General features: G+C 50.7%; 76 protein-coding genes and 3 pseudogenes. 28 read left to right on the top strand and 51 right to left on the bottom strand.

Going from position 1 to position 91,742, the window contains the following annotated elements; translation table 11 throughout:
• Both tnpA (BUF15_RS18910) and BUF15_RS18915 read right to left on the bottom strand, forming a co-directional pair.
• Nucleotides 1-225 (bottom strand): IS66 family insertion sequence element accessory protein TnpA (gene tnpA / locus BUF15_RS18910; protein ID WP_327021878.1); only part of this gene is annotated, 225 nt, incomplete at its 3' end.
• 369 nt (nt 226-594) lie between these two features.
• A complete protein-coding gene (locus tag BUF15_RS18915) occupies nt 595-1,371 on the bottom strand; it encodes a LuxR C-terminal-related transcriptional regulator (RefSeq protein WP_073615283.1) in 777 nt (258 codons plus the stop codon).
• Nucleotides 1,372-1,702: 331 nt separating this feature from the next.
• Between BUF15_RS18915 and BUF15_RS18920 the strand changes: the two genes are divergently transcribed.
• Together BUF15_RS18920 and BUF15_RS18925 are read left to right on the top strand one after the other, a co-directional pair.
• Entirely contained in the window at nt 1,703-1,954 is a 252-nt protein-coding gene (locus tag BUF15_RS18920; RefSeq protein ID WP_143170781.1) for a hypothetical protein, read from the top strand.
• Between the two features lie 706 nt (nt 1,955-2,660).
• Entirely contained in the window at nt 2,661-2,939 is a 279-nt protein-coding gene (locus BUF15_RS18925) for a hypothetical protein (RefSeq protein WP_073615285.1), read from the top strand.
• Between the two features lie 199 nt (nt 2,940-3,138).
• On the opposite strand, the gene BUF15_RS18930 is transcribed toward BUF15_RS18925, so the two are convergent.
• Nucleotides 3,139-6,261 (bottom strand): efflux RND transporter permease subunit, encoded by a 3,123-nt coding sequence (locus BUF15_RS18930; protein WP_073615286.1) that lies wholly within the window; start codon nt 6,259-6,261, stop codon nt 3,139-3,141.
• Complete coding sequence (locus BUF15_RS18935; protein ID WP_143170782.1) at nt 6,258-7,364, bottom strand: efflux RND transporter periplasmic adaptor subunit; 1,107 nt, start codon at nt 7,362-7,364, stop codon at nt 6,258-6,260. Before BUF15_RS18935 ends, BUF15_RS18930 begins: the two co-directional genes overlap by 4 nt.
• 162 nt (nt 7,365-7,526) lie before the next feature.
• Between BUF15_RS18935 and tnpA (BUF15_RS18940) the strand changes: the two are divergent.
• From tnpA (BUF15_RS18940) to BUF15_RS18980, 9 genes and pseudogenes are all read left to right on the top strand, one after another.
• Nucleotides 7,527-7,958, top strand: a pseudogene (gene tnpA, locus BUF15_RS18940) (IS200/IS605 family transposase).
• A gap of 316 nt (nt 7,959-8,274) precedes the next feature.
• Nucleotides 8,275-8,883 carry a TetR/AcrR family transcriptional regulator gene (locus tag BUF15_RS18945; protein WP_073615287.1) on the top strand — a complete coding sequence of 203 codons (609 nt, stop codon included), beginning with the start codon at nt 8,275-8,277 and terminating at the stop codon, nt 8,881-8,883.
• Between the two features lie 265 nt (nt 8,884-9,148).
• On the top strand, nt 9,149-10,543 hold the full coding sequence (locus BUF15_RS18950; RefSeq protein WP_200802420.1) for a putrescine aminotransferase: 1,395 nt from the start codon (nt 9,149-9,151) through the stop codon (nt 10,541-10,543).
• A 133-nt stretch (nt 10,544-10,676) separates the two neighbouring features.
• Complete coding sequence (locus BUF15_RS18955) at nt 10,677-12,407, top strand: aldehyde ferredoxin oxidoreductase family protein (RefSeq protein ID WP_073615288.1); 1,731 nt, start codon at nt 10,677-10,679, stop codon at nt 12,405-12,407.
• A 7-nt stretch (nt 12,408-12,414) separates the two neighbouring features.
• Complete coding sequence (locus tag BUF15_RS18960; protein WP_073615289.1) at nt 12,415-12,654, top strand: ubiquitin family protein; 240 nt, start codon at nt 12,415-12,417, stop codon at nt 12,652-12,654.
• 784 nt (nt 12,655-13,438) lie between these two features.
• A complete protein-coding gene (locus tag BUF15_RS18965) occupies nt 13,439-14,479 on the top strand; it encodes an ABC transporter ATP-binding protein (RefSeq protein ID WP_073615290.1) in 1,041 nt (346 codons plus the stop codon).
• On the top strand, nt 14,472-15,377 hold the full coding sequence (locus BUF15_RS18970; protein ID WP_073615291.1) for an ABC transporter permease: 906 nt from the start codon (nt 14,472-14,474) through the stop codon (nt 15,375-15,377). The genes BUF15_RS18965 and BUF15_RS18970 overlap by 8 nt, the downstream gene beginning before the upstream one ends.
• Nucleotides 15,374-16,174 carry an ABC transporter permease gene (locus BUF15_RS18975; protein WP_073615292.1) on the top strand — a complete coding sequence of 267 codons (801 nt, stop codon included), beginning with the start codon at nt 15,374-15,376 and terminating at the stop codon, nt 16,172-16,174. Before BUF15_RS18970 ends, BUF15_RS18975 begins: the two co-directional genes overlap by 4 nt.
• Nucleotides 16,175-16,257: 83 nt before the next feature.
• Nucleotides 16,258-17,310, top strand: coding sequence for a polyamine ABC transporter substrate-binding protein (locus BUF15_RS18980; RefSeq protein ID WP_073615293.1), 1,053 nt, complete (start codon nt 16,258-16,260; stop codon nt 17,308-17,310).
• Nucleotides 17,311-17,859: 549 nt separating this feature from the next.
• On the opposite strand, the gene BUF15_RS18985 is transcribed toward BUF15_RS18980, so the two are convergent.
• The 10 genes from BUF15_RS18985 to BUF15_RS26865 all read right to left on the bottom strand — a co-directional run bounded on the left by BUF15_RS18985 (nt 17,860) and on the right by BUF15_RS26865 (nt 30,611).
• Nucleotides 17,860-18,618, bottom strand: a complete 759-nt coding sequence (locus BUF15_RS18985) for an SDR family NAD(P)-dependent oxidoreductase (RefSeq protein ID WP_073615294.1) — start codon at nt 18,616-18,618, stop codon at nt 17,860-17,862.
• Nucleotides 18,619-19,020: 402 nt separating this feature from the next.
• Nucleotides 19,021-20,994: a Clp1/GlmU family protein gene (locus BUF15_RS18990; RefSeq protein WP_073615295.1), complete on the bottom strand. Its 1,974-nt coding sequence runs from the start codon at nt 20,992-20,994 to the stop codon at nt 19,021-19,023.
• A 201-nt stretch (nt 20,995-21,195) separates the two neighbouring features.
• The gene (locus BUF15_RS18995; RefSeq protein ID WP_073615296.1) at nt 21,196-23,598 is read right to left on the bottom strand and encodes a spermidine synthase family protein; all 2,403 of its coding nucleotides are present in this window, start codon (nt 23,596-23,598) and stop codon (nt 21,196-21,198) included.
• Entirely contained in the window at nt 23,595-24,356 is a 762-nt protein-coding gene (locus BUF15_RS19000; protein WP_073615297.1) for a protein-L-isoaspartate(D-aspartate) O-methyltransferase, read from the bottom strand. Before BUF15_RS19000 ends, BUF15_RS18995 begins: the two co-directional genes overlap by 4 nt.
• Nucleotides 24,357-24,729: 373 nt before the next feature.
• Complete coding sequence (locus BUF15_RS19005) at nt 24,730-25,503, bottom strand: amino acid ABC transporter ATP-binding protein (protein ID WP_073615298.1); 774 nt, start codon at nt 25,501-25,503, stop codon at nt 24,730-24,732.
• 93 nt (nt 25,504-25,596) lie between these two features.
• Complete coding sequence (locus BUF15_RS19010; protein WP_073615299.1) at nt 25,597-26,685, bottom strand: amino acid ABC transporter permease; 1,089 nt, start codon at nt 26,683-26,685, stop codon at nt 25,597-25,599.
• Nucleotides 26,686-26,687: 2 nt separating this feature from the next.
• A complete protein-coding gene (locus tag BUF15_RS19015) occupies nt 26,688-27,884 on the bottom strand; it encodes an amino acid ABC transporter permease (protein WP_073615300.1) in 1,197 nt (398 codons plus the stop codon).
• A gap of 146 nt (nt 27,885-28,030) precedes the next feature.
• Nucleotides 28,031-29,044, bottom strand: coding sequence for an amino acid ABC transporter substrate-binding protein (locus BUF15_RS19020; RefSeq protein WP_073615350.1), 1,014 nt, complete (start codon nt 29,042-29,044; stop codon nt 28,031-28,033).
• A 622-nt stretch (nt 29,045-29,666) separates the two neighbouring features.
• Nucleotides 29,667-30,320: a DUF3313 domain-containing protein gene (locus BUF15_RS19025; protein ID WP_073615301.1), complete on the bottom strand. Its 654-nt coding sequence runs from the start codon at nt 30,318-30,320 to the stop codon at nt 29,667-29,669.
• An 87-nt stretch (nt 30,321-30,407) separates the two neighbouring features.
• Complete coding sequence (locus BUF15_RS26865) at nt 30,408-30,611, bottom strand: hypothetical protein (protein ID WP_143170783.1); 204 nt, start codon at nt 30,609-30,611, stop codon at nt 30,408-30,410.
• 307 nt (nt 30,612-30,918) lie between these two features.
• Between BUF15_RS26865 and BUF15_RS19035 the strand changes: the two genes are divergently transcribed.
• On the top strand, nt 30,919-31,860 hold the full coding sequence (locus BUF15_RS19035) for a DMT family transporter (protein ID WP_073615303.1): 942 nt from the start codon (nt 30,919-30,921) through the stop codon (nt 31,858-31,860).
• Here BUF15_RS19035 and BUF15_RS19040 read toward each other — a convergent pair.
• The 17 genes and pseudogenes from BUF15_RS19040 to BUF15_RS19120 all read right to left on the bottom strand — a co-directional run bounded on the left by BUF15_RS19040 (nt 31,855) and on the right by BUF15_RS19120 (nt 51,407).
• Nucleotides 31,855-32,889: an Ldh family oxidoreductase gene (locus BUF15_RS19040; protein ID WP_073615304.1), complete on the bottom strand. Its 1,035-nt coding sequence runs from the start codon at nt 32,887-32,889 to the stop codon at nt 31,855-31,857. The two genes, BUF15_RS19035 and BUF15_RS19040, sit on opposite strands and share 6 nt — an antisense overlap.
• A 79-nt stretch (nt 32,890-32,968) precedes the next feature.
• Nucleotides 32,969-33,732 (bottom strand): annotated as a pseudogene (locus tag BUF15_RS19045) (SDR family NAD(P)-dependent oxidoreductase).
• Between the two features lie 137 nt (nt 33,733-33,869).
• Nucleotides 33,870-34,655 carry a gluconate 5-dehydrogenase gene (locus BUF15_RS19050; RefSeq protein ID WP_073615305.1) on the bottom strand — a complete coding sequence of 262 codons (786 nt, stop codon included), beginning with the start codon at nt 34,653-34,655 and terminating at the stop codon, nt 33,870-33,872.
• 167 nt (nt 34,656-34,822) lie between these two features.
• Complete coding sequence (locus BUF15_RS19055; RefSeq protein ID WP_073615306.1) at nt 34,823-36,346, bottom strand: UxaA family hydrolase; 1,524 nt, start codon at nt 36,344-36,346, stop codon at nt 34,823-34,825.
• 11 nt (nt 36,347-36,357) lie between these two features.
• Nucleotides 36,358-37,836 (bottom strand): tagaturonate reductase, encoded by a 1,479-nt coding sequence (locus BUF15_RS19060; protein WP_073615307.1) that lies wholly within the window; start codon nt 37,834-37,836, stop codon nt 36,358-36,360.
• A gap of 201 nt (nt 37,837-38,037) precedes the next feature.
• Nucleotides 38,038-39,069, bottom strand: coding sequence for a sugar kinase (locus BUF15_RS19065; RefSeq protein WP_073615308.1), 1,032 nt, complete (start codon nt 39,067-39,069; stop codon nt 38,038-38,040).
• 65 nt (nt 39,070-39,134) lie between these two features.
• On the bottom strand, nt 39,135-39,752 hold the full coding sequence (gene eda / locus BUF15_RS19070; protein WP_084554201.1) for a bifunctional 4-hydroxy-2-oxoglutarate aldolase/2-dehydro-3-deoxy-phosphogluconate aldolase: 618 nt from the start codon (nt 39,750-39,752) through the stop codon (nt 39,135-39,137).
• A 125-nt stretch (nt 39,753-39,877) separates the two neighbouring features.
• Entirely contained in the window at nt 39,878-40,720 is an 843-nt protein-coding gene (locus BUF15_RS19075) for a MurR/RpiR family transcriptional regulator (protein WP_073615310.1), read from the bottom strand.
• A gap of 317 nt (nt 40,721-41,037) precedes the next feature.
• The gene (locus tag BUF15_RS19080; RefSeq protein WP_073615311.1) at nt 41,038-42,324 is read right to left on the bottom strand and encodes a TRAP transporter large permease; all 1,287 of its coding nucleotides are present in this window, start codon (nt 42,322-42,324) and stop codon (nt 41,038-41,040) included.
• Nucleotides 42,325-42,327: 3 nt separating this feature from the next.
• Nucleotides 42,328-42,870, bottom strand: coding sequence for a TRAP transporter small permease (locus tag BUF15_RS19085; protein ID WP_073615312.1), 543 nt, complete (start codon nt 42,868-42,870; stop codon nt 42,328-42,330).
• Between the two features lie 65 nt (nt 42,871-42,935).
• Entirely contained in the window at nt 42,936-43,916 is a 981-nt protein-coding gene (locus BUF15_RS19090; protein WP_073615313.1) for a TRAP transporter substrate-binding protein, read from the bottom strand.
• A gap of 651 nt (nt 43,917-44,567) precedes the next feature.
• A pseudogene (locus tag BUF15_RS19095) lies at nt 44,568-45,821 on the bottom strand (tagaturonate epimerase family protein); the annotation flags it as partial.
• A gap of 26 nt (nt 45,822-45,847) precedes the next feature.
• Nucleotides 45,848-47,302 carry a decarboxylating NADP(+)-dependent phosphogluconate dehydrogenase gene (gene gnd, locus BUF15_RS19100; protein ID WP_073615315.1) on the bottom strand — a complete coding sequence of 485 codons (1,455 nt, stop codon included), beginning with the start codon at nt 47,300-47,302 and terminating at the stop codon, nt 45,848-45,850.
• Nucleotides 47,299-47,802, bottom strand: a complete 504-nt coding sequence (locus tag BUF15_RS19105) for a gluconokinase (protein WP_084554203.1) — start codon at nt 47,800-47,802, stop codon at nt 47,299-47,301. Before BUF15_RS19105 ends, gnd begins: the two co-directional genes overlap by 4 nt.
• 4 nt (nt 47,803-47,806) lie before the next feature.
• Complete coding sequence (gene uxaC / locus BUF15_RS19110) at nt 47,807-49,228, bottom strand: glucuronate isomerase (RefSeq protein ID WP_073615316.1); 1,422 nt, start codon at nt 49,226-49,228, stop codon at nt 47,807-47,809.
• Between the two features lie 93 nt (nt 49,229-49,321).
• Complete coding sequence (locus BUF15_RS19115) at nt 49,322-50,575, bottom strand: lactate racemase domain-containing protein (protein ID WP_073615352.1); 1,254 nt, start codon at nt 50,573-50,575, stop codon at nt 49,322-49,324.
• Between the two features lie 16 nt (nt 50,576-50,591).
• Nucleotides 50,592-51,407, bottom strand: coding sequence for an SDR family NAD(P)-dependent oxidoreductase (locus BUF15_RS19120; protein ID WP_073615317.1), 816 nt, complete (start codon nt 51,405-51,407; stop codon nt 50,592-50,594).
• A gap of 310 nt (nt 51,408-51,717) precedes the next feature.
• Here BUF15_RS19120 and BUF15_RS19125 point away from each other — a divergent pair, with 310 nt between their 5' ends.
• From BUF15_RS19125 to BUF15_RS19140, 4 genes are all read left to right on the top strand, one after another.
• The gene (locus BUF15_RS19125; RefSeq protein WP_159441330.1) at nt 51,718-52,926 is read left to right on the top strand and encodes an ROK family protein; all 1,209 of its coding nucleotides are present in this window, start codon (nt 51,718-51,720) and stop codon (nt 52,924-52,926) included.
• Nucleotides 52,927-52,961: 35 nt separating this feature from the next.
• Complete coding sequence (locus BUF15_RS19130) at nt 52,962-53,297, top strand: cupin domain-containing protein (RefSeq protein WP_073615319.1); 336 nt, start codon at nt 52,962-52,964, stop codon at nt 53,295-53,297.
• A gap of 49 nt (nt 53,298-53,346) precedes the next feature.
• Nucleotides 53,347-54,177 (top strand): 5-dehydro-4-deoxy-D-glucuronate isomerase, encoded by an 831-nt coding sequence (gene kduI, locus BUF15_RS19135; RefSeq protein WP_073615320.1) that lies wholly within the window; start codon nt 53,347-53,349, stop codon nt 54,175-54,177.
• 186 nt (nt 54,178-54,363) lie between these two features.
• Complete coding sequence (locus BUF15_RS19140) at nt 54,364-55,545, top strand: Gfo/Idh/MocA family protein (RefSeq protein WP_084554207.1); 1,182 nt, start codon at nt 54,364-54,366, stop codon at nt 55,543-55,545.
• A gap of 23 nt (nt 55,546-55,568) precedes the next feature.
• Here BUF15_RS19140 and meaB read toward each other — a convergent pair whose 3' ends face one another.
• From meaB to BUF15_RS19180, 8 genes are all read right to left on the bottom strand, one after another.
• On the bottom strand, nt 55,569-56,555 hold the full coding sequence (meaB, locus tag BUF15_RS19145; RefSeq protein WP_073615322.1) for a methylmalonyl Co-A mutase-associated GTPase MeaB: 987 nt from the start codon (nt 56,553-56,555) through the stop codon (nt 55,569-55,571).
• Between the two features lie 114 nt (nt 56,556-56,669).
• Nucleotides 56,670-58,814, bottom strand: a complete 2,145-nt coding sequence (gene scpA, locus BUF15_RS19150; protein ID WP_073615323.1) for a methylmalonyl-CoA mutase — start codon at nt 58,812-58,814, stop codon at nt 56,670-56,672.
• A 151-nt stretch (nt 58,815-58,965) separates the two neighbouring features.
• Entirely contained in the window at nt 58,966-59,370 is a 405-nt protein-coding gene (mce, locus tag BUF15_RS19155) for a methylmalonyl-CoA epimerase (RefSeq protein WP_073615324.1), read from the bottom strand.
• 85 nt (nt 59,371-59,455) lie between these two features.
• On the bottom strand, nt 59,456-60,124 hold the full coding sequence (locus tag BUF15_RS19160; RefSeq protein ID WP_234981223.1) for a TetR/AcrR family transcriptional regulator: 669 nt from the start codon (nt 60,122-60,124) through the stop codon (nt 59,456-59,458).
• 196 nt (nt 60,125-60,320) lie between these two features.
• A complete protein-coding gene (locus tag BUF15_RS19165) occupies nt 60,321-61,484 on the bottom strand; it encodes a sodium ion-translocating decarboxylase subunit beta (RefSeq protein ID WP_073615325.1) in 1,164 nt (387 codons plus the stop codon).
• Nucleotides 61,485-61,501: 17 nt separating this feature from the next.
• On the bottom strand, nt 61,502-61,906 hold the full coding sequence (locus tag BUF15_RS28240) for a biotin/lipoyl-containing protein (RefSeq protein WP_073615326.1): 405 nt from the start codon (nt 61,904-61,906) through the stop codon (nt 61,502-61,504).
• Nucleotides 61,907-61,924: 18 nt separating this feature from the next.
• Entirely contained in the window at nt 61,925-62,335 is a 411-nt protein-coding gene (locus BUF15_RS19175; protein WP_073615327.1) for an OadG family protein, read from the bottom strand.
• Nucleotides 62,336-62,346: 11 nt separating this feature from the next.
• Nucleotides 62,347-63,894 (bottom strand): carboxyl transferase domain-containing protein, encoded by a 1,548-nt coding sequence (locus tag BUF15_RS19180; RefSeq protein WP_073615328.1) that lies wholly within the window; start codon nt 63,892-63,894, stop codon nt 62,347-62,349.
• Nucleotides 63,895-64,727: 833 nt separating this feature from the next.
• Here BUF15_RS19180 and BUF15_RS19185 point away from each other — a divergent pair.
• The 3 genes from BUF15_RS19185 to BUF15_RS19195 all read left to right on the top strand — a co-directional run bounded on the left by BUF15_RS19185 (nt 64,728) and on the right by BUF15_RS19195 (nt 67,031).
• Nucleotides 64,728-65,822 carry a histone deacetylase family protein gene (locus tag BUF15_RS19185; protein ID WP_234981224.1) on the top strand — a complete coding sequence of 365 codons (1,095 nt, stop codon included), beginning with the start codon at nt 64,728-64,730 and terminating at the stop codon, nt 65,820-65,822.
• Between the two features lie 56 nt (nt 65,823-65,878).
• Complete coding sequence (locus BUF15_RS19190) at nt 65,879-66,556, top strand: CBS and ACT domain-containing protein (RefSeq protein WP_073615329.1); 678 nt, start codon at nt 65,879-65,881, stop codon at nt 66,554-66,556.
• 193 nt (nt 66,557-66,749) lie between these two features.
• Nucleotides 66,750-67,031: a hypothetical protein gene (locus BUF15_RS19195; protein ID WP_073615330.1), complete on the top strand. Its 282-nt coding sequence runs from the start codon at nt 66,750-66,752 to the stop codon at nt 67,029-67,031.
• A 96-nt stretch (nt 67,032-67,127) separates the two neighbouring features.
• On the opposite strand, the gene BUF15_RS19200 is transcribed toward BUF15_RS19195, so the two are convergent.
• From BUF15_RS19200 to BUF15_RS19255, 12 genes are all read right to left on the bottom strand, one after another.
• Nucleotides 67,128-69,473 carry a tetratricopeptide repeat protein gene (locus BUF15_RS19200; RefSeq protein ID WP_073615331.1) on the bottom strand — a complete coding sequence of 782 codons (2,346 nt, stop codon included), beginning with the start codon at nt 69,471-69,473 and terminating at the stop codon, nt 67,128-67,130.
• Nucleotide 69,474: 1 nt separating this feature from the next.
• Nucleotides 69,475-69,993, bottom strand: coding sequence for a Rieske (2Fe-2S) protein (locus tag BUF15_RS19205; protein ID WP_073615332.1), 519 nt, complete (start codon nt 69,991-69,993; stop codon nt 69,475-69,477).
• Nucleotides 69,994-70,015: 22 nt separating this feature from the next.
• Nucleotides 70,016-71,305, bottom strand: a complete 1,290-nt coding sequence (locus tag BUF15_RS19210) for a cytochrome b N-terminal domain-containing protein (protein WP_084554213.1) — start codon at nt 71,303-71,305, stop codon at nt 70,016-70,018.
• Between the two features lie 206 nt (nt 71,306-71,511).
• Complete coding sequence (locus BUF15_RS19215) at nt 71,512-72,762, bottom strand: BatD family protein (protein WP_073615333.1); 1,251 nt, start codon at nt 72,760-72,762, stop codon at nt 71,512-71,514.
• Complete coding sequence (locus tag BUF15_RS19220) at nt 72,759-73,346, bottom strand: tetratricopeptide repeat protein (RefSeq protein WP_073615334.1); 588 nt, start codon at nt 73,344-73,346, stop codon at nt 72,759-72,761. Before BUF15_RS19220 ends, BUF15_RS19215 begins: the two co-directional genes overlap by 4 nt.
• Nucleotides 73,347-74,267, bottom strand: coding sequence for a vWA domain-containing protein (locus BUF15_RS19225; protein ID WP_073615335.1), 921 nt, complete (start codon nt 74,265-74,267; stop codon nt 73,347-73,349).
• Complete coding sequence (locus tag BUF15_RS19230) at nt 74,264-75,301, bottom strand: VWA domain-containing protein (protein WP_073615336.1); 1,038 nt, start codon at nt 75,299-75,301, stop codon at nt 74,264-74,266. Before BUF15_RS19230 ends, BUF15_RS19225 begins: the two co-directional genes overlap by 4 nt.
• A gap of 38 nt (nt 75,302-75,339) precedes the next feature.
• Complete coding sequence (locus tag BUF15_RS19235) at nt 75,340-77,046, bottom strand: alkaline phosphatase family protein (RefSeq protein ID WP_073615337.1); 1,707 nt, start codon at nt 77,044-77,046, stop codon at nt 75,340-75,342.
• Nucleotides 77,047-77,061: 15 nt separating this feature from the next.
• Complete coding sequence (locus BUF15_RS19240) at nt 77,062-77,523, bottom strand: DUF4381 domain-containing protein (RefSeq protein WP_073615338.1); 462 nt, start codon at nt 77,521-77,523, stop codon at nt 77,062-77,064.
• Entirely contained in the window at nt 77,520-78,464 is a 945-nt protein-coding gene (locus BUF15_RS19245; protein ID WP_073615356.1) for a DUF58 domain-containing protein, read from the bottom strand. Before BUF15_RS19245 ends, BUF15_RS19240 begins: the two co-directional genes overlap by 4 nt.
• Nucleotides 78,465-78,495: 31 nt before the next feature.
• On the bottom strand, nt 78,496-79,455 hold the full coding sequence (locus BUF15_RS19250) for an AAA family ATPase (RefSeq protein ID WP_073615339.1): 960 nt from the start codon (nt 79,453-79,455) through the stop codon (nt 78,496-78,498).
• A 110-nt stretch (nt 79,456-79,565) separates the two neighbouring features.
• Entirely contained in the window at nt 79,566-81,080 is a 1,515-nt protein-coding gene (locus tag BUF15_RS19255; protein ID WP_073615357.1) for an arylsulfatase, read from the bottom strand.
• 656 nt (nt 81,081-81,736) lie between these two features.
• Between BUF15_RS19255 and BUF15_RS19260 the strand changes: the two genes are divergently transcribed.
• The 9 genes from BUF15_RS19260 to BUF15_RS27825 all read left to right on the top strand — a co-directional run.
• Nucleotides 81,737-83,428: a hydantoinase/oxoprolinase family protein gene (locus tag BUF15_RS19260; RefSeq protein ID WP_073615340.1), complete on the top strand. Its 1,692-nt coding sequence runs from the start codon at nt 81,737-81,739 to the stop codon at nt 83,426-83,428.
• A gap of 67 nt (nt 83,429-83,495) precedes the next feature.
• Entirely contained in the window at nt 83,496-84,806 is a 1,311-nt protein-coding gene (locus BUF15_RS19265; RefSeq protein ID WP_073615341.1) for a histone deacetylase family protein, read from the top strand.
• A gap of 212 nt (nt 84,807-85,018) precedes the next feature.
• Nucleotides 85,019-86,860, top strand: coding sequence for a SulP family inorganic anion transporter (locus BUF15_RS19270; RefSeq protein WP_073615342.1), 1,842 nt, complete (start codon nt 85,019-85,021; stop codon nt 86,858-86,860).
• Between the two features lie 25 nt (nt 86,861-86,885).
• Nucleotides 86,886-87,491, top strand: a complete 606-nt coding sequence (locus tag BUF15_RS19275) for a flavodoxin family protein (protein ID WP_073615343.1) — start codon at nt 86,886-86,888, stop codon at nt 87,489-87,491.
• Between the two features lie 46 nt (nt 87,492-87,537).
• A complete protein-coding gene (locus BUF15_RS19280; protein ID WP_073615344.1) occupies nt 87,538-88,506 on the top strand; it encodes a Bug family tripartite tricarboxylate transporter substrate binding protein in 969 nt (322 codons plus the stop codon).
• Nucleotides 88,503-88,931 (top strand): tripartite tricarboxylate transporter TctB family protein, encoded by a 429-nt coding sequence (locus tag BUF15_RS19285; RefSeq protein WP_073615345.1) that lies wholly within the window; start codon nt 88,503-88,505, stop codon nt 88,929-88,931. The genes BUF15_RS19280 and BUF15_RS19285 overlap by 4 nt, the downstream gene beginning before the upstream one ends.
• Nucleotides 88,932-90,410, top strand: coding sequence for a tripartite tricarboxylate transporter permease (locus BUF15_RS19290; RefSeq protein WP_073615346.1), 1,479 nt, complete (start codon nt 88,932-88,934; stop codon nt 90,408-90,410).
• 45 nt (nt 90,411-90,455) lie between these two features.
• Nucleotides 90,456-91,070 (top strand): LysE family translocator, encoded by a 615-nt coding sequence (locus BUF15_RS19295; RefSeq protein WP_073615347.1) that lies wholly within the window; start codon nt 90,456-90,458, stop codon nt 91,068-91,070.
• A gap of 442 nt (nt 91,071-91,512) precedes the next feature.
• A partial coding sequence (locus BUF15_RS27825; protein WP_327021882.1) for a transposase occupies nt 91,513-91,742 on the top strand: 230 nt, incomplete at its 3' end.

Consider the following 91,742-nt stretch of genomic DNA (forward strand, 5'->3'; position numbering starts at 1 on the left):
CTTTTCCTGGACCTGGGATTGTACCGCAAGAGGAAAAAAACGCGGTTGCGGTTCGTGAGAAACCTTCAATGAGCTCTTTCGACGCCAGTAACCAAATGTCGCCAAAGAGAGCATGTTCTCCCGGCAATATGATGATTGCGTCAGGCCGCTACTCTCCCATGAGCGGATGTGTTCCTGCCAATATTCCTGCTTGGCCGACCGATTCTTGCTATGCTCTGTTTTCATTGTGCCCTCCCGTGGTCTGGTTTGCCACAATGAAACAGATTGTTAACGATATGAAAAGATGGCGTTTGTTGAGCGCTTACTTTCTCCTGGTACTCATAAGCCCTTTCTTTGGGTTAGCTATAATCGACGGTTGCTCCATTTCTGAGCAATTCTATGGAAGCGTCAGCCCCAACATCTCAGGAAGGTAACAACGCGGTGCTGGCAGGGTGTTAAGACCTTCGATGTAGCAAGATTAACCATGATGATCACTGGTTTACCCAGTAAATTATGTTGTTATTGAAAATCAATCTTGCCTCTTTCGTTTGTTTGCAACAGATGGGATCTGTCCCGAATGGCGCTATTTATTAGGTCGATTTATTTATTCGTCAATCACAGTAACCCGTTTTGAAAGGCTATGCGAGTGAGCTCAACTGACGTATTGCAATTCAGTTTCTTTAGCAAGTTTCGCCTATGAGTATCAACCGTATGGCGACTGATAAAAAGTTCATTGCTAATCTGTTGGCTAGACTTTCCCAATGCAATATTTCTTAGAATTTCAAACTCTCTGCTTGTGATATCTAATCGTGTCGATTCCTTGGAATCGTAAATTCTTGAAAAGAAAATCTCCAGTAAATTATCATTCATTATTTTCATTAAAAGTCTTACTGGTAGCACTTTGTTGTTGTCTAATGTGACAATATTGCCAAGAAACAATGAAGGCTTCCCTTCCTGATCTGTTTCAAGAACATAAAGATGCTCAAGTAAATTTACATATTTCCCGTTTTTAACTTTAAATCTGTAATTAAATTGCGTAAAAGTTTTTTTTATATCTGTGGTTCGGGAGAGATTTTCTAGAGAAGTAGATATCTTAGGGTATAGTTTTTCAATCAGAATATTTGCTTCATCTGGGTGAAGGTTTTCAAAAAAAAGGTCGAGACCTTTGCTGAGCACCTCGCTATTCGTATAGCCAGTAACTTTTTCCTGTTGCTTCCCCATAAAATGGTACAACCCCCTAGCGGGCTCTACTACAAAGAAAAATGAGGCTGAGTCGGGCAGAAATTTATCAATCGCAATTTGCTGCTTAATGTGATCCTTGACTATATCATCTGGCACGTAGCCACTTTCAAAGACTTCCTGGCAAGCTTTTACATACTCTCTTACTTTCATCTTCGCTCCTCCACCAGGTTAGAAAATACTCAGTAATGAGTATTTACAGACATGAGGTGCATGGGTCAACATTCTTCTGTGCTTACTGACAATGGAAAGATCAGTCATCTGCAGGAGTGAACAGAAATCAATTGAAATGGAGATGGTAAAATGACTAGTTATTCTGATATTATAGTTGGGGTATGGATGCTACCAGTTGTGACACAACTGATTTTCCCACTTTTGTTATTTGTAGGATTCAGCATCGTGCGTATAGGTAGGGTGATATCAAGCGGCATTTCACGTTAAAATTAATTAGGAAATTGTCCTGCCCAGGATGCAAGTGCACAATATGAAAGATAATATACCGGACAGGGAAATGTTGTCTCAAGAAATCCTTGCGTCTTTTACCGTGGAAAGTGATAATCATGAACTCAAAACCATTCTTGTCGTTCAAGATATTCATCAGTTTTATCAAAAGGATAAAACATATCGCAAAACCTATCGTTTAGGCTCACTTGAAGGAGAATGCGTATATTTAACAGGTGATCCGAATGTTTTTAAATTAGAAACAGGAGCAATTTTAAAGAGAAAGTCGAGATAAGCCCGTCGGATGGTTTTTGAATGAAACCTCCTGCATTTTAAAAAAGATTGGGTCTGTCCCCGATCATTCTTTGTCCAATACTGGCAACAATGCTCTTTTAAACAAATGTACATAACCCACCACAGGATTTCGTGGCATTCTACCATGCAATGAAGCCCCAGCTTTGTTTTTCATGCAGGGGCTTTGATTTTTTAGGCTCTGCTTTGTCTGCTGGGTTTGTTTAGATATGGGGGGAAATCAAACTATCTTTCCAATCACAATTGAGCGAAGCGGAGTCAGAACATTATTGATGAACGTCCCTGCGTCACGTAGCCGGAAAAATTTTGATTATATTAGCAAGACTAAGGTTTCCTCAATGACTCTTCTTGGAAACTTGAGATGTCTATTGAATCAAGGAAGTTCTGTTTTTCAAATTCCTAACAGGAAAAATGCAGTCTTCGACTGTAGATAGTCCATGAACTTATTTGCCTTAGTCGTGGGAAAACATAGTTGACCTTATTCCTGAAGTTCTCTCAACAGAGAAGGGAGCGAGACAATAGCGCTGACCTTGGCAATCGAGATCGGCGTTGGGGTAGATTAAATTTTCTGATGGTGCCAAAAAGATATAACAACCTGTTTTAAAATATTCCATTTCGGCATATGTCCCCGGTATCAAATCAAAAAGGAACAACCTCAAATCAACAGGGGACATGGAGTCAACCATCAGATGGCTTGCAGGGGCCGTAACCGGCTAGTGATGCGGGCCGACATTTCAGGTGCGTTCCTGGGCATCCAAACACGCTCTGCGTCTCCGACGATCACCAGCAATTCGCTGACTATCCCGGAGTCAATGGGGGTATTCGATATCGACTCGATCATGCTGATCGCACTCATCAAGCAGATACCCACCGAAGGCTTGTTCTTCTCAGGCAACGATATCCGCCAGTCGACGAAGATTTACATCGGACCCGGTCTTATACAAAAGGCTAGGGGCCTATTTTTATGATCACCTGAAAAAGCCAATTTTTATCACCTATCACCCTTCACAATTACTCTGCGCCAGTCGTCACTCGCCCGCGCTCTCTCCCAGCATCTTGCGATCCAGGCTGCCAACAACCGTAGTGAGAGTGGCATAGCTCCTGAGAATCTTGTTGTGATGTTCACTCTGGGAGATAGGGCCAAATACATACCTGCATGTCAGGAGATTACCCTTTGCTCTCCACGTTCTTCCGCTCCGTTCGTTCCATGGCCAGTCTTTGAGCCGTCTCGCCCGGCAGACCCGTGCGACGGGCTAGCAAGCTGTAGGCCACCGGAACGATGAGCATGGTGAAAAACGTTGCTGCCAGCACCCCAACCAACACCACAATGCCGATGACCATACGCGTCTCGGCTCCCGCTCCGGAGGAGAGAATCAGCGGTACCGCCCCGGCGGCGGTGGTGATGCCGGTCATCACTATAGGCCGCAAACGGATCTCGGCACCGTAGAGCACCGCCCGGCTAAACGACATACGCTGTCTGCGGAGTTGATTGATAAACTCGACAATGAGAATGCCATTCTTGGCGGCTAGACCCACCAGCATCACGAGGCCGATCTGGCTGTAGAGATTAAGGGTGTTGCTAGTGAGATAAAGACCAAACAGCCCGCCAGCCATGGCCAGGGGAACAGTCAGCATGATAATCAATGGATTCAGCCAGCTTTCGAACTGGGCCGCCAGCACTAGAAACACCACGACGATTCCTAGCACAAAAATAAAGACGATCGACTGCGAGGAACTCTGGTAATCCTGGGATATGCCCTTGTAGTCGATGATCACCTGTTCAGGCAGATGTTTTTTTGACAGGTCCTGTAGATACCCGAGGGCTTGGCCAAGAGCTAAACCGTCGGCGAGGTTTGCCTCGAGGGTGATGGCCCGTACCCGGTTGTAACGGTTAAGCGAACTCGAATCGGCGAATTCTGAAAGGCTGACAATGTTGGCCAGGGGCACCAGTTCTCCTGAGCTAACGGAACGGACATAGATCGCTGCAAGATCCACAGGGGAGCGTTGTTTGTCGCGCTCCCCTTCCACAATGACATCATACTCCTCACCTTCCTCAAGAAAGGTGGTGATCCGGCGCGAGCCGAGCATGGTCTCAAGGGTTCTGCCGATGGCGCCGACAGTGACGCCGAGATCTGCCGCACGGTCGTAATCGATGGTTACCCGCAACTGTGGCTTGGTTTCCTTATAGTCCCAATCCAGACCCGTCAGGCCCGGATTGTCGGCCTCTATCTTCTCCACCAGAATGTCACGCCAGCGGACGAGTTCCTCATAGGTGCCGCCGCCGATCACGAACTGCACAGGTTTTTGAATCGATGAGCCAAACCCCTGGCGCATCACGGGAAAGGCAGCCACCCCCGGAAGTCCGGCCAAGCGGCCACGGACCTCGTCCATGATTGTCCAGGCGGAGCGGCGTCGGTCATAGTCGTTGAGGACGATGATGACGATGCCGGAGTTGAAACTGGAAATGGTGCCAAAGCCCCGGGGCGTCCGGACCAGTAGCCGGGTCACCTCACCGGCGTCTACGAAGTCCAGCAATCTGCGCTCGATCTCGTCCATGTACTCGGCCATGTACTGATAGGTCGCGCCCTCTGGGCCGTTGACAATGACGAAGAACGCCCCCCGGTCCTCTTTCGGGGCATACTCACTGGGAATTTTGCTTGTCAGCCAGCCACTTCCTGCCAGCAGAAGGATGAAGGTGATGATGAGCGGGGCCGGTCGCCGGATGCACCAGGCGAGTATTCTCCGGTAGAGCCGGCGAACGCCTCGATAGAACCGGTCGATCCGGGGTTTGCCCTGCGGACCTGGCGCAGTTCTTTTAAGGATCAGCGAAGAGAGCATCGGTGAAAGACTCAAGGCCACCAGCGAGGAAAAACAGACCGCCGCGGCCATGGTCAGGGCAAACTCGGAGAACAACCGGCCGACATCTCCCTGGAGAAAGGCAATCGGCACAAACACCGCCACCAGCACCAGGGTGGTGGCAATTACCGCAAAACCGACCTGTCGGGTGCCCTCGAAGGCGGCAACCAGGGGTGTCTCCCTTCGCTCATCGATCCGCCGGTGGATGTTTTCGAGGACCACGATGGAGTCGTCAACCAGCAAGCCGATGGCCAGGACCAGGGCCAGCAGGGTCAGCAGATTGACGGAAAAGCCAAAGCCGTTCAAGGCGATGAAGGTGGCGACGATCGAGACCGGCACGGTGACCGCCGGTACCAGGGTCGCCCGTACGCTGCCAAGGAAAAGGAAAATGACCAGCACCACCAGGCCGATGGCGATGGCCAGGGTTTTATAGACTTCCAGGATGGCCTCCTCGATGAAGACCGAGGTGTCGTAGCTCTGCTTTATTTCCATACCCTGGGGCAGGGTCGGGTTGAGTCTTGCCATCTCCGCCTTGGCGCTGCGAGCCACATCGATGGTGTTGGCAGTGGACTGTTTAATGATCCCCAGCCCGACCATGGCCTCACCGTTACCGCGAAAAAAAGTGCGGTTCTCCTCGGTTCCCCGCTCGACCCGGGCAATCTCGCCAAGACGAATCAGGTCGCCATTGTCGCCTCTGGCAACTACCAGTCTGGAGAAATCGGCTGCAGTGTGGAAATTGCGTTCCAGGCGGACGGTAAATCCACGGGTTGCCGATTCGATGGTGCCTGCAGGGACCTCGATATTTTCTGCCCGCAGCGCCAGCTCGACATCCACCACGGTGATGTCCCTGGCGGCCATTGCCGATCGGTCGAGCCATACCCGCATGGCAAAGTTCTGGCCGCCGCCGATCCGTACTCTTGACACCCCCGAAAGCACTGAAAACCTATCGACCAGATAGCGGTCGGCATAATCGGTGAGTTCAGGGACGCTCAGTCGGTCGCTGACCAGGTTGAACCACATGATCACGTCGTCGTTGCTGTCCACTTTCTGGATCTCAGGCGGGTCGGCCTCATCCGGCAGATCGTCGAAAATGGCCGAGACCCGGTCACGGATATCGTTGGTGGCACCGTCAATGTCCCGCTCTGTGCTGAATTCGACGGTGACCGTCGATCTGCCATCGGTGCTCGCCGACTCGATGGAGCGGATACCCTCAACGCCGGCGATTCGCTCCTCGATAAGCTGAGTGATCTGGGTCTCCACCACGTTGGCTGAGGCACCGGGATAATCGGTTTCTACAGTCACCACCGGAGGGTCGATATCCGGATACTCCCTCAAGGGCAGACGGGAGAAACTCACCAGGCCGAATACCACCAGCAGAATTGACAGCACCGAGGCAAAGACTGGACGCTTGACGGAAAGATCGGAGAGAATCATGGCGTTGCCTGCAACTGCTGCTTGTTCAGCAGTTCCTCCAGCGGGAGGGTTCCGTCGTCAATGGCCTGGATGATGACCTGCTGACCTGGACGCACCTTGAGGGTGCCGTGGGTAATGACCAGGGCACCGGGATCCAGACCAGCTCTAATTTCCACTCGCCCGTCGCGGCGCTGACCGATTGCCACCTCCTTGGTCACCACTGTTGATTGCTCTCCTTGCTGCTCGACCAGCAATACCGAGTTGACGCTGCCGCGGGGAATGAGCGCCTCTTCCGGCACGGTCAGCGACGTACGGGGATTTTTCAACAACGTGACGTTCATCAGCATCCCCGGACGTAGTGTGCCATCTCCATTGTCCAGCAGGGCCCGGACCACCACCGATCGGGTGACCGGGTCGATGCGGCTGCCGACACTACTCACCGTGCCGGCAAAAATCCGCTCAACAAATGCCGGACTGCGGGCCTCCACTGCGATACCTGGCCTCAGGGCTGCCAGATGAATGGCTGGCACGCTGAAATCAAGCTTCATCTGACTCAAGTCATCAAGCGTAGTTATCACATCGCCTGGCTCAATAAGTGCGCCCACGCTAATCGTGCGCAGGCCGACTACCCCGGCAAAGGGCGCGAGGATCAGCCGGTCCTTGAGACGCGATTCGATGGCCCGCAGGCGTGCCTTGGCCGCGGCCAATTCCCGTTCACGCAGATCAAGCTGAGCCGGTGCCGCCACCCCTAGGCGAACCAATGGCAGCTCTCTATCGTACTGTTTCTGGGCCTCGGCGACATTGGAGAGTTCCTCTTCCAATTGGGCATGTTCCTCGAGACTGGTCATTTCCGCCAGAATATCGCCCTTGGCCACCCGTTGGCCATCTTCGAAGTGAATGGCAGTGAGGGTGTCGGTCACCGTCGAAGTGATATCCACCGTCTCATTCGCCCGCAGGCTGCCCAATAATTCCAGCCGATCAATCAGTGGTTCACTACGGGCTTTAGCAACGATCACTCCCAGGGGTTGTCTGGCTTCGGTGCTTGCCACAACCAGAAAAAGAACACCAAGGATCAAGATACGACAGGGAAATGAGAGGGTCATATGCTTTATCGCTCCTTCCATGGTTATTACTCCGAAGTGGCTAAACCATGTCAAACACAGGGAGTTAATTTCCTTTAGGTAACCCCCCGGCTTTGCCGGGGGACACCAAAAGTTTGACGGTTCCTGAAAAATGAAGAAGCCTCCGCTCCCGTGGACCGCTCAAAGTCACAAGAAGGAGGCTTCATGAGCAACACACAATGTTTAAGCCACTCGAGGTGGGAACGCAAGTACCACGTCGTGTGGATACCGAAGTGTCGAAAGAAAACGCTTTATGGCCGGCTACGAAAGAACCTTGGTGAGGTACTGCATGAGCTGGCTCGGCAGAAGGAGAGCAAGGTATTGGAAGGGCATCTGAAGCCAGACCATGTTCACATGCTGATCTCAATACCGCCCAAATATGCGATGTCGCAAGTAGTTGGGTATATGAAGGGAAAGAGCGCAATACACATTGCGCGCAACTACCTTGGGCAGAAATAGAACTACAGTGGGATGCACTTCTGGGCACGAGGCTATTTTGTCTCAACTGTGGGCACCGACGAGGAGGTTGTTCGAGCATACATCCGAGAGCAGGAAAAGGAGGATCAGCGCGTCGATCAACTATCGCTCTTTAAATAGGCCACCACCCACTGGTGGTCAGTAGATCTGTTTAACATACCGCTTTGAGCGGTCCATAATATAAAGCTACCGGCTTTGCCGGTGGATACTTACTCGTCACTATGAGGGGGCATGAGATGTGCAAATATTACAAAAATGTTATAAAAAATTATATTGACATGGGTAAATTAAGCGAATAATCAGTGGATTGATCAGTATGTATTTTGAGCCGTTGGTATGACAAAATGGCTCATTGTCCAAGTACTTTCGATTTCTTTTGTGTGGCGCTGCATGTGGGCGCATATGCATGTTGGGAATGATTTAACCCAGGACGCTCATGAAAAGCAGGAAGAACCTCAATGCCGCCATGCGTAAACCCGAGATACTCGAAGGGTATTACAATGTGCTTATCCGTGAGGGATTGGAAAATGCTTCAATAAGCAAGATTGCCAAAGAACTGGGAATACACACCAGTCTTATCTTCCATTATTTTCAAAGCAAGGAAAACCTGACATTTGAACTCGTCCGACTGATGATCGAAAAGTTCAAGTCGGTGCATCTCCTGAGTTTTGAGCATATCGAAGATCCCCAGCAGCGTTATCGGGCGCTGCTTGACCTGATTTTCTCTCTGCAATGGTCACGCACTGTCGATCCTGGGGTCCATTTCGGTTTTTATTACCAAAGCTTTCGTGACCAGCGGACGCTCGAGCATCTGCGTGAGATGTTTGCATGGCTTCGAGATTATCTGGAAGGCCAACTCAAGGTGTTCAACGAGCATGGGATTATCAAGGTGGGCAATCCGAGAATGGCTGCGGACTATATAGTGACGCTGATGGAGGGGATGGAATTTCATGCGCAGTTTTTGGCGGAAGACCAGCCGTTTGAGAATTTTGCTGGAGGAGTGAAGGCGTCGGTACATCAGTTGCTGACCTCAGGCGCGTTTTGAGAAAGAGTATTTTTGCTAATAAATATATTGATCAATCAGTTAATAAGTAGACCTGCCACAGTAACCTGTGGAGGATCTGCAGGGAGAGGCGGCAAACAGGAAGAGAGCTTGAGCCGCTGCAAGCGAACTGATTCGGAGATAATTGACATAGATCAGCTTGTATCTTTCTGCATTTTGAAAGACCTGAAACATCGTTCTATATGAGCGGCAATGCGTGCGAATACATCGCTCGAAGGTTATAACTCAATGAGAGAGGCGTAACATCATGACATTGGAATCGGCAACTTCCACGATGACCACAAAACCATGTGACCGCGACGTTCAGCTTGCCTGGCGGGAAGCACAGCGGATGATTGACCTGATCTCCACCCCGGAGGCTGAGGTCAGCGAACAGGATCGGAAATGGATCGCCCAGACCACATACCAGAATTTCGCCAATCATATCAATAAGGGCTTTCTGGAGTACCGCAAGTCGGTGACTGAAACCTCCGATTTCTCCCTTACGGACTGGTACGGCGAAGGTTCCATTATGCGTGACGTTTTGGGACGTGAATTCATCGATATGCTTGGAGGGTTCGGCCTGTACTCACACGGCATAAGGCATCCGAAGATCGTCGCTGCCGCCAAGGCCCAATTGGACCGCAGCCCGCAATATAGCCAGGAGATGCTTGACCCGATGCGTGCACATCTTGCTAAGGTCATTGCTAACCTGACTCCCGGGGACATTCAGTATGGCTTCTTTGCTAACAGCGGTACTGAGGCTGTTGAGGGAGCCATGAAGCTGGCCAAGCTCTACACGGGAAGAAAAGGGTTCATATCCACCCTCAGTGGGTTTCACGGCAAGACGCTAGGCTCACTTTCGCTGATAGGCAAATCGGTCTACCGTGAACCGCTGCTGCCTTTGCTGGAAGGGGTACGGCAGGTGCCTTTCGGTGATGCAGATGCTGTAGAAATGGTGCTGCATGCAGCAAAAACGGTTGGCGATGGCATCGCCGGAGTGGTGGTCGAACCTATACAGGGCGAGGCCGGTGCTGTGGTCCCACCGGATGATTATTGGCCGCGCTTGCGTGAGTTGTGTGACAAGTACGATACGCTGTTGATTGCCGATGAGGTGCAGACTGGTTTTGGTCGTACCGGCAAGATATTCGGCGTCGATCACTGGGATGTCACTCCCGACATCATGTGCTTTGGTAAGGCGCTGGGCGGTGGTGTAGTGGCGATGTCCGGGTTCTTTTCCACCGCAAAGATCTGGAAGTGCCTCGAGCCAAACCCATTCATGCATACCACCACCACCGGCGGTAATCCTCTTGCCTGTGCTGCAGCGATGGCCGGTATTACCGTCATGCTTGAGGAGGACCTGCCGCGGCAGGCTGCTGAAAAGGGGGAGTACCTCATTGGACGGTTTATAGAGCTCAAGGAAAAATACCCGCATATACTCCAGGATTTTCGTGGCAAAGGATTACTGCTTGCCATGATCTTCCCGACCGATGAGATCGGCTACAAGGTGGCTGCCGGGCTGTTCAGCCGCCGGGTATTGACCGCAGGAACACTGACTAACGCACGCTCCATCAGAATTGAACCTGCGTTGACTGTATCGTATGAAATTCTCGATGAGATGCTGCGCCGGGTTGACGACACAATGGCAAATATCGTTTTCTAAAAAATGTTTCGAGTATTGGCCCTGTGTCAGTCTGCTCAGACCCGGCGAAAGCCAATGTGCTTGAACCTGGATCGCAACGGACACGGCAAAAATCGGTTCCAGTGTAAATCGTGAAAAACACGGAGGAGAAAATATGAGAATTTTGCGGGTAAATATGACGGATTTACGTGTCTGGACAGAGCCTGTTCCTGAGAAGTATCGGGAATTGGGGGGACGCGGCTTGACGTCAACGTTCGTCAATGATGAAGTGCCGGCAACCTGTGATCCATTGGGGCCGGAAAATAAACTTATCTTCGCTCCAGGGTATTTTACCGGGACACCGTTGGTTAATACCAGTCGGCTGTCGGTTGGCGGTAAGAGTCCACTTACCGGTGGCATCAAGGAGAGCAATGTTGGTGGCACCGTAGCCTTTGCGCTGGCGAAACTTGGTATTACTGCAGTGGTTGTCGAGGGGAAGGTGGCTGATGCGGCAATGAGCTACCTGCTCAACATCAATCTGGAGGGCCAAGCCGAGCTGCAGGATTGTTCATGCTATCGCGGGATGCGTACCTACGCTTTGGTTAACGAGCTTAAAAAGGCGTTTGGCGACAAAAAGAGTATTACCTGCATCGGACCAGCGGGAGAAATGCAACTGCTTGCTGCTTCGATACAGTCTACTGATCTGGATGGCAGGCCTTGCCGGGCAGCGGGACGGGGAGGACTGGGGGCGGTGATGGGTGCCAAAGGCCTGAAGGCGGTGGTGGTCGACCGAGGTGGCAAAGATTCGGGTGAACTCGCTGACCCGGATACTTTCAGGAACGCTGCCAAGGCGTATGCCAAGGCTGTGAAGGATGACGAGTTCAGTGGCCAGATCCTTCCTGAACTCGGAACTGCTGTGCTGGTGGAGCCGATCAATGCTGCCGGCGCATTTCCGACCTGCAATGCCAGAAACGGACAGTTCGCCGGTGCAGAGAAGATCAGCGGCGAAAGCCTGGCGGCGATGATTAAGGAGCGTGGCGGCCAGACCACTCATAAAGGCTGTGCGCAGTGTATTATCGATTGTTCAAATGTCGTGGTTGATAAAAAGGGTGATTATGTAACCTCCTCTCTGGAGTATGAGACCATCTGGTCGATGGGGGGAATGATTGGTAATGATGATCTTGATGCCATTGCCAGGCTCGATTTCCTCTGTGATGATATCGGCCTGGATACGATGAGTACCGGGGTTGCTATCGGTATCGCCATGGATGCAGGGTACCGGCAGTTTGGTGACGGAGCGGCCGCCATCGCTTTGGTAGAGGAGGTTGCCACTGGATCAGAGATTGGCCGGGTGATCGGCAACGGACCTGATGCAGTTGGCAAGTATTTCAAGCATGACCGGGTGCCGACAGTAAAAGGGCAATCGATCGCAGCGTACGATCCGCGTGCGCTCCAGGGTATGGCTGTAACCTATGCTACCACTCCGATGGGAGGTGATCATACCGCCGGTTGGGTTGTTGCCCAGAATCTCGAAGCGTTTGGTGGCACGATCAATCCTCACGAGGCAAAAGGACAGGTCGAGCTGTCACGCGGATCGCAGATTCATATGGCGGCTGTGGACAGTGTAGGTATCTGCGACTTTGCGCAATCCGGTCTGGCCACCCCGGAGGGCATGGAGAACGTGCGGAAGATGTATGCTGCGAAAACAGGTAAGCCATTTTCGGAAGAACGCTGGCCGGAGCTGGGTGAGTCTGTGCTGAAAGCCGAGCGGGAATTTAATCGCAGGGCCGGATTCACGGCTAAGGACGACCGGTTGCCATCCATGTTCTATTCCGAACCCCTTCCCCCATACAACGTGGTGGTGAAAGTGACAAACGAAGAGATGGAAAACACGTTCTCGTTTTAGGTTGCCAATGGAGGTGCTGGTCAAATTGCTGGGTATCCTGCCTTCGTATTATCCTCAGGAGTATCCGGAGGCAGGAATTCGGCTCGAGTTGCCGGGTACGGCGACCGTTGCCGACGCAGTGAAAGCGCTTGGCATACCAGTTGAGCGAGTGGCCATCGTGACCATCAATGACACTCTGGCAAGTACGAGTGACCAGATTCCTGAGAACGGGACCATCAAACTCATGCACAGACTTGTTGGTGGGTAATCGGGTTTTGCTAGGCAGTGGTTGCGGGGCCAATGTTTAATCGGCTGATTCGGGGCTGGTCGGATTCTTTTGGTGAAATTCCCAGCGGGCAAATTGATGGAGGGTGACGCTGGACACTCCCGCAAGACGAGCGTGGTCAATGTTAAATAGGTCTTGCCTGTGGGTTGGTAACTCCTCCGGAAGTATTGCGCAGCTAGGTGATGCGAAAGATTGCCAGGATGTCTCACCAAAAATGCTATCGATCAGGTGGCGATGGGGGGAAGCTCGTTAACCGCAATGAAGAAGGCTGAATGATTTCAGACAAGGAGGGTGCCAGACAATAAGCTGCGCTGGGCAAGGGCCCCCTGGTGTATGACGAGGTAGAAAGTGCATCTGAGGAGGGATGAGTTGTCGAGTTCTTTCCTGGCGTAAATGAAAATAAATTGCATAAACGTAATAATAATTTGCTGAAAATTGCAAACTTGTAGTGTCGGAAGTGCGGGAATATATTTATAGATCAGTCAATCAATTGATATTTCATTGAAAAATTCTTTGTCTGATTTGGCACAGCCCTTGCTTTACTTCTGTTATTTCAAATGGTTCGAGCAGCAAAATCTGTCATGTTTGTGTAACGGGAAGGTGCTGCCGGGATAGCAGTATGGAGTTATCAGGTTGGAGTTGTATGCATCTGCACTGTGCTTTTATTGATAACTGGCAACTATCGGGAAAGTGTACCGGGGTCGTCAGCTGATTACCACATATCGAGTTCGGAGCTTTACCTATCGGGATTTTCAGGGAGAGGTTTATGGAAGCAGCAAAAAACAAAGAGTTACGGTTGGAAAATATATGTAAAAGTTACGGTGAGGTGAAGGCTGTCAACAAGGTCTCTCTCACTGTTCCAGCCGGTACGTTTTTTACGCTCTTGGGACCTTCCGGGTGCGGTAAGACGACACTGCTCCGGATGATTGCCGGCCTGGATATTCAGGATTCCGGGAGGGTTCTTCTGGGCGAGAAGGATATATCTACATTGCCGGCAACGCAAAGGCATATCAATACGGTATTCCAGAGCTATGCTCTGTTTCCCCATCTCTCTATTTACGAAAATGTCGCGTTTGGCCTCAAGGCGCGAAAATTTCCTGCATCGGAAATCAAAAAGCGGGTTGAACCACGTCTTGAATTGCTCGGTCTGGTAGAAATGCGTGACAGGCGTCCTCACCAGCTCTCCGGCGGGCAAAAGCAAAGGGTTGCCCTGGCCCGGGCACTGGTGAATGAACCTGACGTATTGCTGCTTGATGAACCAATGTCCGCCCTTGATGCGAAATTACGTTCTGAACTGCAGGTTGAGCTACGCAAGCTCCAACGGAAGTTGGGGCAGACCTTTATTCTTGTAACGCACGATCAGGACGAGGCACTGGTTGTCTCAGACACCATTGCAGTAATGCGTAACGGTGTGGTTGTTCAGTCTGGAACTCCGGAGGAGGTATATGACTTTCCCAAATCGCGTTTTGTGGCCGAATTTCTTGGGGCAGCCAATCTCCTGGAAGGGACCTGCGAAGGCGGAATCTTTCGCTCTGAGGTTGGTAGTTTCACGCTGAAAAACGCTCCAGCCTGGCGGCAAGGAACAGTCGCTGTGCGCCCTGAATGGCTGCGAATCCACGAAGTGCAGCCTGAGGTTAATGGGTTCCCTGCGCAGGTGCGGGAAGTCATATACAGAGGGACCGATTTTGATATCTGGTGCGATCCTGGCCCTATCAGGGTTCGGTCAAATACCTATAAACATTTTCGAGTGGGGGACCGGATCTGGCTGCAGGCAGTGCCTGAAGATCTGGTGGCTCTCGATGCATAAGGTCATCATCTGGTATGGCGAGTTGACCTCGGTGAGGTCTCTGCTGCGGCGGGGGCTGCTGTTTCTTTCCCCCGGGATGGCCTGGCTCATGGTGTTTCTCGTCATCCCCGGTCTGGCATTGGTCGCGGTGAGTTTTACTACCCGTGGTGCCTATGGGGAGCTGGTGTGGACCTTCAGTCTTGAGAACTACAGTCGTCTGGCCGGATTCGGTATGTTTGGCTGGACTTCGGACTATCTGTTGATCATCGGGCGCTCGATTCTGGTGGCGTCGGTTACTTGTGCAGTCGCTGTACTGCTAAGTTATCCGCTCTGTTTCTTTATTGCTGCAAGGCCATTGCGGACCCGTTACCTCTGGCTGACCATGCTGGTCATTCCTTTCTGGACTAATATGGTCATTCGCAGTTACGCCTGGTTCCTGATTCTTGCACCTGAACTGCCCCTGGCCAAATTTGCGGCTATGCTCGGGATCGTTGCACCTGGGTCACCGCTTTATCCAAGCGCGTTTGCTGTCTACCTTGGCATGGTGTCACTGTATCTGCCATTTGTGGCCCTGCCCCTGTTTGCCAGTGTTGAGAAGCTGGACTGGACCCTTGTTGAGGCAGCTCAGGACCTTTACGCTTCTCGCACCATGATTTTTTTCCACGCCATCCTGCCCCAGACGCTGCCTGGACTCTCGGTTGGAGTGATTCTCACCTTTGTTCCGGCAATGGGGATGTTTGTCGTACCGGATCTGCTTGGCGGTGCAAAGTACATGCTGGTGGGCAATCTTGTCCAGCAGCAGTTCAGCTCAAGCCGGGACTGGTCGTTTGGTGCTGCCATATCCATGGGGCTCATGGCGCTGACCATGTGTAGCCTCTATTTTTATCGGAAAAAAAGTAATGGAGGGCAGGTACTGTGAAAAAAACTGGAACAATAACGACCTGCCTTGCACTCTGTACCATTGCATTTCTGTATCTTCCCCTCATGGCCGTTGCCTTTTTCTCTGTAAACAATGCCAAATATGGCCTGGTCTGGAAGGGGTTCACCCTCGACTGGTACATCAAGCTGCTGCATAACGAGGTCATTCTTGATGCCGCAGTGAATACGATCGAGCTGGCTGTTATCTCCACTCTGGTGTCCACGATTCTGGGAACCATTTTGGCAATTGGTCTTGACCGTTTCCCATGGTCCAAACGATCGGCGACCGGGCTCGACATGGTGCTTCATTTGCCTGTCGTTATCCCGGATATCATCCTGGCGGCGGCACTGGTTGTTGCTTTTGGTCTATTGCGGCTGGTTTCATCCTGGTTTGAACCGGGCATGCTGAATATGGTCATCGGTCACATTACTTTCCAGATTGCCTTCGTGGCGCTCGTCGTGCGAAGCCGTCTTAACGCTGTTGGCGTCGATCTCGAGGAAGCAGCCCGCGATCTATATGCTTCAACCCCCTACCTTATTCGACATGTCACTCTGCCGCTGATCATGCCGGGGGTGGTTGCTGGGGCGATGCTGGCATTCACCCTGTCTCTTGATGATTTTGTCATCAGCTTTTTCACGGCTGGAACTGATTCGGCAACCCTGCCAATTTTTATTTATGCAGCGGTCAGGCGTACGGTCACACCGGAAATTCACGCGCTTTCCACTTTGGTATTGCTGGCAACGGTGGTGCTGGTCGTCGCCACCGAGAGGATCAGCCGCAGATCGCAACAGGCTTGATCGGAACGTATTGGAGGAACTCTTTAAATGCGCCGTTATATCGGCACTCACACGTAGTCAACCAACTGAAAAGGAGAGGGAACATGAAAAAGATATTTGCACTGCTGGTTCTACTACTGGGCGGGCTGAGCAACACCATCGCTTTAGCCCAGGAAGAGCTGCACGTCTTCATCTGGTCGGAGTACATGGATGAGGCGAAGATGTCGCAGGATTTTGAGGCGGCAACTGGGATCAAGGTCAAAATCGACCGCTATGAATCCAACGAGGATATGATTGCCAAGCTGCAGGCGGGCGGCGTGAGACAATACGATATCATCGTTCCCTCCGACTTTGTGATGCCAAGTCTTATTCATCTTGGGCTGATCCAGAAACTTGATCATAGCAAGATTCCGAACCTGCACAATCTGAGTAAAAAATTTAAGACAGCGGATTATGATCCCGGGAACGTCTATTCTGTCGGCTATCAGTGGGGAACGGTCGGGCTTATGTACAATAAAGAAAAGATCAGCGACGCCGATGTTGCTTCGTGGTCAATCCTTTTTGACCCGGCTAAAAAACCTGGTAATTTCTACCTGATCGATTCTGTCCGTGAAATGATGGGTATCGCTTTGGATGCTCTTGGCTACGACTTCAATTCCACCAAACCTGAAGAGTTGAAGGCCGCTGTTGACCTGCTGGTGGCAACCAAAAAGCGTTCTGGCTGCATGGGATTCAAAGGTGGTGTTGGCGGTAAGAATGATGTTGTTGCTGGTGTGGCTAATGCTGCAATCGTTTATAACGGAGATGCCATTCAGGCAATTGCAGATGCGCCTGACAAATTCGGATTCATTGTTCCAAAAGAAGGGAGTGTAATCTGGATCGATTCGATGTGCATTCCCGCAGAGGCCCCGAATGTTGCGGCCGCACACAAGTGGATCAACTGGATCCTTGAGCCGCAAGTAGGAGCGGAACTTTCCAATTATAACCATTATGCTTCTCCTAACGAGGCGTCGATCCCATATCTCGATAAGGCCGACCTGGCTAATCCCGGTGTGTGGCCGCCTTCGGAGACCATGGCGAGCCTGAGCTTTGCCAAAGACCTTGGTGACCAGATGAAGATGATCGATCAGGCATGGACTATGGTGAAATCGAAGTAAGTTCTTGATGAAACCAGGGTTTCAAGATTCGAAGGTGAGGTGTAGAGGGAGGTGTAGGGAGAAACAGTAAAAAATGGTTCTTTTTGCTCCAAAGGATTGAAGTAGAAGTAGCTCTACTGAAAAGCCACCTACTGTAGCATCACTCCTCACTCTCGCAAGTTGAGGATGAAGGGGATCAGAAAATTTTCGTCGTCGTCCGCATGGGGACAGTAGCTCCATTCGGACGGCATACTTTTTGAGAGGGGGCCTGTCATGTGTGTATCTTATTGAGGGCCCCATTCTTACATGTTGATGGTTCTTTCTTGCCCTGTCAGAGATGTTAGGCAAAGTGGTAAATACCACACTAAACTTGTTCAGGTGGGAATCGAGGTTTCCGTCGCCAATAAAAATAGATAGGCCAAATATCCAAGTGGAGTTCCTGAATATACGTAAAGAAGCCTGATATTTCTCTTCATCTCGTTTTGTTCTGTATACTTAGAAAGAGCCTTTAGATTTACATCATTTGACAATCTGGTTTAGTTCGGTAGTAATCTTAACTGCCGGTTGAGGTCAATCGGAGGTTTGCCTGTCAAATGAAAAGGTACCATTTGCTTGGTGGGTGGGCCAGATCTCCACAGTAGTCACTGTCACGTGTTCGGGCTGGTTGACTACCCACCATATGGCCTCCGAGATATCCTCCGCAGCAAGAGGGGTAATTCCTTTGTAGGGGGCATCACTTTTGGCCTCGTTCCAGTCGAATCTCACTTGCTGGAATTCGGTACGGGTAAGCCCTGGCTCTATGCAACACACTCGGACCATTGTCCCCAGCAGGTCGGCCTTTAAGTTTTGGGTGAAATGCTTAACAAAGGCCTTGGAAGCACCGTATACGTTACCGGTCTTGTAATTGTACTCCCCGGCAATGGAGCCCAGGTTAACTATGAAGCCGTGATTTCTCGCCACCATATTGGGTAATACTGCACGCGTGCAATAGAGTAGACCGTTTATATTGGTTTGGATCATCATATCCCAGTCATCCAGATTGGCTTCCTGGGCCAAGTCCAGACCTTTGCCAAGTCCGGCACTGTTGACTAAAACGTCGATATCTGCAAATTCCGGCGGCAGGGCGGCAAAGGCAGCTGCTACACTATCCCGGTCAGACACGTCAAAGGCTGCCGGATAGAAAGCATTGCCCAACTCTTTCTGAAGCGCCTCAAGTCGATCAAGTCGACGGGCCACGCCCACCACTCGCCAACCATTGGCGCAAAAACGTTTAGCCGTGGCATGGCCAATGCCAGCGGAAGCGCCGGTAATACATATGACTCCAGTCATAGGACAGACTCCTTGGTTGAGGTGTACTTTTCCTGCCCTTGTGGAAAGGGGCAGGCAAACAGCTTAAATGATTCCATTGACTGGAACAATAATTACAATTCAGGGAATCGTGGGTCAACTATTCCTTCGCCCCTAGAAAAACATCATCTGTACGATCATTTGCACGTGACAGAGAAGTGTTTTTCGGCAATGCAGAACAACTGGTCGATACCACAACAGTATCTTCATGCTCAAGTTGAGGAAATGTGCTGGCAGCCATTGGAGTGGGCAATCTGCTGGCGGTTAGGGTCCTTCCTGATGCTCATAACGTGTTTCCAGAATATGTCAGACTAAATCAAACCTTGCTATCCGGACATGTCCGATCTGATAACGATTTCTACAATATTTACTCCTGCGAGGTGATTACAGGCATCTGGTTGAACAGTCAGCACCGATAACCCTGATGGTGCCAACCTCTGCACAGATTTCCTGATAGAGCAGGTAAGGCTTGAATTCATAACGTTTGGAGAAATGAAAGGGCACAAGATGTCTGACTCCGGCAGATTTTGCTATTTGAGCGGCTGCCACAGTTGTGAGGTGCTGGGTTGCTTTCGCTTTATCATGATCTGCTTTGGAAAAGGCTGCTTCGCAAAACAGGGTGTGCGCTCCTAAAGCGAGATTAACAACTTTGCTGCGATTCTCATCATTGTCATCCATGTCAGCTACATAAGCAAGTTTCTTGCCGGGGGTAATGATTGTCAGTTCCTTTTTGAGTTCTTCAACTGACCGTATCGATCCATCGGGTAGTGGTATGTCAGCATCAAGGGTCCCTGAGGCAATGCACTGCTTCAAGCGCCCCAACCAGGGGCCGGCGGGCAGGTTGAGCAAGCGGAGCTTTTCTTTTCTGATACTGATCTCCTGGACAAATTCGAGTGCATAGGCAATGGATGGAATATTGTGGTCGCAGATTGCAGCCCGTATCTTCAGGCTTTCGTCTGCCATGATAGTATCTTCCTCCAGGGTTTTCGACTCAAGGAATATTCTTTTTTTGCCGGGTTGCAGTTGGGTTTGGATGAGTTCTTTTTCCCGAATATCCGCAACGATAAAGATCGGTCCAAGATCATCAATCCTATCCCAGGTGATAGCTTTGAGAAAATGTTCAATCCTTTCAATTGTTCCACCAGGGCCAAAGATCCTGCACGGACCGAAAGAGCCAAGCCGGGATCGCAGAAACCAGATGAAGCCGCCGATATGGTCAAGATGGGCATGGCTGAGGAAAACTGCTTCAACCTGGTGAGCGATCTTTGCTTGTAAACGGGCCGAGGCGCCTAGGTCGAAGAGAAAACTCCTTTTCTGGTTGCGTAGCCGGATATGAAGAAGCGGATCTCCGAAAACTCCGCTGATCAGGGTAGCCCAGGCGGTTCCCATATGGCTTGAAACCGGCGGGCTGTGATATGTTGTTGCCTGGTAGGCCGCCCCCATATCTACCGGGACATGCTGAACCGCTTGAGCGGGTGAGTGAAGAGGAGGAACTGTGATAAGGTCGCCTGTTGCGTTTCGCCCTGCATTACGTATCAGCATGGTTGCTGCCCGGGTTGAGCTGGGTCTCACAATGTTTGTTGTCAAGATAGTACCTGCCAGTTCAATCGCTTCGCCCATGGCAACCGGTTCTCCCGCCGTATTCATCAAAGCCAGCTGTCTTCCTTGCCAGGCTTCCGGTATGTCGTCGGGAGGCGGAGTACCGATACGGTTGATTTGTTGGAGATCATATTTCTCTATTTGTGCCTGTTGCAAAAAGTCATTCCACAGTGCGGTTCTCCATTTCCTTCTGTCTGTTTGTGTCGGTTTTCGAGCTGCAGAGGAAACAGCAACGGGGATACGTGGTATTGACAGCGCACGAAGCTCATCCTTTAAGAGAGGATCGGGGAGAGTGTTCAGAAGCAGTATAACCTCAATTTCAAGAGCTTCTACGAGGGAGATTAATATTTCTGCGCCGCCGACTCCCTTGACGACACCCGGCGGGTCGATCAGGTGCGTCGATCCGGCATATCGAGTTTGTGAGATAGCCAATAACTTCCGGGCGGCAATAATCAGCGGAAGCCGGAAGCGTGCACTGTCGAGGGTGCAAAGTGGCAGCATATGATCCCAATGCAGTTCTGTATTCTGTATACTGCCAATGCTGACAGCACCAGGGACACCGAAAGGCGGTGTCCCTGGATCAAGCTCCAAAAGGTTGCAGGTCTTTTGAAGACTTATCTGGCGGAGCAACTCTATCGCGAGAGTCGATTTTCCTGAGCCAGGTTCGCCCCATATCAGAATTCGCCGGTATGCCCGAAGCTGGGATGCAAGGGCGGAAATGGTGTTCTGGGTGGTGGAGTGGATATCTGCTGATTTCATACTCGTTCTTATCCTGCGAGAAGACTGGTGCGAGAGCAAACCAGATAGACGAATTCTCTCCGGGACCGTCTGCCGAATCCTATGGCCGCCGGGCTGAAGAGTTTGCAGGAAATAATCCCGACGTGGCCGATGACTACCGGACCAGTTCCGGCGTTATACAATTTTATGCCAATGACCTTTTTTTCGTTTCAATAGTAGCGTTCATCCTTCAATGGTTCGGCATTCCGGCAAATTCAGGCTGCATAAAGCTGCCAGACCGTACCAGCCGATGGCCGACCAGACAACCACGTTGAATCCCCAGCGCATGGCTATTACCTGGGCGAAGAGCGCTGCCAGAACCGAGGCGAATCCGTTTGCACTCCAGGCCCAGGGTATGAGTCTCGGCTGGGCTGTACCCAGCCGTTTCAGGCCAATGGGGAAAATCATCCCCATTGTCATTGCCAGCGGCGCAATAATGAAATACGCCACCACAATCCGCGCTGTTAATCCATAACCTTCAGAAAGAGAGGTAATTGTATCAATTACCAGCAGCAAGGTTACGGAAACGCTCATCACCGTACAGATTATCCACACGTGCATCTTGGCATACCATTTGTGCATCATAGTGCTGAGACTGCTGCCAACACCTCCAAAGAGCATGAATGCTGAAATAACCGTTGCCGAAGCCCATACCGGATGGGCAAGATAAACTGTCAGTCGCTGCAGCAAACCCATTTCCAGCAGCATAAAACCGAATCCGAGAGAGCTGAAAAATCCCAGAACTGTGACCTGCTGCAATGGTCCGCCAGGGAGCCCGATCACGGGAATGATTGGCAGCACAATAAACAGCAACGCCAAAACCAGGGCCTGGCCCAAGGCCGCTACGAGCAGGATGGAACCCAGCTCGATATAGGTCTGACCATATCTCCCCAATTGTCTGAGCTGCTCATCAGCTTTTGGCCAGCGACTGAAATGGTTGAAAAAAGGTTTGTTGTCGTCGGGGATGGAAAGATCATAAAGATAGTCATCGACAAACCGGTTTCGATCCTCTCCCACCAAGGATTTTGCACCATAATAGTAGCCGTCAGATTCAAGCAGGTGAAACATGTTTGTTTCATCCTTTTTAAGGTCCGGCAGCCAGACCAGGTCAAATCCCCGTTTCAGACAAAATGCACGAATAGCTGCAAGCTGACCCGCTGCCAACGGGCTCTCTGCAGCCACGATGGTAACAGTCGCCCAGTTCCGAATCATGGCCAGATGAGCTGCGGGTTCAAGGCCACTTTCCCGCAGGACCTCAACCAGCAGGTTGAGTAGACGAAGGCTTTCACGAGGAGGAAGGTGGATGGCCGTGCTGATACTCAATAAGCCACCGCGGGCGAGATGCGAAAAACTCAGGCGCAGTGTTTCAAGAGTTATACGACTTTCCGGTTGCGTCGCTGCCAAGCCGGCAGGATCTGTGCCGACGGTGGGTAAAACGATAAGAGGGTAGGGTGACGATGATTTACGAAGCTCCCGACGTATGGTTCCGGGAGCAAGTGAAACGTGACCTGTAGCATAGATAAAGGTGCCTGTTATAGGAATTTCACCGGCCAGGAGATCTGCTAAAGCACCATTCGCGATAACTGTTGTAATCTCCTTCACACCAGACCGCATTGCCAGTCCCACTTGTCCGGCTCCGGCATCATGGTCAATCAGGGCCCTTTCGATATGACTGATAGCATACGGAAGTGCCATTGTCGTGTAGTCCATGAATGCAAAATCATCAACCGAGGTGATCGTATAGATGCTGTCAGTAATCTGGCCATCGATAAGAATCAACGTCTGCTGGGGGATCGGTTGGGTATAGTTCAATGCCAGGCCGGGTGCTGTGTGGAATGCAGGGGCTTCTGCCAGTTCGATCTTTCCCTGGGGGCTGTATCGGCTGAACATGGTTTTGCTGTTTGCCATGGCCTTGATCTGGACGATATCTTTTTCGTCCGAAATTCTCGGAGAATGTGGAGTAATAAACAGCAGTAATCCCAGGATCGGGATCGAAATGATCCAACCCGCAGTCTGGATTCCCCGCCGCACAAACAACAGCGCAACCATAAAGGCAGTACATCCGCCAAGCAGGATAAGCAGTCGCGGTGAAACCAGATACATCAGGGGCATTGCAATAATACCGCCGATGCCGGAACCGAGGAAGCTGGCGGCGTAATGTCCACCCACCCTGTCGGGATGATCTTCCAACGCCAGCCCGATAAACATACCGCCAAACAAAAAAGGGATGCCAAGAATCATCTCCAACACCCCGACACTCCACATCATTGCCGGCTGCCACACCATCTGGATAAGATTCACATCGATAGTATCTGCGAGCAAGACGCAGGCTGGCAAACTCAACCCCAGTCCTATCAGGGAGAAGCACTGCAGCGTCTGTCGACTCACCCGAAGAAACGTGTGTACCAGTACCAGCACCGTGCCACTGATACCGAATCCGAGCAAACCGATGGTGATGGCCAACCAGGCCAGGTGATCCCAGAATCTAAGGGCAAGCTCACGCATCAATGCAAGCTCAGCAAGGATGATCACCGCCGAGGTGCAGAAAATTGCCAGCCGCTGTAACCAGGGGCCAACATCTGTCATTTGCGCACCAGAGGCACAAATCTGACAGGCAGAATATTCTTGCTGGAAATGGTGCCGTCCATTTGCTTTGTAACCAGAATGAGGTACTGGGTTCCGAAACGTTTTCCGACGGGAATGACCATCCTGCCGCCCCTGGCAAGCTGATCAAGCAACGGCGGGGGAATATGGCCGGCCGCGCAGGTGACGATAATTGCAGAAAAAGGCGCAGCTTCCGGCCAGCCATGGTATCCATCGCCGAGACGAACCTTGATGTTCGTATAGCCTGCTGCGGTAAGGTTTTTTCTGGCCTGCTCAAGAAGAGGTTCCACTATTTCGATGGAGTACACCTGTGAGCTTATTTCGGAGAGCACTGCCGCCTGGTAGCCGGAGCCGGTACCAATTTCCAGCACCTTGGAATCCGGGGTGAGGTTGAGGAGCCAGGTCATTTCAGCAACGATATACGGTTGGGAAATAGTCTGACCGTAGCCAATTCCCAGCGGCGAATCCTGATAACTGTACTTTCGGTATTTTTCAGGAACGAATGCATGCCGGGGGACCCGCTGCATGGCATTGAGCACGGTTGTATCCGTCATGCCATAGGCCTGAATAGTAGCAAGCATTTTCCGTATCTCTTTTTCCGGAAACCCCTGCGGAAAATCCGATGCCGAAGCAGTCATGCCGAGCAACAGCTGCAGGAATGCAATTGCCAGAGTGATGAGCGGTATTTGGGCAATGGTAATTCTGGTATATATGGGAAAACTGCACCGGATTGGGCTCATACCGACCTCCAGATGGAAGATATGACATGTCCTTGTTTGTGTAGGATCCCTCTATTCCTTCTATCAGAAGCGTATAGGGTATTTCAAGGAAGAAGCTCCATTCTGCTTTGTGGAGTCTTAATCAATTCTCAGGATGCGTTGAGGGAGGATTTGGTGATTGTCAGAATGTGCTTCCGCTTTACCTGCGAGGCTGGAAAAGGATGGTGAAACGGAAATCTGTCCCAATGACGGAACACAATCGGGAAAACAATTGGTGATTCCTATGTTTTTATGCGTTTGTTTCTAGAATTAAAACCGCAGTAGGGGAATGAGCTGGTGCGGTAAAGCATGAAGGGCTCCTGGCGAACCCTTCATGCTCGTGTTGTTGTGCCTGTTAATGCAGGATCTGGCTGAGGAATTTCTGGGTACGTTCGTTCTGCGGGTTGTGGAAAAACTCCTCAGGGGTGTTCTGCTCAACGATCTGGCCGGAATCCATGAACAATACACGGTGGGCGACGCTTCTGGCAAAGCCCATCTCGTGGGAAACCACCAACATGGTCATCCCTTCCTGGGCCAGGTCGATCATGACGTCGAGTACCTCTTTTACCATCTCAGGGTCGAGGGCACTGGTGGGTTCATCGAAGAGCATGACCTTGGGCTTCATGCAGAGGCTACGGGCGATAGCCACACGTTGCTGCTGGCCGCCGGAGAGCTGGCCCGGATATTTCTTTGCCTGTTCGGCGATCTGGACCTTGTTGAGGTAATACATGGCCGTCTCTTCGGCCTCCTTCTTTGGTTCTTTTCGAACCCAGATAGGCCCCAGGGTAAGGTTTTCCAGGATGGTCAGGTGGGGGAACAGGTTGAAGTGCTGGAATACCATGCCAACTTCCGCCCTGATTTTCTCGATATTCTTGAGATCATTGCTCAACTCGATATTGTCGACGATGATCTTACCGCGCTGGTGCTGCTCAAGCCGGTTGATGCAGCGGATGAGTGTCGATTTGCCGGAACCTGAGGGGCCGCAGATAACAATACGCTCGCCGCGCTCTACACTGAGATTGATATCCGACAATACATGAAAGTCGCCATACCATTTGTGCATGTCGATGATTTCAATAATCGGTTCACTGCTGCTGGCGTCGAAAGTGTTGGCCGTCTGTTCTGTCATGTTACGTTCTTCCATGGTTGGTATTGAAACGGGGTGGAGCCGGAATTTTGGTCAGCGCCGAGCCCGAATGTTAGTATTGCAAAAATGGCGACCTCAGGTTTTTAACGTTTTCTCAAGATTCCGGCTGAAATTCGACATCGAAAAACAGCCGAGGAAATAGAGAATAGCGATAAATATATAGGCCTCAGTGCTGAATCCCATCCATTCCGGGTTGGCAAGGGTCGTCTTGGTCGTTTTCATGATATCGAAAAGGCCAATGATGATGACCAGTGATGTGTCCTTGAAGGCCGAAATGAGAATACTCACTGTTGGTGGAATGACCACCTTTAACGCCTGCGGCAAGATGATCAGCCGCATTTTGAGACCATACTCAAGGCCGAGGGCTTCAGCTGCCTCGTATTGCCCTTTGGGGATGGCCTGTAAGCCGCCTCGTACCACCTCGGCAATATAAGCCGCGGTAAAAAGAATGATTGCCACTTGGGCACGGAGGATCTTGTCGATTGTCACTCCTTCCGGCAAAAAGAGCGGGAACATGACCGACGACATGAAGAGCAGGCTGATGAGCGGTACACCCCGGATCAGCTCGATGTAGATAACGCATAACGTCTTCACTGCGGGCAATGTTGATCTCCTGCCCAAAGCCAGCATTACTCCGAGCGGATAGGCGGCGGTCAGGCCAAAGAGCGAGAGCAGAAGCGTAAGTGAAATACCGCTCCACTGGGTCGTTTCGACGGGCACCAGGCCAAAGATACCGCCTTTCATCAGTACGCCCATAACCACCAGGCCAACGAGCCAGCCGTAGAGCAATTTTTTGCTCCAGAACTGGCGATAATAACTGAGCCAGAAAAGTCCGAAGAGGATGAGTACAGAAGTGATCGGTCGCCAGTGCTCATCATAGGGGTAAAAACCGAAAAGGATAAAACGGAGATTCTGGCTGATAACTGACCAGCAGGCGCCGCTGGTGTCCTTACAGACATCGGCGCTGGTGAACCAGACGCTGTCGATAAAGGCCCATTTGGTAACCGGCGGCAGCAGCTGAACGAGGCCTGCCATAATGATGATGGTCAAAACCGAGTTGAGCGGGCTGTTGAACAGGTTCTGGCGGATCCAGCCAATCACTCCTACACTGGCTATTGGCGGTCGGGCTTCGTATTTTCTGTGTTGTGTTGTTTGCTGACTCATGGCTATCTCTCCACCAGGGCTTTTTTCTTGTTGTACCAGTTCATAAAGGCCGAGGTTACCAGGCTGATGAACAGATAGACCACCATGATCAGAGCAACGCCTTCAATGGCCTGTCCGGTCTGGTTGATCGTGGTATTGGCGACGGAGACAAAGTCGGGATAGCCGATGGCCACGGCCAGAGAGCTGTTTTTGGTTAGATTCAGCATCTGGCTGGTGAGCGGTGGGATGATAACCCGGAGTGCCTGGGGCAGAATCACCAGGGTCAAAATGCGATTTGGCCTGAGTCCAAGGCTCATGGCAGCTTCGGTCTGGCCCTTGGAGATGGCCTGAATGCCAGAGCGGACGATTTCTGCCACAAATGCTGATGTATAGAGAACCAGACCAAGGAGGAGGGCACAAAATTCCGGGCTGAAATTGAGACCACCGCGGAAATTGAAACCGGAAAGTTCGGGAACGTTGAGAGCGGTGGGGGTACCGCCAAACAACCACGTCAGTAGCGGCAAGCCGAGAATGAGGCCTGTGATGGACAATCCTACGGGAAAGATCTGCCCGGTTCTGTCTTGTCTCTCTTTTGCCCAGCGCTTTAAAAAATAACCGAATACCATCGCTGCAACGAGAGCCCCCAGCATCCATGGGTGGACCGGATGGGATTCGGGAATCGGGTAATAAAAGCCACGGTTATTAAAGAAAATGCCGGGGAGGGGATTCCAGGACATGCGTGGCATCGGCAACGTGTCATGGAAAATCGCGTACCAGAAAAACAGCTGCAGGAGAACGGGGATGTTCTGTAGCACTTCGATGTAGATCGCTGCAAGTCGGGAGACCAGCCAGTTGGTGGAGAGACGGGCGATGCCGACAATGATTCCCAGAGCAATGGTTAAAACAATTCCGAGAAGAGATACTTTAAGGGTGTTAAGCACCCCCACAGCCAGGGCTCGGGCGTAGCTGTCGGCGGCTGAATATTGGACCAGTTTCTCGCCTATCTCGAATCCGGCCTCGTTGTCAAGAAAACCGAATCCGGTGGCGATGGCCTGCCGGGCCAGGTTGGCTTGGGTGTTGCTGAAGATGTAATATCCGAAAAGGGAGACCAGGCAAAGGGCAAGGGCCTGGTAGATAATACCCAGTTTATCCGGATCCCGCCAAAAAGGGATAGCGGCTGGATGCTTCCCGGGGGAAGCTGTAGTCTGGTGCTGTGTCACGAGATGTTTCTCCTGTGCTCCTGCAGCGCAAATCGCGTCTGTCTACTCACGGGGTGGGGCTGGACCTTGCATTACGCTCCGGGCAATTTAGATGCGCCCGGAGCGTAGATATGTGCAAGGAGCCTTGCCTGAAAAAGGAAGGCGATTTACTTGAACGGCGGAGCGTACATCAGGCCGCCATCTTTCCACTGGGCGTTGAGGCCGCGCTTGATCTGGAGCTTGGTATTGACACCGACGTTGCGCTCAAACACCTCGCCGTAGTTACCTACCATTTTAACAATATTGTAGGCGAATTTCTCATCAAGGCCAAGGGCTTTGCCATTGCCAGGTGTTACACCAAGAAAGCGCTGCACATTCGGATCAGTGCTTTTCAGCATCTCGTCGACGTTGGCTGAGGTGATGCCCATATCCTCGGCGGCGATCATGGCGAGGACAGAGTAATCAACGATGTCACGCCACTGGTCGTCTCCGTGACGAACCGCTGGGGCCAGAGGTTCTTTGGAGATGATTTGGGGCAGGATTTCATAGTCGGCAGGGTTCGGGGCAACGGCGCGGATTCCGGCCAGCTGGGAGGCGTCAGAAGTGAGAACGTCACAACGACCTGAGAAAAATGCCTGATTGAGTTCGGTGTTCTCTTCGATGACCACTGGTTTCATCTTCATATTATTGGCGCGGAAATAATCAGCTACGTTCTGTTCAGTGGTGGTGCCGGGAAGAACACAGACACTGGCGCCATCAAGTTCTTTGGCACTCTTGACGCCAAGTTTGGTCGGAATAAGGAATCCCTGACCATCATAATAGTTGACAGTGACAAAGTTTAGACCCAGCTCGGTGTCTCGGCTGAGTGTCCGGGTGGCGTTCCGGCAGAGAACATCCACTTCTTTGGATTGAAGGGCGGTGAAACGGGTTTGGGCTGTAAGGGGAATATATTTGATCTTGTCTGGATCACCGAAAACAGCTGCAGATACTGCGCGGGCGGTGTCAACATCGAGACCGTGCCACACGCCTTTGTCGTCCGGCATGCCGAATCCGAAAAGTGAGCCATTGATGCCTACCTGAACAAAGCCGCGGGCTTTTACCGCATCGAGTGTTTCGCCGGCTTGGGCAGCCGGAGCCATGAACAACATTGTGGCCACTGCTGCGGTTATTCCTGCCTTCATGAGTTTCATGTTCTTCCTCCTTGTTGAATGATCAATAAATGGTGCCTTTATGCCGGAAGCATTTAAAGAAACAGCATTTAGCTTCCCTTCCTCTAAACGCTAGAAGCTATCACAAACAGGTACTGTTTTCAATCGTATTCCCTGTCGGAAATGTAAAATGTGAGAAAACCAATATTACGATAATGTTATATGCGCCACGAGCCTGGCGTGAGTTGTTGCCAGGGCAAAGTGGTCTCGGAACCAGGGCGTAAATGATGCTGAATCTACATAATCTGTCGGTGTTTTTGTCGGCTGCCATTCATGAGAAATCTAACAAAGCCATTGTATCATAAAAAAGAGAGAAATAGGTATATCTACCTATTGTAAATGATTTTGCTGAGAAGCAGTGCCGGATACTTTTTTTACATATGGACTTTACAAATATGTCCTAAAAAAAGATTAGTGGTGGTTTGTGTGCTGTAATACGATGGGTAACAGGATGCCAATGCTGGTCTATCGGTGTGTCTAAAAACTGTTATCCGGAGTTTTCAAAAGCAATATCAGGAGAACTTTATGTTCCCTAGCTGCAGCATTTTAATCTGTAATACCATTCAGAAGGTTTTTCCTTCTGAATTAGTGATGATTACTGCAGCTTTTGAGTGAATTGAACAACAAGGTTGTCCACCCATTTCTGTAACAAAGGCTCAAGAGCTTTAACAGGGTCATCCTTTAATTGACCAGTACCAACCTGACCGAGATCATCTCCTCTAACTCGTGCTGCAACGACCTGACCATTGGCTTGATCTACTGCTTCAACTTCGAAAAAAATAACGAGGTCTTTGTCTCGTACTCCGCCTACTTCCATAGCCGCGGTCACTGCCAAGGTGATGGGAAGGTATTGGTAAACTGCCAATTCCTCCGAAGAGCTGGAGATGCCAGACACCGCTGATCGTATATTCAAGCTGCCGGTTCCTTGCCCTCGAAACTCCCTGGTAAATGCTGTATTGAGCCTATTGGCAATAAAGCGGGCAATCTCTTGCTGTTGGTCTGGCTCAAGAGAGGATTGGTCAAGGAGTTTCTTGGAAAGATGCACCTGAACCGGTGCGAAGGTAATGCGTTCATAATTTTTCAGAGCAAAACCCGGCGCTATATAACTCGCCGATTTACTGTCGGTGTCTGGTTCCAATTTACTGTAATCGGTTAGGAAACCCGATTGAGTTGTGATTGCTTTTGGTGCGGTGCACCCGCCGAGACAAAGCGCAATGACACAATAACTGCAAAATGTACCAAATTTCATTTGTTCTCCTTAATGCATTGTAATAATAAGAGTAAATTCAGTGATCGGCGCCATAGCAGAGCAGGGATAGAATAATTTCACCGTCAATCAATCGCCCTGTTGAGGAGTAATGTCGATTATCTCAATGATGTCTCCTACCATGTGAAAGCTCATGGTATCACTTTTATATCGGGCAGTAGCATTTACCTTTAAGCCATCTTTTTGAAAGGCCTCTGGAAGGTTGATGGGATCATAGATCTGGTTGTCATCACTTACTATGACAAAGAACCCGCCTTCCAGGTTCTTGTGCATTATGGTTCCCTGTATCTTGAAAACATCGCTGGAAGAAGCCATTTGACTTGTGTTTTCTTTTTTGTTATCTGGCTGGATCGTGCAGGCCGAAGTAAGCATTATGAGCCAAGCGATACAGAACAGCAAAACGATTAACGACATCTCAGTTTTACGCATTTGTCAACTCCTCTTTTCGGTTAATATTTCGGTGGTATGTTAATCGCTGTTGATTGATTATTCAAAGAATTTCCTTGTAAAGTTGGCCATTGTACCATTCCCCATATGGTCGTTAACCCTAAGAAACGCTGTTTTTTTTTCGGTATTAAAAATGCGCGCTGCTGTCAGTTCAATATCATTCTTTTCACGTCCGGGCGGTGTAATGCTGCTCGCCAGCTTCTGTTGCCTGCTGTGGGGCAGCGCATATCCTGCGATTAAGCAGGGGTATTCTCTTTTTGCCATTGCCAGTCACGATGTGCCGGCGCAGATGCTCTTTGCGGGTTTGCGATTCACCCTGGCGGGTCTGATGCTACTGGTCGCCTCTGCGCTACTTGGCTGGAAACTGCTTCTTCCCGGGAAGGAATGGTTACCGGTGAGCGTACTTGGTTTGACCCAGACTGCTCTGCAATATGTCTTTTTCTATATCGGTATAGCGTTTGCGACTGGTGCGAAAAGCTCAATTATGAATGCGACAGGAACGTTTTTTTCGGTCATTCTAGCTCACTTTATCTATCAGAATGACCGGTTGTCGAATAGACGAATCGTGGGATGTGCGGTGGGGTTTGGAGGCGTTGCGGCGGCGAATTACGGACCAAGTATTTTTCAACCGGATTTCACACTGGCGGGAGAGGGCTCAATTGTGTTGGCTGCGTTTATCCTCTCGATTGCGATGATTTATGGCAAGATGATCTCGCAACGTATCAACGTCATAGTCATGACCGGCTGGCAAATGACTATCGGAGGCCTGACTCTTTGCCTTGTCGGGTTTTGGGCAGGTGGTCAGCTGCATGGCTTTACCCCGGTCAGCGTTGCCCTTCTCGGGTACATGGCACTTCTCTCCTCACTGGCCTTTGGATTGTGGAGTACCCTGCTCAAGCATAACCCAGTTGGGCGAGTCGTTATCTACAACTTCCTCGTGCCAGTATTTGGTGTTGCTCTCTCGGCTCTTTTTCTGCACGAAGCCGTATTCGCCTTGAAAAACCTGGTGGCACTCGTGCTGGTGTGCGCAGGGATCTGGCTGGTTACAGCCGAGAAGAGAAGTGGTTTGCTATGAAAGCACGACGCCTGCATCCTCAAATTGTTTGACTATTTCAGAATGTAGCGGGACTCCGAGGGCTAGGTTCTCTGTCCGTTCATTCCAGCCTCGCTCGCCTGGCCAGGTGAATGGAGCCGTGGTACTGGCAGATTCATTGAGATAGCTCAGGAAGTCGTCCACACGATGTGCAAATACGCTGGCTCCCCCGAACGCCTCAGGATTGAGGGCAATAAACAACTTGCTGGAGCCGGGATCCAGACCGCTTCGATCATTTGCCTCGATCTCATTGCCAAAGGCCATCCCGGCCAGTCCGGCAGTGAGAATTTCCATCATGAGTGCTAATCCAGCCCCTTTGTGGCCGCCAAAAGGCAAGACTGCTCCAGCAAGGATAGCCTGGGGATCGCTGCTTGGTTTGCCGTCTGTTCCCACTCCCCACCCTGCTGGTATTGTACGTCCTTCCCGAAGCCAGGTAGCCACTTTGCCGACTGCAGCCTGACTCATCGCCATGTCGAGTACCATTGGTGCAGCTGATTCATTGCGTGGAATGCCAATAGCTAGCGGGTTGTTGCCTATGACTTTACCTGTTGCGCCCCACACTGCCATGCAGGGGATACCATTGGTCGTACAAACTCCAACCATCCCCTGTTTTGCCGCCCGTGAAGCGTAGGCGTGGGCGCGCCCCCAGTGGGTAGTGCGGGTGGCCAGGCAGACCCCGACCCCGAATTGACGTGCTCGCTGAACGGCCGCTTCCATTGCTCGGCAGGAGATATAACGGCCAGGGCCATTATCTCCATCGAGCATGCAGGTTGCACCAAACTCGCTCTTAAGGTGAATATCAGGTGCACAATTCGCGCGTCCGTCGTGAAGAGCTTTTAACAGCCCAGGCAACATGCGGACTCCGTGAGAAGGTACTCCAAGCAGATCTGCTTCGGCCATTACTTCGGCCTCTAGAGCTGCAATCTCCGAAGGTACACCGGCTTTCACGAGTGCCAACGTAACCTGTTCACACAATGTGGAATATGGAACGCGAAATCCTGTATCATTCATTTTGTTGCTCCTTGCACGCTGGTTGATGCAGTATTTGTATTCGTAAGCGGTAATAGATGGGTCTTGTATGGTGTGTGTATTAGGAGAAATACATTCCGCCATTAATTTCCATTATCTCGCCGGTAACAAATGAGCCAAGATCTGAAGCAAAATAGAGTATGGCGTTCGCGACATCATCAGGCACACCACCCCGTTTGAGTGGTGTCGCGTTGATCGCTGCCTCAATTCCCGCATCATTGTTAAAGGTGTCATGAAACGGTGTCTCTAAAATCAGCCCGGGAGCTACGCCATTAACGGTTATCCCCTTACTGGCGATTTCTTTTGATAAACCACGAGTGAAGGCGATAATCCCACCTTTTGCGGCCGCGTAAGCAATAGCGCCATTTCCACCACCATTTCTCGCAGCCACAGAGGACATGTTTATTATGCGCCCCCACCCAGTATTCATATACGGCAGTACCGCCCGAGTGCAATAGAATGCACTCGTCATATTGATATTCATGGTCTTGAACCAATGTTTATCTGTCATATCCGCTATGGTTGAACGTCCGACAAGATGGCCGGCATTGTTCACGAGGATGTCAATATGGCCACCAAAGTTCTCCGCAACGTGCCTTGTGACTTCGTTTACTTGTGCACTGTCGGTTGCATCCAAATGATACGTATAGGCTTTCCCCCCAGGCGCGAGATAGCCTCTGCAGTTTTCTCGCCTTCTTCCCGATGGGAGTGGTAAGTGAGTGCCACATCTGCTCCTGAACGCGCCAACGCTAGGGATACAGCCCTGCCTATTCCGATGTTGCCACCGGTTACAAAGGCGGTCTTGTTGGTAAGGGTTATTTCCATTGTCTATTCCTTATCGTAGTATTGCAGACTGCTTGGCGATTGAACCATTATTCGCATCGAGATATGCTTTTCTTGAAATATTGACGCACTGAACATGCTGGAAGATCGAGCATGTTCAGCGTGCATCTTAGATGTTTTCAAGGTTGTTTGCCGATATAAGCGAGGATGCCGCCGTCCACGTAGAGAATATGACCATTGACGAAATCAGATGCGGATGAGGCAAGGAATACCGCTGGCCCCATAAGGTCATCAGGTGTTCCCCAGCGAGCAGCCGGAGTCTTGCCGATAATGAACTTGTTGAATGGGTGATCGGGGGTGCGAAGCGGAGCGGTCTGCGGTGTTTCAATGTAGCCGGGGCCAAGGCCGTTGCACTGAATGTTGAATTCGCCATATTCGCTGGCGATGTTTCGGGTCAGCATCTTGAGACCGCCCTTGGCGGCCGCATACGCTGAGACTGTCTCGCGTCCAAGTTCACTCATCATTGAGCAGATGTTAATGATCTTTCCGCCACCTTTTTTGATCATAGATGGGATGACCGCTTTTGCGACAATAAACGGACCATTGAGGTCAATATCGATGACTTGCCGGAAGTCTGCGGCACTCATTTCGGTCATGGGTATACGCTTAATGATGCCGGCATTGTTCACCAGGATATCAATAACTCCAACTTCTGCCTCGATGGTCTTTACCAGATCCTGAATTTGCTGTTCGTTGGTTACATCTGCAACATACCCTCTGGCCTCTATACCGTCTGCTTTGTAGGCAGCAAGTCCCTTGTCGACGAGTTCCTGATTGATATCGTTGAAAACGATAGTGGCGCCATATTTGGCAAGACCGGAAGCAATTGAAAATCCGATTCCGTATGATCCGCCGGTGATGAGGGCAATCTTGCCGGTGATATTGAAACTGTTTTCAGAAAACATAATGAACCTCCAATAAATGAACGTATTGTTTTTTTACTTTTTTATAACCAGTAGAACTGGTTTTCTTGCCTGTTACGTAGTGTTTGCCACCGAAGGTCTGGTGTGGTACTGCCGATGTTGCCTGTAAGGGGTCTCTTATCTTCAATTTGACTGGATCTCTCCCTCAGCTAGAGGGTCACTCCATCCTTGAATATTGCAATTTCGCGGTATCCGTTTTCCTCGTTTTTTGTTTTCAACGTTCCGGAGGCGATGCTATAGATCATCTGCATAAGTTCAGCCAGTACCGATCCTGCATCTTCAGTAAATAGCCGCCCTGCGTCGAAATCGATCCAGCCGGATTTGCGGTTTGCAAGCTCACTGTTGCTGGAGATTTTCATCGTTGGTACCGGAGCGCCCAGCGGAGTGCCTCTGCCGGTGGTAAAGAGTATCAAGTGCGCGCCTGCTGCTGTCATTGCCGTGGTCGAGACAATGTCATTTCCAGGACCTTCAAGGAGTTGAAGTCCTGTTTCGCTCACCCTCTCTCCATAGGCCAGAACTCCACGAACTGTGGCATGGCCGCCTTTTTGGACACAACCGAGACTTTTATCTTCAAGGGTTGTTATTCCACCTGCCTTGTTGCCAGGAGACGGGTTTTCGTAAACGACCTGGTTGTGGCTGGTGTAATAACGTTTAAAGTTGTTTATCAGTTTCACCGTCTTGTCAAAGAGCTCGCGGTTTGCACAGCGGTCCATCAACATTTGTTCGGCGCCGAACATTTCCGGAACTTCCGTGAGAATGGCTGATCCGCCTAGGTCGGTGATGGTGTCACAAACTCGCCCCACCAGAGCGTTAGCAGTGATGCCGGAAAAGCCATCGGAGCCGCCGCACTTCATACCAATAATCAGCTCCGAGGCGGGGGTGGGTTCGCGGCGGTACTGTTTTGCAAACGCGGCAAGCTCTTCAAGCAACCGCCTTCCTTCTCCTACCTCGTCCGGCACGTGTTGGGTGACGAGAAAGCGGATGCGATTTTCGTTATACTCGCCAATCTCACGTTTGAACTCTTCAACGGTGTTGTTCTCACAGCCGAGTCCAACGACCAGGACCGCAGCAGTATTGGGATGATGGACCAGATCGGCCAATATTTTCCGGGTAGTGGCATGGTCATCTCCCATCTGTGAGCATCCATAAGGATGTTTCCAGGCATACACGCCATCAATAGGACCATTGTTGTCTGTTCCCGATAACGTTTTGTCGGCCCAGCTAGCAAGGCTTTCTGCTGTCACATTCACGCAACCCACAGTCGGAATTACCCATATTTCATTGCGAATTCCGATTTTTCCATTTTCACGACGATAGGTCATGATGGTGGGAATCTCAGTGGCTGGCTGTGCTCCGGCAGCGTGGCTGGTCATGGGGTTTGGTGTATACGTGTATCTGGCCTCTTCCGAGAGGAGTGTTCTGAGGTTGTGCACGTGTACGTGATCACCAGCATCAATAGCATCTTTAGCTGCACCGATCGGGTATCCGTATTTGATAATCTTTTCACCTTTCGCTATGTCGCGAAGGGCAACCTTGTGCCCGGCGGGAATATCGGCAAGAAGTGTCAGTTCACGATCTCTGAGCTGTATGCGGGATCCGGCAGCAAGGTTGATGATGGCAACAGCAACCGTATCCTCAGGAGTAATCTGAACAATGTTGTGCTGAGCTTGCATGGTTGCCTCCGTCAATCGCACACTTTTTCAAGTGCTGCCTTCATTCCTTCTGACCAGATCATTTCAAGTCCTAAACTGACCTGATCTTCAAGCCCGGCGTAGCTGGTCAGATCCTCGCCCCACCAGGAACTGTCGGAAAGTACCGCTTTAGTAATTTTTCGTGCTCTCTCGTCAGCTTCACCGCCTTCGCGATAAAGAGCGGCAAAGCGTTGAAGTACCGCCAGGTCATCCTTAATGGCGTAGGGTTTACCATTCCGCACTCCTTCCAGCTCGCCGTTCACTATCTCCGTTCCTTGGTAAAAAGCGATGAGTGCTGCGAGTGAGAAGGCGAGGGCAGGAGGCACCTTGCCGGTTTTGCCAATGAAAGCAATAAGGGAGGGAAGATCACGTGTTTTGAATTTGGACACCGAGTTGAGTGTTATCGAAAGCAGTAAATGCTTGATATACGGATTGGCAAAGCGTTCAAGCACATCGCTGGCATAGGTTTTCAGCTCAGTTTCGTCGCCGTCCATCGAGGGGATGATTTCATCATAAATCCCCTTTTTCATAAAACGATATACCAGCTCGTCCTTTATGCATTCCTCAACAGTGTCAAGGCCGTAGAGAAACGCTGCAGGTACGGTCAAGGTGTGCGCGCCGTTTAAAATGCGGACTTTACGGGTACGGTAGAAGCTCATGTCTTTCGTCCAGATGACATTGAGCCCTGCTGCGACGAGGGGGAATTCCTTGCTGTAATCCTTCCTGGTTTCGATAACCCAGAGATGAAAGATTTCGGCTGCATCAAGAAGGTTGTCGATATATCCCGTTTTATTGGTGAGTCCGGCAGCTTCTTCTTTTGGATAACCAGGGACAATACGATCAACAAGGCTATTGCAGAAGTCGCAGGCTGTGTTGACCCAGTCAATAAAATCGTCATCAAGGTTCCAGGCTGCTGCATGACGGAGTACGTATTCTTTGAGTTTATCGCCATTTTTATCGATCAATTCGCATGGGATAAAGACGAGCCCCTTTGATGTGTCTCCACTGAAATGACGGAACCGGTGTGCCAGGAAGGAAGTGACTTTGCCTGGGAAAGATTGTTGCGGTTGATCATCTGGTTTGTCAGTTGCAGACCAGGCAATACCTGCTTCCGTGGTATTGGAGAGAATGAAACGGAGATCAGGGTTTTCCGCACACTTCAAGTACTCGTCATATTCAGAATATGGATTTATGCATCTGCTGACAGAATTGATGAGTCTCAGTTCTTCAACTGTTTTGCCATCCTGAACACCTCGAAGTACAGTCGTATAAAGACCGTGCTGGTTATTAATCATCTCTGCCAGCCCACGTTCTATAGGCTGAATCAGCACGACGTTGCCGTTGAAATCGGTCTTTTCGTTGGTTATGTCAATCATCCAGTCGGAAAATGCGCGAAGGAAATTTCCTTCTCCGAACTGAAGAATTCTTTCCGGCCGTTTGACTGGTTTTTGTACGTCAGTAATTGCTTTCATGAGTTACTCCAGATCATCAAGGCTGTCTTTCCGGTAAGGTTGCAGGTTATGAGCATTGCATGGATAATTTTTTAAACGAGAAAGAGAGACAGCTAAAAAAATTGTATCGTATTCTTGTACGGTAAATTCGAGACGTATTGCGTGGTGATCAATGTGTGACCAAGATGCAGGGAAAAGAAAGTGGCGGGTGATATAATGCAATCAGCGCAACACCCCCGCGTCTTTGGTTGCCAGAAGTCTGTCCAATTCGGGCAGTGAGAACATTGAATTATCTCCAGGGGTTGTCATGGCGAGCGCTCCATGCACAACTCCGTAATCTATGGTCTTCTGCAATGGTAGATTTTCCAGTCGCCCATGAATGATCCCTGCTGCAAAAGCGTCACCTGCGCCAACCCTGTCATAGATCTCCAGATTCTCGAAACGGACACCTTGGTGGAAATCACCTTCGTGCCATAATAGGCCACTCCAGTCATTCACATTTGCTGATTTAACAACCCGCATCGTTGAGGCGATGGTTTTCAGCTGTGGATGAGTTTCGGCCGTTTTGAGTATCGCCTGGCGAAAGAGTTCGGTTTCCAGGCCTTCAGGGCTTCTCTCCAGTTCCTCTATGCCGAAAAGCACATCAACATGCGGGAGAAGCATCTGGTTGACCTCTTTGGCTTTGTCCTTGCCGCCAAACCTTTGCCACAGGGAAGGGCGATAGTTCAGGTCATAGGAAACGATTGTGCCGTGACTGCGAGCAGCCTGCATGGCTTCGAGGACAACGGCGGCAGAACTGCGCGATAGTCCCGCCATGATTCCACCGGTATGAAACCAGCGTACACCGCATTTCCCAAAGATATGTTCCCAGTCGATCTGGCCCGGCTGCAATTGCGAGATGGCGCTATGTCCGCGATCGGAAGCACCGACCGCTGGGCGCAATCCGAAGCCTTTCTCGAGGAAATAAATACCGTTTCTGCAGGACTCGCCAATGCCATCATATGGAAGCCATTGGATAAGGTCGGTATTGACCCCGCCGGCGGAGATGCGATTTTTAATAAGGCGGCCGATTTCGTTTTCAACAAGAGCCGTTACAACAGCTGTTCGTTTGCCAAAGCAGTGGCTTAAACCACGTACAACGTTGTATTCGCCGCCACCTTCCCACACCTTGAAGGTTTCGGCCGTGGCAATCCGGGTGTCGCCTGGATCAAATCGCAGCATTACTTCGCCAAAGGCGAGACAATCAAACATCATGGTGACTTTCCTGTTTCAATAGAGGTTGCCAGAATCGGTTATACTGGAAGTGTCCTATTCGATTCTCAGTGAAGGAGTTTGACAACACGCTGTATTTCATCATGAATTATGGAAAACCGGCGATTTCGAATCCACTGAGATTGTACCATCCAGCTTCCGCCACAGGCGACAACCTGTTTAATGGCCAGATAATCTTCGAGATTCTCTGATGTTATACCTCCGGTCGGCATGAATTGCACAGTTTGGAAGACACTGCCGAGGGTTGTCAGCATCTTGACGCCTCCCAACTGTTCCGCCGGGAAAAACTTCACGGTTCTCAATCCGGCCTCCAGAGCAAGCTGAATCTCGGTAGGAGTCGCACAGCCCGGGAAAACAGGTACGTTATTTTTCAGGCACCACTCGACCAGGCTGACACTCATTCCCGGAGAGACGATGAAACGTGAGCCGTTGTCAACTGCGGCTTTAGCCTGTTCAATGTTCAGGACAGTGCCGGCACCGACAACGATGTCCGTTCGTTTCGCCATTGTCTTTATAGCTTCCAGGGCGACGCTGGTTCTGAGGGTAATTTCAACGCATCCCAAACCGCCAGATACGATTGCGTCCGCGAGAGGTGCAGCGTCTTGCGCATCGTCGATAACGACTACAGGTATGAGTCGATGCTTTTTCAGTTCATCGCTGAACACTGGTATGTCTCCTTAAATGATGATTCTCATTCTGCTGGTTTGAGGGCCTGCTTGACTGGCACCGGGTTTATCTCTTCTGCTGGGCTTGGTGTGCAGTTGGGGGCCTCAAAGGTAATCATTGTATATTAATGACGTTTGTCGACAAGTGAGCGTTTGACTCTGTCAAGTCGGTCTTTTGTACCGTGAAAGTTTTTCATGGCGACAGCCACAAAAAGCACATCAAGAATTGCAAGCTGGACCAAACGGGATGTCATTGGAGCAAGAAGTATTGCCGCCTCCTGGGAATGGGCAGAAAGAGCAATATCGCAATATTTAATGAGTGGTGCGTTCTCATTTCCAACAATGCCTATAACTTTAGCTCCGGATTTGGCAGCTATTCTGGCGCTATCGATAAGGTCTTTGCTGGAACCGGTGTGCGAGATGGCAACGATAACGTCCTCTGGTGTCAGGAGGGCCGCAGACATGACCTGCATGTGCGAGTCATCCTGCGCCGCACATGGAATGCCCAGGCGAAAAAATTTATGATACGCGTCTTTGGCCACGATCGCAGAACCGCCAAATCCATAAAATTCAACTCGCCGCGCCGAATGGAGTAGTTGCACCGCTTTTTCAAGATCATCAAGATTAAGTTTATTCAGCGTGTTGCTGATAGCTTCACTGTGTGCGTTGATGACTTTGCCGGCGATTCCAGCCAGGGAGTCTTCTGTACTGATATTTTCAAATATATATTTGGATGACGGCAGATCTCTCGCCAGATTGAGACGCAGCTCCATGTAGCCACCAAGGCCAAGTTTGCGACAAAAACGGATGACCGTGGGCTCGCTGGTGCCTGATTTCTCTGCAAGTTCGGTGATCGATGAAGTGACTACCGCTTTTGGATCTCCAAGAACACAGGTGGCGACTTTTTTCTCAGATTTCCTGAGAGAATCAAGCGAATTTCTGATGAGAGCAATTGTATCTGTTGTCATTTTCGTTGGTTAATAGGTGATAACGATTTATAGGTTGCAGGATAATGTTGTAAATTTACTACAAGCCAGGTCGGTGTCAATCTTAAACAGTAATCCATGGTAGTGCAGTAACCCGCTATCACAACGAGAAATTATTTAATTCGGAAAAAGTTGTTGCCGCTTTTCTCTGGTTCTTGAGCCATATCTGAGAACTTCTTAAAGGAGCTCTCTTTCGGTGTGGAGGTTATATTTTTCTTTACCTGAGTTGTGGTTGTTGGTTGGTGCCGAGAAGTCCAGATATTCTGGACTTCTCGCCTGTCTGTTGATGACGTGTAGAGTTACAGCAGGCCGGCAATCCGTGGAAGCCACAACGAAATTTCGGGTATGTACGTAATGAGCATGAGCACTGTAAGCAAGCCGAAGTAAAAGGGAAGCATTGCCTTGGTAACCTTCTCAATCGACAAGTTGGCCACAGCGCTGCCGACAAAGAGAACAGAGCCGACTGGCGGAGTGATCAAGCCAACTCCGAGGTTGATCATCATGATCATGCCGAAGTGTACAGGGTCGATGCCTAGGGTTTTTATGACCGGTAACAGCATGGGGGTCAGGATGAGGATGAGCGGAGCCATATCCATCAGTGTTCCCAGCATCAGCAACATGATATTGATGCACATCAGGATGATGTAACGGTTGTCTGAGAGGGCTGAGAAAAATGCCGTGATTTTCATCGGGATCTGCATGAGCGTCAGGATATATCCAAAACTGGCAGCAAAGCCGATAAGGATCATGACAATTGTTACGGTCTTGACCGTGCGATGCATAAGAATGGGTAGCTGGCTCCATTTGTAGTCGCGATAGATAAACATTGTGACGAAAAAGGCCCAGGCGCAGGCTATGGATGCCGATTCGGTGGCGGTAAAGATACCAGAGAGAATGCCGCCCAGGATAATGACTACGGTTAAAAGTCCCCATGTGGCTTCGCGTACAATCCGAATTGCCTGTGACAAGGGGATTACTTCACCTTTTGGATAGTTACGTTTTTTTGCAAAAAAGAGGCACATACCCATCATGGTCAGGCCAAGAAGAATTCCCGGCATCACGCCTGCGAGAAACAGTGACGCGATGGAGACCGTGCCGCCTGCTGCCAGCGAGTAAATGACTGAGTTGTGTGAGGGCGGAATGAGGATGGCCTGTACGGAACCAGAGCAGGTCACGGCGGTTGCAAATTCACGCGGATACCCTTTTTTTTCCATTTCTGGGATGAGTACTGTGCCGATAGATGCTGTATCTGCAACGGAAGAGCCAGAGATGGCACCGAAAAATGTCGACGCCAGGATGTTGACGAGCGACATGCCGCCGCGTATGAAGCCGACAAATACTGCGGCGAAATTGACCAGTCGATGGGCGATGCCACCTTCGGCCATGATGGCTCCTGCCAGCACGAAAAACGGAATGGCGAGAAGGGAGAACTTGTTTACGCCGCTGGCGATCTGAATCATTACGGCATCAAGCGGCAGATCAATAAGTAGAGCACCGATGACTGAAACCAGTCCCAGGGTGTATGCCACTGGCACCCCTATGGCAATCAGAACAAAAAGGCTACCGATCAGGATGTAAGGTTCCATAATTTATTCTCCATCCGTTGAGTGGTTGTCGTTTTCGCTGCCGGGGCTGCCGATTCTGACAATTTTGCGAAGATGTTGAGGGCCGAAGGCTATGCGTTCGATAACAAACAGTACAGTGATGACCGAGCCAATTGGGAGTGGAAGGTATGTTAGGCCAACACGCAAGACAGGAAACTCTGCGATATATTGATCCCAGGTAACCATGCAGAGGGAAAATCCATATCGGGCGACAAAGAGGGCCAGGGCGATCATCAAAACGTCGACGAGTTGGGAAAAAAACTTCTGGAGGCCGGGAGGAATCCTGTCGGTGACCATGGTGACTGCTATATGAGCACCGGCCCGATAGCCTGCGGCAGCACCAAAGAAGGTAAAAATGATCATGCAAAGAATTGCTAGTGGTTCCGGCCACATCGACCCGTGACCGAGCACGTATCGGTTAAACACCCCGATGGGGATGACGATCGTCATGACAAAGAGTGATATGCCCGAGGTCCAGATGCACATGCGATAAAGCACATCCATCAGCGTGAGTATTGTTTCTTTCATTTTGTGAGAATCCCCGCGAAGTGCTGAGGGCGGGCTGGTGCCCGCCCGGGAACGGCAGTCAGCTACTATTTTACAGCTTCAATACGTTTGATCAGCTCTGCATAATCCTTTCCGTATTTTTCACGTACAGGTGCAGTTGCGTCATAAAAAACCTTTTTGTCGACCTCGATGAACTCGACACCGGCTTTTTTAACGGCTGCTACAGATTCTGCGACCTTTGCATCCCAAAGTTCACGCTGTTCCATCTGTGCTTCACGGGCCAGCTTCTTGATAAGTGCCTGATCGTCGGCAGAGAGTTTGTCCCAAGTGATTTTGGACATAACAAAAATCTCGGGAATCATCAGGTGTCCGGTCAGAGAGTAATACGGTGCAACAGTGAAATGGTTTTGGGTGAAGTAGGTCGGAGGGTTATTTTCGGCGCCGTCAACGACACCAGTCTGCAGGGCACTGTAAAGCTCGCCAAAGCCCATGGAGATGCCGTTGCCACCCATGGCATTCATGGTGTCAACAAACAACGGGTTGCCCATCATGCGGATTTTCATGCCTTGGAGGTCTGCCTGGGTCTTAACCGGTTTTTTGGTATACAGGTTACGGGTACCGCCATCCATCCAGCCCAGTGCAACCAGTTTGGCTGGACTTGCAGTTATTTTTGCCAGGAGTTCGTCGCCAATTTCGCCATCAATGACCGCGCGCATGTGTGCTTCATCGCGGAAAACAAACGGCATGTTGAAAACGTTGACTTCAGGTACAACAGGACCAACCGGACCGAGAGAGGTACGAAGGATGTCGATGGCGCCGACTTGTGTCTGCTCGATCATTGCTTTTTCGTCGCCGAGGATGGCGCCCGGAAACATCTTGAGGGTGATTCGGCCGTTGGTTGCGGCCTCAAGTTTTTGGCCAAGATGCTCCATTGCTACCACGTTTGGATAGCCTTCCGGATGAACATCTGCTGCCTTCAGGGTCATGTTGGCGGATGCAGGGGCTGACATCATAGTCAGGGAACCGATTGCGAGAGCGAGACCAACAAGTGACTTGCGAAACTTCATGAGACACCTCCTTGGGTAGATGAGCGGGGCGAGCCCCAAATTTTGCCGCCAACACACCGGGGGCGGTGTACAGCAAGCAACACAAAACAACCTTCTCCTGTCGACCTGGCCAATGGGGCATGCTGTCGACATCTTTTTTGAATTTTCATCGTCCACTTCCCCAAAACATCTGTCCCTTTCGTTTGAACCTGCCTGTTTTTGCTTCAGCAAATACCAGGAGGGGTGAGGTTTCTAGGGAAATGAATCTATTTTGTAGATTTTCTATGTTTTGTGACTTTGTAAAAACGATAAAATTTCCAAATTATGCGTTTTAACGCCTTGGCTTGGTAATTTTTAATCACCCGAACTTGTGTGCCTTTGGTAGATTTTTGATTACCTCTCTGTGCAGGTGTGCCAGAAATAGAAACCAAGTTCACTCCTAAAGGACGGTTGTAGATTTACTACAAAATGAAACCTTGTCAATAAAAAAATCGTTGTTTAGGCTGATTCAGTCATTAAATGAGAAGGGACAATGGCTGACCTGAGCCTGCTGTGACACGGGAAGATGAAAATTAAGTAACGCTAAAACAGGGTTATGGAATGTTTCTGGTTCTTTTGATACCTCATTTTTGAAGCGACAAGTGCATCTTGTAGTAAAACTTCCTGATTCATTTACAAAAAGAGGGGGACGATGTGGCGTTCATACAAATTGTTGGTGACGTGTCGTGCGACAATATCTGTGTTTACTTCCAAAGCCTGCAAATATGTCTGACCGAGTTCAGCGGCCACTTTGTATCCCACATGCAGCAATTGGCGGATGTTGGCATTGTAGTCGGGGGAACGCTGATCATGCTGGATGGCTCGAGACATCTGCATGTTGGTCCAGGAGTCGACAGAATCAGGCGAAGGCAGGGCTTCTCTGTCAATATCAATCACCGTGGCGTAGGGTTTACATAATTCCTCAAACCTTCCATATGCCTGGCGATAAATATTCTTCACCATGACAAGCGAATCTCCACCGGCCTCAGCCAATCCAATCAGTTCCTCAAGCCAGGTTGTTCCGGCAGTCTTGATATGTACGCCTGACGAGTGGCGTTCGATGGCGGTCCTGATTCCCTGATAGATCGAAAACTTATCACTGCCACTGTGGACACTGAGCTTTAAATCAGGTGGAAGGTGAAAAAGATTGATCGCCTTTTTTATGACACAGACATCGTCGCTGAATTCGCGGTTGAATTGAGCAACATTGCCCTGATACTCAACACCTTTGTTGAAACGGCCGGTGAATTTTGGGGCTATTGTCTGAACAGGAACATTGTATTTGCTGAGTGCAGCAAGAATGAAAAAAAGTTCCTCGGGCGTCTGGGGAGTTGAGGTTTCATCCATTGACACTTCAGTGATGAAATTCCCAACTCCTTTTGCGGTAGCGATGTGACGGTAGATACGAGCAGCCTGTTGTGCAGCGTGGAGGTATTTTTCACCGATGTTAAGAAGTTTTTCAATGGTGATGGTGAGCGGCCCGGCGATTCCTTCAATGTGCAGTTGTCCGATATAGGGAGAAAATGAATCGATAAAGGCCGACAGGTCTGATTCTTTTGGTTTTACCCCTATGTAGTCAGCGACATCAATGGTGAAGAAATCACTGTATTCAAGAAATTCATCCACATTGTGGAGATTGATATGGTCGGCATCAACATGATACTTCCCTTTCCAGCCGGCAGCCCGTACGGCTTCGTCGGCCTCCCGGCGTAAGTCCCGCTGGGTGGTGCCGACAATCGAATGTTCGCGAAACGATTTATTCCAGACGATGGCGAGTTCAACTCCAGCCGCTTCTGCTTTGCGGATGGCCTCGAGTTGGGCAATGCCTTGCATGCCAAACCGGTCACCTGTTCCAAATGAATATTTCGACAGTTGCATCGTTGTCCCCTCTAGAAAAGGTGTTCATCAGTATTCTATTTATTGTAAGCCGTTGAGGTCGTATCGCCCCCTTCACCGGTCCAGTCAGTATGGAAAAATTCACCTCGAGGTTTGTCTACACGCTCATAGGTGTGAGCGCCGAAGTAGTCGCGTTGTGCCTGAAGAAGATTAGCAGGGAGTCGGGCTGTGCGCAGGCTGTCAAAGTAACTGAGGGCCGCTGAGAGGCAGGGGACGGGAATTCCCTGGCTCGTGGCAGTGGCTACCACAAGGCGAAGATCATTTTGGGTGCTGTTGACCTTGTCCATGAAGTAGGGGGCAAAGAGAAGATTTGGCAGAGTTTTATCCTGATGGTAGGCTTCGGCAATCCTGTCAAGAAATACTGACCTGATGATGCAGCCGCCACGCCAGATGCGGGCAATGGCAGCGTAATCAAGGTTCCATCCGTGCTCTTCTGAGGCGCTGCGCATGAGATTATATCCCTGGGTGTAGGAGACGATCTTCGCACAATAGAGTGCTTTCCCAAGCGCGTTGATAAACGGCTCCTTTTCCCCTGAAAAAGAAGGGGTGGGGCCTGAAAGGATGGCGGCAGCCGTGGTGCGGGTTTCTTTTTGGGCGGAGATGCAGCGGGCAAAGACCGATTCGCTGATCAGGGAAAGCGGGATGCCTTGGTCAAGAGCCGCGTTTACCGTCCATTTACCGGTACCTTTTTGGCCTGCAGTGTCAAGAATCCGGTCGATCATCGGGGATCCGTCGAGGTCTTTGTAGGCGAGGATGTCTCGTGTTATATCGATGAGGTAGCTGCTCAATTCGCCATCGCTCCATTTGTGGAACACCTGGTGCATATCGTCTGGCTTAAGGCCAAGAAGCTCTTTCATGATCTGGTAGGATTCACAGATGAGCTGCATATCGCCATATTCAATGCCGTTATGGACCATTTTGACGAAATGGCCTGCGCCGTCCTTGCCCATCCAGGCGCAACAGGGTTCATTATTTCCCACTTTTGCGGAGATGGCGGTAAAGATCGGCTCGACCGCGGGCCAGGCAGTAACTGAGCCTCCAGGCATGATCGAAGGGCCTTTCAGGGCTCCTTCTTCGCCCCCGGAGACACCTGTGCCGATAAAAAGCAGTCCTTTGCCTTCAAGCTCGGCTGATCGACGGATGGTATCGTGGTAATTGGAGTTGCCACCATCAATGATGATATCGCCTTCAGTTAGATAGGGGAGCAGTTGTCTGATAAAGTCATCGACGGCGCTACCGGCTTTCAGCATCATCAGGATCTTGCGGGGCCGTTCAAGTGTGGCGACAAATTGCTCGATAGTGTGATGGCCGCTGATCGATTTTCCCTGACCTCGGCCAGCAAGAAATTTATCGACTTTGCTGGTAGTGCGATTGTAAACCGCGACCGATATTCTTTTGTCGGCCATGTTCAGGACCAGGTTCTCGCCCATGACGGCGAGGCCGGCTACCCCTATCTGCGCTTGTTTATTCATAATGCTGTACCTTTAAGTTCGCCCAGTCGGGCGATGATGTTGTCGCAAAGTGTCTCTGGATCGTGACTGATATCGATAATCACGCCGCCATCCGGTTCTTCCATGGTATCGAGCTGACTGGTCAGGAGATTTGTGTTCATATAATGGTTGCTACGTCGACTGAGTCGTTCCTCAAGCAGGTCATATGAGCCTTTGAGGTAAATCGAAATAACCTCTTGCTGGTCTATTCCAAGCAGGTCGCGATACCAGCCTTTAAGTGCCGAGCAGGCCAAAACAAGGTTCTGGCCTGCTTGCCTGCTAGTCTTGATGCGTCCCTGCAGTATTGTGAGCCAGCCAATGCGATCTTCATCCTCAAGGGGAGTCCCCGCCCGCATTTTGGCTATATTTTCGGGAGGGTGAAAGTCATCTGCATCGTCAAACCGATATCCGAGTTTATAGGCCAGCAGTTTTCCTATCGTTGTTTTCCCGCATCCCATGGGGCCGATCAGAACAAGGATCACGGTATTACTCTCCCTCAGGGTCGATACCGAAGTAGTTGACCGCATTGCGGTAACAGATATCCTGAACAGTATTGCCGATCAGCTCAAAGTCTGCCGGCAGTTCGCCGTTTTCAATGTCGTTGCCGAACAGGTTGCAGAGTATCCTGCGGAAATATTCATGACGAGGATAGGACAAAAAGCTGCGAGAATCTGTCAGCATACCGACAAAACGGGAGAGCAGGCCCATGGTTGAGAGGGCATTCATCTGTCGTTCCATGCCGTCTTTCTGGTCGTTAAACCACCAGCCTGATCCAAACTGCATTTTTCCAGGGATCCTGCCGTCCTGGAAATTGCCGATCAGGGTAGCTATCATCTCATTATCGCGAGGATTAAGGATATAGAGAATGGTTTTGCTCAATTGATCTCCAGAGTCGAGTCTGTCCAGAAACCGGTTGAGACTTCTTGCCATGGTGAAGTCGCCGATTGAGTCGTAGCCTGTGTCGGGGCCAAGATTTGTGAAGGCGCGAGTGTTGTTATTGCGCAGAGTGCCAAAGTGAAACTGCTGCGTCCAGCCGCGTTCATGATCCATGACGGCAAACTCGAACAGCATTGCCGATTTGAAAGCGAGGCTTTCCTGCTGGCTGAGTTGTTTTCCAGAACGAATCTTTGCAAATATCGCAGTTGCTTCCGTCTCTGTGTATTCCTCGGCGTAGGGTTCTTCTATGCCGTGGTCGGAGAGGCGACAGCCCATCTCATGAAAAAAATTATGCCGTTCTCTGAGGCTTTCGTGAAAATCAGTGTAGCTGGTAATATCGCGTCCGGTGCAGGCAGCCAGGCGGTCCACCCACTGGTTAAAGATTGCAGGATCCTCGGTAGCCATGGCCCGGTCTGGTCGCCAGGTTGGCAGGACCCTGGTCGGGCAGTCTTTGTCGGCAGCGATCTTTTGATGGTGCTCGAGGCTGTCGAGAGGATCGTCGGTGGTGCAGACCACTTTGACCTTCATCTGTTTCAGTAATCCCTGGGTGGAAAAATTCTCCTGCTGCAGCATCTCCGAGCATTTTTCATAAATTGTGTCTGCTGTTGCCGGAGAGAGCAGGGTGTCGGTGATGCCGAAAGGGTGCTTCAGCTCAAGGTGGGTCCAGTGGTAGAGCGGATTGCGCAGGGTTTTAGGAACGGTGGCTGCCCAGGCACGGAATTTCTCTTTATCAGAGGCCGAGCCGGTTATGTACGTTTCATCAACGCCATTGGCTCGCATCGCCCGCCATTTATAATGATCTCCATGGAGCCAGATGGCGGTCAGGTTGGCAAATTTTTTATTTTCAGCGATTTCTGCTACGGGAAGATGGCAGTGGTAATCAAAAATGGGCATGTCGGCGGCGTAATCGTGATACAGCCGTTCGGCGCTTTTGGTTTGCAGAAGGAAATTTTCAGACAGAAACGGTTTCATAGTACTCTCTCAAAATCTGTGGAGATGTTGGCTTTACAGAAAATATGGTGGCCAGCTTAATGGTAGAATCTCGCCTTTATGTGTTTGCATGTGTCATGTTTTGAGGCGATGAAGAATTTCTCCAGCCTTTTCCACAAACAGCACACCTTCGTCTTCGCGGTTACGATAATCGTCAGGATTCACAGTGGCAGGATCGAGATAACCGAGACTGATTTTACGACACATCTCAGGAGAAATGGCCGACGCCAGTATTACGTCAATACGCGGTTTTTCTCGGCCATGCTCCATGGTGCCGATGCCACGGACGTGCGTGGAATGGGCAAGTACTCCTCTGGGGATGTTGGTGAACCGCTCGGGAGTTTCCAGGAAATAGTCACGTACATGGTAGCCAATCTGTTCCATGTATTTGCCCCAGGTGCGTGACACTTCGGTGATATGCGGGGCATATATTATCAGTCGGCCGTTATCTGCTACTACCTGTTCTAGCTTGTACATCACCTTGCCGCCAGTCCAGATCTCGTCGTACATTGGCGGGCACACACCGAAGACGGTGTGATACGGGGCATCTTTCCATATGACATGGACCTGTTCCGAGAGGTCGGCAGCCTTGGACCAGGCCTCGCGATAATCGCCACTGTAGAGTCCGTACAATTCCTGGCGTGACTTGACCACCATTGCCAGACAGTGGATCGGGACGTTGATAAACTGCATGGCGCGGTTGATCATTTCGCGAACCGGGGTGTGCTTGATACCGATGGTTCCCGGGCAGGTGACAACTGCGCCCAACCAATGAAATGAATGGAGAAATTCACCACCGGAGATGCCGGGGAAGAGATATTTAGCGCCACCTGAGTACCCTACAACCTCATGCGGGAAGACCGGGCCGAGGATGAGGATGAAATCGTATTCAAAAATGGCTCTATTGATATCTACGGGTACACGCTCGCTTAGCCTGCCCTCAGAAAGCTCCTCGATTTCGTTCGCCTCTATCCAGCCGACCCGCTTGAGGGTGTCTGGGAGATCCCAGCGATGATTGAGAAAACGAGTATTTTTGTATCGACTTGAACGTTCGGCTTCGGAGATGCCGTAAAGGGCAAGAATCCGCTCTTCGGATAGTGGTGTGTGCGTGCCGAGAGCGACCATGAAATCAAGGGTGTCAGTCTGGCCCCCAACAATTTCCTGCAGGGTGGAAATCAACAGTGGCAGGGGGCATGTTCTGGTCGTGTCCGGGGTCAGAACCAGAACACGTTTACCACTGTAAAGTGAGGAGGGAGTGGTGCGAGTGATGATCTCTCTGATCTCTTCTTTGCTGAGAGCCGCATTGGGCGAGCCTTTACCGGAAGCCATAGTTCTGCCGTTTGCCTCAAATATTATGAACGAGATAACCGCCATCTACCGGGATCGAAACTCCGGTCACAAAGCCGGAGGCCCTGGAGCTGGCAAGAAAGATTGTAGCTCCAGCTAACTCAGAGACATCTCCAAAACGTTTGAAAGGCGTTCGGGAGATGACTGATTGGCCTCTGGCCGTGTACTCTCCTGTTTTTTCATCGATGAGCAGCGCCTTATTCTGTTTGCCGATGAAAAAGCCGGGGGCGATCGCATTAACCCGTATACCGTACTCGGCGAATTCGTTGGCACTTGCCATGGTCAGGTTGAGGGTTGCGGCTTTGGCAGCATCGTAGGCCCATACTCCAGAGAGGGGATTGTATGAGGTCATGGAGGTCAGGTTGATAATGCTTCCCTGAATCTTTTTTTCAATCCAGTGTCGGCAGAAGAGTTTGGTCGTAACAACCAGTCCGGCGAGAAGGTTCATGTCCAGGATATCCCTGAACTGATCGAGGTCAATATCGAGAAAAGGCGTTTTGCCTTTATTGCCCCCGACCCCGTTAATGAGAATTTCAGGAGTACTGAACTTCTTGGCGGATTGGTTGAAGGCATCGGCCACTGCTGTCTCTTTGCCGGTATCAAGCTGAATACCGTGCACCCGACTTTTCAGTTCGGGAAGGTCGTTGTAGCGGGCGAGAAAGGATGCGATCGATTCTTTGGTGCGGCTCCAGACGACGACGTTGGCGCCAGCTCGGAGAAGGGCATCGGACATCACGGTGCCGATAGCACCGGCTCCTCCTGTGACCACGGCTGTTTTACCGGAAAGGCCAAACATCGATTCGAGGTAATCCATACGTGCTCCTTGCTGCGTAAGCCATTAACAGAGACTGGCCAGATAGATTGTTCACTGAATAAAGAATGATGTAAAACTATAGAAAGGCGATGATGGTTTTGTCAAGCGGTTTATTTGGTGAGCGAATAAACAGTATTGTCTTTTCGGAGTTACTGCCTTAAGTTCTTGTAAAGTTATGTAAAAATATGAAAATGAATCGATATATTTTAACGGGATTGGTGGTTTATGTGTTGACAGCTTCTCGTATTTTGTTAAATAATTTCGTCATGAAATTAATATGTATTCATATATGCAGTTTTGGGGAGATGTCATGGCTGTAGCAAACAGGGATTTGATGCGGGCCATAAACCGCTTTGCCATACTCCACGCAATCCGTGATGCTGGAACTATCTCACGGGTAGACCTGTCACGTACTACCGGGCTGAGCCAGGCGACAGTGACGTCTATTACTGCGGAGTTGTTGAAAGAGGAAATGCTGCTGGAGCAGGAAGGTGGAAAATCCATCGGTGGGCGCAAGCCGGTACCTCTTGCGGTTAATCCAAGGGGTGCATATTCAGTAGGTGTACATCTTTCGGTAGATAAGGTGTGTGTTGTCATCATGGACCTGCAGGCTACGATCTTGAGTAGCTACAGTAAAAATCTTAATCCGACCGATCTGAGCCTGGAAAACGTCATTGAGACCCTTATCGAAACGGTGCAGGCCTGTCTCTGGAAAGCTGATTTTTCTAAAAGCCAGATCTCCGGTATTGGCGTAGCCATTCCTGGTTTGATCGATTCCCGGAACGGTTTTGTGCACTTTATTCCCAATTACGACTGGAAAAACGTAAATCTTGCCCAGATACTCGGTGAGCGGGTAGGTGTGCCTGTCTATGTGGAGAACAGCGCCAATACATTGGTGATATTTGAACAGTGGTTCGGGGTTGGTCGAGGTACCCATAATTTTCTGCTGATAACAACCGAACATGGCATCGGTATGGGTATGGTTCTGGATGGCAAGATATTTCGTGGATTTCGTGGCATCGCCGGTGAGTTCGGGCATACTTTTGTCGCTGAAAACGGGCCACTTTGCCGTTGCGGTGAAACCGGTTGTCTTGAGGCCATCTGCGGAAATAATGCTATCATTCGGGACGCCCTTGAGGCAGCTCGTTGCGGTGAGTGGCAGCCCGAAGGGGGAAAGGTGGATATTGAAACAATTCTCGCTGCCGCCCGGGAAGGCAATGCTGCTCTAAGGGCAATCTATCGCAAGGCCGGGCGTACATTGGGAATAGGGATCAGCAATATGCTGAAACTTTTTGATCCTGAGAAAATTATTATCTCAGGTAAAGGTGTGCTGGCTGGAGACCTCCTCCTCGGCCCGATGGCGGAGACCTTGCACCAGGATATTTCATTTGCCAGCAACGCCAGGACACAACTGTGTGTTCAGGAATGGCAACCGACAAATTATGCACGGGGTGCGGGAGCCCTTGTATTGCAGGAAGTGTATCAATCTCCAGCAAACAGGGTTGTACCCATTATTTAATCCGGCATAGCAAAAATTATGATGGAGGCGTATTCATGGCTTTTCTAGAAGAGAATAACATTGCAAAGGAAGAGATAGGTCCTGGCCGCAAACGGTATCTTGGCTACACTGACAAACTGATGATGGTGGTTATTGATTTTCATGACGGGCCGACGTCTGAACCAGATCCTCCTCACTCTCATCCGCACGAACAGGTATCCTATGTTGTCACTGGCGAGCTGATCGTACATATCGGTGAGGACTCAAAAAAGCTGAAGCCGGGAGACATGTTTACGGTGCCACCTGATATTCCCCATACTGTTCAGTTGTTGAGCGAGCATGTCAGGCTGGTGGATACTTTTACTCCGATTCGTGATGAATTTATTTCGTAATCACCTGATCACACCATTATCATTTTAGATACTTTATAAGGAGAAGCACATGGAAGTACGACACCCTATTCACCCTGAACACATGATGATGTTTGACACCAGCGAGTTGCGTGAACATTTCCTGGTGCCCGAGCTTTTCACTCCTGACGAGCCAAAGCTGGTCTATTGTTTTTACGATCGGCTGATTGTAGGTGGCGTATGTCCGATCAACCCGGTAACGCTGGATATCGACCCCAAGGTTATTGGGGCAAAATATTTACTTGAGCGACGGGAATTAGGTATAATCAATATTGGTGGAGATGGACTGGTAGTCGCCGATGGGGTCGAGTATAACCTCGCGAACGGTGAAGGGTTGTATGTCAGCATGGGTACCAGCGCACTCGAGTTTCGTAGTGTGGATTCCTCAAATCCGGCACGTTTCTACCTTAATAGTGCTCCGGCGCATGCGGCATTGCCGACCACCAAAATTTCCCTCGCAGATGCCGAGCCGGTAACTCTTGGTGATCCAGCCACAAGCAATAAGCGAACAATTCGTAAATACATTCATCCCAATGGGGTAAAGAGTTGCCAGCTTGTGATGGGCATGACCATGCTGGAGCAGGGCTCAGTCTGGAACACGATGCCGGTTCATACCCATCAACGACGCATGGAGGCATATCTTTATTTCAATATGAAAGAAGATGATCTGGTTTTCCATTTTATGGGCGAGCCTGATGAGACACGACACATCGTGGTAAGAGAAGGGCAGGCGGTCCTTTCTCCGAGCTGGTCAATACATTCCGGGGCGGGCACGGCAAGCTATTCCTTTATCTGGGGAATGGCCGGAGAAAATCAGGATTTCGGTGATATGGATCATGTGCCAATGAGCCAGTTGCGCTGATCCACAAATGAAGAGTGCATCCTCCCAGCCTTTCGTCATGTATACTGATGAACCTGGGAGCCAATGACCCTGGCAGTCTGGTGCCTCTGGCAATCCATCACACACTGCATTGTTGTGTGATGGATATTTTCGGGAAGTGTTGAGAGAGAAGGAAGATCATATCATTTTGCGAACTCGGAGGCACAGGTGAACGTAAATCCAACTATGGCTATACTTGGCAGACGACTCAGGCTTGCTGTAATCGGTGGAGGTCCCGGTTCATTTATAGGGAGCATGCATCGCCTTGCTGCACGTCTTGATGATCAATACGAGTTGGTCGCCGGAGTCATGTCGTCGGACCCTCAACGGGCACTGGCTGCGGCAAAGGAGATCGGCTTGCCGGAAGATCGCCGCTATGCAACTGTGGCAGAAATGCTCTCAAGCGAAAGACGGCGACAGGACGGTGCCGATGTCGTTGCCATCATGACCCCTAATGACAGTCACTTCGACAATGCAATGGCGGCACTTGAGCATGGTTTTGATGTCATCTGTGATAAACCGATGACCAATACTGTCGAGGAGGCCCAGGCTCTTCATCAGAAGGCTACCGAGGAACAGAGGGTCTTTTGCCTGACCCATAATTACTCAGGGTATCCTATGACCAGGCAGGCCAGGGCGATGGTTCTTGCCGGAGAGGTCGGGGAGATCCGTCTGGTCCAGGTTGAGTATGTGCAGGGTGGCAAAGCTGATGAGAGTAAACCTGACCCTACCTCCGGTCCACGTTCGTGGACTTTTGATCCTGCAAGAAACGGTTTGTCACTGATTTTAGGAGCAATAGGGAGTCATGCTCACCATCTGGTTCGCTTTATCACGAACCTTGAAATAACAGAGGTGTGTGCCGAGGCGGGGGCGGTGGTTCCGGGACGGAAGTTCGATGACTATACCGGGGCGTTGCTTCGTCTGATGAACGGCGCGAGGGGTGTCTTCTGGGTTACGCAGGCTGCAGCAGGCGTTGAGAACTGCCTGCAGATCCGGGTAAGTGGCAGTAAAGGCACACTTGAATGGCGACAGGAGGTTCCCCAGCGACTGAGTTTCAGGCCTCTTGGTGCGCCGGCACAGACCAGGACGCCCAATGGGCCTGGCACCCTTGATCTGGCAAAAAGAGCGAGCAGGATTGTTGCCGGTCATCCGGAGGGTTTCCCGGAAGGCTTTGCCAATATCTATAAAGATGCCGCAGAGGTGATAGCGTCGCGCATTGCCGGTCTGGATCCTGACCCTTTGGCCCTCCATTTTCCGACATCTGCAGATGGCCTGGCTGGTATGCTGTTTATTGAAGCGGTGATCCGGTCAAGCAGAAATAACAGTAGCTGGGAAAAGGTGTTTCCGTAATGTCTTGATATCAAGCTTATACTTCAGTTTTTTTCCTGCTCAAGTATGGACAGCAGCTCAGCTGCGGCAGCGGTGGGGGAGATCTGTTCAGCCTCAACACGTTTTCGAAGCAGGGGCAGGGTATTTTTCACCTGATCAAGGCTATAGAACCAATCACGTAACCCTTCATTGACCAGAAAGGACATCCAGTCAAGTGTCTGGCTGCGTCGTTTTTCCGCTAGTTCACCGCAAGCAGTCAGCTTGTTGCGGTGATCAAGAATAGTCTGCCATATATTGTCGAGACCAGTGCTTTTCAAGGAGCTGCAGGTGAGTACCGGAGGGTTCCAGTGAGGGCTTTGCGGCATGAGGAGGTGGAGGGCTGCCTGGTATTCCTTCTGGGCACTCTCGGCACGGAGAACGTTGTCGCCATCAGCCTTGTTGATGACGATGGTGTCCGCGACTTCCAGCACGCCTTTCTTGATTCCCTGTAATTCGTCGCCGGCGCCGGCGATCATCAGCACCATGAAGAAGTCGACCATGGACGCGACGGTGGTCTCGGACTGACCGACGCCCACAGTCTCAATGATAATCACATCAAAGCCGGCTGCTTCACAAGCCAGCATGACCTCGCGGGTTTTCCTGGCGACACCACCAAGGTTGCCGCTGGATGGCGAAGGCCTGATGAAAGCGTTTGGGTCCACCGACAATTTTTCCATCCGGGTTTTGTCGCCTAAAATAGAACCACCGCTACGTGTAGAGCTGGGATCTATGGCAAGTACCGCCACCTTGTGTCCCATAGACGTCAACATCGTCCCGAACGATTCGATAAAGGTCGACTTGCCGGCGCCTGGCACGCCGGTGATGCCGAGTCGTACACTGTTGCCGGTTTTGGGAAGCAGCCGGTCGACAATGGACCTGGCTGCCTGCTGGTGTGCCGGCAGGGTAGATTCGATCAGGGTGATGGTTCGGGCCAGCAACAGCCGGTTACCAGCCTGAACACCTTCGATATAAGGTTCAATGTCTATCTGCATGGGTTTATAGGCGTGCAGCTCAAAAAAATAAATATGTCGGAGATAGATAGCAGGAGGCGCCAGCAGGCGCCTCCTTTCCGGAATGGCAAGTGTAACAGGGAAGAGATCCCGATGCTACTGGATATATTTCTTTTCAATCAACTGCAGGGTTTTGTCAGCTGACTCGGGGATTGGGGTGCCGGGGCCGAAAACGGCTTTGACACCTTTATCGTAAAGATAGTCGTAATCGCCTGGAGGAATGACGCCGCCAGCAACCACGATGATGTCATCGGCACCCAGTTTTTTCAGTTCCTCGATCAGGGCCGGAACGAGAGTCTTGTGACCGGCGGCAAGGCTTGAAGCGCCGACGATATGGACGTCGTTTTCAACAGCCATTTTTGCAGCTTCTGCCGGGGTCTGGAACATTGGGCTGATATCAACGTCAAAGCCGAGATCGGCATAGGAGCTGGCAATAACCTTGATCCCGCGGTCGTGCCCGTCCTGGCCCATCTTGGTGACCAGCATACGTGGTCGGCGTCCGGTTTTCTCGAGGAAATTGTCACACCGTTTCCGGATTGCGTCGATAACTTCCTTGTTTTTGTCGCTGTATTCAGAGGCATAGGCGCCGGAGATGCAGCGGGTAGTGGCGGTAAAACGGCCAAATACGGATTCCATGGCGTCGGAAATTTCTCCCAGGGTTGCTCTGGCTCGGACTGCTGGCAAGGCGGCCTCAAGCAGATTACCACCGTTCTTGGCAGCATTGGTGAGGTCAGTAAGTGCCTTTTCAACTGCGATTGGATTTCGGCTGGCTTTGATCTCTTTTAATCGGGCTACCTGCTCGTCTCGGACGGTTGCCGGAACTTCACGGACCTCAAAATCGATTTTTTCGTTCGCGAGTTTGTACTTATTAACGCCGACAATAACATCAAGGCCTTGATCGATTCGGGCCTGCTTGCGGGCGGCTGATTCTTCGACTCGCATTTTCGGCATACCGGACTCGATGGCCTTGGCCATGCCGCCAAGTTCCTCGACCTCGTCGATGATCTTCTGGGCTTCGTCAACAATGGCCTGGGTCAGAGACTCGATATAATACGAGCCACCCAGCGGATCGACAACCTTACACACCTGTGATTCTTCCTGGATGATGATCTGGGTGTTACGGGCGATACGGGCAGAGAAGTCGGTCGGCAGGCCGATAGCTTCATCAAAGGAGTTGGTATGTAGCGACTGCGTACCGCCAAGAACGGCTGACATAGCCTCAAGTGTGGTTCGAATGACGTTGTTGTACGGATCCTGCTCGGTGAGTGACCAGCCGGAAGTCTGGCAGTGGGTCCTCAGCATCGAAGATTTCGGGTTTTTCGGGTTGAATTGGCTCATCAATCGGTGCCAAAGGAGACGAGCGGCACGCAGCATAGCGATATCCATGAAAAAATTCATGCCTATGCCAAAAAAGAACGACAACCGTGGGGCAAAGGTGTCAACATCCATGCCTGACTTCAAGGCAGCGCGTACGTACTCAACGCCATCAGCCAGGGTGAAGGCGGTCTGCAATACACTGTTGGCACCGGCTTCCATCATATGGTAGCCGCTGATGGAGATAGTGTTGTACTTGGGCATCTCTTTCGAGCAAAAGGACATGATGTCGGAGATGATCCGCATAGAGGGTTCGGGCGGATAAATGTACGTATTCCTGGTCAGGTATTCCTTTAAAATATCGTTCTGGATAGTGCCCTGGAGTTGCTCATGCTTGACCCCCTGCTCCTCGGCGGCAACGATATAGCCTGCGAGAATAGGGATAACTGCGCCGTTCATGGTCATCGATACCGACATCTCGTCAAGCGGAATGCCGTCAAAGAGAATCTTCATGTCCTCAACGGAATCGATGGCAACACCAGCCTTGCCGATATCGCCGGCTACCCGAGGATGGTCAGAGTCATATCCGCGATGGGTGGCGAGGTCGAATGCTACAGAAAGGCCTTTCTGGCCGGCGGCAAGGTTTTTCCGGTAGAACTCATTGGATTCTTTGGCGGTTGAGAAACCAGCATACTGGCGTATGGTCCAGGGACGACCTGCATACATGGTGGCCATGGGACCGCGGACGTAGGGGGCAAAGCCCGGTAACGTGTTGGTGGCATCGAGCCCTTCAAGGTCTTCGGCGGTGTAGAGAGGTTTTACGGTTATTCCCTCGGGAGTCTTCCAGTTAAGGACGTCGGGGGATTTTCCTTTCATCAGCTTGGAGGCCGCGGCTTCCCATTTCTCTTTTTCGGGATGAACTGACATGATCTGCTCCTTATCGCTCCGGTGGCAGCCGGTAGTAGAGTAAATGCGGTACGTAATCTGTTTTTCTTAAAGCCACAGGTGCTGCTGTCGGGGATTGGCAGGCAGAGGGAACTGTGGCTTTGGTGTAATAATAACTGTGCTTCGTTGTGGGCTAGTCGCGCTGGCAGAGTTCGACCAGAACACCGCCTGTGGCCTTTGGATGCAGGAAAGCGATCTTCGCGCCACCGGCTCCTATTCTCGGTACTTGGTCGATGAGTTGAACATTTTTCTCTTTCAATTCAGCAAGTGCTTCCTCGATGTTTTCTACGCGAAAAGCCACATGCTGGAAGCCCGTACCTTTCTTTTCGATAAATTTTGCGACCGGGCCGTCAGGTGAGGTCGATTCCAGTAGCTCGACTTCACTTTCCCCTACCGGGAAGAAGGCGGTGGTCACTTTCTGTTCCTGAACGGTTTCATCACCCTCAAAAGGCAGTCCGAGAATGTCGGACCAGAATGTTTTTCCGGCATCGATGGAGTTTACTGCGATTCCCAGGTGGTCAATTTTCAAGATTTTCATTTCGCGCCTCCAAAAAAAGTGGGTTCGGTGAGTGTGATCTGCAACCAATCAGGTTTGTACCTCTGTGGCATGAGGTTTATGCACTTCAATCTTTCTTATGGGGATTGGCCATCCCTCGCCAGACCATCTCGAACATTACGTTGGCCTGAGCGGCAAGGCTTTCTTTTTTGCCTCGAAGTATCCACATAAAAAAACTGCGCTGCACAAAGCCCATCAGGAAGTCGAGCAGGGTGCCTGCCCGGACATCACTGTTTAAGATGCCTTCCTTCTGGCCTTCCTGCAGGACAGTTATCAGAAGATTCATCATCCTCCGCTGTTCAAACGTTTCATCCGCCATCCAGGTCTTCATTGGCAGGGTCATGAAAACAATACGCCCAAGCCCTTCGTGGCGTTCGTAATAATCAAGCTGCAACCAGAACACCTTGCGCAGCTTCTCTTTCAGATCTTCGATCCCCTGGAGGTGATCGACAATACGGTCGGTCAGTTTTCCCATCCAGATGTCGACGAAAGCGAAAACCAGTCTTTCCTTGCTTTCGTAGTGTTTATAGATGGTGGTGAAGCTGACACCGGCCTTTTCCGCAATGTCGCGAATCGAGGCTTTATGGAAATCGGAGTGAGAAAACACTTCGAGTACTGCTTTTTCCAATCTCTTTTGAATTTCGGGGTTCAGTTCTTCTGCCATGGTCGCTGCCGTCCTTTTTCGCTGTCTGCCTTTGTCGGCCTGGAGTGAAGAGGAGTTTTTCACCCTGCTCATATAGCTGTCGAGCCTTCTGCCGTAGAAGGCATGAAATGTTGGGGCACTACCGCCCTGCTGTTGCCAATCTCTTGCGATACATCACCTAACCACTTAAAATGCGGATCACTTTCTACATTCTCTAATGTATATCCATGAGCGCTGCAAGTGAAAAAAGTGACCAAGAAAGACCGGAAGCGCGGGTTCAGCATAGGTTTCATCCTCCAAAGAGTGAGAGAAGGACACCAGCTGAGACGGCGGAACCGATGACGCCGGCGACATTTGGCCCCATGGCGTGCATGAGGAGAAAGTTACCCGGCTCTTCCTGCTGGCCGATGACCTGGGATACCCGGGCAGCCATTGGGACGGCGGAAACACCAGCTGAACCGATCAGGGGGTTCATCGGCACACGTAAAAATTTATTCATAACTTTTGCTATTATGACACCGGAGGCGGTACCTATGCCAAAAGCAATCACGCCCAGGCAGAGGATCGCCAGAGTTTGAACTCGTAAAAAGTTTTCAGCAGAGGCGGTTGCGCCAACGGTAACACCAAGAAAAATGGTGATGATGTTGATGAGCGCATTCTTAGATGTGTCTTCAAGTCGGCCGACAACCCCACATTCACGAAACAGGTTGCCGAGCATGAGCATACCGATAAGTGTTGCAGCCGGAGGTACAATGAGCGACACCACGATGGTGACGATAATCGGGAACAGGATTTTTTCTTTCTTCGATACGTCGCGCAGTTGGGTCATGTGGATGGCGCGCTCTTTTTTGGTGGTCAAGAGTTTCATGATGGGCGGCTGAATGATCGGTACCATTGCCATATAGGAATAGGCGGCAATGGCAATGGCACCCAGTAAGTGCGGGGCAAGTTTTGAAGAGAGGAAAATTGCCGTTGGTCCGTCGGCGCCACCGATAATGCCTATAGATGCAGCTTCCTGGGCAGTGAACAGTCCGGAGGCGATCGCACCGATAAACGTAATGAAGATACCGAACTGGGCCGCTGCTCCGAGAATAAGGGACTTCGGGTTGGCGATAAGTGGCCCGAAATCGGTCATCGCACCTACACCAAGGAATATCAGCGGTGGGAAAATGCCGAGATGATCGCCTTGAAACAGATAATAGAGCAGGCCGCCGGGTTCGACGGTATGGACCATGTTCTCATGAATCTCAAGAACCGGGGGAGCCATCATGCCCGCAAAGGGGAGATTGGTGAGCAGCACGCCAAAAGCAATGGGTACCAGCAGGAGCGGCTCAAACCCTTTGACGATCGCGAGAAAAAGCAGCACGCAGGCAATGGCGATCATGATGACATGACCGAAAGTAATCCCGTAAAAGCCGGTGCTCTCAAGAAAATGCAAAATTGCGTTCAGCATGGTGAGTCTCCCGTGCTTTAGGCGAGGACCATAAGTGCCATTCCGGCGTTGACGGCGGCGCCTTTTGCCACCTCGATGGCGGCAACAACGCCGTCACAGGGGGCCTTGATCTCGTTTTCCATCTTCATCGCTTCAAGTATCAACAAGGTATCACCGCGTTTTACTGTATCACCCTGGCTGACCTTGACATCAGTAATAGTGCCTGGCATGGCGGCAACTATAGTCCCTTCACCTGCTGGCGCTTTGGGAGCAGCCTTGGCAGGGGCTGTTGCCGTTCGTGCTGCTGGCTGCGGGGCAGGGCGGGAGACCGTTCGTTCGGCGGTAGGCGCAGATTGACGCACCGTTGCGTTAGCGGTCTCAGTGATCTCTTCAATAGCAACCTCATACTCGTTTCCGCCAACTAACACTCTAAAAGTCCTCATGAAAGGGGCCTCCTCGCGCTATGCATTGTTGTTCATCAGTTCAGCCAGCCCGACTTTATTCCAGGCAGGTGAATGATCTTCGATCTTGCGAATATTTCTAATGACGATATTTCCGACGCCGGTGCCGAGCTGAAGGGAAAGCGCGACTGTGATGGCGGCAACGAGTTCCTCATCCCGATGGCGCTGGTCTTCTTCCGCCGCTGCTATGCTCACTGCATTTGCAGGGCTCTGGGGTGCTTTTTCCACCGCTTTTTCCGTGGTAAACCGGGCGAGAAGGCCGATAACCACCTGAAGAATAATCAGCGAGGTAAAGGTGATGCCCATACCGAGAAAGGTGGTGATCATGCTTGCTGTCAGTTTCTGGGTGATGCTCAGGTTCTTCAGCGTTTCCGGATCGGCAAACTGCGCCATGAGGGTCATGACATCCATATTCTCCTCCCTTAGAGCGGCATATTGCCATGTTTTTTCGGTGGACGTTTTTCCCTTTTGCCTTCTAGCATATTGAAGGCGTCGATGATTCTCTGGCGACTGGTGCTCGGTTCGATGACATCATCGACAAAGCCTCGCTCTGCCGCCTTATAAGGGGTGGCGAATTCGGCCCGGTAGTCGTGAAGGAGTTGCTGACGGGTGGTGTCCTTTTCTTTGGCTTCTTTGATCTCGTTGCGGAAAATGATATTAACCGCACCCTCCGGTCCCATAACGGCGATTTCAGCTGCCGGCCAGGCCAGCACGATATCTGCTCCAAGGGATTTGGAGCACATGGCGACATAGGCGCCGCCATAAGCCTTCCTGGTGATGAGCGTCACCTTGGGCACCGTCGCCTCGCTGTAGGCATAAAGGATCTTGGCGCCATGACGAATGATACCGCCATGTTCCTGATTGGTGCCGGGAAGAAAGCCGGGAACATCCACAAGTGTTAATAGCGGCACATTATAGGCGTTGCAGGTACGGATAAAGCGGGCAGCCTTATCACCGGCATTCATGTCGAGACAGCCGGCCATCATATTGGGTTGATTGGCGACAATGCCGACTGATTTGCCGTTAATCCGGGCGAATCCTGTAACGATGTTCTTGGCAAAATAACGCTGATATTCAAAGAAATCACCGTCGTCAACGATTGCCGTTATGACATCCATTATGTCATAGGGTTTATTCGGGTTGTCGGGAATAAGGGTATCGAGCGAGTCGATGGCGCGATTGATGTCGTCATCAATATCCAGCACCGGTGCTTTTTCCATATTATTGGAAGGCAGATAGCCGAGGAGCTTGCGGATGGCGTCTATGCATTCCTGATCAGAATCGCTGATAAAATGGGCATTACCGCTAATGCTGTTATGGGTCATTGCCCCACCGAGTTCTTCCGGGCTCACTTCTTCTCCAGTCACGGTTTTTATGACCTGAGGGCCGGTGATGAACATCTGGGCAGTTTTGTCGACCATGAATACAAAATCTGTGAGCGCCGGAGAATAGACCGCGCCGCCGGCACAGGGGCCCATGATCGCCGAAATCTGTGGGATAACACCAGAGAATGTGGCGTTTCGAAAAAAGAGGTCGCCATAACCGGAGAGGGCATCGACCGCCTCCTGAATACGGGCGCCACCGGAATCGTTTAAACCGACGATGGGCGCGCCAACCTTGATGGCGGCATCCATGGCCTTGACTACCTTCTTGGCGTGCATTTCACCGAGTGCCCCTCCGGTCACCGTGAAATCCTGAGAAAAGGCATATACCAGTCGTCCATCTACCATGCCGTAACCGGTAACTACCGATTCACCTTCAAACTCCATCTTGTCCATACCGAAGTTGGTACAGCGATTGCGGATAAAGGAATCGAGCTCGATAAAGGTACCTTGGTCGAAAAGGTACTCTAGCCGCTCTCGTGCGGTCATCTTGCCTTGGGCATGCTGTTTGTCGATGCGTGCCTGGCCACCGCCCAAAGTGAGTTTCTCCTTTTTCTCACGCAGCTGGATGATTTTTTCAAATGACATGGTTGTAACTCCCCTGTACTGAGGTGAACTCGTGGAAATGCCTAAGACTTGCAGGGTTAACGTGGTGTATTTGTGACCTGGACTGCTGCACTACCAATAAGCAATTACGACAGATAGCATGACGAGGTGACGTGAGAACGGACCGAGTATGAGCTGATTCTTGAATTGATGTAACGGAAGACATGGGGTATACGCGTCTTCTTGGAGTTATCCGATGAGTGAAAAACGAGGGTTGCGCAACACTGTTCGGCTGTCCGGCGTTGTTGTTCCGAACGGACGTTTTCGAACATGAAGGTTTGTTGAAAAGCGTTACCATGTTTTTCCTTCGCTGAAGGCGAATCGCCGGTGTCCAGTCGTAATGTGAAGTAAAAACAATTCTTTGAATCTTTCCCTGTCAGCCTGTCTCTAAATGCCCTGTCTGATTTGTTGATAAATGTTACATGTGGTAAAACTTATTATCTATATGTAAATACGTAAATAAAATGTGGATGAACGAATTGCATGGTGTTCGTTTAAGAACAATGTTACTCGTTGCTACATTTGTTGTAAATGTTTTTTTCTTTCTTGATGAAAATAATTTATATGCCTGGTAATAATTTCATGAAGAGATGTATTTATTGAGAATGATTGAACTGGTTGGTCGTCTTGCTGTAGTATGTTGTCAGGTTGGATGTGGCGGGAGTATGCACAGGTTCTTTTCTTCCGTTTGATGACAAAGGCAGCATGAATTGCTGAGGTTGGGTGAGTGTTGTTGTCTGAAGTTTTTTTAAAAACCATGTTTCTGAAAATCGCATTTTCGGCAGTGGCAAGAAATAGGGAGAGCCATGGCCGGCATGGGTGTACCGTACATTGGCAATGAAACGAAAGAAATTGTTGAAATCAATAATGACAACAGATGGCTTCGTCAGCGTTTAGACGAGTGCTCAACTGAGCGTTCATCGAAGCCTGAACCACAGGAAACAGGGAAAATGAAAAAAACCGGGTTTGTCTTTGATGAAGGCTATCTGCTGCACAATACCGGGGAATGGCATCCAGAAACGGCTGATCGTCTCCGGGTGATCGTCAACGGCTTAAAGGAATCCGGACTCCTGGAGAAGCTGATTCCGATAAAAGCGGAACCAGCTAAACAGCGCTGGATTGAGGCAGTGCATCATGTCAAATATATCATGCGGTTCAGTGATGCCTGTGCTCTCGGTATGTCAGAACTTGACCATCAGGAAAATGTGATCTGTCGGGATTCCTATGATGCAGCCCTGCTGGCTGTCGGAGGGGTGCTGAAGGCCATCGATGCGATGATGGCGGGTGAGATTGATACCGCATTCTGTGCTGTGCGGCCACCTGGTCACCATGCGGAAATTGACCAAGCTATGGGGTTCTGCTACTTCAACAACGTGGCCATTGGCGCCCGCTACCTTCAGCGTCAATATGGTATTGAGCGTGTTGGAATCATCGACTTTGACGTCCATCATGGAAACGGTACCGAACACATCTTTGAAGCCGACCCGACGGTATTTTACTATTCTATCCATGAACATCCTTCCTTTGCCTATCCGGGCACCGGTCGCGATTTTGACAAAGGTTCAGGGGAGGGGGATGGATATACTCTGAACTCACCTGTTTTGCCTGGCCGGGGCGATAATGATTACCGGCGAATGCTGACAGAAGACCTCATCCCGGCGTTCAAAAAGTTTCAGCCCCAGGCGATGCTGATATCAGCTGGTTTCGATGCTCATACAAGTGACCTGATGTCGGGGGTGAATCTCTCCACCGACGGCTACGATTTTGTGTCCGAGCTTATCATGAATTTGGCCAATTCGCTCACCGGCGGCAAGGTTATTTCGGTGCTCGAGGGCGGCTATAATTTGCAGATCTTGCCATTGCTGGTGGAAAATCATATTAAGCATCTTGCTGGACTCCGCGGGGTCTGACATGGACCCGAACCCAACGGTCTACGAATTTCACATACGCTCTATGAGGAGGAATTATGTTTGTCAGTGAAAGAATGTCCAAAGATCTGATTACCGCGCTGCCCGACATGAAAATTGCAGATGCCCGCAATCTCATGCAGGAAAAACGAATTCGCCATCTGCCGGTGATTGATGAAAAGGGATTACTGCTTGGCATGGTTTCGGATAGAGACGTGCGCAGTGCCATGCCGTCGACACTCTTGAAAAAGCCGGATTACGAAATCACCCTTGGCAAGATCATGAACTATCCGGTTGCCGATATAATGAGCAAAGAGCCGATTAAAATCTACCTCTATTACACCATTCAGGATGTACTACTCATCATGCGCAAAAACAAAGTCGGAGCGCTGCCGGTGGTTGATGAAGACGGTTATCTTAAAGGTGTGTTGTCAACTAGGGACCTGTTGAAAGCGTTTGTCGATGTGATGGGAATCGATGAGCCCGGCACACTCCTCTGCATTCTCGCTGAAGACAAGCAGGGGCAGATGAAGAAGATCATCGACATCATCACGGAAGAGAAGATATCTCTTGGCAGTGTGCTGGTGTCAAAAACACTCGAGAAAGACAAGAAAGCAATTTTCCCTTATGTACTGACCAATAATGTGATCAGGATAAAAGAAAAGCTGTTGGAAAAAGGCTTTCAGCTCACCGATCCGATGCAGTGGTATTTCCAGCAGATGCCTAAGAAAGAGTAGTACAGGATTGAGCGTTCGGAGTTCTAGTACCGGTTGCCCTGGAGATTTGAAAATAATGGTCAGGGCAACGCTTTTTGACTTGGGTCATTTTTGACCTTTGGCTTTGAGTGTATGTTCCTGGATAGATGAATACGTAGCACAGTTGTCGGACGGACAGTTTGTTCAGAAAAGAAAAAAATCCAGGAGATATGTTATGTCAGGATGCGGATGTGGTTGCGGCAGCGGTTCAGGTGGCCCCTATTCAAAGGGCTTGGAGCTTGTGGAATTTGTCTATAATGCCCATGGTGGGGCAGTGCGCGACCAGAAGATCATGAATGGCCCACTGGCAGTCGCCTGTCAGGAGTGTGGCGGTTCTTTTGCACTTGCCACGTATGTCGGCACTTGTCCGGCCTGCGGTGGTGTCCATGCTGTAGCGCCTATGTTCCCTACCGCCGAGAATGTGCAGTATGCAGGCAAGGGGTATCGACTCCCGTAGGCTGCTCACCTGGGCAAGATGGTCTTTACAATATCTTCTTAACGTGGAAGGCCCCGATCGTTTCCAGCGAAAGGGGCCTTTTCTTTCCTGCCATAATCATTCTGAGGGTGGTTGGCTGTTGCTGCTCTCCCCTCGGGCCTGGTCCATCATTCTCAGGAGTTCCTTGGCTGAAGCGTTGTCAGGTGACAGTTGTAATACCTTTTCAGCCAGTGCCCGAGCCTGGTTATTCATTCGGAAATTGAAGTACAGATTGGTGAGGGTGACAAAGTATTCTGTCACATCCGGATCTTGCAATACAGCCTTTTCCAGGGCCTCTGCCCCTTGCTGCCAGCGTTCGAGTTTTAACAGGACAAGCGCGTAATTGTAGCGAGCACGTGAATAATAGGGCATTCCGTCAGCAGCGAGTTCAAGATGCAAGGCCGCCTCATCATATTTATTCATTTCTGAGAGCAGAAGGCCAAGCGAATACTGTATTCGATACATCTCAGGCTCCTGGGTAACAACCTCCTGCAAAAGCTTTTCCGCATCCTCATTTTTGCCAAGCCTGTTGTATTCCATTGCCAGGTTGACCTTGGCGGGTATGAACTGGTTGTCAATACGAAGGGCGGCCAGATACAGGTCAATGGCTTTTTCAGGATTTCCCAGGTCTCTTTCAAGGTTGGCAATGTTATAGCGCTGCGGGGCGAAATCCGCGTTGTATTCCATTGCCTGACGATATTCATCGAGATTCTGCTGCATCGTCTGCAGGTCATCTTCCCGTAAGCGTTCTCTGGGGAAAGATGCGAGCTTAACCGCAGATTCGAGTCTTACGGCTTTCACAGGATCGTACAATTTAGGCGCAATGAGCTTCAGTGCGGTTTCCTCATCAGGTTGGTCCAAGAGACGCAGCGCGGTGTGTCGGAGAAGTGGTTCATCACTGTTGAGTTCTTTTTTGAGGATCTTGAGAGTTTGAGGTTCTTGATAATTGCCGAGTAAGGAAAGGGCGGTAGCCCGAACTATTGCCGGTTGCAACGGATCTTCTATGACTGCGGTGAGTTGTGAATTAGCCTCTGGTGCACCTTTCCTGCCGGCAGCAATTGCTTCACCATAATGGCGTTTTCGACTCTGCCCGTACCATTTGGTGTAGCTTTCCTCAACCCATTCCAGCCCCTTATCCCCATGGCATTCCGAGGTCGAGCAGGCGTTCGGCGTACCAATTTTTCTCGTCAGATCAGGCCTTGGAATGCGGAGGCTGTGATCGGGCCGGTAATCGATTCCCATATAATTCTGACCGGGCATGTGGCAAGAAACGCAGAGGTATCCCTTGCTGGCTTCACCTTTATAGGTTTTTTCATGGAAGTGGTGGTCTTTGCTGTCGTAAGCAGTAGCCTGATGGCACTGGGTGCAGAGCTCATTATTCGTTTTATGAGTTTTGAGCGAATGGGCGTCGTGACAATCATTGCAGCGAACGCCGTGCCGGTACATCTTGCTTTGGATAAACGAGCCGTACACATAGACCTCTTCCTTGATTTGGCCGTCGGCGTGGTAGAGGTCTTCGGCAAGTAGAGCCGGAACCATAAGATCGAGTAGCTCGCCTGGCATATGAGTATTGTCAGCCAATTGGTACCTTCGGGAGTGACAAGGTGCGCAGATGGCAATCTGTTTTTCGGTGGGGAGATTATGTGTATCCCGATTCAGAGCATAATTCGCTGTTTCCGGGCGGCCCATGACGGGTAGTTTTGCCCACTCCACATGTTGTGCAGCTGGGCCGTGGCAGGCTTCGCAGCCCACATTGATCTCAAACCAGCTGGTGTTGTAACTTTCACTTTTGACGTCGTAATCTTTCTGCAACCTGGTGGAGTGACATTCCGCGCACATGACGTTCCAGGTCTGGCCACCTCGGGTCCAGTGGAGCCAGTCGGTATGGTCGGTTACTTCATACGGTGGCACGCGATACCAGCATTTCTTCTCTACATCCCAGGCGATAGTCAGGCACTGCAGCCGCCCACCAGGAAAAGGTACGAGGTACTGCTGCAAGGGGTAGAATCCGAAAGTGTACGAGATGGTAAAAATGTCCGGCTTGCCGTCGGGTCCTTCGGTTTCGACCATGAACTTCCCATTTTCCCGAAAAAAACGGCTGATCTTGCCATTATAGGGATCGGTAAAGGTCACATTATTGAAATCTCCGGCAACGGTATCATCATTAGCCACCGCCATAGCTCGATCATGATCAGAACCCTGCCATTTCTTATAGGCATCCTGATGGCACTCTTTGCAGGCATCTGTTCCTGCAAATTGGGTGGTTTCAGTCGCAGTCGGGGTGGGGATTGACTGGACTCGCCACCGATACACAAAGGGTGTCAGCAGAATGATACAGGCCGCAAGAAGAGCGCAAATTTCCCAGCCTCGGCCCGTCGTATTAGTGGTGTTCTCTTTCTTGTCTGATGTTGGCTGTATTGACATGCTATGCTTTTACCGGTCTGGGTTTGCCATCCTGCAGAGGTTTTTCTAGCCTGCCGGTATTGACATAAATGGTGCCGTTCTCAATGCGTAGAGGGTGACTGTTCAGTGATCGGGTGGCGGGTGGAGTCAGAACTTCCCCGGTAATAGAGAACGAGGAGCCATGACAAGGACAGATAAATTTATGTGCTTCTTCATCCCAGGGAACTGAGCAGCCAAGATGGGTACAGGTTCTTGACAGGGCAAGAAAACTGCCATCTTCGAGACAGGCAAGATAGAATTGGCCTCGGGCGTTTGCTGTAACCGAATTGATTGCAAAATCTTCGACGTTGCCAGCCTTGATAATAGCGTCTTGGGCGCCTGTTTCATGTTTATTCTTTCCCGATCGAAGAATGGAAATTGACAGCCAGCTGAGTTCCAGAAAAGCAATTGAACCAAGCAGTGCCCACAGCTTATTGAAAAATCGTCTTCTGCCGGTGTCCGGAGCATGCTCAACCTGTGGCCTCTGAAGTGTATTGTCCATTAATGTAACCTGTGCACGTTGATTAAAACGGAAACATGAGCTGCATACCCGGTCCACGAAACCAGACACCGATGACAGTGAGGCAGATCATCGCCACTACTATAAAAAGGAATCCAGCCATGACAGTCTCGCCACGGGTATAGCTGTATCTGCTTGTAAGGAGAGCGTATCCGAGACAATGGCAGCTTAAGAAAATGACTAAAGGGAGGACTCCCCTGGTGAAAAGAGCGGTGGCTGGGCTGCCTATAATATTGGTGGCCACGTTATCGATAAGAACGGCGGCAATAGTCAGTGTAATGCTGGTAATCGAGACGACAATCGCGAGCTTTCTACCACGTTCACCGTTGAACCAGATTCCTTCATTGAGAGCTGAATTCTGCCAGAAAGGGATGGCAAGCAGGCAAAACAAGACAATAACTGGAAAGACGCATATGGCAAATACGGGGTGAAGATGCATCAGCAATTCCTGGAGTCCCATGAAAAACCACGCTGCCTTGGCAGGATTCGGACTGACGCCGGGAGTGGCAGCCCCAGAAAGCGGCGCATCGACTATAGCTGAAAAAAGCAGTATAGCTGCAATGAGACTCAAGCCAACAGCAGCTTCGCGTACAATGAGATTGGGCATTACCGGTACTGAAAAGGTAGGGCCTTTTCCGCTCTGCTGTTGAACCAGGCCTCGTGCTTTACGAATCAGCCAGAAATGTCCGATAACGAGCAGCAGCATGAGGAAAGGCAGGAGTCCGGTATGAATGGCGTAAAAATTCGTCAGGGTTTCAGTTCCGATCTCACTTCCGCCCCTGAGCAGCTGTGCGAGAGGCTGGCCGATGAACGGGATATAGCCAATCATGTTGAGAAAGATGGTGACGGCCCAATAGGCCAGCTGGTCCCAAGGAAGTAAATAGCCCGAAAAGTTTGAGAAGAAAACGAGACCTAGCAGAAACAGACCGACAATCCAGTTGAGTCGGCGCCTCCCGGCAATGGCACCGGTTAGAAAAACTCTGCAGAAATGAAGAAAGGAAATGATGACCAGCATGTTGCCGGACCAGTAATGGATGTTTCGTAGCCAACCGGCAAAATTGCTATCCGTATACATGAATTGTATAGAATGATAGGCTCGCTGTATATCTGGAATATAGGATACTTTTTGCAGGATACCGGTGATAAAAAGGAGGAGGACAAGGGTGGTTGCCATACCACCGAGTCCGAATGACAACGTGAAACGTAAGGTCTCTACAGGAACCGTTCGCGGATGAACATGGAGAAGTAAGTCGCTGGGAAACTGCTTTTTTGCCCTGGTGTGCGCAGAGTTCATATGGAGAGATTTTTGAATAATTGCATTAATATCATATAAATAGATGGTTTGGCTGTCTATGATACCCTGATGGTGAAAATAGGTCAACATCTCGATGGGCATCGCATGCTGTATTGTACATCAGAGTGAAGGGAATTATCTCGAATCATCTTCAACACGTTCATCTTGAACGTATAGGCAAGGTTCTCTCTGGGGTATAGGAATGGTCAGGCTGGGTGGAAGTTTTTGCGGTTTAGTTCCGGTAGAACTTTCCCCTTTTTTTCTGAACCTTTTTCTTTTTCCATGTTCAGATGGTTGGTAAACGCAAGGGCTAGCAGGTCCCCTTGCCAGAAACCCGAAGGCTCAGGACCAAAACGGTGGCGGAGTAGGGTGAAAACCGCAGATTGCAATTCAGGCTCAGGCTTGAAAAGTTCTCCCTGGGTATTCCTCCACGAAATCCAAAAAGTTACCGCGGAAGCGCTGTTGTTTTGTGCGCAGGCTTGTAAAAAATTCTCCGCCAGGATTTTGTCGGGGGGATTGAGTTCTCTCCAATGTTGCCGTAACCACTCTACAATGAACGTTTTTTGCCATAATGCGAAAGACAGGAGCGTGAGCGCGAGTAATACCCATACATATAACATCTTGCCCTGACGGGTTGCGGTCTTGGAACCTGGAGCAGGGGACACCTCGAAACGTACAGCCGGTAAAATAAACTTTTCTATTTTTCGGGTGATGGGATTCCACCAGCTATACACTACATCAGGCAGAGTGAAATTTCCGGCTTTGGTCATCCGATAGGTAATCGTGTCGATGCGCTGACCCAGGAAATCACCACGTTCAGTCTTGTCTGCAATTTCATCGTTTTTCACATATACGCTTATGCCATCCGGTACATCAGTCGACGGAGGGGCAAGGGCCATACCCGAGAGTTCGCTGGCTCTCTGGGCAATTTTTCGAGTGAAGATGGCTCCTGCTTCAACGGGGCCGGGTGTTGGCTTCCAGATTTCGTTGATTTCCAGAGATTGGGTTGTGACCAGAAAACTGCTCTTTTCACTCCCTGGTGGTCGCTGAATTTCTACTTTCATTCCGGGGAATGTTGTCTGGACGTCATTGGCGGGGCCTGAAAATCCTGCTCGGCTTGCAAAACGGACGCTAAACTCAGGGATTTTCAGCGTACCGGCTTGTTGTGAAAAAAGGGCAAATTCATGGGACTGAACAAACCAGCTTTGCCCATCAATTTCTTCTGAAGACACTACAGGAGCGCCAACCTTGATAATTATGGTACCCGGTACTTGTGGCAAATCAAAACGTGCGGAGCCGGAAAACGAGCCCATAGCTCGCAATTCAATGAAAAATGATACCTTTTGACCGATCCAGGCGGTGTCATCGTTGAGGCGCACTGATATGGGAGCGGTCTCGGCTGAGGAGAGAGTGATCCAAGAGAAAAAAATAAAGAACAGCATAAGGATGTTCTTCATTTCTTGCCTCCATCCATCTCGAATTTTTGTTGAAAGGCGAATTTCGCTTTCAGGAAGTCTGCCGGTCGGGTTTGTACACGGCGTAGCCAGAGGGCCTGAATATCCTGATTGGAGACTGCTTCTCCTCCCTCAACGTCCTCGGAAGCCGCATCTTTTCCGGCTTTTTTATCAAAGACAATTTCATCTGCGCCCAGCATGCCCTCGGTCATGTTGCCGCTTTCGATATCAAGAGTTTTAGCTCGGGCAGCGGCGATCCCTCTATTTTCCATTGCTTCCTTCCAGCCAGGATGCTTCTCGAGGGCCTTGTCGTAGCTGGCTATTGCATCCTTGTATTTTCCGTGCATCAGGAGGGCATTACCCTGATTATAATTTGCTTCTGCCGTATCCCTGCGGCTGTAAGCCTGGGCAGCCTTTTGGAACTCTCCTGCTTTATACCATGATGCCCCCTGCCATTCAGGATCCAGGAATACCTTGGCCGCTGAGACAAAATCTCCACGATTGAAATACCACATGCCCTCCTGGTCAGGGGTGAGCCAGAGGGAGGCCCAGGTTATGGTGATAAGGAGCGCAAGTAAGGCTTTCATCTACACTTCCTCTCCAATTTTCTGCCGGCGGAAACCGAGGAGTACCATCAGGCCAATGACTGGCACAAACCAATAGCCCATCTCCTGCCACAGATCATCCATTGCATCTCTGGCAGAAAGAGATCTGCTGGCGGCTCGGCGAAGAATAGAGGTAATATCGCTTCCGTCAGCGGTGAGCTGTTGAAGGTCTCCGTCGAGAATGTCTGCCGCCCTGGCAACGCTTGATTGTTTTTCCGGTGTGGCCGTGATGGTGAGAAACTGTATTGGAATTGATCCTGTATCTACATTTTTCAATAGCTGACGATCAGTGTCGACGGTATCAGTGATAACAAGGATACTGCCACCCTGCTGTCCCTGTTGCAGAATTCTTACGGCCTCATCAATGGCCAGGTCGAGTCGGTCTCCCGGGGCGGGCATGACAGCCGGACTTATTTCAGCCGCCATATCAGCCACAACTTCAGTGTCACGGGTTGGTGGCAGGACCAGATGAGCAGATCCGGCATAGGCGATGAGCCCTAAGGGCTGGCCCTTTCTTGCCTTAGCCAGATCGGCAATTTTTAAGCGGGCATGCTCTAGGCGGGATGGTTCGAGGTCGGACTGCTCCATACTGCTGTCGGCTTTCAGGAGAATCATCAAAGGGGATGCATCCTCGGCAAAAGGACTCTCTTCAAGCCGCCAGGTCGGGCCGGTAATTGCCACAACGATGAACACCCAGCAGGCAAGCAGCCAGATTGCCGGTTTACGATATTCTGATCGTGGACCTGAAATCATGAAACGGAGTAACTCCGGGGAGATCTGTTCACGCCAGCCCCGAAGGGGGTCAACGTAGCGCTGCCACATCCACCAGACTCCGGCGACAAGCGGTAGGAGCAGCAGCCACTCTGGTCGAATAAAATGAAAGTTGGCAAGCGCTGAGCTCATCGTTGCACCTCCAGGCGGCCTGTAAGATGATCGACATAAACCCTACCTGGTTTCTGCATTGCAGCCTTGGAACGTGAACGGCGCAGTACCAGTACGGTCTTTTCGCCAAGGGATGCAATCAACAGCAGGAGCAGCACCCAATAGTACAGATCTCTTGTCGGACGATGGCTGATCGTATCCACTTGCCTGGTTTCTATTTTATCTAGTTCTGCATAGATTCCAGCCAGCTGCTTGCGATCACCGGCAAAGAAATATTTCCCGCCTGCAGTTTCGGCTACATTGCGTAGCGTCTCCTCGTCAAGCTTGTCTTCTCCGATGGTGGTTGGATCGCCGATTGCCACAGTATGAATGCGGATACCCCTTGCCATTGCAACTCTTGATGCCTCAACGGGTGGAACCTGGCTGGCGGTATCGTTGCCGTCCGTCAAGGCAATAATGGTCTTGGCAGGCGCATCGCTTTCTGCAAAAAGCGTCAAACCCAGCCCAATGGCATCGCCAAAGGCAGTGCGGGGACCGGCCATGCCAATCGCTGCTTCATCAAGAAGCTGCCGTGACAGATCAAGGTCGATAGTAAAGGGAGTCTGCAGGAATGGGGCATCGCCAAAGACCACGAGACCTACCCGATCACCCTGGCGTTGGGAAAGAAAATCCCCCAGAACTTCTTTAACGGCGGTGAGACGATCAACCTTTTCTTCTCTTGCGTTGGTAAAGTCTTCCTGGCTCATTGAGGATGACAGGTCAACCAGCAGGAGCAGATCCCTTGTCGGTAACTCTTTTGTGACTGGTGGTTCAAGCAGTTGTGGACGCGCGAGCGCGACGAGTACCAATAACCAAAGAAAAATTTTAAAAATCAGCTGCCCTTTGCTTCTGGCCACTTGAGAGACGCTTGATCCCGCTAGAGTGGCGGCCTGGATACGGTCCCCAAAAGGCACACGAAGGGCAACGGGTTTCTCTCTGCGCGGGGGCAGAAGCATGCGGATGAGCCAGGGCAATGGCGCCAGGAACAACAGCCAGGGATAGGCAAAAATGAGCATATGATGCTTCTCCGGCAGGTTTCGTTCAGTTTATCGTCCTATTTATTGACAAATATCTCCGTCAGCGGTTTGCCGGCACAACCAGATGGCGACTTGATTCCAAGATACGTCGCCAGTGTTGCTGCAATGTCAACTGGATGGACCCGACGCTGAATCTGTTGAGCCGGAATCTGCATGCCGCTGAAGACAATGGGTACATAGGTGTCGTAGCGCCAGGGAGAGCCATGGGTACTGGAAACTTCGAGTCCGTCAAAATCATTGATAAACCAATGCGGTTGAAAAACTATATAAACATCGCCTGAACGATTGGGATTGAAGTTGTTGAGAATCGATTGAATGACAGGGGTATTCGGCAGGTTGCCTTCGCGCAATGCACTACTGGAAATGGCCTGAGCAACACCCTCAAACTGCAGCAACTGTTCGGCGACGGACTGCTCTACCTGTGCCAGGTTGAGTTGGTGTTCTTCTATCACCTGATGATCAAGATAGATATAGGGGTGATTGTAACCAACAATAAGTTCTTTACCGATACCAAACTGTTTTTTTAAAGACGCCAGAGCGGGCTTTTTATCCCAGCTTTTCGGGTCAACAAATCCCCCATCAAGACCCATTTGCTTGAGATACCCTGGTACCTCAGGCGTGCCATGATCGGCAGAAAGAACAATGAGCGTCTGTTCCAGGCCGACCTTTTCATCGATAAATGTGAGTAAATCGGCAAGAGTCCTGTCAAGCTGGAGGATATTGTCTTCGCTTTCCAGGCTGGAAGGCCCGAAGATATGGCCGACATAGTCGGTTGAGGAGAAACTCACAGAGAGATAATCAGGGATATCGTCTTTTCCCAGTTGCTCATTAATAATCAACGCCTTGGCAAAATCCAGGGTTAACTGATCCCCTGCCGGGCTTAGGGTGAGCAGGGTGGTGAAGTATTTCCCATCGGCGGTGCCATACGGGTGGGGGAATATGCGGCCAAAGCCAGCAATATCTGTTTCCCAAGGGCGGTCATCTGCCTCGCCAAAAAGATATTCTTCCTGCGTATACAGAAGATTCCATGATTTGCCGGAATAGGAGAATGCCAGTTTTTTGGCGTTCCACTGGTCCACCCAGTCGGGGTACTGTTGATAGTAGTAATTGCTGGTGACGAATTCACCGCTGGCCTTTGAGAACCAGAAGGCCTTGCCGGCATGGCCGGCCATGGACACCGCGCCCCGGTCTTTGACCGACACCCCGAAAATCTTGGAGCGTCCTGCGGTGTGGATTGCCAATTCATCACCTAGGGTGGAAACCATGATTGCAGCAGGTGATCGACCATCACTTTTGGCTGCCTTCTGGGTTGAATCAATTTCTGCGCTCTGATCTACTCCAGCTCCTGGCGTGAGCAACGTGAAATTGTCATCTTCAATATTGTACACCGTTCGTCCTTTTGTCCTGTCATACCAGATATTACCAATCATGCCGTGAACGGATGGTTGTGCCCCCGTGGCCAGGATGGTGTGGCCAACAATGGTCTCTGTATTGGCATGGTCATAATGGGCATCGACATATACTGTGCCCTTTTCCCAGAGATAGCGAAAACCGTTTTCCTCAAGACGGTCGTAGTATCGAGTTGGCAAATCGCCGCGTAGTGCATCGACCGTAATCTGCAGAACTAATTTGGGCTGCTGCATGGCAACGGCCGGACTGGCAAGAAAGAGTACAGAGGTGATAATGGGTATGATGAATGAATGTTTATGTGCTTTTGTATCCATTATTATCCTCAAATTTTATAAAGAAGAATCGGAAATTGTGTGGTCACTGATCCAGAGAACAGCATATTGGCGGAGGAGCCTGACATCCTGTTCTTTGCCTGGTCTGCCGTATATACCGGTGCTCAGCAACTGGTGGACTTCCATGGGCATGGTGTGGGCTGACTGGCTAGCGAGCCAATCAGCCCACTCTGAGCCGGCTTTTGAGGCAATTTCAGATCTTGAAGCGGCCGCCAGGGCCGTGCGGCGAAGCAGTTCTGCGATGGCTGGAGCATCATTGGGATGGGTCAGCTCACGCAAGGCGGCGCGACGATAGGCATTGGCCTTCCATCTTCTATAGTAGCGATAGCAAAGAAAACCGGTTGCCAGCATCAGCAGAACAAACAGTACATACCAGCCTGTCGCCAGAGGCCACCAGGATACGGCTGGAGGCATGAGGATATCATGTAAACGGGTTAGGCTGGTAGCATCAGTGTTCATGATATTGTTGTCCTCCGGGCAAGATGGGCCCCAAAAAGATCACGCAACTGATGGGTTGGCGAAGTCGCGGCGGAAATGGGTAATACCGGTACACGCAAAGCCCGAAATATCTCGGTCCACCTGTCGAGAACGGCAGCAAAGGCTTTTTCGAAGGAATCAGCAAAACTCCTGCCTGACGGGATAGCAAAATTCACACCTCGGTCTCTGGCAATCATGCCTGGATGTCCCTGCAGTGAAGCGCCCAGAGGATCATACACCGCGAGAACAAGCATGTCGTTGTGAGCGGCGATCTGGGTAGCCAGCCGTTGGGTGTTTTCATCGCCACCGTCAAGGTCGCTTACCAGCACAACCAGATGATCGTGTTTGGCACGCCTGAGGGCAGCTTCAAGGGACATGTTCAGTATTGATTCGGTTGCAGGAGATGGGCTTGCATCAATTTGCTCGACGAGCATCCGGTTGTGGCGCACCACCTCGTGGAGCAAACGGAGGACTCTGGTCTGGCTACGGTGAGGCGGGAGGTCGATGATCTCATGGTCGTTGAAGATAATGCCGCCGACCCGGTCACCGGAGGAGAGGGTTCGCCAGGCAGCCAGGGCAGACAATTCGGCTGCCACAACCGATTTCATGGCTCGACCACTGCCAAAAAACATGGTCCGACGCTGATCCACTACAAGCAGGACGGGTCTTTCTCTTTCTTCAGTGTAGACCCGCACATGTGGTGAGCGCAGTCTGGCGGTAGCCCGCCAGTCGATGGTGCGAATATCATCACCCTGCTGATAGTGGCGCATTTCAAGGAAATCGAGGCCACGACCTCGCAGGCGGGAACTATGGCGCCCGGCAAGAAGTGAGGTTACCGGTTGCCGGGGAAGAAAACTAAAGCCCCGTGCTTCAGCTTTGAGGCTCAAGAGCGCCTCGAGACTGGTTTGTACACCGGCTGGTATGCTATCGGACGAGGATTTTGTCTTTTTCATGTTAAATGGGGACAATAGTCTGCAAGAGTTCCTCGATCACTTCAGTGCGGGTTTTACCGGCCGCTTCCGCTTCATAAGAGAGATGAATGCGATGCGCAAGACAGGCAGGGGCGACGGCGCGAATGTTTTCAGGCGAAACGAAGTCCTGCCCATGGAGCCAGGCATGGGCCCGGGCTGCACCATCCAGGGCAAGCGTTCCGCGAGGGCTGGCACCAAGACGAATCCATCTGGCCAGGTCACCTCCAAGGTGCTCTGGTTCCCGAGTACCAATAACCAGATCGACCATATATCGTTCGGCAGTTTCAGCCACGTGAATACCGTTCACCTCACGACGGGCGGCAAAAACAACTTCTTGATCAATCTTTGATGGGGAGTCATCGGCATTGCCCGATTTTTCTCCCCGTACCAGGCGCAGGATAGCCCCTTCGTTTTCTGCAGGCGGGTAGGGTACGTTGACGTAGAGCAGGAAACGGTCCATCTGTGCCTCAGGAAGCGGATAGGTACCTTCCTGTTCAATTGGGTTCTGGGTAGCAAGGACCAGAAACAGCGGCGGCAACTTGTGCGTTGTTCCGGCAACGGTCACCTGGCGTTCCTCCATTGCTTCTAGCAACGCCGCCTGGACCTTGGCTGGGGCGCGGTTGATCTCGTCGGCAAGCACCAGGTTCCCGAAAATCGGCCCTGGCTGGAAATCGAAGCTGGAGGTCTGTTCACGATAAATTTCCGAACCGGTGACATCAGATGGCAGCAGATCAGGAGTAAACTGTACCCGACGAAATTCGCTCTCAACCAGTTTGCCGAGGGTCTTGATCGAGCGGGTCTTGGCGACACCGGGTAGCCCCTCCATAAGGACATGACCATCGGCCAGAAACGCGATAAGTAAACGTTCAACAACCGTTTCCTGGCCTATGATTGAGGCATTCATCGACACCGCTATCTGTTGAAAAGCCTGGCGAGTATCCATTGTCTGTAAATGATGGGTGATGAATATGAAAAATGGTACTCGGACCTCCCCGCATATACAGGAAGGTCCGAGTGTTTGATGGACCGTTGAATGCTGAAGTCTTCAGACTGCTAATTGTCCGTACCTTGAGTGACTGCTTCCATGACGCGATCAAGACTGAAACTCCCTGGCTTCTGACGCGGTGGGAATTCTTTAAAGCTCTGCAGCCATTGACCGACATAGGCACCGGCGGGAGCAAATATAAACATATGATCGATCCACCATCTCCTGTAACCAATAGATTCTTCTTGAGCTTTTTCGAGCGGATCCATTCGGAGATTGGCTATCATGGGTGCACGCAGGACCTTGAAAGGATTCTCCCAGACTTCCACACCATGGGCCTCTTGTCTGAGGAATGTGATTTTCCAGTTGTTGTATCGCAGGGCTGCAACGTTGCCATCGTCTGTCCAATACAGGAATTCCTCTCGAGGCCACTTGTCAGTCTCTCCCTTTAAAGCTGGAAGCAGGTTATAGCCGTCCAGATGGACCTTGAAGGTTGTGTCACCGACCTGCTTGCCTTTGAGCAACTCCTCTTTCACATTTGGCTCACCCACTGCAGCCAGAAGGGTTGGCAGCATATCTTCGTGTGCGCCAATATCGTTCACCACGGTTCCGGGCTTAATGACTCCTGGCCATTTTATCATCGTGGGAACGCGGAAGCCTCCCTCCCATTGAGTGGCCTTTTCGTTGCGGAAAATAGTTGTGCCGCCGTCAGGCCAGCTGAAAAACTCAGCCCCATTATCGGTGGAGTACATGACAATGGTATTGTCTTCCACTCCAAGTTCCTTGAGTTTGTCGAGCAACTGGCCAACCATGACGTCATGCTCTGCCATTCCGTCAGCATAGACACCTAAACCAGTCTTGCCCTGCGACTCTTTCTTCAGATGGGTCCAGATATGCATACGGGTGGAGTTCCACCAGACAAAGAACGGTTTGTCAGCTTTCTTTGCACGGTCCATGAAGTCAAGTGCTGCTGCGGTGACTTCCTCGTCTACCGTCTCCATGCGCTTAATGGTCAGGGGGCCAGTATCCTCAATTTTGCCATCTGCAAAACTGTGTATGACACCACGCGGGCCAAATTTCTTTTTAAATTCTGGATTTTTGGGATAGTCAGGATGTTCTGGTTCCTGCTCTGCGTTCAGGTGATACAGGTTGCCCAAAAACTCATCGAAACCATGGTTGGTCGGCAACATCTCATCACGATCTCCCAAGTGATTCTTGCCGAACTGGCCGGTCATGTACCCCTGTGCCTTGAGCAACTCTGCTATGGTCGGGTCTTCCTTCTGCATACCTTCCGGTGCACCTGGCAGTCCGACTTTGGTCAAACCTGTGCGCATTGGCGACTGGCCGGTGATGAATGCCGCGCGACCGGCAGTGCAACTCTGCTGGCCATACCAGTCTGTAAAAATTGCGCCTTCCTTGGCTATTCGGTCGATGTTTGGTGTTTTATAACCCATCATGCCCATATTGTAGGCGCTGACATTGAACTGGCCGATGTCATCACCCCAGATAACCAGGATGTTCGGCTTCTTTGGATCGTTGGATGCCGCGTCAGCCGGCGATGGAAAGATATTGACGGTGAGCATGAATGCCCCAGCGATACCGAGCATCGTCAGGAACTTTCTTGATTGGCGCCATCCCGGGAATAGAATTTCCTGAGTAGGCGTATCTGCCTGTTTCATAGTTGCCTCCTTGTGAATGTTGGTTGCTGACCACTACAGTAAACTATCCCTCAAGGTTGCTTTTCTTTCTGAGATAGCCTGTTCAATAGGAGTGATGCTGTTCAACATGCTTTGACATGTCTTTGGAAACTGTCGAACTGACCAGGGACTGCAAGACCTTCTCCCGTGCGGTTTAGGGTAAAGTGCTTCGTCTTGCAAAATGAACCGAATAGACTTTTCAGTTGATACTTGCGTTGTAACTCATTTGTTAGGAAAAATTCAAGTCATGGTGTCATTTTCCCAACAAATTAATGCATTATTAAAAAGTTGCTTGTTTTTTTATGTGTCGAATGTTTTCAGCTTTGATTCGGCGGCTGTATGGCGTTAGGGCGCAGGGATAAAATATCTTCCTCCCTGACATGATTTCGCCGTGCAAAAAACTGAGCAATCCTAACCTTTGTTGGACAATTTGTCCAAGTCAGGGTAGTGTTTTCATTTCAAATGACAGACCTCTTCAAGGCGAATCGAAAGATCTCGAGATCTTTTGAAATGCCCTTCATTCTTTTTGGTGGGGTGGGCTTGTGATTATCGGACTGGACGTTGGAGGTACACATACGGATGCAGTATTGATTGGCGCTGAAGGGATGGTGCGAGATATCAAAGTCAATACCGATCCTGAAAGGCTCTATGAGACGGTGATGAGCGCGCTGGACCGTTTGCTCGCCGGGCAGGAAGTAGCCGATGTCAAGCGGGTAGTGTTGAGTACAACGCTTGCGACTAATATGGTGGTGCAGGATAAGCTGCCGCCGGTGGCTATGGTGGTTTCTGCCGGACCGGGTATTGATCCCGAACATTTCCGGGTGGGGTCGCACTACTTTCGGGTCAAGGGGGCACTCGACCACAGCGGGCGGGAACTTGAACCGGTCCGCGAAAAAGAGATTCACGCACTCGGTGCGGAGCTGAAAAAATTGGGTTTGCCGGCGGTTGGTGTGGTATCAAAGTTTTCTGTCCGCAATGCAGCTCACGAACTGGCTATCGCCCGAATTCTTGAAAGTTATGTGGACAAAATCTTCATGGGCCATCTATGTTCCGGTGCGCTCAGTTTTCCTCGTCGTATCGCGACGACCTATTTGAATGCTGCCGTCTATCCGGTACACACCAATTTCTTTACCGCTGTTCATTCCTCGCTGGCCAAAAAAGGCATATCACACCCGATCAGAATCTTGAAACCTGACGGTGGGAATATGAATATGAGTTCGTCGCTTACCTATCCGGCCCAGACCATCCTGAGCGGTCCGTCGGCAAGCGTCATGGGGGCTATCGCCCATGCCCCGAAGGACAAGACCTGCCTGGTCCTCGATATCGGTGGAACGACTACCGACATGGCCATCATTCTCAATGGGGCTCCGGTTATTGCTCAGAACGGTATTGAGATCGGCAGCTATAAAACCCTCATCCGCGCACTTTTAACAAAGTCAATCGGTATAGGTGGCGACAGTGTGGTGAGAGTGCGGGAAGGCAAGCTCGCTATCGGCCCGGATCGGGGCGGAGCCGCAATGGCCCATGGCGGGCCACAGCCGACACCAACCGATGCAATGTGTGTTCTGGGAATGATCGAACAGGGGGATCGGGATAAGGCTGCAGCCGGGCTTGCCGTAATCAGTGCAGAACTTGGTCTTGCCGTAATTGAGGCAGCAGAACAGATCCTTCATACAGCTTGTGAGAATATCATGAGGGCTGCGGACGAAATGGTTGATCAGATCAACAGCCGTCCGGTCTACACCGTGCATGAGATGTGTGAGGGGGTGAAAATCCGCCCCGATTACCTGCTGGTGCTCGGTGGTCCGGCTGGGCAGTTTGCCGGACGGTTGGCTGAGATGTTCAAAGGCGAGGTTGAGATTGTCCCCAATTGGCGGGTGGCAAATGCCATTGGCTGCGCCCTGGCCAGAACCACCTGTGAGGTGACAGTTTATGCCGATACCGCGCGAAGAGTGATTACTGCTCAGGGCGAGGAGTATCACCGGGAAATTTCCCGGACTTTCACGCTGGATGACGCCCGTAAAGTGGCCTTTGAGCTGGTGCGAAAAAAAGCTGCAGCTCGTGGCGCAAACGAGGAACATCTGAAAATGGAAGTTCTGGAGGAGTCGCAGTTCAATATGATTCGCCGGTTTTCCACCGTGGGCAAAAATATCCGGGTTCGGGCCCAGGTGAAACCGGGGCTTATCCACGGTTATGATGCCGAGAGCGGTACCCTGAACCGCGCTGATCTCTGATTGAGCGGCCAGGTTCAATACAGAACAACTGATATCAATTTCACACCCGAGAACAAAAGGGCGCATTATGCTGCACGCCAAGAACAGAACAGGGCTTGTTTTTTTTCCGGCATTCGACTGGGCTATCTCACCAACCCATCCCGAGCGTGAGGAGCGGCTACTCTACACCCAGGATCAGGTGTTTGAAGAAGGGTTGCTCGATATTGATGGTATTGTCGAGCTGAAACCCGATCTTGTCACTATAAAGGATATTCAACGGGTTCACTTCTGTGTGCCCGATCCCTGGAAGGTGAGCACAGAGTCTCATTTCATCAGTGCAGGTGGTGCCAAGACCATCGGTATGGCGGTAATGGATGGAACCATAGATCGCGGCTTTGCCTTAGTCAGGCCGCCGGGACATCACGCCAACCGTGTGGTCCACGGGGCGCGTGGCTTCTGTAATATCAATATTGAAGCGATCATGATCGAATATCTTCGTCGTGCCTATGGTGTTGATCGAGTTGCGATTATCGATACCGATTGCCATCATGGCGATGGCACCCAGGATATCTATTGGCATGACCCCGATACCCTTTTTATCTCAATCCATCAGGATGGCCGCACGCTCTATCCAGGCAGCGGTTTTATTAACGAATTTGGTGGACCGAACGCGGCTGGAACAACCGTGAATATCCCACTGCCACCGGAAACCTGTGACGATGGGATGCTCTATGCGGTAAAAAATGCGGTTCTGCCTATACTGGATGAGTTCAAGCCGCAGCTGATTATCAACTCCGCCGGCCAGGACAACCACTATTCCGATCCGATCACGAACATGAACATCTCCGCCCAGGGCTATGCACAGTTGACCGAACTGCTGAAAGCGGACATTGCTGTTCTTGAGGGCGGTTATTCCATTGAGGGAGCACTCCCATATGTCAATGCCGGAATAATTATGGCGATGGCCGGCCTTGATTACAGTAGTCTCAGGGAGCCAGACTATGAGCCGGAGTATCTTCGCCAGCCGGCATCGCTTACCCGCAGCATCGAGCGTACCTGTGATGAGGTGATGACGATGTGGCGCCGAAGGACAGAGTTGAGAGGACCCGGTAAAAAGGCCGGCCAGTACGATACCCGCAACCGCCAGATTTTTTACGATACCGACAATATTTTTGAAACCCAGGAAGAGACGGTGCGTATATGTGACGACTGCGGTGGTTCGCTAAGGATCGATTCTATTTCCAACCGGCGCCGGATTCTTGGGGTGCACATCCCCCGTAACGCTTGCCCGGCATGTCGGGAGCAGGGGTTGCAATGGTATGAAGAGTCCAGTTCCTCAAGATTCCAGCATATCTTCCTGCAGGACAGGATTACCGACAGGTTTCTTGAAAAGAAATAGGAGAACGAGCTTGTTGCAAAATGGTCTTTTCGCCCAAACTCAGCGTTATTCTAAAAAAATTTTATCCTTGGAATATTAAGTATATGCCTGTGGTGAAATTTTTCGCATGCCTCGATTTTGAACAAAAATCCTCATTTTGCAAAAGGCTCGCACAATAAGGTTTTTGCTGAAACTACCACGAAACTTGGAACAATAGCTGACCAAAATATACGATGACAGAGTATCCGAGCGATTCTTCTTTCACTCGCAGAAACCGTCTGCAACGATTTCTGCCCTTTCTGCTCTGGTGGCCCAGGGTCGACAGGCGGACTTTTCGGGCGGATCTGCTGGCAGGTATGACCGGGGCGATTGTTGCCCTGCCGCAAGGTGTCGCTTTTGCCGTTATTGCCGGCATGCCGCCTGAGTATGGCCTGTATACTGGCATGATTCCGGCTATTATTGCTGCCCTCTTTGGTTCGTCCTGGCTGCTGGTGTCCGGACCTACAACCGCGGCATCGTTACTACTTTTCTCTTCACTGTCCATGTATGCAGAGCCGGGGACGGGCGCATATGTGCAGATGGCACTGACGTTGACCTTTATGGTCGGCCTGATCCAGCTCAGCATGGGGCTCGCCCGGTTCGGTTCCCTGGTTAACTTCATTTCACATTCAGTGGTGGTGGGTTTTACTGCCGGTGCGGCGCTTTTGATTATGGCTAGCCAGGTCAAACATTTTTTTGGCTTGGTCTATCCGCGCACAGCCAAATTCCAGGAAACCATTGTCAGTATCGTTGACCATATCGGTGAGGCGAACCCCTATGCCGTGGCTGTTGGTCTTCTGACTCTTGTTGCCGGAGTCTTGGTGAAGATATATCGGCCAAACTGGCCCTACATGATCATATCCATGCTGGTTGGCACATTTGGAGCTGAAGCGATAACAGTCGCGATTGGTAAGGACGTGGCGAATATTGCCACTGTTGGCGCGTTGCCTGCAGCCTTGCCGCCACTTTCCATGCCGTCGATTACCTTTGATGACATACGCGTCCTCACACCGACAGCGTTGGCCATGGCGCTCTTTGCCCTGACTGAGGCGATTTCCATTGCCCGGTCCCTGGCGGATAAGGTGGATCAGGAGTTGGACGGCAATCAGGAATTTATTGGCCAGGGATTATCCAACATGATCGGCTGCTTCTTCAGCGGCTATGTGGCGACCGGTTCCTTCAACAGAAGCGGCATGAACTATGAGGCAGGGGCAAAAACACCGCTAGCCGCTATTCTGGCCGGTCTTTTGCTCATTCCGGTGGTTCTTTTTGTTGCCCCTCTGGCTGCCTTTCTACCCAATAGTGCCATGGCGGCAATTCTTTTTCTGGTGGCCTGGAGGCTTATCGATCCAAAACACATCGTGAAAATAGCCAGGACCAGTCTTACTGAGACAATCATTCTTGGATCGACATTTCTGGCCACGCTCTTTCTGGAGATGGAGTTTGCGATATTGCTTGGTATCATGCTTTCCCTTGCCATTTATCTGAACCGCACATCCCATCCCCATGTTCTGCCCAGGGTTCCTGACCTCAGGCTGGAGGGCAGGCCTTTTACCACCGATCCACTGTTGCCGGAATGTCCCCAGCTGAAGATCGTGCGGATTGACGGCTCGCTCTATTTCGGAGCCGTCAACCATGTACGGGGTGTACTCAAGCAGATGGCCAAAGAGCATCCGGGACAGAAACATCTCTTGGTAGTGGGGAGCGGCATCAATTTCATCGATATGGCGGGGGCGGAATTTCTGGTACATCTTGCAAAGGAGCGGGAAGAAGCTGGCGGGCATCTCTATTTTTATGATATGAAAGAAGGTATTTGCAGCCATTTCAAATTTTTACACTACCTGCTCGATATCGGTATGGATAATATTTTCGTTTCGAAAAAAGAGGCGATTGCGGAAATATTCCCGCGATTGGATACCAACATCTGCAGTACGTGCCGAAAACGGGTTTTTCTGGAATGCGCCACGGTGCCATTTCTGGGTGATGGACGTGGAGAAATTGCAGAGGCGAGAAGGATGGGCAGCGCAACTGATTGATCTTGAAATCGTATGAGGAGATGTAATGACGGAGATTATCGCAATTTATGGCAGCCCCCGACGTGATGGAAACAGTGCGGCGCTACTGAAGCAGGCAGTGGATGGGGCAAGATCAGAGGGGGCGCATGTTGAGGAAGTGTTTCTGCGGGATTATAAAATCTCGCCCTGTCTTGAAATCTACAACTGTATCAAGAACGGTGAGTGTGCCATTCGTGATGACTTTCCCAAGATCCTTGAAAAGCTCGAAGCAAGCGAAGGCATCATGCTCGCCTCGCCCATCTTTTTCTACTCGGTAAGTGCCCATACCAAGACGTTTATGGATCGCTGCCAATCCCTGTGGGTACGGAAATACTGGATCGAGAAGCAGCCGTTTGGACAGACACCCGAAACCCGCAAAGGGCTCTTCATCTCTGTTGGCGCAACCGAGGGCAAAAAACTCTTCGACGGTGCATTACTTACCGTTAAATACTTTTTCGATGTTCTCGATACCGGTCTCTGGCGTACTGTGCTCTGTAGAGGCGTTGACCGTAAAGGAGAAATTGACCGGCGGGAAGATTATCTTCAGGAGGCTTTCGATGCAGGCCGGGATCTCGCTCTTGCTTTGCGGGAGGACGTTGAACAATCTTCTTGATGCATTTTCCCTCCCGAATCATTTTTCTGGTTAGCAAGGTTTTGTCATGCGCTCTTTTTTTCTGATTGTGCTGCATCTGCTGGTTGTTTTCCCTGTCCATTCTGTTGAAGCATTTGAGCTTGAAAAACCGGTTTGTATCGCGCCCGCTAAGCCGGGTGGTGGCCATGACATCATGTGCCGGCTCTTGACATCGGCCTTAGGAGAAGCGTTGCAGGTCGACGTGTCCATTCGTTATATGCCTGGCGGTATCGGCGCGTTGGCCTACAACTACGCGGCGAGTACCCGGCAAAAAGATGCCAATACGGTCGTGGCAGCCAGCACTGGTACCGCCCTCAATATCGCCCTGCATAAATTTGGGAAATACACCGAAAACGATGTGCGCTGGCTTGGTGCGGTTGGAACTGATTATGGCGTTATCGCTGTGCGGAGTGATGCATCCTGGCAGACACTGGATGAACTGATTGCTGACCTGCGGCAACATCCTGAAACGTTTATTATGGGGGCGGCAGGTTCCATCGGTAGTCAGGATTGGATGAAGATGGCGCTCATTCTCGATGAAGCGGGCATTGATCCTCAGGCGATCCGCTATATCTCTTTTGAGGGTGGTGGGGCTGCATCTGATGCGCTGAAAAAGGACCAGATTCAGGTTTTCCCTGGTGATTTTACAGAGGTGGTTCAACAACAGGAAGCCGGAGAGCTACGGGTGTTGGCGGTACTCGCTGAAGACCGTCTGCCGGGTGAATATGGAGATATTCCCACTGCCAGGGAACAGGGCTATGATGTGGTCTGGAAGGTGTGGCGCGGTTTTTATCTACCACCCCGGATAACCAATGCCGAATACAGCTGGTGGGTGAACACCTTCTTCCGGCTGGAGGCAACGGGAGTGCTGGCACGAGAGCGGCAGAAAATGCATCTGTTTCCGCTGATGATGATTGGCGACGAGTTTGACCTCTACGTAAAAAACAGTGTTCGTCAACTCCACGATTTTGGCAACAAATTTGGTCTGACTCAATGAGCGAACGTCTTTTCACTCTTCTACTGGCCATCTTCGGCGGAGTCTACCTCTGGCTCGGAATAAAGATTGAGGCACCCATCGCCTACGATCCCCTTGGTCCCAGGATATTTCCGGTAGTACTCGGCAGCTTCCTTGTGATTCTCTGTCTCTCCATCAGTATTTTCTACCCTATGACGCAGTTTCAGATCGGCAGTAGGGTGAAACGACTGGCGCTCACTATTCTTTTCTACCTTGTGACCTTCAAGTTTCTCGGTTTCATGCTGGCCACTACAATCTCTGTTTACATGGTAGCCCGTCTTGTCTCTAGCAGCTGGATGGAAGGGCTCTTGACAGGGCTGATCGTTTCGATCTTTTTCTACGGCATCTTCCATTTTTTGCTCGGTGTGCCGTTACCGCTTGGCACAGTCTTCAGGATAGGTGGCTAAGTGGAAATTGTTCACAACCTGTTACAGGGACTGGCTATCGCCACTACGCCTGTCAATCTGATTTTTCTTGCCGCAGGGGCTTTACTTGGCATGTTTTTCGGTGTAATCCCAGGCATCAGCGCTGCAAATGGTATCGCCCTGATGCTGCCGGTAGTTTACACCTTTGGTCTTGCCCCTGAGACAGTGCTTATTCTGTTTGCCGGCATTTATTATGGCGCAAAATATGGTTGCAGGATCTCAGCGATTTTGAACAATGTTCCGGGCGATGTCAGCTCCCTGGCAACAAGGTTGGATGGGTATCCGCTGGCCTTGGCAGGAAAGGGCGGTAGGGCCCTTGTTCTCACCGCCTTCAGTTCGTTCTTTGGAGGTATGCTTGCTATACTGTTGCTCGGATTCGGTGCTTCCTCTTTCGCCGATATAGGCAGTTCGTTTGGTCCTCCCGAATACGTGGCGCTTATTGCCTTCGCCTTCGTTCTTGTTCTGATTCTTTCTTCGACATTGTTTTTGAAAAATCTCACTTCACTCTGTCTAGGTCTGATGTTCTCCGTGGTAGGATTGGACTGGGGAACCGACGCTTTTCGCTATACTGCTGGTATTCCGGAACTCTACGATGGCATAGATTTTATTATAGTTGTTATCGGTGTTTTTGCGTTGAGTGAGTCGCTCATGATGATGGAAGAAACGGGCCAGGGGCAAAAGCTGTCGTCGGTTGTCGATAGTGGAGGAGGGCTGTTGCCTCTCTTCCTGCAGGTGAAATGGTCCTGTTTGCGGGCTTCTGTTATCGGCGTGTTGATTGGCTTTTTGCCCGGCGCTGGCACCTATGTGGCTAATCTGGCAGCCTATCGTTTCGAGAAAAAGGTAGTAAACACTCCTGAGCCTTCTTTTGGTAGCGGCAACATCCATGGCTTGATTGCCCCGGAAGCTGCCAACAGTGCCTGTGCCCTTGCTTCTTTTCTGCCGTTACTGGCCCTCGGCATTCCCGGCAGTGCCACTACAGCGGTTTTGCATGGAGCACTTTTGCAGGTCAATGTCGACCCTGGTGCGGCGCTGTGCCGAAATCATCCCGAATATATCTGGGCGCTCATTATTTCCATGCTCTTGGGAAATATCCTGCTTCTGATTGTTAATGTGAAAATGATTCGTTTCTTTCCACGACTGCTGGCGATTCCGGCCTGGGTGCTGATGCCGATGATTGTGGTGGTAGCCTTTGTCAGCGTTTATGCGGTAAGCCAGAGCGTTGTTTCGCTGTTGATCATGGTCGTTATTGGATTGCTGGCCTATTATCTGCGTAAATTTCATTACCCCTTGGGGCCGCTCATTTTAGGCTATGTTCTCGGTAAGCCGTTTGAAGATAACATGCGACTGGCCCTTTCTATCAGTGGTGGAGATTTTTCAGTGTTTCTCCATGGTCCTCTGACGATGGTGCTCGGCTGTAGTATTGTTATCGCTATTGTGATGAAGGTTGTGTATCGGAAGTAGGTGCATAATGAACTGCTATGCCATTAATATAAAGATAACTCTCAAATGCACTTCTTGATAATTGGCACGTTAATGGGGTTGTCAGCCGGACTTGCGCCTGGCCCATTGTTGACTCTGGTGATCTCCGAAACACTGCAGCGTGATGCTCGAGCTGGAGTGAAGGTTGCTCTTGCTCCGATTCTTACAGATTTACCAATTGTCTTTTTCACTTTATTGGTATTAACGAAGATCTCAGGTTTTCATCATATTCTCGGAGTGATCTCGATTATTGGCGGCTGTTTTGTGGCTTATATGGGCTATGAAAATATTCGCACCCGTGGTGTGCGGCTCGATCTTGATGGGGGACGGATAAACTCGTTAATCAAAGGGGTATTGGCAAATATGCTCAGTCCACACCCTTATCTTTTCTGGCTGAGTGTTGGTGCGCCGATCATGAATAAGGCCATGAGCCAGAATATCACGGCTGTACTTTCATTTATCATAGGCTTTTATGTTTTCCTGGTTGGTTCGAAAATTACCCTCGCTATAATCGTTGGCAAGTCGAAGTGGTTTTTGCGCGGTAATATATATATTTATACTATGAGAACTCTGGGCCTTCTTCTTTTTGTGCTGGCCCTGCTGCTGTTTCGTGAGGGGTATTCTTTGTTGATGAACCATTGAAAATAAATAAGGGTTGCATTGAGTCAGTGGCATGCTGGTTCAGAATCTATAGTTTCCCTGGAAACTCCCGATCGGCGCATTGTCATGACAATTCTTCATGAAGTGCGCTTCCGCATTTTTGCACATGTCGTGCTCCAATCTTTCCTCCTGCCCATTTCCGTTTGAGACTGGCGCTCTCTAATTCGACCTAGCTTTGCTCTACCTACCTAAAATTTACAAGTCCCTCCTCTTAATTGTTCGTGGAGGGGGGGAAGTGTTGATGGACTCGTTAAAAGCCCGATCTGCTTTGTCGCAGATCTTAAACGGCGATTAGCTTTAACCGCTTGAGCCAAATCGCCGTTTAAGATACTAGCAGGATGTTGAAAAACTCACAATCATAGGGAAGATCCAATCAAAATCGTGTATTATTTAACCAACTATAATCATTAAACAAAGGTGAGATATGCGCGGTTATGACCAGCACCAGCAGAAGATGTTCAGTTACCTGTCTCCGGAATCCCGAGTGCCACAGAATCACCCGTTGCGTCCCATTCGTATCATAGTGGACAAGGCTCTCAAGGAACTGTCACCGGTATTTCAAGAGCTATATGCCCGCAAAGGCCGACCATCGATCGCACCGGAGCGGTTGCTCCGATCTTTGTTGCTCCAGATACTGTATTCAATCCGAAGTGA

It is taken from the genome of Desulfopila aestuarii DSM 18488 (assembly GCF_900143695.1).
GTDB lineage: Bacteria > Desulfobacterota > Desulfobulbia > Desulfobulbales > Desulfocapsaceae > Desulfopila > Desulfopila aestuarii.

What these genes read in the sequence shown, in the direction of transcription:
- mce (WP_073615324.1), bottom strand. Translation starts at nt 59,370, where the DNA reads ATGAAAATCTTGAAAATTGACCACCTGGGAATCGCAGTAAACTCCATC.
- BUF15_RS19230 (WP_073615336.1), bottom strand. Translation starts at nt 75,301, where the DNA reads ATGCTCATTTTTGCCTATCCCTGGCTGTTGTTCCTGGCGCCATTGCCC.
- BUF15_RS19120 (WP_073615317.1), bottom strand. Translation starts at nt 51,407, where the DNA reads ATGGATTACCTCGAATCGATGTTTGGCCTTTCCGGTAAAACAGCCGTG.
- BUF15_RS19085 (WP_073615312.1), bottom strand. Translation starts at nt 42,870, where the DNA reads ATGAAAGAAACAATACTCACGCTGATGGATGTGCTTTATCGCATGTGC.
- BUF15_RS19055 (WP_073615306.1), bottom strand. Translation starts at nt 36,346, where the DNA reads ATGCAAGCTCAGCACAACATTGTTCAGATTACTCCTGAGGATACGGTT.
- BUF15_RS19060 (WP_073615307.1), bottom strand. Translation starts at nt 37,836, where the DNA reads ATGAAAGCAATTACTGACGTACAAAAACCAGTCAAACGGCCGGAAAGA.
- BUF15_RS19010 (WP_073615299.1), bottom strand. Translation starts at nt 26,685, where the DNA reads ATGAGTCAGCAAACAACACAACACAGAAAATACGAAGCCCGACCGCCA.
- BUF15_RS19005 (WP_073615298.1), bottom strand. Translation starts at nt 25,503, where the DNA reads ATGACAGAACAGACGGCCAACACTTTCGACGCCAGCAGCAGTGAACCG.
- BUF15_RS19220 (WP_073615334.1), bottom strand. Translation starts at nt 73,346, where the DNA reads ATGAAAGCCTTACTTGCGCTCCTTATCACCATAACCTGGGCCTCCCTC.
- BUF15_RS19255 (WP_073615357.1), bottom strand. Translation starts at nt 81,080, where the DNA reads ATGCTCACCGTCAATATCTTTCCATCGCCGGCTGACGCGGCATCCAAC.
- BUF15_RS19115 (WP_073615352.1), bottom strand. Translation starts at nt 50,575, where the DNA reads ATGGCTTCCGGTAAAGGCTCGCCCAATGCGGCTCTCAGCAAAGAAGAG.
- BUF15_RS19270 (WP_073615342.1), top strand. Translation starts at nt 85,019, where the DNA reads ATGACAGAGTATCCGAGCGATTCTTCTTTCACTCGCAGAAACCGTCTG.
- BUF15_RS19040 (WP_073615304.1), bottom strand. Translation starts at nt 32,889, where the DNA reads ATGAATGATACAGGATTTCGCGTTCCATATTCCACATTGTGTGAACAG.
- BUF15_RS18995 (WP_073615296.1), bottom strand. Translation starts at nt 23,598, where the DNA reads ATGACAGATGTTGGCCCCTGGTTACAGCGGCTGGCAATTTTCTGCACC.
- BUF15_RS18920 (WP_143170781.1), top strand. Translation starts at nt 1,703, where the DNA reads ATGAAAGATAATATACCGGACAGGGAAATGTTGTCTCAAGAAATCCTT.
- BUF15_RS19295 (WP_073615347.1), top strand. Translation starts at nt 90,456, where the DNA reads ATGCACTTCTTGATAATTGGCACGTTAATGGGGTTGTCAGCCGGACTT.
- scpA (WP_073615323.1), bottom strand. Translation starts at nt 58,814, where the DNA reads ATGTCAGTTCATCCCGAAAAAGAGAAATGGGAAGCCGCGGCCTCCAAG.
- BUF15_RS18970 (WP_073615291.1), top strand. Translation starts at nt 14,472, where the DNA reads ATGCATAAGGTCATCATCTGGTATGGCGAGTTGACCTCGGTGAGGTCT.
- BUF15_RS19130 (WP_073615319.1), top strand. Translation starts at nt 52,962, where the DNA reads ATGGCTTTTCTAGAAGAGAATAACATTGCAAAGGAAGAGATAGGTCCT.
- BUF15_RS19180 (WP_073615328.1), bottom strand. Translation starts at nt 63,894, where the DNA reads ATGTCATTTGAAAAAATCATCCAGCTGCGTGAGAAAAAGGAGAAACTC.
- BUF15_RS19275 (WP_073615343.1), top strand. Translation starts at nt 86,886, where the DNA reads ATGACGGAGATTATCGCAATTTATGGCAGCCCCCGACGTGATGGAAAC.
- BUF15_RS19175 (WP_073615327.1), bottom strand. Translation starts at nt 62,335, where the DNA reads ATGGATGTCATGACCCTCATGGCGCAGTTTGCCGATCCGGAAACGCTG.
- BUF15_RS26865 (WP_143170783.1), bottom strand. Translation starts at nt 30,611, where the DNA reads ATGCACAAGAACCTGGAAGGCGGGTTCTTTGTCATAGTAAGTGATGAC.
- BUF15_RS19215 (WP_073615333.1), bottom strand. Translation starts at nt 72,762, where the DNA reads ATGAAGAACATCCTTATGCTGTTCTTTATTTTTTTCTCTTGGATCACT.
- BUF15_RS18980 (WP_073615293.1), top strand. Translation starts at nt 16,258, where the DNA reads ATGAAAAAGATATTTGCACTGCTGGTTCTACTACTGGGCGGGCTGAGC.
- kduI (WP_073615320.1), top strand. Translation starts at nt 53,347, where the DNA reads ATGGAAGTACGACACCCTATTCACCCTGAACACATGATGATGTTTGAC.
- BUF15_RS19285 (WP_073615345.1), top strand. Translation starts at nt 88,503, where the DNA reads ATGAGCGAACGTCTTTTCACTCTTCTACTGGCCATCTTCGGCGGAGTC.
- BUF15_RS19210 (WP_084554213.1), bottom strand. Translation starts at nt 71,305, where the DNA reads ATGAACTCTGCGCACACCAGGGCAAAAAAGCAGTTTCCCAGCGACTTA.
- BUF15_RS19125 (WP_159441330.1), top strand. Translation starts at nt 51,718, where the DNA reads ATGGCTGTAGCAAACAGGGATTTGATGCGGGCCATAAACCGCTTTGCC.
- meaB (WP_073615322.1), bottom strand. Translation starts at nt 56,555, where the DNA reads ATGCAGATAGACATTGAACCTTATATCGAAGGTGTTCAGGCTGGTAAC.
- BUF15_RS19185 (WP_234981224.1), top strand. Translation starts at nt 64,728, where the DNA reads ATGGGTGTACCGTACATTGGCAATGAAACGAAAGAAATTGTTGAAATC.
- BUF15_RS18945 (WP_073615287.1), top strand. Translation starts at nt 8,275, where the DNA reads ATGAAAAGCAGGAAGAACCTCAATGCCGCCATGCGTAAACCCGAGATA.
- BUF15_RS18960 (WP_073615289.1), top strand. Translation starts at nt 12,415, where the DNA reads ATGGAGGTGCTGGTCAAATTGCTGGGTATCCTGCCTTCGTATTATCCT.
- BUF15_RS19190 (WP_073615329.1), top strand. Translation starts at nt 65,879, where the DNA reads ATGTTTGTCAGTGAAAGAATGTCCAAAGATCTGATTACCGCGCTGCCC.
- BUF15_RS18935 (WP_143170782.1), bottom strand. Translation starts at nt 7,364, where the DNA reads ATGGAAGGAGCGATAAAGCATATGACCCTCTCATTTCCCTGTCGTATC.
- BUF15_RS19205 (WP_073615332.1), bottom strand. Translation starts at nt 69,993, where the DNA reads ATGGACAATACACTTCAGAGGCCACAGGTTGAGCATGCTCCGGACACC.
- BUF15_RS18955 (WP_073615288.1), top strand. Translation starts at nt 10,677, where the DNA reads ATGAGAATTTTGCGGGTAAATATGACGGATTTACGTGTCTGGACAGAG.
- BUF15_RS19240 (WP_073615338.1), bottom strand. Translation starts at nt 77,523, where the DNA reads ATGAACACTGATGCTACCAGCCTAACCCGTTTACATGATATCCTCATG.
- BUF15_RS19280 (WP_073615344.1), top strand. Translation starts at nt 87,538, where the DNA reads ATGCGCTCTTTTTTTCTGATTGTGCTGCATCTGCTGGTTGTTTTCCCT.
- BUF15_RS18965 (WP_073615290.1), top strand. Translation starts at nt 13,439, where the DNA reads ATGGAAGCAGCAAAAAACAAAGAGTTACGGTTGGAAAATATATGTAAA.
- BUF15_RS19165 (WP_073615325.1), bottom strand. Translation starts at nt 61,484, where the DNA reads ATGCTGAACGCAATTTTGCATTTTCTTGAGAGCACCGGCTTTTACGGG.
- BUF15_RS18930 (WP_073615286.1), bottom strand. Translation starts at nt 6,261, where the DNA reads ATGATTCTCTCCGATCTTTCCGTCAAGCGTCCAGTCTTTGCCTCGGTG.
- BUF15_RS28240 (WP_073615326.1), bottom strand. Translation starts at nt 61,906, where the DNA reads ATGAGGACTTTTAGAGTGTTAGTTGGCGGAAACGAGTATGAGGTTGCT.
- BUF15_RS19020 (WP_073615350.1), bottom strand. Translation starts at nt 29,044, where the DNA reads ATGAAGGCAGGAATAACCGCAGCAGTGGCCACAATGTTGTTCATGGCT.
- BUF15_RS19265 (WP_073615341.1), top strand. Translation starts at nt 83,496, where the DNA reads ATGCTGCACGCCAAGAACAGAACAGGGCTTGTTTTTTTTCCGGCATTC.
- BUF15_RS19080 (WP_073615311.1), bottom strand. Translation starts at nt 42,324, where the DNA reads ATGGAACCTTACATCCTGATCGGTAGCCTTTTTGTTCTGATTGCCATA.
- BUF15_RS18990 (WP_073615295.1), bottom strand. Translation starts at nt 20,994, where the DNA reads ATGAAATCAGCAGATATCCACTCCACCACCCAGAACACCATTTCCGCC.
- BUF15_RS19065 (WP_073615308.1), bottom strand. Translation starts at nt 39,069, where the DNA reads ATGATGTTTGATTGTCTCGCCTTTGGCGAAGTAATGCTGCGATTTGAT.
- BUF15_RS19000 (WP_073615297.1), bottom strand. Translation starts at nt 24,356, where the DNA reads ATGAGCCCAATCCGGTGCAGTTTTCCCATATATACCAGAATTACCATT.
- BUF15_RS19195 (WP_073615330.1), top strand. Translation starts at nt 66,750, where the DNA reads ATGTCAGGATGCGGATGTGGTTGCGGCAGCGGTTCAGGTGGCCCCTAT.
- BUF15_RS18985 (WP_073615294.1), bottom strand. Translation starts at nt 18,618, where the DNA reads ATGACTGGAGTCATATGTATTACCGGCGCTTCCGCTGGCATTGGCCAT.
- uxaC (WP_073615316.1), bottom strand. Translation starts at nt 49,228, where the DNA reads ATGAAACCGTTTCTGTCTGAAAATTTCCTTCTGCAAACCAAAAGCGCC.
- BUF15_RS18950 (WP_200802420.1), top strand. Translation starts at nt 9,149, where the DNA reads ATGACATTGGAATCGGCAACTTCCACGATGACCACAAAACCATGTGAC.
- BUF15_RS18915 (WP_073615283.1), bottom strand. Translation starts at nt 1,371, where the DNA reads ATGAAAGTAAGAGAGTATGTAAAAGCTTGCCAGGAAGTCTTTGAAAGT.
- BUF15_RS19225 (WP_073615335.1), bottom strand. Translation starts at nt 74,267, where the DNA reads ATGAGCTCAGCGCTTGCCAACTTTCATTTTATTCGACCAGAGTGGCTG.
- BUF15_RS19090 (WP_073615313.1), bottom strand. Translation starts at nt 43,916, where the DNA reads ATGAAGTTTCGCAAGTCACTTGTTGGTCTCGCTCTCGCAATCGGTTCC.
- BUF15_RS19160 (WP_234981223.1), bottom strand. Translation starts at nt 60,124, where the DNA reads ATGAGCAGGGTGAAAAACTCCTCTTCACTCCAGGCCGACAAAGGCAGA.
- BUF15_RS19035 (WP_073615303.1), top strand. Translation starts at nt 30,919, where the DNA reads ATGCGCGCTGCTGTCAGTTCAATATCATTCTTTTCACGTCCGGGCGGT.
- BUF15_RS19075 (WP_073615310.1), bottom strand. Translation starts at nt 40,720, where the DNA reads ATGACAACAGATACAATTGCTCTCATCAGAAATTCGCTTGATTCTCTC.
- gnd (WP_073615315.1), bottom strand. Translation starts at nt 47,302, where the DNA reads ATGAATAAACAAGCGCAGATAGGGGTAGCCGGCCTCGCCGTCATGGGC.
- BUF15_RS19235 (WP_073615337.1), bottom strand. Translation starts at nt 77,046, where the DNA reads ATGGATACAAAAGCACATAAACATTCATTCATCATACCCATTATCACC.
- BUF15_RS19200 (WP_073615331.1), bottom strand. Translation starts at nt 69,473, where the DNA reads ATGTCAATACAGCCAACATCAGACAAGAAAGAGAACACCACTAATACG.
- BUF15_RS19025 (WP_073615301.1), bottom strand. Translation starts at nt 30,320, where the DNA reads ATGAAATTTGGTACATTTTGCAGTTATTGTGTCATTGCGCTTTGTCTC.
- BUF15_RS19250 (WP_073615339.1), bottom strand. Translation starts at nt 79,455, where the DNA reads ATGGATACTCGCCAGGCTTTTCAACAGATAGCGGTGTCGATGAATGCC.
- BUF15_RS19050 (WP_073615305.1), bottom strand. Translation starts at nt 34,655, where the DNA reads ATGTTTTCTGAAAACAGTTTCAATATCACCGGCAAGATTGCCCTCATC.
- BUF15_RS18925 (WP_073615285.1), top strand. Translation starts at nt 2,661, where the DNA reads ATGGCTTGCAGGGGCCGTAACCGGCTAGTGATGCGGGCCGACATTTCA.